Raw genomic sequence first — 111,458 nt, forward strand, 5'->3', positions numbered from 1 at the left:
TCCTTCGAAAGATCGATGACGAGCATCCGGCGCGCAACACCGACCTGGATTGCGGCAAGGCCGATGCCCGGTGCGTCATACATAGTGTCCAGCATGTCGTCGACAACGCGCTGGAGATCAGCATCAACCCGCTCGATCGGCTTGGAAACCTGACGGAGAACGGGATCGGGAAGAATGATGAGTGGCTTGATGGTCATGGCGTTCCCATAACCCATCTTTTCACAGTAGGGAATTATCCGCTGGGCAGGGATTGCGGTTTTTTGCAGCGCCTGCCCGGTTTTCGCCCGGATTGTCAGGCTGCGCGGCGAGCGGCACGAGCAACCTGACGGCCTTCGGCGCTTGCACGGAAACGCTGCAGCAGTTCAATGAGGTTTTCGACCCCATCCTTCAGCTTGCGGGTTTCGGCCGACGTACGCTCGACCATGCCGGAATTCTGCTGGGTGATGGTGTCCATATTACGGATCGCTACGCTCACCTCGTTGACGCCCGTTGCCTGATCGCGCGCGGCAGCCGCAATATCGGCAACGAAGCTGTTGATGATGTCGATTCGGCTGATCATGTCGCTCAGCGCCTCACCGGTGCTGCTGACGATGTTCACCCCCTCGTTCACCTGTGTCGAGCTTTCGGAGATCAGGTTCTTGATCTCCTTGGCGGCATCGGCCGTGCGCTGCGCAAGCTGACGGACTTCCTGTGCGACGACGGCGAAGCCCTTGCCGGCATCACCGGCGCGGGCGGCCTCGACGCCAGCGTTCAGCGCCAGCAGGTTGGTCTGGAAAGCGATCTCATCGATGACGCCAATGATCTTGGCGATTTCGGTGGAAGATTTCTCGATACCAGCCATGGCCGAAACGGCGCTGTTGACGAGTTCGCCGGAATTCTTGGCTTTTTCCTGTGTTTCGCGCACGGCGCCGGACGCCTTCTCGGCATTGGCGGCGGTCTGGCTGACGCTGACGGAGAGCTGCTGTAGCGCAGCCGAGCTTTCTTCGACGCCCGCAGCCTGCTGCGCGGTGCGCAAGGCAAGATCGTCCGTCGCTTTGGACATTACATCGGCGCCTTCAAGAATGTGGCCGGACGTCGTGCGGACGGAGGTGAAGGAATTGCGAAGAGCGTTGACGGCCCTGTTATAGTCCTCGGCCATCTCCCGGAAATTTCCGGGCAGATCGGCAGGAAGGGTCGCTTCGAGATCGCCGCGCGACAGCGCTTCGAGGCCGCGGCGCAGATGTTCCAGTGCCAGCGCCTGATCGGCTTCGGAGCGAGCGCGTTCTTCTTCCAGCGCCTGGCGCTTTTCCTCAAGCGCCTGGAGATAGACGGAGATGGAATAATCCATGTCGAGCATCGCCGCCTTGATGACGGCGGTCAGCTTTTCGGCAAGCGCCTTTCCTTGCTGGCGGGCAAAGAGCGATGGCCACTGCTTTTCCATCAGGCCCCGGACGAGCTCCGACATGACAAGCGCATAGCCGCCAATATACCAGCGCGGCTCCAGGCCGATGCGAGCATGGGTGCGGCCGACGGCCGTGACGCCATTCACATAGCTCTGGTCGAAATTGCCACCGGAAAGATTGCCCCAATGTTCCTGCTGACGCTTCTTGGCGTGACCCATATGGGCCTTGTCGGAAAAGAAGCCTGCAACAGCCGGAGTCTTGGCAAGCTTATTGTAGAATTTGTCCAGGGCGCCGCCGAGCAGCTCGGAGATCGCCGGCCGCAGCTCCCGCAGATTCTTGCGTGCCTCATCGTCGAGCTCAATGAAGTCAAGGCGCTGCTTGAGGGCATTATCGGTCTGCTGGGGAGTCATGGAGGATCTCTATCTGGCGCGGATGCGGAGGGGAATTTCCGCGCCAGATTTGGCGAATATGGTTTAGCAATCGTTAAGTATGCCCGCTAATTTTTCTCAGATTACAGCGAAGTAGCGCTGACGGCGCCTGACAGGCCGGCGCGGATTGTTCACGTTTTGATCTGGATATCGCTGTCCATTTTGTTATGGTGCAATATGACCATGACACCCGACTCACTCACCTTCTCCCTGCCCGTGCCGAACCCGGCCATACTTGCAGTCGCGGGCGCCGCGCTCGCCGTTCTCATTCTCGTGGCGATCGTGTTTGCCTTTCGCAATGCCGGCATCCGCCGCGAGGAGGCGGAGGAGGCCAATCTTCGCGCCACAGAAAGCGAAGCGCGCATGGGCGAGCTTCTGAAAATCCAGGCGGAGATGCAGGGACGCATCTCGACCATGACGGAGGTCTTCGGTGCACGGCAGGCCGAGCTCAATCATGCGATCAACCAGCGGATCGACGGCATGTCACAGCGCATGAGTTCGACGCTGACCGAGCAGACGAAATCGACGCATGACAACCTGCAGAAACTGCAGGAGCGCCTGGCGGTGATCGATGTGGCCCAGAATAATATCCAGACACTCGCCAAGGATGTCGTCGGGCTGCAGGCCATTCTTTCCAACAAGCAAACGCGTGGGGCTTTCGGCCAGTCGCGTATGGAAACGATCGTCGCCGATGGCCTGCCAATGGGCGCCTATACCTTCCAGCAGACGCTTTCCAATGGCTCGCGACCGGACTGCACGATCCGAATGCCGAATGGGGCACCACCGCTCGTCATCGATGCCAAATTTCCGCTCGAAGCGTGGAACGCGATCCGTGATGCAGGCGGGGCAGACGCCGGCAAGCTTGCCGGCCAGCAGTTTCGTCGCGACATGGAAGTCCATATCAAGGATATTTCCGAGAAATATCTGATCCAGGGCGAGACGCAGGAGACGGCTTTCCTCTTCGTTCCCTCGGAATCGATCTTCGCTGAAATTCACGAGAATTTCGAAGCGATCGTGCAGAAGGCTCACCGTGCACGCGTCGTCATCGTTTCGCCTTCGCTCCTGATGCTGTCGATCCAGGTCATCCAGGCTGTGCTGAAAGACCAGCGTATGCGGGCGCAGGCGCATGTCATCCAGGGTGAAGTCGCCCTGCTCATGGACGATCTCGGCCGGCTCGACGAGCGCGTGCGCAAGCTGCAGGGACATTTTTCTCAGACGCAGCGTGACGTGGACCAGATCATCACCTCGGCGGACAAGCTTACCAAGCGCGGCGCGAAGATCGAGGCGCTGGAATTCGAGGCAGGCGGCGACGGCAAGCCGGCGCAAGTGAGCGAGCCGCCGGCGAAATCAGTCGAAAGCAGGACCGGACTGCTCAAGCTCAGGGTGGTTGACGAGGAGTGATCGCTTCGGCAGTGTCGCGACCCGAAGCAAGGGACAGACATTCCATGATCACAGTTTTCGGCTCCATCAACATGGACCTTATCGCCACCACCGAGCGCCTGCCGAAGCCCGGAGAAACGGTTGCCGGCAATAGCTTTGCAACGGCTGCCGGCGGCAAGGGTGCCAATCAGGCGCTCGCCGCCCGCCGCGCGGGCCGCTATGTCCATATGGCGGGCGCTGTCGGCAAGGATGCCTTTGCCGAAGGCGCCCTTGAACTGCTCGACGGCGCCGGCACCGATCTTTCGCGCGTCAGCCATGTCGAGGGGCCGACGGGCACGGCCCTCATTCTCGTCGGCGGCGACGGCGAAAACATGATCGCGGTCATTCCCGGCGCGAACGGCAAGGTCAGCGGTGGCAATGCCGAGGCCGCCGTCAACGCCATGAATGAAGGCGATATTCTGATGCTGCAGCTTGAAGTTCCGGTCGAGGCGGTCGAGCGTTCGCTTACTGCCTCCCGTGCCAAGGGCATCACCAGCATTCTCAATCTTGCGCCGCTCATTCCGGATGCGCCGCGCCTCGGCCGGCTGGCCGACATCGTCATTGCCAACGAGACCGAATTCGAGCGGCTGGCAGGACAGGAGAGCATGAGTGCCGGCGACCGTGAGGCGGCGTTGGAGCGGCTGCATGCCGAGACCGGCCAGACGCTGATCGTTACGCTCGGCGGCGATGGTGTCATCGCGATCCGGGATGGCCAGATTTCCCGCGCGCAGGGCCTTGTCATCGAACCCGTCGATACTGTCGGCGCCGGCGATACGTTCTGCGGCTACTTCGCAGCAAGCCTCGATGAGGGGCTGGATTTCGACTCGGCGCTGCGCCGTGCAGCGGTTGCCGGCTCGCTCGCCTGCCTGAAGCCGGGGGCTCAGCCCTCCATTCCGCTCGCAGCCGAAGTCGCAGACAGAATATAGTCCAGTCCAGCCGCGAACAATCCATCAGACGCTGCCCCCAGTTTCGGGGTGGCGCTCCGGTTTTGCTGCCGAAACATATCGAATTTCATTCAAATTTAAGAGGTTTCTGGCGATCCTTCGGGCGATCGCGACTTCGTTCATCTTCGAGGCGGTCACCCCCATGGCTGCTCCATGATAGAGCGTGCCTTACCCGCTGCGCCGGAGAATGGCCCTTCGGTGCGTCCTTGCCCCGAGGAACTTATGTTCATTTTCAGAATGAAATCGCTTGCGGCGAAGCTCATAGTCATTACCGGTGCCGCCATTGCACTGGTGCTTGTCGTTTCGAACCTCTTCCTCATCGACCAGACCCGTAACCGCGTCCAGACCCTGACGCTGGATCAGGCCAATTCGGAAGCCAAGTCGATCGCCAACGAGATTGCAGCCAATGTCGGCGAGCTCGCGAGTGCTGCCCGCACCATGTCGGGCGTCGTAGGACGCGGACACGAAGGCAAGATTCTCGATCGCAAAGGCATTATCAGCATTCTGAAGGCCAATCTCGAACAGAACGCCTTCGCCTTCGGCAGCTGGTTCTGCGAGCAGCTTGGCGCCTTCGACGGCAAAACCACGGAAATTGCCAACAACAATGACGAGGGCACCAACAAGGTCGGCGCCTTCACGCCTTACTGGTCGAAAACCAGGACCGGTGACATCCAATTCTCGACTTTCGAGAACGACTATACCGCCGAGTGGTGGAAGCTCGCCGCCGACAGTGGCAAGGGCGCGATCACGGCGCCCTACCTCGCCGAAGGCACCGACGTCCCGACCCTGCTGACGTCGATTGCCTATCCGGTCATGTCCGGCGGCAAGATGATCGGTGTGGAGGGCGTCGATATCTCGCTGAAGTCGCTTACCGACAAGGTGCAGGCGCTGCGGCCCTTCGGCTCCGGCCGTGTGACGCTCATCGCCCAGAACGGCAACTGGATCGTCGCTCCGGCCTCCGACCTGATGTCCAAGCCCTATGGCGACAATCCCGGCTCTGCTGACGTGAAGGCCGCGCTTTCGTCCATGAAAGTCGGTCTCGTCAAGAACCTCAGCTTCGATGGCCTCGATCCCTTCGACCGTGTTGTCTATCCCTTCGCAGTTCCCGGCCTGAACGCCAACTGGGTCGTGCTGGTCGACGTTCCGCATGCGGCGATGAATGCGCCGGTTCAGGATCAGACCTTCATGATGGTCATTAACGGCATTATCGTGCTCGGCGCCGTACTGCTCGCCCTCTACTTCGCCGTCCGCTCGCTCGTTCAGCGTCCGCTCGCTGGCCTCGTTTCCAGCGTCAAGGCGCTGAGCGACGGCAAATATGACGAAACGGTCGCCGGCCAGAACCGCGCCGACGAAATCGGCTCGGTCGCCAAGGCTCTCGAAGGCTTCCGCTTCGCGCTTGCCGATACGCGGCGTCTCGAAGCCGAGGCCGACAGCCAGCGCCTTGCAGCCGAAACCGAACGCGGTCGCTCGGAATCGGAACGCCAGCAATCGGTCAGCCTGCAGCGTCACATCGTCTCGATCGTCGGTGCCGGCCTTTCCGAACTGTCCCAGGGCAATCTCGGCCACCGCATTACCGAGGAATTCCCCGGCGAATACGGCAAGCTGAAGCAGGACTTCAACGCAGCGCTCGCAAGCATTGAGGAAACCATCAACACGATGAGCCTCAGCGTCGTCAATATCGGCTCCGGCACGGGCGAGATCAGCAACAGCGCCTCCGACCTTGCCAAGCGCACCGAACAGCAGGCGGCAAGTCTGGAAGAGACGGCAGCGGCGCTCAATGAGCTCACTGCCCAGGTCAATTCCAGCGCCGAGAACGCCCGTACGGCAGCCGACAACGTCAATCTCGCTTGCGAAGACGCCGAGAAATCAGGTGAAGTGGTGCAGAAGGCGATTGCCTCCATGCACGGCATCGAGCAGTCCTCCACTGAGGTTTCGCGCATCATCGGCGTCATCGACGAGATCGCCTTCCAGACGAATCTTCTGGCTCTGAACGCCGGTGTCGAAGCGGCCCGCGCCGGCGAAGCAGGAAAGGGATTTGCAGTCGTCGCACAGGAAGTCCGGGAACTCGCCCAGCGTTCGGCGAATGCCGCCAAGGAGATCAAGACGCTCATCAACACCTCGGCCGTCCAGGTCAAGGACGGCGTCGATCTCGTCGGCCGCGCCGGCGACACGCTGCACAAGATTGCCGAGCAGGTGATGGGCATCAACGGCCTTATCCGTCAGATCTCCGCCTCGGCCAGTGAACAGGCCGTCGGCCTGAAGGAAATCAACCAGGCCGTGAACCAGATGGACCAGGTCACACAGCAGAACGCCGCGATGGTGGAAGAAACCACCGCAGCCAGCGTGACGCTGAACGACGAAGCTCAGACGCTGAAGGCACTGGTCACCCGCTTCCGTGTCTCCGGCCAGGGCAATGCCGGGGTATTGCGCTCGACCGCACAGCAGATGCGCGCACCGGGTGCGCCGACGCCACGTGCGGCTGCTCCGGCCCCGCGCCGGGCCGTTGCCCAGTCTCGCAGTTCTGCCGCCGTTGCCCAGGACAGTTGGGAAGAGTTCTGATTGCCGATCGCATGACAAGAAAAAGGCGCCTGATCATTCGGGCGCCTTTTTGCATTCCGGGTGGATCGCCAGCCGTCAGGCTGCGTTCGACGTCTGCTCTTCATTGAGGAAGGCATAAATTGCCGAAGCGGAATCGGTCGCGCGCAACTTGGCGACCAGATCATGGTCGCGCAGCACCCGGGCGATGCGCGAAAGCGCCTTCAGGTGATCGGCGCCGGCGCCTTCCGGCGCCAGGAGCAGGAACACCAGATCGACCGGCTGGTCGTCCAGCGCTTCGAAATCAACCGGCTGGTCCAGCCGGGCGAAAATACCGACGATGGAATGGATATTGACGAGCTTGCCGTGAGGAATGGCGATGCCGTTGCCGACGCCGGTCGAGCCCAGACGTTCGCGCTGCAGGATCACATCGAAGATTTCCCGCTCGGAAAGCCCCGTAGTCCTGGAGGCTTTTGCTGCCAATTCCTGAAGCAACTGTTTCTTGGAATTTACCCTGAGGGCGGGAATGATCGCATCCTGGTGCAGCAAATCTGCCAATGCCATTTCTTTTTCCTTTTGTCGCCGGAATCAGTTGGTTGAGGGAGCAGCGCCTGCGCCGCTCCCTCGCCCTGATCTCAGCCTTTGATATTGGCCGAATCGATCCAGCCAATATTTCCGTCGTGACGACGGTAAACGATGTTGAGCTGCTCCTTGCCGGGGCTGCGGAACAGGAGAAGCGGCTCGTCGGTCATGTCGAGCGCCATGACGGCGGTTGCGACGGACATCGTCTTGAGCTGCTTCGTGCTTTCGGCGACGATGGCCGGAGCGAAATCGTCCGGGACCTCGTCTTCGTGATCGGGAACCGCGTCCATGACGGTATAGGCGACTTCTGCAAAGCCGTTACCGTTCAGATGATTTCCGGCGTGGTGATCTTTGAGCTTCCGCTTGTAGCGGCGCAGGCGCTTCTCGATGCGCTCGGATGCCGCATCAAAGGCAATCTGCGGATCCATGGCCTCGCCTGCTGCATGCAGCACGACGCCACTGTCGAGATGAAGCTTACAATCGGCAGAAAAACGAGAGTTCTGTTTTTCCACGATTACCTGACCGGAATATCCCCCGTCGAAGTATTTCGTGACGGCCAAACCGATTTGGTCCTCGATCTTTTGACGGAAGGAGTCACCAATTTCCATATGTTTACCGGATACACGCACACTCATGGAGTTTCCCTTCTTATGGTAGTTTGCGAGTACCAGTTTACGCCAAGCCTCAGGCTCATCCAAGCACTTCGCGCAATCTCAAGCAAGATGAGCTCAAGTCCGCGTGTCCCTGCTGTCCTGAGGATGATGGGGATAATGCCCGGACGCCCTTCGCTGCTCCGATTGCGGCGGGCTTCTAGCGACAGCCTCCCGGAAAGTCAATAGCCCGGCACAGCGAGACCTATCATACGCGGAAAACGTGCAATGAAAATCCCATGAAATGGGGAGGTCTTCGCCATCAGCGGTTCCTGGCGGCGATCATTGGCTCGCCCTAGCATTGCAAGTCAGAAACCGGCGACCTTGGCCAGCGCGCGCTTTTCCCTGCGGCGCTGGACAGAAGAGGCGATGTTCATTGCCTCGCGGTATTTGGCGACCGTACGGCGCGCGAGATCGATCCCACCCTTCTTGAGCATATCGACGATGTCGTCGTCGGAAAGCACCGCATCGGGGCTTTCCTGTAGGATCAGGGCGCGGATCTTGTGGCGAACTGCTTCCGCCGAATGGCTGTCGCCCCCCGCGACGGCGCTGATCGAAACCGTGAAGAAATATTTCAGCTCGAAAAGCCCGCGCGGCGTCAGCATATATTTATTCGAGGTGACCCGGCTGACCGTCGATTCATGCATCTTGATCGCCTCGGCCACCGTTTTCAGGTTCAGCGGCCGCAGATGATCAACGCCATGCAACAGGAAGGCATCCTGCTGGCGCACGATCTCGCTCGCCACCTTCATGATGGTCTTGGCGCGCTGGTCGAGGCTGCGCGTCAACCAATTGGCGGTCTGCAGGCATTCGGAGAGGAAGGCGTGATCCTCGCCGTTCTTCGCTACGTGCGAAAAATAGGACTGATTGACGAGGACCCGTGGCAGCGTATCCGGATTGAGCTCGACCAGCCAGGCGCCGTCCGAGGAGGGGCGGACGACGACGTCAGGCATGATCGCCTCTGAAACGCCGGCCTCGAAACCGCTGCCAGGCTTCGGATTGAGCTGGCGGATTTCGCCGAGCATATCGAGCAGGTCTTCCTCATCGACGCCACAGAGGCGTTTCAGGGTGACGAAGTCGCGCCGTGCCAGAAGTTCGAGATTTTCGACGAGAGCCTGCATGGCAGGATCGAAACGATCCTTCTGGCGAAGCTGGATCGCCAGGCATTCGGCAAGGCTACGGGCAAAGACGCCAGGCGGATCAAGCGTCTGCAGCGCTGAGAGCACGCGCTCGATATCTTCTGCATCAGCGCCGAGACGCTCGCCGGCTTCGCCAACATCGGCTTGCAGATAGCCAGCCTCATCAAGCTGATCGACCAAATTCTGGGCGACGAGGCGATCGGTGATATCGGGCAATACAAAGGGTATCTGCTGGGCAAGATGATCGCGCAAGGACACCTGACCGGCGACAAAATCATCAAGATCGTAATTGTCAGCACCTTCGGCGCTGCCGGGCATCGACTTCCACTGGCTGACGAGTTCCGGCGCATCGAGCCGCTGCGGCGCTCCGTCATCCGGAAAGACATTGGCGTAGTTGGCGTCCAGCTCATCGCTCAGCCGGCTCGGGCTGCCATTGTCGTACCAGTCGGCGGAAAGCGTTTCGTCGCGGCCTTCGTAATCGCCGTCGCCCGCGTCCTCCGATTGCTGGGGGTGGGGTTCGTCGACAGCCTCGCCGCGTTCACCGGCATCGCCTTCGCCCGACGGGAATTCGAGGAGTGGATTCTTCTCCACTTCCTGGGCGATGAACTGAGTGAGTTCGACATGCGTCATCTGCAGCAACTGGATGGACTGCATCAGTTGCGGTGTCATCACCAGGGACTGGTTCTGTCGCAGAAAAAGATTGGCAGACAGGGCCATGGCGGACGCGAAACTCCCTCGACTCCTCCAAGAATCCGACGTCCGATCAAGGCGTCGGGCCACGGAAATCCGAGTTGGCCCAAAAATTGCTTTTTTATCCTATTTGGTCAAGCGGAACCTAAACGACAGCGTAATTTTCTGTCGTCCAGGTTTGGCTCAAAGACTGAAATTGTCGCCCAGATAAAGCCGGCGCACTTCCGGGTTGTTGACGATATCGTTGGCGCGTCCATGGGTCAGCACTTCGCCGGCATGGATGATATAGGCCCGGTCGATCAGTCCCAGCGTCTCACGCACATTGTGATCGGTGATGAGAACGCCGATGCCGCGTGCCGTCAAATGATGCACGAGGTTCTGAATATCGGCAACCGAGATCGGGTCGACACCGGCAAAGGGCTCGTCGAGCAGCATGAAGGTCGGGTCGGTCGCAAGGGCGCKGGCAATTTCCAGGCGTCGGCGCTCACCGCCCGACAGAGCCACGGCGGCACTCTTGCGGAGCTTCGCGATGTGAAACTCCTCGAGCAGTTCGTCGAGCTTGCGCTCACGCGCCGCCTTGTCCTTTTCATGGACCTCGAGGACGGCGCGGATATTCTCCTCCACCGTCAAGCCGCGAAAGATCGAGGCCTCCTGCGGCAGGTAGCCGACGCCGAGGCGGGAGCGACGATACATCGGCATCGTCGTCACGTCGTTGCCGTCGATTTCGATGGTTCCCTCATCGACCGGCACGAGGCCGGTGATCATGTAGAAACAGGTCGTCTTGCCGGCGCCGTTTGGCCCCAGCAGGCCGACGGCCTCACCACGCCGCACCACCAGCGAAACGCCGTTGACGACACGCCGTGTCGCATAGGTCTTGGTGAGACCGCGTGCAATCAGCGTTCCCTGGTAGCGGGCCTTATCGACGGAGGCGGCCGCGGCTTCCGTCGCGGCTCTGCCGGACTTGGTGGATAAGGAGAATAGCTTCACGTGTAAGGCCGACTTCTCAATTCTGCTTTGGCTGCTGACTCGGCTGCGATTTTGGATCGAGCTGAATCTGGACACGACCACCGCAGCTTTCAAGCTCCGCCTGACCAGTCGCCATATGAACGGTAAGCTGGCAGCCGGTAAAGACGTTCGGGCCATCGGTCAAAACGACCTTCTTGCCCGTGAGGATAAAGACCTGGGAAGTCATATCGAAATTGCCGTCATCGGCGGTCGCCGTCTGCGTTCCCGACGTCAGGTAAACCTTGTCGGTCACCAGGATCTTGTCGATATCGGCACTGCCGGAGGCAAGCGAGTTCGACTGTTCCGCCGCGGCCGGAGCCGTCTGGGCAGCAGGCGCCGGCTTGGTGGCAGTATCGCCTGCTGCGGGCTGCTTCGACTTGTCCTTGTAATAGACCGTCATCTTGCCGGCCTGCAGGGTCGTCGTTCCTTGAACGACCTTGACGTCGCCGGTGAAGAGCGCCGTGTGTTCCTGATCATGGATTTCCAGCTTGTTGCTTTCAATCTGGATCGGCTGATCGCTGGAAAGTTTCATCCCAGGCATGGTCGTCGACTGGGCGGCCGCCCCCGCGACCGACAGGACGAAGGCAAGTGCGCCGGTGATGAAAGCTACGCCAGTCTTACGCGTTGAAATGCGACAATCTTTTGTCATTTGACCCGGCTCTTTAGGTGCCCTGTTTGTGGATGGCGGATGATTCAACATTCATGCGAACGTTCCCCTCGAATGTGATCACACGCCCCTTATCGGTTATATTCATCGACCGCGCAACAATCGAAGCATTGTCCTTGGTGATTCTGACGGGATCGTCCGTCGACATATTGCCACCCTTGATATCAAGATGTGCGGTCTGGAAATTCGCGACGAGACCGTTGCTCAGAACGAGGGTGAACGGCGCCGTCATGTGCAGGTTGTCGGTGGCGCGGTTGAAATCTGCAGTCGCGGCCGTGACACGGGCCATCAGGCCGTCATTCATCGGCACCGCAGCCTTGATCGTCTCCAGCGTGATGAGATCCGGATTGCGGATATCCTGCAGCGCGCGCTCGGCGAGCATCGAATAGTTGATACCGTCGGAGTTACGGCCGGCAATGGCCGGCTTCTCCATCACAACCTTGCCGTTCTCGATCTTGGCGCCCTCGATTTTGATGGTATCCGGCAGATAAGTGCGGATTACCGAGACGGCGATGAAGATCAAGGAAATGATGAGGGCTGCGACCGGCAACAATATCTTCAGGCGGCGCACACGCGTCGAATGGAACCGGGCAACGCCGTAGGCGCTATCCTTGGACCCGGCGTATGCGGGTTTCCCGTTGTTCCTGAGGGTATCGAGCATATGCCTGGTCCGTGTGTGATGATCGTGCCGCTTATATAGCAATGCCGGGCTCCAATCACAGTTCGTTTCGCATTATTACATTGGCTTGCCAATATGGATTTTTTTCTGCAACAAGCAACAAAACCGAAAAACACAGGTTTCCGGGCATTTTCTCGCGGCAGCTTGCGCCTTATCTCCCGGCGGTGACAAACCGCCCGCTGGGTTTCGTCTCTGGAGGTTGGAATGGATAGCTCGATCATCGCAGACCGCCGGCTGCTGCGCCGCAGGCTTGGCTTCTGGCGCCTTGCCGCGATCGCGCTGCTCGTCGCGCTCGGCTTTGCGCTTTATAATTTTGCCTTCAGCGAAGGCAGCACCGCCCGGCCCCATATCGCCCATGTGACGATTTCCGGCCTCATCACCGATGACGATGAACTGCTCGAACGGCTGGCAAAGATCAGGGACAATGATCAGGTGAAGGCGGTCGTGATCTCGATCTCCTCACCCGGCGGGACGACTTATGGCGGCGAGAAGATCTTCAAGGCGGTCCGGGCGATCGCGGAAAAGAAGCCCGTCGTCTCCGACGTCAGGACGCTTGCAGCCTCCGCCGGCTACATGATCGCCACGGCCGGCGACACGATCATTGCCGGCGAAAGCTCGATCACCGGTTCGATCGGCGTCATCTTCCAGTATCCGCAGATCCAGCCGTTGCTCGACAAGCTCGGCGTTTCGTTGCAGGAAATCAAATCCTCCCCGCTCAAGGCTGAGCCCTCGCCCTTTCACGATACGAGTGAAGAGGCCAAAGCCATGATCCGCAATATGGTTCTCGACAGTTACGACTGGTTCGTCAATCTCGTTGTGGACAGGCGCAAATTGCCGCGCGACGAGGTGCTGAAGCTTGCCGACGGCACGATCTTTACGGGCCGGCAGGCGCTCAAGGTGAAACTCATCGATGCCGTCGGTGGAGAAGACGAAATCCGCGCTTATCTGACCTCGCGAAATGTCAGCGACAAGCTGCCGGTCGTCGACTGGGACAAGAAGAGCAACACGCCCTTCCTGCTCGCTGGAGCTGTTTCCCGGTTGATTACCATCCTTGGTTATGGCGATCTTGTGAAAGGCCAGGATATTAACGGCATCCTGCCCCCAAAGTTGCTCCTTGACGGGCTGCTTTCAGTTTGGCAGGTTGGCCAGGATTGAATAAGAAATCAATAATTTAAGGGGGCGAACGTGATCAAGTCCGAATTGGTGCAGATTGTTGCAGCACGCAATCCGCATCTCTATCATCGGGATGTCGAAAATATCGTCAATGCGGTCCTCGACGAGATCACTGATGCGCTTGCGGCTGGCAATCGCGTCGAACTGCGCGGCTTCGGCGCATTTTCCGTGAAGAACCGCCCTTCCCGCTCCGGCCGCAACCCGCGCACCGGCGATACCGTGTTCGTCGAGGAGAAGTGGGTTCCCTTCTTCAAGACTGGCAAGGAACTGCGTGAACGCCTGAACCCCGGACAGGCCGACGAAGAGGATTGATCCTCTGAAACGGGCATCAAGCCGCACTTGAACTTCGCCGCCGCACTTCTATTCTGGCGTCCATGAAGCTTGCCTTCGCCAAACCGGCGTGGAGAACGATATGGCCAAGAAGATTATCAACCTTTTGATTTTGCTGCCGCTCGGCGTCATCCTGATCATCTTCTGCRTCGCCAACCGGCAGAGTGTGACGCTCGCTTTCAATCCGTTCCGGCCAGAGGATCAGGTTCTTTCGCTCGCCGCGCCCCTCTTCGTTTTCCTGCTCATCGCATTCATCGTCGGCATGCTGGTGGGCTCGGCTGCGACCTGGTTCAACCAGGGTAAGCATCGCAAGCGCGCACGTGTCGAAGCCAAAGAGGCGATCCGCTGGCAGGGCGAAGCAGATCGTCACAAGACGCGCGCGGAAGAGATCGTCGGGCAATTGCCCTCGCGGTGATTGCCGCTATTCCACTGACGCCGGCGTGAAACTCAGCTCTTCATAATCGCCTTCGGTTGAGGCGCCTCTGCCGGTGACCTGAAAGTCATGTGCCAGATAGAAGGCCTTGGCGTCGCGGTTGTTGACGAGGCATTTCAGCCGATATTTATGCGCCGGCCAGCCGGGGAGCGATTGCAGCAGGGCGGTTCCTGCACCTTTGCCCTGAAATTCGGGCAGGATATAGAGCATATGGATGAAATCATCCGCCGCCCAGATCGAGATGAAGCCGGCTATCTTCCCGTCAGCAGCCTCGCAGACGGAAACGACTTCGCCGTTGGTATGGGCGGCAAAATCCTCCCGATGAAATTTACCCGGATCGACCCAGGTGAAGGTCTGGCGACGGACGGACAGATAGATGTCGGCAAGCTGCATCACGTCTTCGGGGCAGTTGGGTCGGATTTTCCAAGTCATCGATCTTGCGTAAAAGGGATTGTCTGACATGCCAAGCCCGCGGGACTAGCCTGCAGCCTTTTCGATGACCGCCGCATTGAAATTTCCCCAAAAGCGGCGGGCGAGCTTTTCCAGCGTGGCGCGGATCAGCCGGCCGCCGAGTTCGGCAATCCGGCCACCCGTATCACCGTCGGCTTCATAGCGCAGCAGCGTATGCAGGCCCTCATTGACCAGCGTTACGTCGGCCTCGCCCTTGGCAAAACCGGCAATGCCACCCCGCCCCTCCGCAGAAATCGTATAGCTATGCGGCGCATCGACATTCGAAAGCGTGATATCGCCATTGAATGTCACCGAAAACAGGCCGAAGCCAACCTTGACGGTTGCCACGAATTCCGTTGGCGACCGCTTTTCGACGCTCTGGCAGCCCGGAATGCATTGCCTGATGATATCGGGATCGTTCATGGCCGCCCACACGACATCCCGCGGCGCGGCGATGCGTTCCTCCCCGATCAAGTCCATCAGCAGTTCCCCATTTCCATAGCCGGACCATATCATAACGGGAAAGCGCTTTGCCAAGGTCGGACGGAATGCTATTTGCACTGGCTCAATTGAATTTAAGACGCGGAAGACCACGTTGAAACAGAGAGAACGCCGGCCCGGCGCGAAGATGGCGGCAGGCCCTTCCGGCGGACGCCGCTCCGATGCGCGGCCTGTACAGCCGGAAAAGACGGCCATAAAGGCTGCACCTGCGCGGGAACAGCGCCCACCGGCGGCAGTTCCGGCGGCAATTGAACGCCCGCTCACAGCGCGCCACGGCGAGCGGCCGGACGAGCGCGTGCCTGTCATCCTGGAATCGACGGGTGCGGGTGATTTCCATCTGATCGACAGCGGCAACGGCCAGAAGCTCGAACAATACGGCCCTTACCGGATCGTGCGCCCCGAAGGCCAGGCGCTTTGGCAGCCATCGCTGCCTGCCCATGTCTGGGAAAAGGTCGATGCAGTCTTTACCGGTGACACGGATGAAGAAGGCAGCGGCCGCTGGCGTTTTCCGAAGGAAGCACACGGCGAGACCTGGCCTCTGAACCTGCTCGGCGTTGATTTCTTCGGCCGCTTCACTTCTTTCCGCCATGTGGGCGTCTTCCCGGAACAGATCGTTCACTGGAGCTGGATGAAGCAACAGGTGGAAAGTGCCGGACGGCCACTGAAGGTGCTGAACCTCTTCGGTTATACCGGCGTCGCCTCACTGGTCGCTGCGGCTGCCGGTGCGGAAGTCACCCATGTCGATGCCTCGAAGAAGGCGATCGGCTGGGCGCGCGAAAACCAGGCGCTGGGACGCATGGAAAAGCTGCCGATCCGCTGGATCTGCGAGGATGCGATGAAATTCATCCTGCGCGAAGAACGCCGCGGCAGCCAGTACGACATCATCCTCACCGACCCGCCGAAATTCGGCCGCGGCCCGAATGGCGAGGTCTGGCACCTCTTCGAGCACCTGCCGCTGATGCTGGACATCTGCCGAGAAATCCTGTCGCCGAAGGCGGTCGGCCTGGTGCTGACGGCCTATTCGATCCGGGCAAGCTTCTATTCCATCCACGAGTTGATGCGCGAGACGATGCGCGGGGCGGGCGGCGTGGTCGAATCCGGCGAACTGGTCATCCGCGAGGCTGGCCTCGATGGCAAGACGCCTGGCCGGGCGCTCTCCACCTCCCTCTTTTCCCGCTGGGTGCCGAAATGAACGAATTCCACGATCGCGGCCCCCGCAAGGTCGGGCAGGTGAAGGAAGTGACCTCGCTCGCCAATCCTATCATCAAGGATATCAAGACGCTGACGAACAAGAAGTCGCGCGAGGAGAGCGGCACCTTCATGGCCGAAGGTCTGAAGCTCGTCATCGATGCGATCGAACTCGGCTGGACGATCCGCACACTGGTCTATGCCAAGGCAGCCAAGGGTAAGCCGCTGGTCGAGCAGATGGCGGCAAAGACCGTCGCCTCCGGCGGGCTCGTGCTCGAAGTCAACGAGAAGGTGATCTCCTCGATCACCCGGCGCGACAATCCGCAGATGGTGGTCGGCATTTTCGAAACGCGCTGGACGAAGCTCAGGGATGTCAGGCCGAAGGAGGGCGAGACCTGGGTAGCGCTCGACCGCGTGCGCGATCCCGGTAATCTCGGAACGATCATCCGCACCGCCGATGCAGCAGGCGCCTCCGGCGTCATCCTCGTCGGCGAGACGACCGATCCCTTCTCGCTGGAAACGGTGCGCGCCACCATGGGCTCGGTTTTCGCCGTTCCGGTTGCCCATGCGACGGCGGAGGAGTTCATTGCCTGGAAGAAGCAGGCCGGCGTTTCCGTCGTTGCGACCCACCTTGCCGGTTCGGTCGACTACCGCACGATCGACTACAAGAAAAAGCCGGTCGTGCTGCTGATGGGCAACGAACAATCCGGCTTGCCGGACCAGCTTGCCGGGCAGGCAGACGCGCTTGCCCGCATTCCGCAGCAGGGCCGCGCCGATTCCCTCAATCTCGCCGTTGCCACCGCCGTCATGCTTTTTGAGGCACGCCGCCATCTCCTCTCACTGTCCGAGGGCAAATGACCGATCCGACGACCGCACGCCCAGCGCTCTTCTCTCGACCGCTGCCGATCCTGATCTTCATCGTGATCGCGGTCATCCTCGACCAGATCGTCAAGATCGCCGTCGACCACTACCTGCCGCTGCAGGAAGCCGTCCCCGTTATTCCGATGCTGGCCCTCTACCGCACCTACAATCTCGGCGTCGCCTTCTCGATGCTGTCAGGTATGGATGGCTGGTTCATCGTCGGCATGCGCCTGGTCATCGTCGCCTTCGTGCTTTACCTCTGGCATCGCACCTCGAAGGACCGCTGGCTGGCGCATCTTGGATATGCGTTCATCATTGCGGGGGCGATTGGCAATCTCATCGACCGTTTCGCCTATGGGCATGTGATCGACTACATCCTCTTCCATACGGAAACCTGGTCCTTCGCCGTGTTCAACCTCGCCGACAGCTTCATCACCGTCGGCGCCGGCTGCGTCATCCTCGACGAGATGGTGCAGAAGCCGAAAAAGGCGGATCACTAAATTTTTAGCGGATTCCTGAAAACATTCGGAACGGGCAATATGTTAGCTGTATTGCATGCAGAGGTTGGCGCAGCTCCAGGAACGATTGTCCGCCGCATTCGGCGGAACTGCCGTTAAGGCCTATCGCGGCCGCGCGGCTGCGGAACTGTCGTCGGCTGCCTTTCGCTCCCGGCATCCATTGCTCTTCCAGTGGCTCGGCGGCTCGGGTCTTCTTTCGGCCATCCTGCTGCTGCTTCTTTCTCACTGGGGCGGCCCGTTCATGGCAGGCTTCGGCATTATTCTGATCGCCGCCATTTCAGGTTATCTTGCTCTTTTTTTCAGGAACGGAAACAGACTCGGCGGCCGCAGCCCGGAGACACCGGAACGCGTCGATGCGACCGGCCTGCTCGGCACTGTCCACGACGTGCTCGGCGATATCGTCGTCACCCGCATGATGGACCGGCGCATCATCGGCGCCAATGAGACGTTCCGCCGCCTGACCGGACGTGCCAAACCCGAAGGCCAGACCTGCGAAGAGATCGGCCTTGCCTTCCGTCCCGGCCCACAGCCGCATCGCTATGATGTGGAGATCTCGACACCGTCCGGGCAGCGTATCTTTCTCTGGCATGATGTCGTCACTCGCGACCCGGCAAACGGGCGCCTGCTTCTGCAGAGCATCGCGCGCGACGTGACCGAAGAGCGGCTTGCCGCGGAGAGCCGCGAGGAGGCGCGGCAGAAGGCCGAATATAACAGCGCCGCCAAATCGCGGCTCCTTGCGACCGTCAGCCACGAAATCCGCACGCCTCTGTCAGGTATTCTCGGCATGGCGCATCTGATTTCAGAGACGAAGCTGACGCAGGAACAGCAGAATTATCTGACCAGCATCCGCCAGTCAGGCCACGCGCTGACCCAGCTCGTCGAGGACCTGCTCGACTTCTCCACCATCGAGGTTGGCCGGTTCCAGCTCCGCCCGCGCTCGGAATCGCTGCGCAAGCTTGTCGAAAGCGTCGTGGAGATGCTGGCCCACCGCGCCCATGAGAAGGGTATCGAGATCGGCGCGACGGTTTCCTCCGATGTACCGGAGCTGATGAGCTTCGATCCGGCGCGGCTGCGGCAGGTGCTCTTCAACGTCATCGGCAATGCCGTGAAATTCACCCAGGCGGGCGGCGTCTTCATCCGCATCTCCAGGGCCGCCGGCGAGTTGTTGATATCAGTGACCGATACCGGCCCCGGCATGACGGCGGAGGAGCAGGCGCGTATATTCGGGGAATTCGAACAGGGCGGCTCGCTTGCCCAGAAGAGCAACGGCACGGGGCTTGGCCTTGCGATCTCCGCCCGCATCATGCGCGAATTCGGCGGCTCGCTGACAGTTGCAAGCGAGAGGGGTAAGGGCAGTCAATTCACCATTCGCTTCCCCATCGAACTTTCGGAAGAGGATACCGCCAGCCGGAAAACATTGCTGGCGAGCAACAGTATCGTGCTGCTCGCCCCGGCCGGTGCGGCGCGCACGGCGATCGCCGAGACGATTACGACGCTTGGAGGGCGCTGCCACCTGGTCGCCAGCGGCGAGGCGGCGCGCGAAAGCCTGCTGTCGCTAGCCCGCAGCGGCGACAGGCCGACCGATATCATCATCGATCACCGCATGTCCGAGGAATTCTCGCTGCATATTGCCGATCGCACGGAGATCGCAGCGCTTGGCCTGCGCAAGGTACTGCTCGTCAATCCGGAAGAGCGCAATTCGCATTCGCTCGACCTGTTCGATGCATGGCTGATCCGGCCGCTGCGTGAGCAGTCGCTGATCGACGTGCTGCGTGGGCGCATGCGCGGCATGGAGAAGCGCGATGCGCTGAACGACAACCAGCCTGGCCTTGGTCCCTCTATTGCAGAGCGGACGGCGATGGGCGTCGGCTTTTCCGTCCTTCTCGGCGAGGACGATCCGATCAATGCCATGCTGGTGCGTGTCATGCTGGAAAAGGGCGGCCACTCCGTCAGGCATGTGGATGATTTCGAGACCCTGCTCGACTATGCTCTTGGTGACGAAAGGCCTGATATCATCATCAGCGATCTTTCCATGCCCGGCGGCAACGGCATCGACATGCTGGGACGCCTTCGGGGACATGAACGTCGGCTCGATCTTCTGCCCGTACCGGTCATCGTTCTGACTGCGGACAAGAGCGACGAATCGCGGCGACAGGTCTTGCTCAACGGCGCCAATCGCGTCATGGTGAAACCGGTAGATCCGGTCAGGTTGCTCACCGAAGTGCAGGCGGTTGTTGCTCTTTCAGCTCGTCGGGCTGAGGCGCGCTGAAGCTGGGAAAATCGGCACGTTTCTTGCGTGCACAAATTCGGTATGTCACTTTCCTGTCGTACATAAGTGTTTTATGGCGTGTGATAAGCCGGAGACGGGAGAATCGCCATGTCTGTTGACATCCTTAATTGTGACGCTACCGCCGAGGTCTCCCGGCCGTCAACGGCTGCTGCCCCGAAGGAAGGCGACGTTTTTGGCCGCATCGGCAATCTCGAAACCCGCCTCGCCCGTACAGCGAGCGAGATCGATGCCGCTCAGTCCGTGCGCTACCGTGTCTTCGTCGAGGAAATGAAGGCTCAGCTGCCGGCGGACGCCATGCGTCGCGAGCGCGATGTCGATGCTTACGACGCCTTCTGCGACCATCTTCTGGTTCTCGACCGCTCGATCGAGGGCGATACCGAAGACCAGATCGTCGGCACTTACCGCCTGCTCAGGCAGGACGTCGCCATGGCCAATGGCGGTTTTTACTCGGCTTCGGAATTTGCGATCGATGAGCTCATCGCCCGCCATCCCGACAAGCGCTTCATGGAACTCGGCCGCTCCTGCGTGCTGCCGGAATACCGCACCAAGCGCATCGTCGAACTGCTCTGGCAGGGCAATTGGGCCTATGCGTTGAAGCACGGCATGAGCGCCATGTTCGGCTGCGCCTCCTTCCCGGGCGTTCACCCGGAAAGTCATGCTCTGGCTCTCTCCTTCCTCTACCACAGCGTGCTCGCCAAGGATGAATGGGCCGTCGGCGCGCTGCCGCATCTGGCGCGCGACATGGACCTGATGCCGGCCGAAGGCGTCAATCCGAAAAGGGCGCTGATGGCCTTGCCGCCGCTTATCAAGGGGTACCTGCGCCTTGGCGCCATGGTCGGCTCCCACGCAGTTGTCGACCAGGCTTTCAATACGACCGACGTGCTGATCGTGCTGCCGATATCAAGCATTTCCGATCGTTATCTGAACTATTACGGTGCGAATGCAGGCCGTTTCGCAAGCTGAGGCGGCCGCTTGACGGCTGCGTCTCGTCAATTCGTTCTTATCAGGCGTTTTCAGTAGGGCGCATCGGCAATGGTGCCGGCTGGGCTATGCCCGCCTACAACATCAAAACCTTGCGCCATGCCGAATTTCGAAAACCTCAGAAAGAAAGCCAAGCAGTTTAAACGCTGGCATCAGGATCGCTATTATCCTGTCGCTGCGGAGATCCGCTGGTGGCTTGCCCGTTACCGCCATCTCAACGACCAGCAAATCCTGGAGCTTGAATTCAAGCTTGCCGATGCGCAGGAACTCGTGGCGGCACAGGAGGGCTTTGAAAGCTGGTCGGCGCTCAAAAAGGGGCTCACCGACATGAATGCAACAACTGGACAGAAATCTGCCTCCCAACCGACACTGCTCGATGCCCAACCGCAGCTTTTCGTGAGCGATATTCACGCTGCCTGTGATTTCTACTCACAGAAACTCGGCTTCGCTCCTGGCTTAATTTATGGCGAGCCGCCCTTCTACGCACAGGTCGTTCGCGGTGCGGCGAGGCTCAACCTTCGACACGTCGAAATGCCGGCTTTCCATCCGGAGATTCGCCAACGTGAGAAGGATATCCTGTCCGCGACGATTACGCTTGATGACGTGAAGGCGCTTTTTCTCGAATACACCGCAAACGGCGTTCCGTTTCATCAGCCGCTGCGGCTGGAACCCTGGGGTGCCAGAACATTCATCGTCTGCGATCCAGATGGAAATCTGATCGCTTTTGCGGGATAAGCCGTTCGGGCGGACCACATCAGCGGTCCGCCCTCTCTTATTTATCAGGAGCCGGCAGCATAGGCCGCAATCGCAGCCATGTTGACGATATCGCTATCCTTGGCGCCCATCGACGTGATCTGCACCGCCTTGTCGAGGCCGACGAGGATGGGTCCGATGACCGTCGAGCCGCCGAGTTCCTGCAGCATCTTGGTCGAGATCGATGCCGAGTGGAATGCCGGCATGACGAGGACGTTGGCCGGACCGGAGAGGCGGCAGAAGGGATATTGCTCCATCACCTTACGGTTCAGGGCAACGTCGGCGGCCATTTCGCCGTCATACTCGAAATCGACGCGACGCTTGTCGAGGATCTTCACAGCTTCGCGCACACGCTCGGAACGCTCACCCGAGGGATGGCCGAAGGTGGAATAGGCGAGCAACGCGACGCGCGGCTGGTAGCCCATGCGGCGCGCGAGACCTGCGGCCTCCTCTGCAATATCGGCAAGCTCCTCGGCCGTCGGCATATCGTGAACCGCAGTGTCGGCAACGAAGACCGTGCGGCCGCGGCAAAGCGCGATCGACACGCCGATCACGCGATGGCCCGGCTTATGGTCAATGCAGCGGCGCACATCTTCGAGTGCCGTCGAATAGTTGCGGGTGATGCCCGTCACCATGCCATCGGCATCGCCTAGCGCCACCATAGTGGCAGCGAAATGGTTGCGGTCATTGTGGATCAGGCGCTGTGCGTCGCGGTGCAAGTAGCCCTTCCGCTGCAGGCGGGCATAGAGATAATCGATATAGGCCTCGACGCGGGTCGAGATGCGCGCGTTGACGATCTCGAGGCCTGGACGATTGAGGTCTATGCCGGCGCGCTCGGCCGTTGCGCGGATCAGATCCTCGCGGCCGAGCAGGATGGCGGTGCCGAGCTGCTGGTTGGCATAGACCATGGCGGCGCGTAGCACCTGTTCCTCTTCGGCCTCGGCGAAAACAACACGCTTCGGATGCCGGCGCACGCGTTCGTAAAGGCTCGCCAATGTCGAGGCGATCGGGTCGCGACGAGCGGAAAGCTCGCGCTTGTAGCCGGCCATGTCAGTGATGATCTTGCGGGCGACGCCGCTTTCGATCGCCGCTTCGGCAACGGCCGCCGGAATGGCTGATATCAGGCGCGGATCGAAAGGAACCGGGATGATGTACTGCGCGCCGAAGCGCGGGCGGTTGCCCTGATAGGCGGCCGCGACATCATCAGGCACGTCCTCACGGGCGAGGCTCGCGAGCGCCTTCACGGCGGCGATCTTCATCGCATCGTTGATGGTCGAGGCACGGACGTCGAGGGCGCCGCGGAAGATATAGGGGAAACCCAGAACGTTGTTGACCTGGTTCGGGTAGTCCGAACGGCCGGTCGCCATGATGGCGTCGTCGCGGACACGGGCGACTTCCTCCGGCGTGATTTCCGGATCGGGATTGGCCATGGCGAAGATGATCGGCCGGTCGGCCATGGAGCGGATCATCTCCTCGGAGAAGGCGCCCTTTTGCGACAGGCCGAAAACGACATCCGCGCCCTTCATCGCCTCTTCCAGCGTACGCGTGTCGGTCTTGGCCGCATGCGCCGACTTCCACTGGTTCATGCCCTCGGTGCGGCCCTGATAGATGACGCCCTTGGTATCGCACAGGACGATATTTTCGGGCGCAAAGCCCATCGACTTGATGAGCTCGACGCAGGCGATGGCGGCGGCACCGGCACCGTTGCAGACGAGCTTCGTCGTCTTCAGGTCGCGGCCCGTCAGTTCCAGCGCGTTGATCAGGCCGGCGGCGGCAATGATCGCAGTACCGTGCTGGTCGTCATGGAAAACAGGAATATCCATCAGCTCGCGCAGGCGGCTTTCGATGACGAAACAATCCGGCGCCTTGATGTCTTCCAGATTGATGCCGCCGAAGGAGGGGCCGAGGAAACGTACGCAATTGATGAACTCGTCGACATTTTCCGTGTCGACTTCGAGGTCGATGGAATCGACGTCGGCGAAACGCTTGAAGAGAACCGACTTGCCTTCCATGACCGGCTTGGAAGCCAGAGCGCCGAGATTGCCAAGGCCGAGGATGGCCGTGCCGTTGGAGATGACGGCAACCATGTTGCCGCGGGTCGTGTAATCGTAAGCCGTCGCCGGATCTTCAGCGATGGCTTTGACCGGCACCGCGACACCGGGAGAGTAAGCAAGCGAGAGATCGCGCTGCGTCGCCATCGGCTTGGTCGGGTTGATCTCCAGCTTGCCGGGCCGCCCCATCGCGTGAAATTCAAGCGCTTCCTTGTCGGTGACAGACGTTACCGACCGTTCTTTCTTCTCCATCTGGGACATGCCTCCTCCAAACGTCTTGTGGGTGACGTTTTCCTCTTCCCCAATTGCTGTTGTCATCTATAGCGGCGGCCGGATAGGGTTGGCACCTGTTTTTTGGGAAAAACTGCACCTCCGTGAACGCACGAATAGACACCAGAAACGAAGCCTTCTCTGCAGCCGAGCTCGCGACTGAAGAAAGTCGCGCCTCGGCGACGCCGATGATGGAGCAATATATCGAGATCAAGGCGAACAATCCGGATTCGCTGCTCTTCTATCGCATGGGCGATTTTTACGAGCTGTTCTTCGAGGATGCGCTCGAGGCTTCGCGTGCGCTCGGCATCACGCTGACCAAACGCGGCCAGCACATGGGGCAGGATATTGCGATGTGCGGCGTGCCGGTGCATGCGGCCGACGATTACCTGCAGAAGCTGATCGCGTTCGGCTATCGCGTCGCGGTTTGCGAGCAGGTGGAAGATCCGGCGGAAGCCAAGAAGCGCGGATCGAAATCCGTCGTCAAGCGCGATGTCGTCCGCCTCGTTACACCGGGCACCATTACCGAGGAGAAGCTGCTTTCTCCTTCGGAATCGAACTATCTGATGACGCTGTCGCGCATCCGCGGCACTTCGGAGCCGGTACTGGCGCTTGCCTGGATCGATATTTCCACCGGCGTCTTCCGGCTGGCCGAGACCGAGGCTTCGCGGCTGCTTGCCGATATCCTGCGTATCGACCCACGCGAACTCATCGTTCCGGACACGATCTTCCACGATCCGGAATTGAAGCCCGTTTTCGATGTGCTCGGCCGCACCGCCGTTCCACAGCCGGCTGTGCTTTTCGACAGCGCGACGGCGGAAGGCCGCATAGCGCGCTATTTCGGCGTTTCGACGCTTGACGGCTTTGGCAGTTTTTCACGCGCTGAGCTTGCGGCAGCATCAGCAGCCGTTGCCTATGTGGAAAAGACCCAGATTGCCGAACGGCCGCCACTCGGCAGGCCGGAACGGGAGAGCGGCGCCTCGACGCTGTTCATCGATCCGGCCACACGCGCCAATCTGGAGCTTGTGCGCACGCTGTCCGGCGATCGTAACGGCGCGCTGCTCAAGGCGATCGACCGGACAACTACCGGCGGCGGAGCGCGGCTGCTGGCCGAACGGCTGATGTCGCCGCTCACCGATCCCGCCCGTGTCAACGAGCGGCTGGATTCAATCGGCTTCCTGATGCAGGAGCCGTCGCTCTGCGGCGAATTGCTCGATGCCCTGAAACATGTGCCCGACATGCCGCGGGCGCTCTCCCGCCTGGCACTCGACCGTGGCGGCCCCCGCGATCTCTGGGCAATCCGGCAGGGTCTGGGCACTGCCGCGCATCTTGCCGGCCTGCTGGGAAACGTCATGCTGCCGGAAGAGCTGGAACAGGCCCGCATGGGGCTGGAAGCCCTGCCGTCCGGCCTCGAAATATTGCTCGCGGAGAACCTTGCAGAGGAACTGCCGCTCCTGAAACGCGATGGCGGCTTCCTGCGCGATGGTGCCAATGCCGACCTCGACGACGTCAGGGCGCTACGCGACCAGTCGCGTCGCGTCATTGCCGGCCTGCAGCTGCAATATGCCGAAGAGACCGGCATCAAGTCGCTGAAGATCAAGCACAACAACATTCTCGGTTACTTCATCGAGGTTACCGCCGGCAATGCCGGACCGATGACCGATACATCGGAGGCGAAAGCCCGCTTCATCCACCGCCAGACGATGGCGAATGCCATGCGGTTCACCACGACCGAGCTTGCCGATCTCGAAAGCCGCATCGCCAACGCCGCCGACCGCGCACTGCAGATCGAATTCCTCGCCTTCGACCGGATGACGGAAGCGACCGTCGCCGAGGCCGAAGCAATCAAGGCCGGCGCGCGGGCGCTCGCCGTCATCGATGTTGCCGCAGGCCTGGCGCTGCTTGCCGAAGAACAGGCTTATTGCCGGCCGCTGGTCGATGGCTCGAAGATGTTTGCCATCGAAGGCGGCCGCCACCCTGTCGTCGAACAGGCGCTGCGTCGGCATTCCACCGGTCCCTTCGTCGCCAACAATTGCGATCTGTCGCCCGTCTCCGACGGCAAGGATGGCGCGATCTGGCTGCTGACCGGCCCGAACATGGGCGGTAAGTCGACATTCCTGCGCCAGAACGCGCTGATCGCCATTCTTGCGCAGATGGGCTCCTTCGTGCCGGCAACGTCTGCGCATATCGGCATCGTCGACCGGCTTTTCTCACGCGTCGGCGCATCCGACGATCTGGCGCGCGGGCGTTCCACCTTCATGGTGGAGATGGTCGAGACTGCGGCGATCCTTAATCAGGCCAGCGATCGTTCGCTGGTCATTCTAGACGAAATCGGCCGGGGTACTGCGACATTCGATGGTCTTTCCATCGCCTGGGCGGCTGTCGAGCATCTGCATGAGGCCAACCGCTGCCGTGGGCTCTTTGCCACGCATTTCCATGAACTGACGGTCCTCTCCGAAAAGCTTGCCCGGCTATCGAACGCAACAATGCGCGTGAAGGAATGGGACGGCGACGTCATCTTCCTCCACGAAGTCGGTCCGGGTGCAGCCGACCGGTCCTACGGCATTCAGGTCGCGCGGCTTGCCGGACTGCCGGCATCCGTCGTGGCCCGCGCACGCGACGTGCTGACCCGCCTCGAAGACGCCGACCGCAAGAACCCGGCGAGCCAGCTGATCGACGACCTGCCGCTCTTCCAGGTGGCGGTGCGCCGTGAAGAGGCGGCACGCGGGCCTTCCAAGGTCGAAGAAACCCTGAAGGCGATGAGCCTCGACGATATGACACCGCGCGAGGCGCTCGACGCGCTTTACGACCTTAAAAAGAAAATGAAGTAGGAGCCGCGCCCGTGTTCATGGAAAAACTGCTTCAGGAAACGCAGCGCCTCTCCGTCATCGTCTCGATGCTGGAGATCATGAAACAATCTGATGGCAATCTGGAGGCGCGCGGCTGGAACACGCCGATCGGCATGGCGAAGATCACTGGTTCCTGCCTGAAGATCGGCGCGTTCAGCGGTGCAATCATTGACGCTGGATACCGCGAATGCGACAAGGCGACGCTCGACGGCATCATGAGCGAGACGCGGCAGGTTCTCAATACGCTGCTGACACAGCCGTCTGCCTGAGAACTTGCGGCAAAGCGTCCGTGGCCGACGGCTTGCCAACACCATTTCGCCAAATTTAAAGGTTCATGCAATATGGACGGCTGTGTCACCAGGCGGGCAAAGAGGCTATAGCGCATGCAGACGAAACCAGAGGCGCGCCACGAGCAAGCGGCCAGGACCGGACAGGAAATCGCCCAGCCGATGGCAACGCGCACCAGCGATTTCTCAGAAATCCTCGACGTGGAACTGCTGCAGGGGCAATGCGACGCCATTGCCGAGGCTAACCGCAACCGTCCGGATGTTCTGCGCAACGATCTTCTCTCCGTTCTGAAGAAGGCGAGTGTTGAAGGACGCCGGAAGGCGCGCGAACTGCTCGACGCCCAGGGGGGCGGGCTCGACTGCGCGCACCGGATTTCCTGGCTGCAGGACCAGATCATCGCCGTTCTCTACAATTTCGCGACTGCGCATGTCTTTCCGAAACAGAAGGACAAGTTCGCGGTCACGGCGGTCGGCGGCTATGGGCGCGACACGCTGGCGCCCGGCTCCGATATCGATCTGCTCTTCCTGTTCCTGCCGAAGCCGGCGGAAGAGACGCACAAAGCCGTCGAGTTCATGCTTTACATGTTGTGGGACATGGGTTTCAAGGTCGGCCACGCGACCCGCACCGTCGAGGAATGCATCGCGCTTTCCAAGTCGGATATGACGATCCGCACCGCCATTCTGGAGATGCGGTACATCTGCGGGCTGAAGCCGCTCGAAACGGAGCTGGAAGCCCGCTTCGACAAGGAAATCGTCACCGGCACGGGACCGGAATTCATCGCCGCCAAGCTAGCCGAACGCGACGAGCGCCACCGCAAGGCCGGCGACACGCGCTACCTCGTCGAGCCGAATGTCAAGGAAGGCAAGGGCGGCCTTCGCGACCTGCACACGCTGTTCTGGATTTCGAAATATTATTACCATGTGCGCGACCCCGCCGATCTGGTGCCGCTCGGCGTGCTGTCGAAGCAGGAATACCGGCTGCTGGAAAAGGCCGACGACTTTCTCTGGGCCGTGCGCTGCCACATGCATTTCCTGACCGGGAAGGCCGAGGAGCGTCTTTCCTTCGATATCCAGCGCGAGATCGCCGAGGCGCTCGGTTATCATTCCCGCCCCGGCCTTTCGGCCGTCGAGCGCTTCATGAAGCACTATTTCCTTGTCGCCAAGGATGTCGGCGACCTGACGCGCATCCTCTGCGCCGCACTCGAAGACCAGCAGGCGAAGTCGATCCCCGGCCTGACGGGCGTCATCAGCCGCTTTACGCACCGCAATCGCAAGATCCCCGGCAGCGTCGAGTTCGTGGAAGATCGCGGCCGCATCACGCTCGCCAATCCTGATGTGCTCAAGCGCGATCCGGTCAGCATTATCAGACTATTTCACGTCGCCGATATCAACGGGCTCGAATTCCATCCCGATGCGCTGAAGCGCGTGACGCGCTCGCTCAACCTCATCAACAACGATCTGCGCGAGAATGACGAGGCCAACCGGCTCTTCCTGTCGATCCTCACTTCCAAGCGCGATCCGGCGCTGATCCTGCGGCGCATGAACGAGGCCGGCGTGCTTGGCCGCTTCATTCCCGAATTCGGCAAGATCGTCGCGATGATGCAGTTCAACATGTATCATCACTATACTGTCGACGAGCACCTGATCCGCGCCATCGATGTTCTGTCGGAAATCGACAAGGGCAAGGCCGAGGAACTGCACCCGCTCTCCAACAAGCTGATGCCGCATATCGAGGATCGCGAGGCTCTTTATGTCGCGGTTCTGCTGCACGATGTGGCCAAGGGCCGGCAGGAAGATCATTCGATTGCCGGTGCACGCGTCGCCCGCAAGCTCTGCGCCCGCTTCGGCCTGTCGCAGAAGCAGACCGAAATCGTCGTCTGGCTGATCGAGGAACATCTGACCATGTCGATGGTCGCGCAGACGCGCGACCTGACGGACCGCAAGACGATCACCGACTTCGCCGATCGCGTTCAGTCTCTGGACCGCCTGAAGATGCTGCTGATCCTGACGATCTGCGACATCCGCGCCGTCGGACCGGGCGTCTGGAACGGCTGGAAGGGACAATTGCTGCGCACACTCTATTATGAGACGGAGCTGCTGCTGGCCGGCGGCTTCTCCGAAGTGTCGCGCAAAGAGCGCGCCCAGGCTGCTGCCGAGGCGCTTTATGCGGCGCTTTCCGACTGGAGCCAGAAGGACCGCCGCACTTACGCCAAGCTGCATTACCAGCCCTACCTGCTCTCCGTGCCGCTGGAAGATCAGATACGCCATGCACATTTCATCCGCCAGGCCGACAAGGCCGGCCAGGCGCTGGCAACCTCGGTACGCACCGACAGCTTCCACGCGATCACCGAAATCACCGTTCTCTCACCCGACCATCCCCGCCTGCTCGCCGTCATTGCCGGCGCCTGTGCGGCTGCCGGTGCCAATATCGTCGATGCGCAGATCTTCACGACTTCGGACGGCCGGGCGCTCGATACGATCCATGTCAGCCGCGAGTTTCCGAATGACGAGGACGAGCTTCGCCGTGCAGCCACGATCGGCCGGATGATCGAGGACGTGCTTTCCGGCCGCAAGCGCCTGCCCGAGGTGATCGCGACCCGCACCAAACACCGCAAGAAGAGCAAGGCCTTCATCATTCCGCCGTCGGTGACGATCACCAACAGCCTGTCGAACAAGTTCACCGTTATCGAGGTGGAATGCCTCGACCGGCCGGGCCTGCTGTCGGAAATGACGGCAGTGCTGTCGGATCTCTCGCTCGACATCCAGTCCGCGCGGATCACCACCTTTGGTGAAAAAGTCATCGACAGCTTCTACGTCACCGATCTCGTCGGCCAGAAGATCTCCGGCGACAGCAAGCGCGCCAATATCACCGCCCGCATGAAAGCAGTCATGGCCGAAGAGCAGGACGAACTGCGCGAACGCATGCCATCAGGCATCATCGCGCCTCTCGCTACTGCGGCCGAAAAGAAAGCCGGTTCCCCCACATGAGCCTCGTCAAGAAATTTGCCACGGTCGGCGGCGCCACGCTCGGCAGCCGCATCTTTGGTTTTGCCCGCGAAACGCTGATGGCGGCGGCGCTGGGGACAGGGCCGATGGCCGACGTTTTCTATGCAGCCTTCCGCTTCCCGAACCTGTTCCGTCGGCTCTTTGCCGAAGGCGCCTTCAACGCCGCCTTCGTGCCGCTCTTTGCCAAGGAGATCGAGGCGAACGGCACGGACGGCGCCAAGCGCTTTTCGGAAGAGGTGTTCGGCGTTCTTTTTTCCGTGCTGCTGCTCATCACCATCGTGATGGAGTTTTCCATGCCGCTTCTCGTGCGCTTCGTCATCGCGCCGGGCTTTGCGGATGATCCCGAGAAGTTCGACATCACCATCCGAATGGCGGCGGTGATGTTCCCCTATCTCATGTGCATGTCGCTGACGGCGATGATGAGCGGCATGCTGAATTCGCTGCACCACTTCTTCGCCGCGGCCGTGGCACCGGTCTTCCTCAACGTCGTGATGATCGGGGCGCTGTTCTACGCGCTCTATACCGGCGCCGACCCATTGACGACGGCCTGGTATCTCTCCTGGGGCGTGCTCGCGGCCGGCGTCCTGCAGCTCGCCGTCGTCTATCTCGGTGTACTGCATGCCGGCATGAGCATCGGCATCCGCTTCCCGAAGATGACGCCGAACGTCAAGCGGCTGCTGATCCTTGCCGTTCCGGCCGCCGTCACCGGCGGCATCACGCAGATCAACCAGCTCATCGGCCAGGCGATCGCCTCCTCCCGCGAAGGCGCCATCGCCGCCCTGCAATATGCCGACCGTATCTACCAGCTCCCTCTCGGCGTCGTCGGCGTCGCCGTCGGTGTGGTGCTGCTGCCCGAGCTTGCCCGTTCGCTCAAGGGCGGAGCGTTACGCGAGGCCGCCTTTCTGCAGAACCGCTCGATCGAGTTCGTCCTGTTCCTGACGATCCCAGCCGCCTTCGCGCTGTGGATCCTCTCGGACGAGATCATCCGCGTGCTCTATGAGCGCGGCGCCTTCCACCAGGAAAACACTGTTATCGTCGGCTCGATCCTTGCGATTTACGGCATCGGCTTGCCGGCTTTCGTGCTGATCAAAGCACTGCAGCCGGGCTTTTATGCCCGCGAGGACACCAAGACGCCGATGCGTTTTTCGGCGGTCGCCGTCGCTGTCAACTGCGCCACGGCGCTGACCCTCTTTCCCTACATAGGTGCACCCGGAATCGCTGTGGCCGAGGCCACCGCCGGCTGGATCAGCACCGTGCTGCTCTTCACGACACTTCTGCGACGCGGTCATCTGACATGGGAATGGGCGCTTGCCAAACGCGCCGTCCTTCTGATCGTCGCCTCTGCCGTCATGGGCGCCGTCATCATCTACCTCAAGCAGCACTGGGAGCCCTGGCTCGCCTCGGGCGCGCCGCTTCTGACCAAGGTCGGCACCCTTGGCCTGCTGATTGCGATTTCGATGGTCGTCTATTTCGCGACCGCCTTCCTGATCGGCGGCGCGGACCTCGGCATGATCCGCCGCAATCTCAACCGCAAGCCGGCACCCGCGAAAGACGCCTGAGATCAGAGTATCTCCGGTTTTCCTTCGAAGCATGGGATACTCTATCCCTTTGTTTTTGCGCAATTCCGCGCGCAAAATCGCTGGAATTGCTTTAGCAATCGACCCATCGTCGCTGCGGCCCGACATCGACGTGGATGATGCCGTTGCAATAGCTGCCGATCCCACCTATCCCGGGTGCGGTTTTCGCGGCCGCGATGATCGTCCGCTCCGACAGTCCGGGAATCCTGATATCGGCTGCCATGCACGTTCCGTGCAGGGAGCCGTGGCGGCGGGGATGCGGCCGGAAGCCCGACGTTATCATCGGGCGGCGGCCGGTCTTTGCCGCGATATGCGACAAAATCGCCCGCAATCGCACCGGAAAACAGCCGGCGCGAACACTGACGGTCTGCATCGTGTAGGCTATACGCGTCTCGTGTTTGGGAAGCTGGGTAGTCTGCCGTCGATTATCTTGACCGACGGCAGTCGTTGCTGATTGTAGGGCGAAAAGGCCTGCCATGGCGAGCAAACTAGCGTTCTGCATGGTCCCTCCGATCGGTTATCCCGACGGCCCCTTGGGCCGCCAGCCCGGCGAGAGGATTTTCAGTTCAAAGAAAGCTTTTCTGTGAAATTTTATACTCCATTTTAGCTAAGCGCGCTGATCAATTTGGCGTAAAATCCGGCATTTTCCCCCATATAAATGGAATAACCTTCCTAATCTGGAGATCCCCGTGACCCAATCCCTCTTCCTCGTCACCCTCGTCGTCGATGATTATGATCGCGCCAAAGCCTTCTATTGTGAGGCTCTCGGCTTCGAATGCCTTCAAGATGAAGTGCAGCCGGAAGGCAAGCGCTGGGTCGTCGTCAAGCCGAAGGGCGGGGATGGGGCAGCCTTTTTGCTGGCACAGGCGACAAATGAAGCGCAGCGAGCAGCCATCGGTAACCAAGCCGGCGGACGTGTGGGTTTCTTCCTGAAAACCGATGATTTTGCGCGTGACCATGCTGCGATGCTAACAGCCGGGGTGCGCTTTCTGGAGGAGCCACGGCACGAGGTTTACGGCACCGTCGCAGTCTTTGCGGATCCTTACGGCAACACGTTCGATCTGATCCAGCATGCCGCGGGCTGAACCCCTTGATTGCGAGCGGCCACGCGTGCATAAGCCGCGGCGTTAATGGCACAGTCAGGCCCTCCACCAGCCTAATCGAGGACAACATCATGGGCGAATTCAAGAAGCTCGTATTCTCCGGCGTTCAGCCGACGGGCAATCTGCATCTCGGCAATTATCTCGGGGCGATCCGTCGCTTCGTGCAGCTCCAGGACGGCAACGACTGCATCTACTGCGTCGTCGATCTGCATGCGCTGACCGCGCAACTCGTCCACGAGGACATGCTGTCGCAGACGCGCTCGATCGCGGCCGCCTTCATCGCTTCCGGCATCGACGCCGAAAAGCATATCGTCTTCAATCAGTCCGCCGTACCGCAGCACGCCGAACTCGCCTGGATCTTCAACTGTGTCGCCCGCCTCGGCTGGATGAATCGCATGACGCAGTTCAAGGACAAGGCCGGCAAGGACCGCGAGCAGGCCTCGCTCGGTCTTTACGCCTATCCGAGCCTGATGGCTGCCGACATTCTCGTCTACCGCGCGACGCATGTGCCCGTCGGCGAGGACCAGAAGCAGCATCTGGAGCTCACCCGCGACATCGCGATGAAGTTCAACCTCGACTACGGCTCGCATATCCGCAAGACGAACTACGGGATCGACATCACTGTCGGCAACGAGCCGGTGCATGCCTATTTCCCGATGGTCGAACCGCTGATCGGCGGGCCGGCACCGCGCGTCATGTCGCTGCGCGACGGCACGAAGAAGATGTCGAAGTCCGACCCGTCGGACCTTTCGCGCATCAACCTGATGGACGACGAGGATGCGATCTCCAAGAAGATCCGCAAGGCCAAGACCGATCCTGATGGATTGCCGAGCGAAGTCGCCGGTTTGGAAAGCCGGCCGGAAGCCGAGAACCTCGTTTCGATCTATGCGGCACTCGCCGACCAGTCGAAGGAGCAGGTGCTCGCAGAATTCGGCGGCCAGCAGTTCTCCGTCTTCAAGCCGGCGCTGATCGATCTCGCTGTTCAGGTGCTTTCGCCGATCACTGGCGAAATGCGCCGCCTGATGAGCGATACGAGCCATATCGACGCGATCCTGCGCAACGGCAATGAACGCGCAAGGGCACGCGCCGACGTGACGATGCGCGAACTTCGAGAGATCATCGGCTTCCTCTACTAGTCCGATCGACATGCAGAGCTCCCGTGCAAAACGGGGGCTTGCAAATTTTTGGTCTCAGGTGTCAGAGTTCGCACCATGGTATCAAAGCGACTCTCACGGCTCGAAGGTCATCGCCGCAAATTCATAGCGGTGATTGACGGGACTCCTGAATGCCAACGCGCCGTCCATTATGCCGGACGGCGCGCCAAGAATTCCAATGGCGGCCTCATCCTTCTCTATGTGATCCCGGAAGGCGATTTCCAGCAATGGCTTGGCGTCGAGGAGATCATGCGGGCGGAAGCCCGGGAGGAGGCGGAAGCCACCGTCGCCAAGATCGCGCAGATCGTACGCGAGACGATCGGCATCGAGCCTGAAATTGTCATCCGCGAAGGCAACTCGGCAGAGCAAATCAATGCGGTGATCGAAGAAGATCGGGACGTCGCCATCCTCGTGCTTGCCGCAAGCTCCGCCAAGGAAGGACCGGGACCGCTGGTTTCGTCTATCGCCGGACGGGGAGCGGCCTTTCCCATTCCCGTCACCGTGCTTCCCGACACGCTGACCAACGAAGAAATCGACGCCCTGTGTTAAGTCATTTCTTGAGTATCAGTCTCTTGAATTGGCCGGACAATAGGCTTATTTTCTTTTGAAGAATTCTAAAGACGGCAGAGGTCACGGCCCGCCGCACGGAGAGCGAGATGTTCATTCAGACCGAAGCCACGCCGAACCCGGCAACACAGAAGTTCCTTCCCGGCAAGGTCGTGATGGAAAACGGCACGGCCGAATTCCGCAACGCCGATGAAGCCCAGGCTTCGCCGCTCGCCGCCCGCCTCTTCGATATCCCGGGCGTGACCGGCGTCTATTTCGGCTATGATTTCATCTCCGTCTCCAAGGACGATGCTGAGTGGCAGCATCTGAAGCCGGCCATCCTCGGCTCGATCATGGAGCATTTCATGTCCGGCAAGCCGGTCATGGGCGATGCCTCGATCCTGTCGGAAGATGCCGATGCGGGTGACGAATTCTTCGACGAGGGTGACGAATCGATCGTGCTGACCATCAAGGAACTGCTGGAGACGCGCGTGCGTCCGGCCGTTGCCCAGGATGGCGGCGACATCACCTTCCGTGGCTTCAAGGACGGCAAGGTCTATCTGAACATGAAGGGCTCCTGCGCCGGCTGCCCGTCTTCGACGGCTACGCTGAAGCACGGTGTCCAGAACCTGTTGCGCCATTTCGTTCCGGAAGTGCAGGAAGTGATTGCCGCTTAAAATCTCGGATACGTCCGGCCGTTCATCTGGGGTTGGGTCGGACGGATTTATGGATGGGCGACAATAGTTTATTCGGAAATTGATGGCATGATCGTTCTGGCGCTCGACACGGCAGGTGTAGATTGCGCTGCCGCCGTTTATGACAGCGGCAGGAATACGATGCTGGGGGAGGCATCGGATATGATCGGCAAGGGGCATGCTGAACATCTGATGGGTATCGTCGATCGTGCGCTGGATCAGGCGGGCGTCGCGCTTTCGGATATCGACCGCATTGCCGTCACCATCGGACCTGGCTCCTTTACCGGTATCCGCGTCGGCGTCGCCGCAGCCCGCGGCTTTGCGCTTTCCCTCAATATCCCCGCCGTCGGCATCACCACACTCGAGGTCATGGCAGCCGCTCAGCGCGAGAACACACCGGGCTGCGCAGTGCTCGCAGCGATGGATGCCAAGCGGGACGAAATCTATCTCCAGTCCTTCGCCGCCGACGGTTCGCCGCTCGACGAAGCGCGTGCGGCGAGTGTAGTGGAGGCCCAGGCTTTCGCCGCCGGTTTCGACGGCGAGATAACCGGTTCTGCGACTCCGCTCCTGAAGCCCGATGCAACGGGCGAGCACGTCAACACATTCCCGATCTCCATCGTGGCCCGCCTCGGTGCGGCCGCGAACCCGAATGCCGGAAAGCCGAAGCCCGTTTATCTGCGTGGACCCGATGCCAAACCGCAGGCCGGGTACGCGGTTGCAAGAGTATGACAATGCTGGAAGCCTATCTGACGCTGAAACCGGAATTCGAAATTGTCGTCATGGAGCCCGAGGATTGCCTCGACGTTTCCGTCCTCCACGGCGAACGCTTCGCGCGCCCCTGGGGTGACGGCGAATTCCACAGCCTGCTTTCCCAGAACACCGTCTTCGGCTTTGTTGCGCGCCAGACCAACGCCATCCTGAAGAAGACCTTGCCGGGCTTCATCCTTGCGCGCCAGGTTGCCGGCGAGGCGGAAATCCTGACAGTCGCAGTGCAGGCGAAGGTCGCGCATTCCGGCCTCGGCTGGCGTCTGATGCAGGCCGCTATACGCGAAGCACGCCTTCGCGGCGGCGAGAGCATGTTCCTGGAAGTCGACAACGGCAATATCGCTGCCCTTGGCCTTTACCGTAAGCTTGGCTTCGAGCAGGCCGGCGAGCGCAAGGGCTATTACAAGGACGCCAATGGGGCTACCTCCACAGCGCTTGTCATGAAGCGCGTTCTTCGGTAGTTCCCTTCTCGACAGGAATAGCGAGAAGGCAGCCATGACTGAGGAAGCCAAGACCCTTGAGGAGCTTTGCGCTGAACGCGGCATGCGCATGACCGAGCAGCGCCGGGTGATCGCGCGTATTCTCGAGGATTCCGAAGATCATCCCGATGTCGAGGAGCTTTATCGGCGTTCCGTCAAGGTCGATGCCAAGATTTCTATCTCGACGGTCTATCGCACCGTGAAGCTGTTCGAGGACGCCGGCATCATCGCCCGGCACGATTTCCGTGATGGCCGCTCCCGCTACGAGACGGTTCCCGAAGAACATCACGATCATCTGATCGACCTGAAGACCGGCGCCGTGATCGAATTTCGCTCACCGGAAATCGAGGCGCTGCAGGAGCGGATCGCACGCGAACACGGCTTCAAGCTCGTGGACCACCGCCTCGAACTCTACGGCATCCCGCTGAAGAAAGACGAAATCTGATACCATGGCAGTCCGGGAGCGCCGCATTTGATCGTCAGGCTGCGCATTGCCTTCGCCATTACCGTCATCATTGTCGTCAGCATCCTGCTCATGCCGCTGCAGGTGCTGGCGCTTTATTTTAACTGGAAGCTGCGTCGCACCCTGCCCCGACACTGGCATCGCATCGTCTGCTATTGTCTCGGCATCCGCATTCGCGTGCGCGGCACACTTGAGAGACGCCGGCCGCTGATGCTCTGCTCCAATCACTCCTCGTGGATGGACATCATGGTCATGTCGGCCGTTGCAGACGTTGCCTTCATCGCCAAGATCGAGGTGCGCGACTGGCCGATTTTCGGCACTCTCGCCAAGCTGCAGAAGAGCGTCTTCGTGGTGCGGGAGGAAAAACGCCGCACCGGCGATCAGGCGAACGAAATCGCCGGCCGTATGGCAGACGGCGAAATCGTCGTGCTTTTTCCCGAGGGAACGACCTCTGACGGCAATCGCCTGCTGGAGGTCAAATCGTCGCTCTTCGGTGCAGCCGCCATGGCCGTGCCGCATTCCCCGACCGGTTCTGTCATGGTCCAGCCGGTTTCCATTGTCTATACGCAGGTGCACGGTATCGCCATGGGCCGCTATCACCGCCCGCTCGCCGCATGGCCGGGCGATATCGAGCTTTTGCCGCATCTCAAAGACATCTTCAAATGTGGTGCCATCGATGCCGAAGTCTCCTTCGGCGAGGCGATCGAATATGGCGAGAAGACCAATCGCAAGGACGTCAGCGCGACGATCGCCGCCCGCATCCGCAACCTGCTGAACAGCAGCCTTCGCGGCCGCAACGTCGGCTGAGGCAAGAGTCCCTTTTCTCGCGCGCCAAAAACCACTAGATAACGCGCCATGACCCAGGACAGCGCCCTTCTTCAGGCCCCGGAGGTTTCTCTCCGCGATGGCTCCAACAGCCGCAAGGTTTTCATCAAGACCTATGGCTGCCAGATGAACGTCTATGACTCGACGCGCATGAGCGATGCTCTTGCCCGCGACGGCTATGAGCCAACCGAGGACATGGAAGAGGCCGACCTCGTCCTGCTCAATACCTGCCATATCCGCGAGAAGGCTGCCGAGAAGGTCTATTCCGCGCTCGGGCGACTGCGCGAGATGAAGAAGCGCAAGGCTGCCGACGGCCGCGAGATGATGATCGGTGTTGCCGGCTGTGTGGCACAGGCCGAGGGCGAGGAAATCCTGCGCCGTGCGCCGGCTGTCGATGTCGTCATCGGCCCGCAGACCTATCACCGCCTGCCGGAGGCGCTGCGCCGCGCCAAGGAAGGCCACCGCGTCGTCGATACGGAATATGCGATCGAGGACAAGTTCGAGCATCTGCCGATTGCCGAGGCGCCGAAGATCCGTGCCCGCGGCGTGACCTCCTTCCTGACGGTGCAGGAAGGCTGCGACAAATTCTGCACCTTCTGCGTCGTGCCCTATACGCGCGGCTCGGAGGTTTCGCGACCGGTCTCGCAGATCGTCGAGGAGGCGATGAGGCTGGTCGATGGCGGCGTGCGCGAAATCACCCTGCTCGGCCAGAACGTCAATGCCTGGCACGGCCTCGGCCCGAAGGGCGAAGAGTGGAGCCTTGGCGACCTGCTCTACCGGCTTGCCGATATCCGCGGCCTTGCACGGCTTCGATACACGACTAGCCATCCGCGCGACATGGACGACCGGCTGATCGAGGCTCATCGTGACCTTAGCACGCTGATGCCTTACCTGCACCTGCCGGTCCAGGCCGGTTCGGACCGCATTCTCAAGGCGATGAACCGCCGCCACACGGCAGCTGAATATCTTTCCCTCATCGAGCGCATCCGCAAGGTCCGCCCCGATATCGCGCTCTCGGGCGACTTCATTACCGGCTTTCCGGGGGAGACAGACGGCGAATTTGAGGATACACTAAAACTCGTTGAGGAGGTTCGTTATGCACAGGCCTTCTCGTTCAAATATTCGACGCGGCCGGGTACGCCCGGTGCGGAATTGAAGGACCAGGTGCCGGAAGAAATCAAAGCAGAACGGCTGGAACGCCTGCAAGCGCTGCTTCTCAAGCAGACGCAGGAATTCAACGAGTCCTGCGTCGGCAAGGAAATCGATCTTCTCCTGGAAAAGCCCGGCCGCATGCCGGGCCAGCTCATCGGACGTTCTCCCTGGCTTCAGTCTGTGAATGTTGATGCAAAAGCATCGCAAATCGGTGACATTATTAAAGTGCGAATCACAGGAACCGGAACCAACAGCCTGTTTGCCGAACGCGCAGAGGCTGAGGTCTAACCCAAGGAGCTCGACCGCTTGAACGGACAGGAATTGGTTTCATCTTCACCGCGCCACCCACGCATTGCGAGCGACGCCAATCACTTCGTCCTGACGTTCGAGAACAACCGGTTCGCCAGCGAACTTTTCGGACAGTTCGATCAGAACCTGAAGCTCTTGGAACAGCGGCTCCATATCGATGCGCGGGCGCGTGGCAACTCCGTCGTCATTACGGGCGATGTGCTGGCGACCAATCAGGCGCGACGCACACTCGATTACCTCTATGAAAAACTCCAGAAAGGCGGCAGTGTGGAGCGTTCAGACGTGGAAGGCGCAATCCGCATGGCGGTTGCAGCCGACGACCAGCTCACGCTGCCGACGATGGAGAAAAAAGCCAAGTTGACGATGGCGCAGATTTCTACGCGCAAGAAGACGATCATCGCGCGCACGCCGACACAGGATGCCTATATGCGGGCGCTTGAGCGCTCGGAGATGGTGTTCGGCGTCGGCCCGGCCGGTACCGGCAAGACTTATCTCGCCGTCGCCCACGCAGCCCAGCTTCTGGAACGCGGCGCCGTCGAGAAGATCATCCTTTCGCGGCCGGCCGTGGAAGCCGGCGAACGCCTCGGCTTCCTGCCGGGTGATATGAAGGAGAAGGTCGATCCTTACCTGCGCCCGCTCTACGACGCGCTTTATGACATGATCCCCGGCGACAAGGTCGAACGGGCGATCACCGCCGGCGTCATCGAAATCGCGCCGCTCGCCTTCATGCGCGGACGCACGCTCGCCAACGCCGCCGTTATCCTCGACGAGGCCCAAAACACCACGGCGATGCAGATGAAGATGTTCCTGACGCGTCTCGGCGAGAATTCGCGTATGATCATCACCGGCGACCCGAGCCAGATCGACCTGCCCCGCGGCGTCAAATCCGGCCTCGTGGAAGCGCTGCACCTGCTGAACGATGTCGAGGGCATCTCGATTGTGCGCTTCAGGGATGTCGACGTTGTGCGCCATCCGTTGGTCGGCCGCATCGTCAAGGCCTATGACGCGACCTATGTAGCGGCAAACGAAGAGGCCAGTCGGCAGGACTGATGGCCGAGCTCGACATACAGATCAGCATCGAGGACACGGGCTGGCCCGCTGAAGATGTGTTGCATGCCCTTGGCGAACGCGTGCTGGGTGCGGCGGTCACCTACTTGCGGGAAGAAGAACAGCAGCCCTTCCCGACGATGCCGCCGGAAGTTTCGCTCGTCTTTACCGACGATGCCTCCATCCAGGACATCAATGCGGAATGGCGCGGCAAGGACAAGCCGACCAATGTGCTGTCGTTTCCAGCCTTCCCGGTCAAACCCGGCAAAATGCCCGGCCCGATGCTCGGCGATATCATCATCGCCCGGGAAACGGTAGAGCGCGAGGCGCATGAGCTCGAAAAGAGCTTTGACGATCATCTCACTCATCTTATGGTGCATGGTTTCTTGCATCTGCTCGGCTACGACCATATGAATAATAACGAAGCCGAAATTATGGAGGGGCTGGAGACTCGCATTTTAGCAGTACTCGGCCTATCTGACCCCTACGAGGGTCAAGACCTTAAAATGGAACCATGAGCGACTTTTCAACGAAGCCGGCGTCAGACGCCAAGGACTCCGACCAATCCTCCTCTTCCGACGAGGGTGGCAGTAGTCGACACCGACCGCCATCCTTCTGGTCACGCGCCGCGCGCATCTTAAGACCGCAACAGGGCTCGCGCCTACGCGAAGACATCGCCGATGCGCTGATGACAGACCCGGCAGCGGCCGATGCCTTTGCGCCCGACGAACGCGCGATGCTTCACAATATCCTGCGCTTCCGCGAGGTACGCGTCGCCGACGTCATGGTGCCGCGCGCCGATATCGAGGCGGTCGACCAGAACATCACGATCGGCGAGTTGATGATCCTCTTCGAGGAAAGCGGCCGCTCGCGCATGCCGGTCTATGCCGAAACGCTCGATGACCCGCGCGGCATGGTGCATATCCGCGACCTTCTTTCCTATGTTGCCAAGCAGGCGCGCAACAAGCGCCGCAGCGGCACGAAGCCTGTAGCAGGCACGCCGGCCATCGAGGTCTCTCCGGAAAATATCCAGAAGGCGCCACGCTCGGCCAAACCTAATTTCGATCTTGGACGCGTCGACCTGCAGAAGACGCTCGCCGAAACCGGTATCATCAGACAGATCCTCTTCGTGCCGCCCTCAATGCTCGCCTCCGATCTGCTGCGTCGCATGCAGGTAAACCGTACGCAGATGGCACTGGTCATCGACGAATATGGCGGCACCGACGGTCTTGCCTCGCATGAGGACATCGTCGAAATGGTGATCGGCGATATCGACGACGAACATGACGATGAAGAAGTGATGTTCAAGCGCGTTTCGGAGGACATGTTCGTCGCTGATGCCCGCGTCGAACTCGAGGAAATTGCCGAAGCCATCGGCCCTGATTTCGACATCAGCGAGCAGATCGACGAGGTCGACACATTGGGCGGCCTGATCTTCTCGGCGCTCGGGCGTATCCCGGTGCGCGGCGAAGTCGTGCAGGCTTTGCCCGATTTTGAATTCCACATTCTCGACGCCGATCCACGCCGCATCAAGCGGGTACGCATTACCCGTAAGCGCCAGGCGATCCGCCGCCGCGCCAAGGCGGATGGTGACGGGCCGCTCATCGGCGACGGAAACGACGATCGGCCGGCTGAATCGACCGCAAACTGACCTTTCCGTAAGACGACAAGCGCGCACTTTTTTGAAAGACTGCGATTGGATTGATTCGCGGCTTTGATGGGAGTGCGCATGGAGCGGCTTGCGGACAGGGTTATCCTCGTCTGGGGTTTCAAACGGTCATTGCTTGCGATCGCAGCAGGTGCCTTTGGCGTGCTGGCGCTACCTCCCGTCGGCTTCTTCGCCGCGATGTTCGTTTCCTTCACGCTGCTCGTCTGGCTGATCGACGGGGCGGCCGCCTCGCCGGAGAGTGGTCTGCCAGGTCGGCTCTGGCCGGCATTTGCGACCGGCTGGCTGTTCGGCTTCGGCTATTTCGTTGCCGGGCTCTGGTGGCTTGGGCATGCGCTGCTGATCGATTCAGAGGAATTTGCCTGGGCTTTGCCGCTCGCCATCCTCGGGCTCCCGGCCTGTCTTGCCATCTTTTACGGGTTGGCTGCAGGACTTGCCCGTATCTTCTGGTCCGACGGCATGGGGCGGATTGCAGCACTTGCTGCCAGCTTCGGCCTGCTTGAGTGGGTGCGTAGCTTCATCTTCACCGGCTTTCCGTGGAACGCCATCGGCTATGCCATGATGCCCGTGCCTGTCATGATGCAGTCCGCGCATGTGATCGGCACCATGGGGGTAACGGCTCTCTCGGTCTTCGTCTTTGCCGCCCCCGCTCTGCTCGGAACCCGGCAGGGAGCGAAGCTCGGTATCAGCCTCGCGGCAATCCTCTTTGCAGCGCATCTCGGTTACGGCGCCTATATCCTCTATCTCACGCCGAAACCCGAGCCCTTGCCCGAGGACAAGCGGCCTGTGGTTCGCCTGGTGCAGCCTGCAATCGACCAGGCCATCAAGATGGACAATGATGCAGATCGCGAGGCGATCTTCGAGACACATCTCAAGCTTTCGACGGAGGCTCCCAAAGACGGTGGCAAGAAGCCTGACATCATCGTCTGGCCGGAAACCTCGATCCCATTCATCCTCACCGATAACAAGGATGCGCTGACGCGGATCGCCGATACGCTCGACGACGACCAGATCCTGATCGCGGGCGCCGTGCGCGCCGAAGAACTCGGTCCCGGCTACCCCACACGCTATTATAACTCGATCTATGTCATCGACGGACGCGGGCAGATCGTCGCCGCCTCCGACAAGGTGCACCTCGTTCCCTTCGGTGAATATCTTCCCTTCGAAGACATGTTCAACGAACTCGGTATCCAGAATGTGGTGGAGATGCCGGGTGGTTTTTCGGCCGCCGCCAGCCGTCATTTGCTCGAGCTTCCTAGCGGGCTGAAATTCTATCCGCTCGTCTGCTACGAGATCATCTTCCCAGATGAAATGACAGGCGACATCGGCCAAGCGAATGCCATTCTCAACATCACGAATGACAGCTGGTTCGGGTCAACACCCGGTCCCTACCAGCATTTTCAGCAGGCGCGCGTACGAGCGGTCGAAACCGGTTTGCCGCTGATTCGCGATGCGAATAGTGGAATTTCGGCGGTTGTAGACCCGCGCGGCAAAATCGTGTCAGGCCTAAAATTGGACGAAATTGGCTTTATTGATGCAACTCTCGATGGATTTGAAAAAAGCAACTGGAGATCATACCCCCGCCAAACTTACTTCTGGTTGACTGAAACGTTACTGATACTGATTGCGCTAATTTCACGCAGGGGTTTTATTTTCAGGTTGAATTGACCAAAAACCCCTAAAATTGCATAGTGGCAGCAATCGGCGTTAGTAACGTATGCTTCAAGGTGGGTTATCGCGACTTGCAACGTGGCGTTACGGAATGAGGTCAGGGCATGCCGGTTAGAACAAGGTTGAATTTTTCTTTGCTAGGGCACGACCATGATTGAAAATAAGAAGAAGCCGAATCCTATCGACATTCATGTCGGCAGCCGCATTCGACTTCGCCGTACTATGTTGGGAATGAGTCAGGAGAAGCTCGGCGAAAGCCTCGGCATCACCTTTCAGCAAATCCAGAAATACGAGAAGGGCACCAACCGCGTTGGCGCCAGTCGACTCCAGAATATTTCAAGCATCCTCAACGTCCCCGTTTCCTTCTTCTTCGAAGACGCTCCCGGCGAACATTCCGGTGCTCTGAGTGGCATGTCGGAAGCCTCGAGTTCGAACTATGTCGTCGATTTCCTCTCCTCTTCGGAGGGACTTCAGCTCAACCGCGCATTTGTAAAGATCACCGATCCCAAGGTTCGTCGCAAGGTCGTCGAACTGGTGAAGGCACTGGCGGCGGAGGCCGACTCCGACTGAGCGTCCCCACGCTCAGGAAAACTCAAGGGCGGCTCAAAAGGCCGTCTTTTTGCGTTTTTGGGGCAAAATTTGTCATTTCGCCGTAGATATAAAGATATATTTATGTCCTTCTGTGCTTGTCATTGTGGCACGAAATGAGTACCTACTAGACCGCTTTTGTTCTTTGAGGGGAATCCCGAAATGCGCGCGAATTATTTCTTTACCAGCGAATCTGTTGCCGAAGGTCATCCGGACAAGGTGTGTGACCGCATCTCCGACGAGATCGTCGATCTGGTTTACCGCGAAGCGGCAAAGACAGGCGTCAATCCGTGGGGCGTGCGCATTGCCTGCGAAACCCTTGCAACGACCAACCGCGTCGTCATCGCCGGCGAAGTTCGCCTGCCGCCGAGCCTGATGAAGAAGGATAAGGACGGCAACGACGTCATCAATCCGTCGAAGTTCAAGGCTGCGGCCCGCCGCGCCATCAAGGACATCGGTTACGAGCAGGACGGCTTCCACTGGAAGAAGGCCAAGATCGACGTGCTGCTCCACTCGCAGTCTGCCGACATCGCGCAGGGCGTGGACAGCGCCGCCGACCAGCAGGGCGACGAAGGTGCCGGCGACCAGGGCATCATGTTCGGCTACGCCTGCAAGGAAACCCCAGACCTCATGCCGGCGCCGATCTACTATTCCCACAAGATCCTTCAGCTGCTCGCTACCGCCCGCAAGAAGGGCGAAGGCGAAGTCGCAAAGCTCGGCCCCGACGCCAAGAGCCAGGTCACCGTACGCTACGTCGACGGCAAGCCTGCGGAAGCCACCTCGATCGTTCTTTCCACCCAGCATCTCGACGACAGCTGGGATTCGAAGAAGGTTCGCAGCGTCGTCGAACCCTATATCCGCGAAGCCCTTGGCGACCTGAAGATCGCTGACGATTGCAAGTGGTACATCAACCCCACCGGCAAATTCGTCATCGGCGGCCCGGATGGTGACGCCGGCCTGACCGGCCGCAAGATCATCGTCGACACCTATGGCGGCGCTGCTCCGCATGGCGGCGGCGCATTCTCCGGCAAGGACACGACCAAGGTCGACCGTTCGGCTGCCTATGCTGCCCGCTACCTCGCCAAGAACGTCGTAGCCGCCGGCCTTGCCGACCGCTGCACGATCCAGCTCTCCTACGCTATCGGCGTTGCCCAGCCTCTGTCGATCTATGTCGACCTACACGGCACCGGCAAGGGTGTTTCCGAGGACCAGGTCGAAGCTGCGATCCGCGAGAACATGGACCTGTCGCCGTCGGGCATTCGCCGTCACCTCGACCTGAACAAGCCGATCTATGCCAAGACCTCGGCCTACGGCCATTTCGGGCGCAAGGCCGGCCGGGACGGCTCGTTCTCCTGGGAGCGCACGGATCTCGTGAAGGGCCTCAAGGACGCCGTCAAGACCAAGGCTGCTGCATGACGGACATGGAACGCCGGGGCCGCGCGACCGAAGCCTTCTTCGGTCGCCGCAAGGGGAAGGCGCTGCGCGAACAGCAGGCCGAAAGGCTCACCACCCTGCTCCCGGCATTCCTCATCGACCTTTCGGCGGCTCCCCCGGAGCCGCCGAAGAATCTCTTCCCTGATCCGGTCGAAAGAATGCGGCTGGAGATCGGCTTCGGTGGCGGAGAACATCTCATTCATCGCGCGCTGGAAACACCGCCAACGGGCTTTATCGGCGTCGAGCCTTTTGTGAACTCCATGCAGAAGCTGCTGGCGCGCGTCGACGAAACGGGTGCGCGCAACGTGCGCGTCTACAATGACGACGCTACGCAGCTCCTCGACTGGCTTCCCGATCATTGCCTCGATCAGATCGACCTGCTCTATCCGGATCCCTGGCCGAAGCGGAAGCACTGGAAGCGGCGCTTCGTCTCGAAAACCAATCTCGACCGTTTCCACCGCGTGCTGAAGCCAGGCGGGCTCTTCTGCTTCGCCTCGGATATCGACACCTATGTGAACTGGACTCTGTTGAAATGCCGCGACCATGGCGGCTTTGAATGGATGGCGGAAAATGCCGCCGACTGGCTGACGCCCTATGAAGGCTGGCCGAGCACCCGCTATGAAGCCAAGGCGCGCCGCGAAGGCCGCTCCTCGGCCTATCTCACGTTCAAGCGCGTCTGACCGATCGCCACAGCGTTCGGAACAGCCGATGACGGCGGTTGCCCTTGTCGCCGGAAGGTTTTCGAGGATCGAAAGAATGCCGGACTGCCGAGCGATACCGCACGGCTCTCAACCAAGCGCTGCTGGTCGTATGTCCCTGGAGGATTCGGAAAGAGAGCAAGATCGACGCCACGCGCATCGGCTCAGAGCAAATCGCTCGATATCGCATCGGCCGCAGTCTCAGCGTTGTCGAAAACGGGAAAACGCTGGAAGGCGGCTATACGCATGGGCAAGGGACCCACATGTGGCCCTTGCATCGCCCATTGCCCTTATTCACACATGCATTCTGACGGCCAGCCCTGCGGCAGGCCGGTCGTGATCAATGCAGGCTGACCGTCTTCAGCTCGTCTTCGGCAGCCTTGAAGAAGGTGCTGGAGCGGTTATCCGTCAGCAGGATCGGCGTACCATCGGCGCCGAACAATGCCCAGAGATCAACGCTTGGATCGATATCCGGCGCCTCAGGGAAGCACCTTGCAACCTCTTCGTTGCGTATTTTGCGGATATAGGCGACCTCGCCATTGCCGATGCCGGCAAGTTCGGACTTGGTCAAACGCGACGTGGCTTCTTTCATCAACATTCCTGTTCCTCCGGGAGAAGGGACCAACGGTTCAGCAAACCGTTGTGCTACTGTGAAACCGAAATGTTAATTTTCTTGACCATGCGGGCCGGTTCCGGGCGAATTAGATCAACCGACAGCAGACCGTTCTTGAGGCTTGCGCTTAGAACCTGCATGCCATCGGCGAGAACGAAGGTGCGCTGGAACTGCCTGGCCGCAATGCCGCGATAGAGATAATCGCGCTCGCCCTGATCGACCTGGCGGCCACGGATCAGAAGCTGGTTTTCCTCAGTGGAAACATCGAGGTCTTCTTCGCTGAAACCGGCAACGGCAAGCGTGATGCGGAGCCGTTCAGGCGCGTCGTAACCTGCGGCGATGCGTTCTATGTTATAGGGTGGATATCCGTCGCTTGCCTTGGAAATCCGCTCAAGCGTCTTTTCCATGGCATCGAAGCCCAGAAGCAGCGGGCTGGCGAAAGGGGTAATGCGACTCATGTTCCAAAGTCCTTGATGCAAGCGACCTCTCCGGACCTCACAAGCAGCATCCGGGTACCGCTAATATGGGAACGACGGTTGCCCGCTGCAAGGCGCGATGGCCACCCAACCAGGCCTCCCCCATTTTAAGGCGAAGCCTCACAAGACCGCTTCCTTGACAAAGGACGCAACGCCCCGCATCAAAACATGCCCCGGCGCGATGTGCTGATTTGTTACGGGAGCATGAAGACAATGAGAAGGTGCATGCCAGAGCGACGCGCACCAGAGGATGGAACGATTCGGATGGCAGAACCGAGAAAGATCATTATCGACACCGACCCCGGCCAGGACGATGCCGCCGCGATCATGCTGGCGTTCGGCAGCAGGCAAGAGCTTGACGTGCTGGGCATCACCACCGTCGCCGGCAATGTGCCGCTGTCTTTGACGAGCCGCAACGCACGCATCATCTGCGAGCTTTGCGAGCGGACTGACATCAAGGTCTTTGCCGGCGCCGACCGGCCGATCGCCCGCAAGCTGGTCACCGCCGAGCATGTGCATGGCAAGACCGGCCTCGATGGCCCGACCCTTCCCGAGCCTACGATGCCGCTGCAGGCACAGCATTCCGTCGACTTCATTATCGAAACGCTGCGACGCGAGCCGGAAGGCACCGTCACGCTCTGTACGCTCGGACCGCTGACCAATATCGGCATGGCTTTCCGGAAGGCGCCCGACATCATTCCGCGTATCCGCGAGCTTGTGATGATGGGTGGCGGTTTCTTTGAAGGCGGCAATATCACGCCGGCTGCGGAATTCAACATCTACGTCGATCCGGAAGCGGCCGACATTGTGTTTCGCTCGGGCGTGCCTGTCGTCATGATGCCGCTCGACGTCACGCACCAGCTTCTGACCCGCAAGGACCGGGTGAAGCGGATGGCCGAGATCGGCACCGCGCCGGCCAAGGCGATGGTGGAGATGCTGGAATTCTTCGAGCGCTTCGACATCGAAAAATACGGCTCGGACGGCGGCCCGCTGCACGACCCGACGACGGTGGCCTACCTGCTGAAACCCGAACTCTTCAAGGGCCGGGACTGCAATGTCGAGATCGAGGTGACGTCGGAGCTGACAGTCGGCATGACGGTCGTCGACTGGTGGCATGTGACCGACCGCAAGCGCAATGCGAAGGTCATGCGCCACGTGGATGCCGACGGATTCTTCGATCTGCTGATCGAGCGCTTCGCGCGGATATGATCCACCAAGGTTAGACAGGAACAGAAAAGGCCGCCAGCGCGGCCTTTTCTTAATTGTCAGGGGTCCTTATTGTCTTAGGCGTCCTTCTCGTCCAGCACCGAGTTGGCCTCGGCTTCGACGAGTTTCGGACCACCCTTGGCAACGCCGACCATGGCCGGGCGCAGCACGCGTTCGCCGATGGAGAAACCGGCCTGCACCACCTGCACGACCGTATTGTTCGGCACTTCGGTATTCGGCACTTCGAACATCGCCTGATGGAAGTTCGGGTCGAACTTCTGGCCAACCGGCTCCAGCTTGCGAACGCCGTGGCGCTCGAGAGCCGAGAGCATTGAACGCTCGGTCATATCCACACCTTCAATCAGCGTGGTCAGGCCGGCATCAGCCGTTTCCTTCACTTCGGCAGGAATGGCGTCGAGCGCGCGGCGCAGGTTGTCCGATACGGCCAGCATGTCGCGAGCGAAGCCTGCGACAGAATAGGACTTGGCATCCTTGACCTCGCGCTCCGTGCGGCGGCGCAGATTGTCCATTTCAGCAGCGAGCCGCAAATAGCGGTCGCGCAGTTCGGCATTCTCGGCCTTCAGAAGCTCAAGCGGATCTGGTTCGCTTGCAGCTGCTTCCTTCACGGCTTCATTCTCGACGTTTGCGGCAGCGTCGGCTGCGGCTTCTGCCGCAGCTGCGTCAGGTCCGTTTTGCGTCGTTTCATCAGTCATGACGGTCTCCGGTTCATATATTCTCAGATGCGCCCGATATCGATGTTTGGCCGGAAAAAATCAAGTCTGCGTGACGAAGAAGCTGAAATTCAGCCGGTTTCGCGTGAGGGATCAGAGAGATCCGCGCGAAAGGCGCGACACGAGCTGGGCCGTATAGTCCACCATCGGCACGATGCGGGAATAATTAAGCCGCGTCGGGCCAATCACGCCCACCGCTCCGACAATGCGGTCGTCGTCATCGCGATAGGGGGCAACGATCAGGGAGGAGCCGGAAAGCGAGAAGAGCTTGTTCTCCGAACCGATGAAGATGCGCACGCCGGGTCCGCTTTCAGCAAGGTTCAGGAGCTCGATCAAGCTGTCCTTCTTCTCCAGGTCGTCAAAGAGCAGGCGCAGACGGTCGAGGTCTTCCGCCCCGCCCACGCCTTCCAGCAGGTTTGCGCGGCCGCGGATGATGAGTTGCGCTGGCTTTGTCTCGTCCGAGTTGCCGGCCCATACGGCAATGCCACGCTCCACGAGATCCCGCGACAGCGCATCGAGCTCGTGGCGAACTTCATCTTTCAGTCGGCTCAATTGCAGGCGCAATTCCGGCAGCGTTTGCCCGGTCATGTGCGCGTTGAGGAAATTTGCGGCTTCGGTGAGCTGCGAAGAGGTAACGCCGGCGGGCAGCTCGATGATTCGGTTTTCCACCTGATCGTGATCACCGACAAGCACGGCCAGAGCCTTGGTAGGCTCCAGGCGGATGAACTCGACATGCTTCAGCACCGAATCGCTCTTGGACGTGATGACGAGGCCGGCGCCGCGCGAAATGCCCGAGAGCATGCGACTTGCCTCGTTCATCATCGATTCCACGGGATTGTCGCGGTTTCCGGCCCGCACCTGGCGGTCGATACTGGCGCGCTCCTCCACAGAGAGATCGCCGACCTGCATGAAGGCATCGACAAAGAAGCGCAGCCCCACCTGCGTGGGCAGGCGGCCGGCACTCACATGCGGCGAATAGATGAGCCCCAGTTCTTCCAGGTCGCTCATGACATTGCGCACAGAGGCTGGCGACAGTGACATGGGCAGAAGACGTGACAGATTGCGGGAACCCAACGGTTCGCCGTGCTCCAGATAACCTTCGACGATACGTCGGAAGATTTCCTTGGATCGTTCATCCAGCGCGGCCACGGCATCCGAAACCGATGTCGACCTGTAGCTCATGAACTTTCGCACCCGTACTGAATGATATCCGGGAAATATAGCCAAACTTACCCCCGTGGCAAAAGGGAATTTGCAAATGCACGCAGCCAATCGTAGAAGCGGGCGACAATACAGATGCAGGCATGGCATTGCCGGGAACCGCTCACGCTTTTCGGCATCATGTTTCAGGAGAAGAGAATGCGGCCTTCAGGCAGAAAAACAGACCAGATGCGCAAGGTCTCCTTCGAGCGCAATTTTTCCAAGCATGCCGAAGGCTCCTGCCTGGTGAAATTCGGCGATACGCATGTGCTCTGCACGGCAAGCCTTGAAGACAAGACACCGCCATGGCTGCGCAATAGCGGCAAGGGCTGGGTTACCGCCGAATACGGCATGTTGCCGCGCGCGACAGGCGAGCGTATGAAGCGCGAAGCCGCTACCGGCAAGCAGGGTGGCCGCACGCAGGAGATCCAACGCCTCATCGGCCGTTCGCTGCGCGCTGTGGTCGATCTGACCGCGCTCGGCGAGCGCCAGATTACGCTCGACTGCGACGTTATCCAGGCGGATGGCGGCACGCGTACGGCCTCCATCACCGGGGCCTGGATTGCGCTTTACGACTGCCTGCGCTGGATGGAAACCCGCAACATGATCAAGGCCGACCGCGTCCTGAAGGATCATGTCGCGGCGATCTCCTGCGGCATCTTCGCCAGCCAGCCGGTCATCGACCTCGACTATCTCGAAGATTCTTCCGCCGAAACCGATGCCAATTTCGTCATGACGGGCGCCGGCGGCATCGTCGAGATCCAGGGCACGGCGGAAGGCACGCCTTTCACCGAGGAAGAATTTTCTTCGCTGATGGGCCTTGCCAAGGCCGGTATCGCCGAACTGGTGGACCTGCAGAAGCAGGCAATCGCCTGAGAGCATCCGTTCGGGCCTATCAATGAATTTTCCTTGTCCCCGTTTCGGGGACAAGGCGGACCAAGAGGCGGTAATGGCCCACCCGATCGAAGGCATTCTTGAAACCGCGCTTTATGCCGCAGATCTCGATGCGGCTGAAGCCTTCTACGGGAATGTGCTGGGTCTCGAGAAGATCGCACGGTCGGGCAACCGCCATGTGTTCTTCCGGTGTGGACCGGGCGTGCTGCTGATCTTTAACCCGAAGGAAACGATGAAGCCGCCGGCACCTGACAGTCTGCAGGTTCCGCCGCATGGCACGACCGGAAAGGGCCATGCCTGCTTCAGGGTTTCGGGAGATTATCTCGATCAGATGGCCAGGAAGCTGCAGGCAGCCGGTATCGGTATTGAATCAGAGGTTCACTGGCCGCAGGGTGGCCGATCCATTTATTTTCGCGATCCTGATGGCAATAGCCTGGAATGCGCGGAAGCGAAAATCTGGGGCATGGAATAAGGATATTTTATGCGTAAGCTCGAAACCAAGACCATTGTCGTCGCCAGCCATAACCAGGGCAAGATCCGAGAGATTCAAGATCTGATCGGGCCGCTCGGCTTTACTGCCAAATCGGCTGCCGAGCTCAATTTCATCGAACCCAAGGAAACCGGGACGACCTTCGAGGAAAATGCCACGATCAAGGCACTCGCCTCGGCTGAAGCGTCCGGCCTGCCGGCACTTTCAGATGATTCCGGCCTCGTCGTCGATGCCCTCGGCGGTGATCCCGGCGTCTACACGGCCGACTGGGCGGAGACCGGTAACGGCACCCGCGATTTTGGCATGGCGATGGAAAAGGTCGAGAAGGCACTGGAAAAGGCAGGCGCCAAGAAGCCCGAACAGCGCACCGCGCGTTTCGTCAGCGTGCTCTGCCTTGCCTGGCCGGATGGCCATACCGAGCTTTTCCGCGGCGAAGTGGAAGGCACCGTCGCCTGGCCGCCGCGCGGAATGCAGGGTTTCGGCTATGATCCGGTTTTCCAGCCGGAAGGTTATGATGTGACGTTCGGCGAGATGAGCGCGGAAGAAAAGCATGGCTGGAGTATCGGCAAACCGCAGGCTCTGTCGCATCGCGCCCGCGCCTTCAAGCTCTTTGTCGAAACCTGCCTGGAAGCATAGGGCCAAGCTTTGAACATGATCGAGTCGCCTGCGCTGATGCCCGACGCAAAGCTTCTGCCCGATACCGGCGAGCCCGGTTTCGGGGTCTATGTGCATTGGCCTTTCTGCGCGGCGAAGTGTCCCTATTGCGATTTCAACAGCCATGTCCGGCATCAGCCGGTCGATCAGGAGCGCTATGTCGCCGCTTTCCTGAAGGAGATCGCCACTGCCCGCCAGATGAGCGGGCCGAAGACGGTGACCAGCATCTTCCTCGGCGGCGGCACGCCCTCGCTGATGAAGCCGGAAACGGTCGATGCGATCCTTAACGGCATTTCGCGATACTGGCATGTGCCTGATGGCATCGAGATCACGATGGAGGCCAATCCTTCAAGCGTCGAGGCCGAACGCTTCCGCGGCTATCGCGCTGCCGGCGTCAACCGTGTGTCGCTCGGCGTGCAGGCGCTCAACGACCGTGACCTGAAATTCCTCGGGCGGCTGCACGACGTCGCCGATGCGCTGAAGGCGATCAAGCTGGCGCGCGATATCTTCCCGCGCATGTCCTTCGACCTGATCTATGCCAGGCCGAACCAGACGGTGGAAGAATGGGAGCGCGAACTGAAGGAAGCGATCTCCTATGCGGTCGATCATCTCTCGCTCTATCAGCTGACCATCGAGGAAGGCACGCCCTTCTATAGCCTGCACAAGGCCGGAAAGCTGATCGTGCCTGATGGGGACCAGTCCGCTGAACTCTATGAGGCCACGCAGGAAATCACCGAGCGTGAAGGACTGCCTGCCTATGAGGTGTCCAACCACGCCCGGCCCGGCGCGGAGAGCCGACATAACCTCACCTATTGGCGCTACGGTGATTATGCCGGCATCGGCCCTGGCGCGCATGGGCGCCTGACGCGCGGCGCAGAAAAGATCGCAACCGCTACGGAACGCAAACCTGAGGCTTGGCTGGACCTCGTCGAGCGCGACGGGCACGGCATCGTCGACGAGGAGCGCCTCGGCTTCGAGGAACAGTCCGACGAACTGCTATTGATGGGCCTGCGCCTGAAAGAAGGCGTCGATCTCGCTCGCTGGCAGCAGCTTTCCGGCCGCGATCTCGATCCGAAACGCGAAGAGTTTTTACTGGAACACCGCTTCATCGAACGGATCGGCAATTCGCGGCTGCGCTGCACTCCGTCAGGCATGCTGATCCTCGATTCCGTCGTCGCGGACCTCGCCTGCTGAATCACATCAGGCAGTGCGCCTCTTCCCCAAGTTGACGAGCCTTCCATCGATCGCCGCAAGGCCGACGGCGATCAGCGCCATGCCGATCAGATGCTTGAGCTGCAACTGCTCGCCGAGCGCTAGCGCCCCTAGCAGGATCGCACTGACGGGGATCAAGAAGGTTACCAGCATCAGGTTGGTGGCTCCAGCCGTGGCCAGGATTCGGAAGAACAGAACATAGGCCACAGCCGTGGAGAGTATCGCGAGGCCGAGCAGCGCCAGCCAGGTCTCGGCAGAGGGGATGGCGAGCGTCCAGGGTTGGTCGGCAATCAGGGCGATCGGCAGCATGAGCACAGTCGAAGCCGTCACCTGTCCGGCGGCTGGGATCAAAGGCGCCAGGCCCATCCGGCGGAATCGCCGGCCCCAGATGCCTGCCAGGGAGTAGGAGAAGGCCGCACCGAGGACCGCGAGCTGGGCGAGCACGTTCGAACCGAGATCCCTCAAGACATCGAAGCCGATCATATAGGCTACGCCGGCAAAACCAACAATCACGCCGAAGAGACGGTTTGCCGTCAGCTTCTCGTCTGCCGTCAGCACGTGGGCGACGACCACGGCGAAAAGCGGCGTCGTGGCGTTGAGGATCGAGGCAAGGCCGCTCGCAATATGCGTCTGGCCCCAGACGATCAGGCAGAAGGGGATCATATTATTCAAGAGTCCCATGCCGAAGAAAGCGATCCAGCTCTGCCTGTCGCGCGGCATGGTATGTCCCATCGCCCGCACGATCAGATTGAGCGCGATGGCGGCAAGTAGCACGCGCGCGGTCACGATCGTGAAAGGCGGCAGCGCCTTCACCAGAATGCCGTTGAAGAAGAAGGAGCCGCCCCAGAGAAGCGACAAGACGATCAGCATGGCCCATTCACCGGTTCCCATGGTTCTCTGTACAGCCATGATAATCTCCTTCATCGAGCTTTGCTAAATCGTTCTCTCGAGCAAACCGACGCAGATTTGCCAGAGACATTTGTTTTTATTAGTATCTCTACGTGTCCGGCAAACGAGCATTTCTCCTCGTATAATTGAGCTGAGCTAAATCATGGTTGATCCCTTGCCTTCGCTCTCGGCCTTGCGCGCCTTCGAGGCAGCGGCGCGCCATCTCAGCATGACGCAGGCAGCGCACGAGCTGCATGTCACGCCGGGCGCTGTCAGCTTGCAGATTCGCGATCTCGAGGCCTCGCTTGGCGTGTCGCTTTTCGAGCGGCGTACGCGGCAGATTCTGCTGACGACCGAGGGCCGCGATTACTTCGCGACGCTGCGCACAGCCTTCCAACTCGTGCGCGAGGCAACGGCATCGCTGACGGCGCGGCGGCGCGGCAATTCACTGGCGCTTACCTGTACGGCCGGTTTTGCGACGCACTGGCTGTTGCCACGGCTTCAGCGGTTCGAGGACATGCATCCTGATATCGATGTGCGCATCAGTGCCTCCCATCGCATGTTCGATTTCGAACGTGACGGGATCGATCTCGCCATCCGCCACGGACTTGGCGGCTACGAGGGGCTGATCAGCGAGCGTCTGGTGGATGATGAACTGGTGCCGGTCTGCACGCCGGCGATTGCGGCGGCCCTCGGCGCTCACCCTTCCCCGGATCAGCTTGCTGGTTATCAGCTCATCCACGACGTCTACCGCCGCGACTGGCAGCTCTGGCTGGCGGCAGCGGGCGCCACCAGGGTGGATGCCTCCCGCGGCCCGATCTTCAGTGACGGCAACGGCGCCTTCGAGGCGATGAAATCGGGTTTCGGCGTGGCGCTGATGCGACGCTCCTTCATTGGGAGGGAACTTGCCGAAGGCCTGCTCGTGGCGCCGTTTCCGCTGGGGCTCGCAAGCAGGCTTGCCTACCATCTGGTCTATCCAGGCACAGCGCTGGAACGACCGGCGGTCGCTGCCTTCCGGCGCTGGCTGCTTTCAGAAGCTCACAGCTAGTTCCGATGAGTCGCGCCTGTCTTGAACAGGCTGCCCGTCGGCGTCTTCAGGAACATGTCCAGCGGAATATGCTCCTGATGCAGGAAGCCGCTGGCCGGCAGCAGGCCGTCGCGGACCATCTCGATGACGGCAACCACAGAAGCCGACGTCGTCCAGGCGATCGCCGTGCGCCGTGCGCCGGCAATCTCGATCGGATAATAGGCGCGCACGAACTCCTTGCGGCGCAGGCCGCCATTGACTGTGCCTTCGGCCGCGACATGCACGTAGACGACGTCGTCATCGACCGGCGGCTTTGCATTGGTCAGGATCTCGCCGGCAAGCTGGCGCCTGTCGCGCATCAGAAGCTCGTGGAAGAAGAAATTCATCAGCTCCATGTGGCCAGGATAACGCATCGTCTTGTAGTCGAGATTGTCGACCTTGCCGAGCATGGTGTCACACATGGTGCCTAGCCCGCCCGAGGTCGTGAAGGCTTCCAGCTTGACGCCGCCGACATAGATCGTCTCGTGCCACTCCATGGGCGAGACGAGCTTGCGTACGCCGCCCTCAATGACCTCGCAATCGTTCAGATATTCATTGACCACACCTTCCGGCGACCAATTGAAAGCATAACCCAGAAGCCCGGTCGGGTTCTGCGGCAGGGCGCCGACACGCATGCGGATCGAGCGGCAGCGGTCGAAGCCATCGGCAAGGCTTGCGCCGACGATACCGACGAAACCGGGCGCCAGGCCGCATTGCGGCGCCATCAGGCCGCGAGCGGTCTTGGAAAGCTCGATGATGAAATTGGTGGTCGGCACATCCTCGGTCAGATCAAAATAGTGGATGCCGGCGAGATGAGCCGCCCGAGCCAGCTCTATATTCAGATGATAGGGCAGGCAGGACAGGACCGCTTCGACGCTCGACAGCAACTCGCCGATGACGGAGGGACTGGTGATATCGCCGGATCGGCATTTAAACGGGAGATCGCCCTGAGGCAGTTGCGCATCGACGCCGATCACCTCGAAGCCGCCCTCATGCAACAGCGTCGCTGCCAGCCGTCCGACCTTGCCGAGGCCGACCACGGCAATTTTCTGAAAACTCATTGAGATCCTCCCGAGCGCCGGCGTTTTCACTGGCGCGTTTTTCTCACGTGGAGGCTGTATAGAATAAAATACTTATAAAAGAAAACAGCCGGGATCGCTCCCGGCTGTCGGATGGCGATGGCAATCCACCGCCTATTCGTTGATGAGGCGCTTCAGAAGCTCGATCTCATGCGAAAGCTTCGTGTCTCCCGAGATCAGTTCCTCGATCTTGCGAACGGCGTGCAAAACCGTCGTGTGATCGCGTCCGCCGAATCGGCGGCCGATTTCCGGGAAGGAGCGCGGCGTCAGTGTCTTCGCCAGATACATGGCGATCTGGCGCGGCTTGACGATGACACGCGTGCGGCGGTTCGAGACCAATTCCTGTCGCGAGACGTTGTAGTGACGCGCGACGATACGCTGGATATCCTCGATACGCACACGGCGCGGCTCACCGGAACCGACGAGATGGGCCAGAAGCTCATCCACGCGCTCGATCGACAGGTTCGGCTCGAAGGAGCGGCGGAAGATCAACTGGTTGAAGGCGCCTTCCAGCTCACGGCCGCTTGCCGTGACGTTGCGGGCGACGTGCTGCAGCAGATCGGTCGGGATTTCCAAGGACGGATCTTCCAGACGGGCGACCGCAAGACGACGATTCAGGATTTCGAGACGCATCTCGTAGTCGGGACCATCGAGTTCGATGGCAACACCACCCTGCAGACGCGAGCGGACGCGTGGATCGAGCGATTCCAGCTCCCACGGCGCCCGGTCGCCGGCGACGACAACCTGCTTGGCGCTGTCGAGCAGCATGTTCAGCAGGTGGCAGAACTCGTGCTGGATCATCTTGCCCTGCAGGAACTGCATGTCGTCGATGATGAGAAGATCGATGGCACGCAGCGAATCCTTCAGCGTCAGTGCATCATTGTCGCGGATTGCGGTCGCAAAACGCCACATGAAGTATTCGGCCGTCAGATAGACAACGCGCAGGCCACGCGGGTTCTGCACGGCGGCATTGGCGATCGCCTGCAGCAGATGCGTCTTGCCGAGACCGACGGTCGCGTGGACAAAGAGCGGGTTGAAGCGCACAGCGCCCTGACCTGCTTCCGCGATGGTCTTTGCGGCGGCGAGCGCCACACGGTTGGAGCTCCCCTCGACGAAAGTGTCGAAGGTGAAGCGGGAATCCAGCGGCGAGCCAAAGAGCGGCGAACCGACATTTGCCGGGCGCGCCGCAGCGGCGGCCGAAACAGCCTGCTGAACGATCTGCCCCGCCGGCTGGGCAGATGCCGGGCGGCGAAGCTGGGTGGGCTGGGTGACCGTCTCGACGGAGACTGCATCGTCCAGCGCCTTCGTACCGATGCGCGTTGCCGTGCGCACAAGGATTTCGACCTTCAGGATTTCGGAATCTTCGGCCTGGAAAAGACCGGTGATGAGATCGAGATACCTGTTGTTGATCCACGACTTCAGAAAGGTCGTGGGAACGGAAAGACGAACGACGCTCTTGGAAACCGAATGAAGCTTGAGCCGTGCAAACCAGCTTGCATAGACGTCAGGACCGACTTGTGCCTTCAGACGCGCGCTAACGCGGTCGAAGAGAACGCCATGCTTCATATCCGTCTTTTCTTCCTTCGCGCCCAGGTGAATGGAACCGAAAGACTGCTGTGCAGCTTCCCCGTTATCCAGTGCACCCGTCGTAATCGAATTCATCTGCATAATGCCGCCTTTCATTTCCTCGGGCGGTCATTTGCTAACAGCCGCCCGATCATTCCCCGCTTTGACAAAGCCGACGGCACCCTCATGAGCCATCCGCCTGCCGGTTCACACAAACACTGTCCTGTTTCCAGGACCGACACGGAGCCCCTGCGGTGGTCGCGTTCATGCGACAACCGTCACGAATTCTCCATGTCAGGATGGCAGCCGATCCTCGTTTTTCGCCTGCCAGCCCGAACGCAATGTTACTCTATCCCCTGCCCTTCTCCTGGCCTCGCGCAAAACGTGTGGCCACGAAGCGCACAAAACGTCCCCGTCCCGTGACAGCCACGTCACGGCACAATGTCGTCGAGTGCGTTGAGAAAACGGAAGCTGTGCGCTCCGTTGCAAGTGACACAGTGTCATCATCCCGCCGACTTGGCAGTTTGGACTGACTTCTGCAGGTGATGTCCGCGCCCTTTGCTGGACGCCATTTAGGCAGGATCAAAAGGCAAGATCAACGATGAATTTTACGCAAAATTAACAAGCGGCCATTGACTCCGGCGGGGCCTTTAGGGCGTCACACCAACGTCAAAAAAGAATCGCTTTTGAATCAAGGAGATTCCCCTGCTGGGCTATTTTGGACACGTATAAAAAGAAAAAAGAAAAAATCTTCTTGACTCATTTGGGGCCACGGGCTGCGTGACCAGAGTCGCAAGCCTTGAAAGGATCCTTGCGTAAGCCATTGTTTTAAAACAATTTTTCCTGTCATGCCTCTGACACGAAATCGTCGCCGGATTAACTATATCCGCGGCGGCCAGCTGAATCGAAAAAGCCCGGTAAAATTACCGGGCTAATCATAACGAGCAATTCGTTAATGAAATATTTAGGCGCTTGCAGAGGCCGAAAGAGCCTTCACACGAGCAGCAAGGCGCGAGACCTTGCGGGATGCCGTGTTGGCGTGAAGGACGCCCTTGCTTGCGGCGCGTGCCAGCTCTGGTTCAGCGACAATGAAGGCTTCCTTTGCCTTGGCAGCATCACCAGCCGCGAGCGCCTCTTCGACCTGGCGAACGTAGGTGCGAACGCGCGAACGGCGAGCCTTGTTGGTTGCGGTACGGCGAGCGATCTTGCGAGTCGCCTTTTTCGCCGAGGTTGTATTGGCCATGGATGCCTCTCTCAAGAATTCGAACAAAACTCCGCCATTACCGCGCTGGCCCTGCGGCCACTCAATTCAGCAATACGGGAGCATTAGCGGAAAACCAGAGCGGCTTTCCGAACCGTGGGCGGGCATATAACTCTAAAGCTGCGCGACGTCAACGCGCATTTTCAAGGAAAAGCCCCTTTCCCAGCGCCGCCCGCTCACCTGTTCCTGAAGGCCGGTTTGCGCTTCTCGACGAAGGCAGCCATGCCCTCTTTCTGGTCCTCGGTCGCAAAGAGGCTCTGGAAGAGACGGCGCTCGAAACGCAGGCCTTCCTCCAGCGTGGTCTCGAAGGCGCGGCTGACTGCCTCCTTTGCCATCAATACCGAGGGACGCGACAGCGATGCGATCTTGGCGGCCGCCTCCAGTGTCTCGTCCAGAAGCCGCTCAGGCGCCACCACACGCGAAACGAGTCCCGAGCGCTCGGCTTCGGCCGCATCCATCATGCGACCGGTCAGGATAAGGTCCATTGCCTTGGCCTTGCCGACCGCTCGCGTCAGGCGCTGCGAGCCACCAATGCCCGGAATGACCCCCAGCGTGATCTCCGGCTGGCCGAACTTCGCCGTCTCCGAGGCGATGATGAAGTCGCAAAGCATGGCAAGCTCGCATCCGCCGCCGAGTGCAAAACCACTGACGGCAGCGATGATCGGCTTGCGGGCCTTGGCGATCTCATCCCAGCCGCTGATGAAATCGCTCTTATAGACCTCGGCGAAATCGAGCGGCTGCATTTCCTTGATATCGGCGCCGGCGGCAAAGGCGCGCTCGGAACCGGTCAGCACGATCGCGCCGATGGCATCATCCGCGTGAAAGGCCGCATAAGCGCGCTTCAATTCCTTGAGCACTATCGAATTCAGGGCGTTCAGCGCCTGCGGCCGGTTCAGCGTGATCAGACCAACATTGCCGCGGGTTTCGACTACAAGGGTTTCATAGGCCATCGCGCGCTCCTATTTTTGGCAGGTGGCACAATAGAAGGTGGAACGGCCAGCCTGCACGATGCGCGAGACCGTACCGCCACAGCCCGGCGTGCGGCAAGCAAGACCTTCGCGATCATAGACGGAAAAGGAATGCTGGAAGTAACCGAGCGAGCCATCCGTCTGAATGTGGTCGCGCAGTGACGATCCGCCGGCAGCGATCGCATCGGCAATCACATCGCGGATCGAACTGACAAGCAGGTTCAGCGGCTCCTTCGGCTTGCCCGTCTTCGTCACCAGCGTGCCGGCTGCACGCGCGGGCGAGAGATGTGCACGCCACAGGGCCTCGCAAACATAGATATTACCGAGCCCGGCGATGGTCTTCTGATCCAGCAGTGCGCCCTTCAGCGGCTGGGCCTTGCCGGCGAAACGTTCGGCCAGATAGGCGGCCGACAGTTCATTGCCGGTCGGCTCCGGCCCCAGGCCAAACAGGAAGGGGTTCGCGTCGAGCTCGGAGCGATCGGCAATATCCATAAAGCCGAAGCGGCGCGGGTCGTTGTAGATGACGCGACGCGGACCACCCTCGCCTTCCAGATGGAAGACGGCGTGATCGTGCTTCTCGTCCTTGGAGCGCTCATGATGAAATTCGCCGGGCGTGCCGGTGACCGGACCCTGCTCGATCCGAAAGGAGCCGGACATGCCGAGATGGGAAATGATCGTCTTGCCGCTGTCGAGATCGATCAGCAGGTACTTGGCCCGCCGCCCAAGGCCGATGATCGTGCGGCCTGAGACCTGATTTTCGAAATCCTTCGGGAAAGGGAAACGCAGGTCACCGCGACGCAATTCCAGCCTTTCGATGCGTGCGCCTTCCATCGCCGGCGTCAGGCCGCGCTTCACCGTCTCGACTTCTGGCAATTCCGGCATCTTAACCCATCTATATCTAACGTGTTTCAACCGCCTGCGATGTGCGCTATAGCGCCAACGTGCCGCGGGCGGACCGTGGCCCACAAATAGCGCCGCAGCCACGTTTTCGCTATGGTCGCCGCGCCGAATTCTTGATGTGAACGGAGTAGCTTGATGTCAGACAGCCGTATCTCCGCCGATGGCGGCATGGAAACATCCTACGGCTTCCGCGAGGTGCCGACCGGCGAGAAGCAGGGTCTCGTCAACGAGGTCTTCCACAAGGTCGCCAAGCGCTACGACATCATGAACGACGTCATGTCGATGGGCATGCACCGCGTCTGGAAGGATGCGATGATCGCGGCGCTGAACCCGCGCAAAGAGCCGGGCTACAAAGTGCTCGACGTTGCCGGCGGTACGGGCGACATCGCCTTCCGCATCGTCGAAGCCTCCAACCGCCAGGCACATGCGACCGTGCTGGACATCAATGGCTCCATGCTCGGCGTCGGCGCCGAGAGGGCGGAAAAGAAGGGGCTTTCGGAGAACCTCACCTTCGTGGAGGCCAATGCCGAGGACCTTCCCTTCGAAGCAAACAGCTTCGATGCCTATACGATCGCCTTCGGTATCCGCAATGTACCGCGGATCGAGGTGGCGCTGTCGGAAGCCTATCGGGTGCTGAAGCGCGGCGGCCGCCTGCTCGTGCTCGAATTTTCGGAAGTGGAACTGCCGGTTCTCGACAAGATCTATGACGCATGGTCGTTCAATGCCATTCCCAAGTTCGGCAAGGCAATCACCGGCGATGCCGAGCCTTACCAGTATCTCGTGGAGTCGATCCGCAAGTTTCCGAACCAGGAGAACTTCGCGGCGATGATCCGCACGGCCGGCTTCTCCCGGGTGAGCTACACCAATTATACCGCCGGCATCGCAGCGCTGCACTCCGGCTGGAAGCTCTGATCCGCATGAGTGCTTTCGGTGCATATTTCAGGCTCGTCAGGGTCGGTTGGATTCTTGTGCGCGAGGGCGTCATTTCGGCGCTGCCTTCGGAGGGGCTGCCGCCGTCCGTCAGCCTGGCGAAGTCCTTTGTCGGTATTTTCGCCCGCAATCGAAGCAAATCCCAAAAGCGCAGCGACCGGCTGGCGAAAGCCGTCGAACGGCTCGGGCCATCCTATGTGAAGATCGGCCAATTCCTCGCGACGCGTCCCGATGTCGTCGGCGTCGATTTTGCCGACGACTTGTCGCAGCTTCAGGACCGCATGGCCTTTTTCCCGGCGGCTGCCGCCAAGGCCAATATCGAGGGTTCGCTCGGGCGACCGATCGCAGACCTCTATGCAAGTTTCGGCGATCCGATTGCTGCGGCCTCCATCGCGCAGGTGCATCCGGCCGAGGTCGATACGCCGCAGGGAGGCAAGAAGGTCGCCGTGAAGGTTGTGCGGCCAGGTGTCCGGGCGCGGTTTGCCCATGATATCGAGGCGATGTACCTCGTCGCCCATATGCAGGAACGCTTCATGCCGGGCAGCCGGCGCCTGCGACCGGTGGAAGTCACAAAGACGCTGGAACAAACCACCAAGGTGGAGATGGACCTGCGTCTCGAGGCAGCCGCTCTTTCGGAGATTGCCGAGAATACCGAGAAGGATCCAGGCTTCCGTGTGCCGAAGGTGGACTGGGAGCGAACGGGCCGCGACGTCATCACCATGGAATGGATCGACGGTGTCAAGATGTCTGACGTCGAGGGATTGCGGGCTGCCGGCCACGACCTCAACCAGCTTGCCGACACGCTGATCCAGTCTTTCCTGCGCCATACGCTGCGCGACGGTTTCTTCCATGCCGACATGCATCCGGGCAATCTCTTTGTCGATCCCGACGGCATGATCGTCGCTGTCGACATGGGCATTGTCGGGCGTCTTGGGAAGAAGGAGCGCCGCTTCCTTGCCGAGATCCTCTACGGCTTCATCACCCGCGACTATATTCGGGTGGCGGAAGTGCACTTCGAGGCTGGTTACGTGCCCGGCCATCACAATGTCGAGAGCTTTGCCCAGGCGATCCGGGCGATCGGTGAGCCGATCCATGGACAGCCGGCCGAGACGATCTCCATGGGCAAGCTGCTGACGCTGCTTTTCGAAGTGACCGAACTCTTCGACATGCAGACGCGGCCCGAGCTCGTCATGCTGCAGAAGACGATGGTCGTCGTCGAAGGCGTCTCGCGCATGCTCAATCCGCGCTTCAACATGTGGAAGGCCTCCGAGCCTGTGGTCGGCGACTGGATCAAGAACAATCTCGGCCCGAAGCGTATCGTCACCGATCTCAAGGACGGGCTGAAGGCGGCCGTGAAGCTTGCCGAAGCTGCGCCCGAAATCGCTGCCCAGACGGAGAAATTCCATCACCAGCTTGTGCATATGAGCGAGCACGGCCTGCGCTTCGACGAGCAGACGGCCGAAGCCATCGGCAAGGCGGAAGCACGCCACAATCGCTCCGCCAAAGTGGCCCTCTGGATCATTGCGCTCACACTTCTCTATATTGCCTGGATACTGAGCTGACCGGGACCAACAAATGCATGATGTGTTCGGCATTTGGGATATCCCGCCAGACGTGAGGCTCGCTTAGTCTCGCCTCCATGGAGATGAGCATATGAAGCACGAGCGTCCCGGAATCGAACTGAGCGGCCAGCCCCTGAGCTTTGCCGAGATGGTGAGGATCGGCTCCGGCAAGGCAGCACTTTCGGCTTCGGCGATCGGCATGCAGCGTGTGAAGATTGCGCGCACGATCGTGGAGGATGCCATTGCAACCGGGATGCCGGTCTACGGCGCGACCACGGGTGTGGGCGCCATGAAGGATGTCGAATGGTCGCCCGAGGATCTCGACGCCTTTAATCTAGGCCTCGTACGCGCCCATCACTTCGGCACCGGCACGCCCTTCTCCTGCAATGTCGTGCGCAATGCCATGGCGATGCGCGTCAATACGGCGCTGACCGGCCAGGTCGGCTGCACTCCTGACCTCATCGACGCCTATATGCGGATGCTGAAGGCGGACGTCATTCCAGTCGTGCGTCGCACCGGCTCGATCGGTTGCGCCGATATCGGCCTGATGGGCCAGATCGGCGCTGTGCTGACCGGGGTCGGCGAAGCGATCTATCGCGGTAATCGCATGCAGGCCGCCGAAGCCTTCCAGGCAGCCGGCATGGAACCGGTGAAGATGGCGCCGCGCGACAGCCTCGCCTCACTCAGCGTCAATGCCGTCAGTTTTGCTGCAGCCGCCGAGACGACGCGCAATGCCGCCGCCTCGATCCGCGTCCTGCTTGCGACCGGCATGATGGCGTCAGGCGCGCTCGGCGCATCGCGTGATCCCTGGCGGGCCGTGCGCCATGTCGGGACGGCACGGGAAGCGCTGATCGGCGCCTGGCTTTGCAATGCCTCGGACGAATGGGAATGGCCGGTCGCCACCCACGTGCAGGACGCGCTCAGTCTCCGCATGATCGCCCAGGTCTTCGGTGCGGTTATCGAGAACCTGCTTTCGACCGGCCATAAGATCCTTGCCGCCACCGGGCGCTCCGACGACAATCCCGTCGTCGTGGAAGGACGGGTGATGACATCGGGCGGTTCCCTGCCGCTCGACGTGACGATCCTCCTGGAATCGGCCGCACTCTGCATGGCACATGCGGCGCGCAATGCCTTCAACCGTTGCGTTCTGCTCGGCAACGGCCAGCGGCGCGGCCTGCCGGTCAATCTCGTACCTCCCGGCCGCATTGCCACCGGTTTTGGACCGATCATCAAGCTTGCGGGGGAAATCTTCTCGCGCGTACTCTCCATGTCGAATCCGGTTTCGGCGCAGTCGCTCGTCGTTGCAGCCGGCCTTGAAGACGAGGCAGCTTTCCTGCCGCTCGTCATCGAGCGTTTCGACCGGCAGATGCGGGCGCTGAAACGTCTCGCCGCTCTGGAAGCCCTGCTTTCGGCACAGGCGATCGATATTATCGGCGATACGCCGAAGGGTGTTGCGGGCATGCTCTATGGGGTCGTGCGCAAACACGCAGCCTTCTATACGGTCGATCGGCCGCTCTCGGCCGAGGTCGAGGCGATCGAGGAAGAACTCGGCTCGGATGAATTCATTTCGAAGCTGATCGAGCAAGTGCCGATCGCTTCCTTCGACGATTTCTTTGCGCTTGGTTCGCTTGAGCGCATCGAGGAGCGGCTGACGCAGGAACCGGCCATCATCTGAATTGCGACCTATCGAGGGAGACGCGGCATGGATTTCGATCTCGTTCTGCAGGGCACGGTGGTGCTACCGGAGCGCATTCTCGAAAGCGGTTATGTCGCCGTTCGTGACGGGAAGATCGCAGAAGTCGGCCTCGGCGTGCCGCCGGCGGCCAGGGAACGGCATCTTCTCGGCAAGGCGCTGATCTTGCCGGGCGCTATCGACGCCCAGGTTCATTCGTTGTCGCAGAAGGATCAGGAGGAGTTCATCTGGTCGACGCGCTCGGCGGCGGCCGGCGGTGTGACCACTATCGTCGATATGCCTTATGACGAAGGCAATCTCGTCTGCTCGGCCGAAGCGGTAAAGAAGAAGCTTGATCACGCCGGCCCGCAGGCACGTGTGGACTTTGCGCTCTACGGCACAATCGATCCTGAGGAAGGTCCTGCGCGCATCGCCGAAATGGTGCAGGCGGGCGTCGCCGCCTTCAAATTCTCCACTTTCGGCACGGATCCCAAACGTTTCCCACGCATCCCGCCTGCGCTGCTCGACGCCTGCTTTGCGGCGATTGCCCCGACCGGGCTGACGGCCGGCGTGCATAACGAGGATGACGAAGCGGTTCGCACCTACATGGAGCAGGTGAAGGCAAGCGGCATTACCGACTGGCGCGCTCATGGCCTGTCGCGCCCGCCGATCACTGAACTGCTTGCCATGCATACGATCTTCGAGACCGGCGCCAATACCGGCTGTCCCTCCCATGTCGTGCATTGCTCGCTCGGACGCGGCTATGATATCGCCCGCGCCTACCGCCGCGACGGCTTCGAGGCGACTGTGGAATGCTGCATCCACTACCTCACGCTCGATGAGGAAAATGATGTGAAGCGGCTCGGCGGCAAGGCGAAGATCAATCCGCCGGTACGTCCGCGCGCCGAAGTCGAAACGCTGTGGCGCAAAGTCGCCGAAGGCAATGTCTGGTTGGTGTCGACCGATCACGTGAGCTGGTCGGAGAACCGCAAGACCAATCCCGACATGCTGGCGAATGCATCCGGCGTTCCAGGCCTGGAGGTGATGGTGCCGCTCTTCGTCAAGGGCGCGCTGGAGCGTGGCATTCCCCTGACCTGGGCGGCAAAGCTGATGGCCGAAAATCCGGCAAAACATTTCCGTTTGGACCACATCAAGGGCGCGCTGATGCCAGGCAAGGATGCCGACATCGTCGTGCTCGAACCCAACGAGAGGGTTTATGACGCTTCTGCGAGCGGCAACAATGTCGTCGGCTGGAGCCCCTATAATGGTATCCGCCTGCCATGGACGGTTTCAGCCGCCTGGCTGCGCGGACAGAAAATCACCGAAGGAGTGAAGGTTATGGCCGAACCCGGTTCCGGCCGCTTCGTGCGCCCGCTGCCACGCCAGGTGCTCGCATGAGCCGCAACCTGCCCGTCAATCCTGGCCGGATCTCTGCCGATATTGAGGCTCTTTCCGCCATCACCGAACCCGATCATCCCTGGACGCGGCGGGCTTTTTCGCCGCTCTTTCTCGAAGGTCGCGCCTATCTTGAGGCGCGTATGCGTGCGATCGGCCTGGAAACCCGTATCGATGCGTCGGGCAATCTGATTGGTCGGCGGGAAGGCTTAAAACCGGGATCCGGCATCATCATGCTCGGTTCGCATTCCGATACGGTGCCTGACGGCGGTCGCTTCGACGGCATTGCCGGTGTTGCCGCAGCACTTGAAGTTGCGCGGTCGCTGCGGGAACGGGAAATCCACCTCGACCATGATCTGGAAATCGTCGACTTCCTGGCTGAGGAAGTGAGCATCTTCGGCGTTTCCTGCGTTGGCAGCCGCGGCATGACCGGGCAATTGCCGCAGGCGTGGCTGTCTCGCAGCGTCGATGGTCGGGACCTTGCCGAAGCCATTGCCGAGGTCGGGGGATCGCCCGGCGTCCTGACCCATGAGAACAGACCCGATATCGCCGGCTTTCTGGAACTGCATATCGAGCAGGGCCCGGTGCTTGAAAACGAGCGCAAGGATATCGGTATCGTCACAGCAATTTCGGGCATCACCCGCATCGAAATCACCGTGGAAGGCCGGGCCGACCATGCCGGCACGACCCCGATGGATTCGCGTGCCGATGCGCTGGTCGCTGCTGCGCAGCTCGTGATCGATATCCGCAATGCGGCAAGCGAGCTTGCCAAGACGCCAGGCCATTTTGCGGCCACCGTCGGCGAGTTCCGGATCGAGCCGAATGCCGCCAATGTCGTGCCGTCGCGTGTCGTTCTGCTGGTCGACGGGCGTGCCGAAATCCGCGACGACATGGAGGCCTTCTGCCATTGGCTCACCGGCCACGCCGAAAGGCTCGCCTTCGCCTTTGGCGTGACAATCGCGCCGCCAAACCGCATCTCCGACAATCTTCCGACACCGAGCGACAAGGGCCTGCTCTCCAAGCTGGAGCGGGCCTGCGAGACGGTTGGCGCCAAACACCGGCGCATGGCTTCCGGGGCCGGCCACGACACAGCCTGGATCGCGCGTGTCGCACCGGCTGCGATGATCTTCGTGCCCTGCAAGGAAGGCCGCAGCCACTCGCCGGATGAATGGGCTGAAAATGACGACATAGCGCTCGGCGCCGCCGTACTTTTTGAAGCGGTGCTTGAGATGGACCAGAACGTGATCAAGGAGATGGGCGATGGGACGGATACTGGTTGAGAAGGATGTGGAAGCCGCCGTCAAAGGCGGTTCCGTCTACGCTGCCGGTGGTGGCGGCTGGGCCGATCACGGCCGCATGCTCGGTTATGCAGCCGTCAATGTCGGCAAGCCTGAGCTCGTCTCCGTCGAAGAACTCGGCGACAGTGACTGGATCGCCACGGCTGCCGCTATCGGTGCGCCGGCCTCCACCACGCCCTGGGAGATGCAGGGCATCGATTACGTGAAATCAGTTCAGCTTCTGCAGGAGGCCCTCGGCGAGAAACTGTCCGGCCTGATCATCGGCCAGAACGGCAAATCCTCGACGCTGAACGGCTGGCTGCCTTCCGCCATTCTCGGAACCAAGGTCGTCGACGCGGTCGGCGATATCCGCGCCCATCCGACCGGCGATATGGGCTCGATCGGCATGGCGGGTTCGCCGGAGCAGATGATCCAGACCGCCGTTGGCGGCAATCGCGCTGAAAACCGATACATCGAATTGGTGGTAAAAGGCGCAACGGCGAAGATCTCGCCGGTGCTGCGTGCAGCGGCTGACCAGTCCGGCGGCTTCATCGCCAGCTGCCGCAATCCGTTGCGTGCTTCCTATGTGCGCAAGAATGCCGCACTCGGCGGCATCTCGATGGCACTGAAGCTCGGCGAGGCGATCATCGAAGCGGAAAAGAGAGGCGGCTCCGCCATCATCGACGCGATCTGCAAGACAACGGGTGGTCATATCCTCGCCGAGGGTACGATCACCAAGAAGGATGTCGTCTACACGAAGGAAGCCTTCGACATCGGCACGATCACGGTCGGCGCCGGCGAGAAAGCCGTGACCCTGCATGTGATGAACGAATATATGGCTGTCGATGACGCCAGCGGCACGCGTATCGCAACCTTCCCGGCCGTCATTACCACGCTCTCCGAGGAGGGCGAGCCGCTCTCTGTCGGCCAGCTCAAGGGTGGCATGCGTGTCTTCATTCTGCATGTGCCGAAGGACATCATCCCGCTCTCGGCCAGCGTGCTCGATCCGACCGTCTATCCGCCCGTTGAAAAGGCGATGGGCATCGAGATAGCCCGTTATGCGTTGGAGACGAGGGCTTGAGCCATGGCGCGCGACCCTGGTCTCGAAGAACTGATGCGCGATGAGCTCGGCGACCGGCCGGGCCTGAGCGAGAAATCTATGTTCGGCGGCTGGGCGTTTATGCTCAATGGCAACCTGCTCTGCTGCGCGCGCCATGACGGCATGCTTCTCCGTCTCGGCAAGGGCAAAGATGGCTGGGCGCTGGCCCTGCCCGGCATAATCCAGATGCTGTCGGGCGAGCGGATCATGCATGGCTGGGTGCGAGCCAATGCCGATGTCTATGGCGACGATGCCATGCGGCGGCGCCTTATCGATGCGGCGCTTGCCTTTGTGGAACCGATGCCAGCGAAGTGAATGAACAGGTGCTTCAGGCGCCGGCGACAAAAGACGAGGAACCCAAGATGCCCAAGGCCAATCCACGCCATCCGAAATTTCCGATCCCCGGCGGGCCGGAGCTGCGCGCCAAGGGCTGGCGGCAGGAAGCGCTCCTGCGGCTCTTGGAAAACGTGCTCTCGGTCGGCGAAGATCCGGATAATCTCGTTGTTTATGCTGCGCTCGGCAAGGCGGCCCGCAACTGGCCGGCACATCGGGGCATCGTCAAGGCGCTGACCGAAATGGACGAGGACCAGACATTGCTGATCCAGTCCGGCAAGCCGATCGGCCTCGTGAAGACCCACGCAAAGGCGCCGCTCGTCATCATGGCGAACTGCAATATCGTCGGCCAGTGGGCGAAAGCCGAAGTCTTCTACGAACTGCAGCGCAAGGGCCTGATCTGCTGGGGCGGGCTAACGGCCGGCGCCTGGCAATATATCGGCAGCCAGGGCGTCATTCAGGGCACCTATGAGATTTTCATGCGCATTGCCGAGCGCCGCTTCGGTGGCGATCTGCATGGGCGTTTCGTGCTGACGGCCGGGCTCGGCGGCATGGGTGGGGCGCAGCCGCTTGCCGGTCGCATGGCGGGGGCTGCCATCCTCTGCGTCGATATCGATGCGGAACGCGCCCGTAAGCGCCAGCAGATCGGCTACCTGCAGGAAATCGCACCCGATCTCGATAGCGCGCTTTCGATGATCGATGCGGCGGTCAAGGAAAAGCGTGCGCTTTCCGTCGGTCTCGTCGGCAATGCGGCAGAAGTTTATCCCGAGATTGTCCGGCGCGGCATTGTGCCCGATATCGTCACCGACCAGACCTCGGCGCATGACCTCGTCTATGGCTATGTGCCGAAGGGCATGAGCCTCGATCAGGTGAAGGGACTGCGCGACGACGGCCAGGGCCAGCTCATGGCCGCCAGCCGCGCCTCGATCGTCGAGCATGTCACCGCGATGCTGGAATTCCAGAAGCGCGGATCGGAAGTCTTCGACAACGGTAACCTTATCCGCACGCAGGCCCGCGAGGGCGGCGTTGCCAATGCCTTCGACATTCCGATCTTCACCGAAGCCTATTTGCGGCCGCTCTTTGCCCGCGCGATCGGCCCGTTCCGGTGGATGGCGCTGTCGGGCGAGGAGAGCGATATCGCCAGAATCGACGACCTGCTGCTGGAGATGTTCCCCGACAACAAGATCATTACCAACTGGATCCGGCTGGCGCGTGAGCACATTCCGTTCGAGGGGCTGCCGGCGCGCATCGCGTGGCTGGGTCATGGCGAGCGCACGGCGCTGGCGCAGCGCGTCAACGAACTGGTCGCGAATGGCGAGCTCAAGGGGCCTGTCGCCTTCTCGCGAGACCATCTCGATGCCGGCGCCATGGCGCATCCGAACATCATGACTGAACGCATGAAGGATGGTTCTGACGCCATTGCGGACTGGCCGCTCATCGATGCGATGATGCTTTGCTCCTCGATGGCCGACCTCGTCGTCGTCCATTCGGGCGGCGGCGGCTATGCCGGTTACATGACGAGCTGCGGCGTCACCGTCGTTGCCGACGGCTCGCAAGCCGCCGACGAACGCCTCGACCATGCGCTTACCAACGATACGGCGCTCGGCGTCATGCGCTACGCCGACGCCGGTTATGACGAGGCGCTGGACGAGGTGGCGAAGAAGGATGTGCCCTATATCCGGCTCGGCTGAAAGCCGTTGTCAGAGAAGCCGCTTTTCCGCGGGCTCGGCGTCGTAGCGGTCATGCAGGCCATCAAAATAGGCAATGGGTGCCGCGGCAAGCTCTTCAGCACCCGCATCATCGAGGCAGTTGACTGCAACGGCGATGAAGGGGCCGATCGTTTCGTTGTCGTTGCGGGCGAAGGAAGCCACGCCACAGGTCTCACAGAAGAGATGATGGATCGACCCGGAGCCAAAGAGGTATTCACGCAAATGATCGCGGCCTGACACCAGACGGAAATCGGCCGGCTGCACGATCGCCAGCCAGCTGCGCTTCTTGCGGCAGATCGAGCAATTGCATTTGAAGGTAACGGCCGAAAGGTCAAGCCCGGCCTCATAGGCAATGGCGCCGCAATGGCAGCTTCCATGGTAGGTTTTCTTCACGATGATCCTCCGACTCGTATTTAACCTATAAGTTAAATTAGTCACTACGGATCGGAAGTCAAGACGGGCGCCGGGCGAGCTGGCGTGCCGCGAGTGCCGACAGAAACGCGAATGCCATCATGACCAGCGTGAAGACCACGATCGCCGCCCATCCCTCCATCGACCAGAACCAGCCTCCGGCCGAGCCCATGATGCTGGAGCCGATGTAATAGGCGAGCATATAAAGCGAGGAGGCGTGGCCTTTCGTACCGACCGCAAGTTTGCCGACCAGACCACTCGCCACCGAATGCGTCATGAAGAAGCCGCTCGTCAGGATGATGATGCCGAGGACAATGAGCGGCAGAGAGGCTGAAAGCGTCAGCGCGCAGCCGGCTGCGGTGATGCCGATGCCTGTCAGAAGAACGTTGAAATGACCGAGCCGGTCGCCAAGGATGCCGCCGACCGACGATGCGCCGATCCCAAAAAGATAAACGGTAAAGATCAGGCCGAGCTCGGTCTGGTTCAAGTCGTAGGGAGGCGCTACGAGACGGAAGCCGGCATAGTTGTAGATCGTCACGAAGGAACCCATCGCGAAGAAGGCGATGGCGAAGATGAAGGGCAGAGCCGGATTGCCGAGATGTCCGAGCCAGGACTTCAGATGGAACTGCGGATCGAAGCCTGCACGACGCACGAAATTGCGTGACGGCGGCAGTAGAGCGATGAAGCCGATCGCCGCGGCAAGGCCGATGGCGCCGATCAGGAACAGAGCCGGTCGCCAGGAAAGATATTCGGCGAAGATGCCCGTCAGCACGCGCCCCGACATGCCGCCGAAGGCCGTACCGCCGACATAAAGGCCCATGGTGGCGCCAAGGCCGCGCGGATCTATTTCCTCCGCGAGATAGGCCATGGCCACGGCCGGAACACCGCCGAGCACGAAGCCCTGCAGGGCGCGGATGACCAGCATGAGATGCCAGTCGGGCGCAAAGGCGGTGGCGATCGTCAGCACGGCTGCGCCAACCAGCGAGATCGACATGAGGCTGCGACGACCAAGCCCTTCCGAGACGGCAGCGGCACAGACGATCGCGATTGCCAGGAATCCGGTCGAGAGCGACAAAGCCAGCGAACTCTCGGCCGGGCTGACGGAAAATTCCTGAGCGAAGATCGGCAGCAGCGGCTGCACGCAATAGAGCAGCGAGAAGGTGGCGAAGCCTGAGAGGAAGAGAGCCAGGCTGGCGCGGCGATAGGCGCCGGTACCGCGTGTCAGATAGAGTTTCTGACGGTCTTCATCGGCCGTTTGCAGGCCGGCAACGTCTTGGATTGCAGAGTCGGACATATCAATTCCTTCCTGCCTCCGATCTAGTCAGACCGCCTCCATTTGTCCAATATATGAAATAGACGATCTTGATATGTTTTGGAGATAGCGATGGAACTGCGGCATCTGAGGTATTTTCTGGCAGTGGCCGAGGAGGGTAATTTCACGCGGGCAGCCGCACGCCTCGGCATCGGCCAGCCTCCGCTCAGTCAGCAAATCCGCGATCTCGAAACGGAAATCGGCGCGATGCTCTTCCACCGCGTCCCGCATGGGGCGGAGTTGACGGCGGCTGGCGCCGCCTTCCTGCCGGAAGCAAAGGCCTCGCTGGCAGCGGCTGAAAAGGCGCGGTTGGCGGCACAGAGCGCCAATCGCGGCGAGACCGGCCGGCTGTCGCTCGGCTTCACCGCCTCTTCCGCCTTCAACCCCATCGTCAGCACGACGATCCGCCGTTTTCAGGCCCGCTGGCCGGACGTGCAGCTTTCACTGACGGAGATGAACACGCTCGGCCTGATGCAGAAGCTCGAACGCGGCGAACTGGATGCGACCTTCATGCGGCCGGGCCACGACGATCCCGATGGCGTCAAGCTGAAGCGCTTGCCGGACGAACCGATGGTCGTCGCCCTACCGGCAAACCATCCCTTGGCAAAGCAGAAGACGTTGCCGCTTGCCTTGCTGGCGAAAGAGTCTTTCATCCTCTTCCCGCGGCTGGTCGGTCTCAGCCTTTATGACGATGTGGTGCGCGCCTGCCGCGAGGCGGGCTTCGAACTGATGGTGGCGCAGGAGGCACCGCAAATCTCCTCGGTCGTCAATCTCGTCGCGGCCGATCTCGGCGTCTCTATCGTGCCGGCCTCGATTTCGCAGATCAAACTTGCCGGCGTTGCCTACCGGCCGATCGACGGACCGCCCGCTGTGGCACGGCTGGCACTTGCCGTGCTGCGCAGCCAGCGATCTCCCGTAACCGAAAACCTGATGAGCCTTCTGAATTAGAAATCCGGATCCCAATAGGGCGGATCACCGAAGGTCTTCTTCAAATGATCTGCGATGGCGCGCAGTTTGGCCGAGGGGTTTCGGCCTTCGGGATGGGCCATGTAGATGAATTCCGGTTCGGGCTTGGCAGCGACATCGATCTCTATCAGCCGACCGTCCCGAATTGTCGGACCGGCGATAAAGGTTGGCAACAGCGCGATGCCGAGGCCCTCAATCGCGGCATCATGCAGCATGTCGCCATTGTTGATGCCGAGACCCAGCATCGCTCGGATAACGACGGTGCCATCCTCGGTCTGGAAGCGCCAGTCCGCGGCACCACGGTTGGTATAGAAGACACCGCGATGATCGTTGAGATCGGACAGCGAGCCGGGTTTGCCGTGACGCTCGATATAATCGGGCGAGGCGACGAGCAGCCGGCGGCTACGGGCGAGCTTCCAGGCGACCAGCCTCGTATCGGCGATAGCGCCGTGGCGGATGATGGCATCATAGCCATCCGAGGCCGGATCCACGCGTCTGTCATCCATATCGAGCGTCAGCGCGATCTGCGGATGCGCCTTCAAAAACGGATAGAGGGCCGGACCGAGATGCAGGCGGCCGAAGCTGACGGGGGCCGCGATGCGCAGTGGCCCAGAAAGCGTGCCTCGGCGCTCCGCCATATCGGCCGCAGCGTCTTCCATCTCGCGGACAATGCGCCCGGCGCGCTCCAAAAAGGCTGCTCCATCTTCCGTCAGTGTCAGCTTGCGCGTGGTGCGGTGGACGAGCATGGCGCCCAGTGTCTTCTCCAGTTCCGCCAGCCTTTCGCTGACAACCGACTTGGACAGGCGTAGCCGCCGGGCGGCCTCGCTCACCGATCCGGCCTCCACCACGGCGACAAAAGCCGCAATCCCTTCAATCTTCATCATCGTTCGGCTTTTCCGAATTCGAGCTCCGCATTTAGGAGACTAATCCGAACGAAGGAAGAGTGCCATCTTCCAGTCATCGAAACCGGCAGCCACGCCGATCCAACCCAAAGATAGGAGATGGAACAATGAATCGTCTGATCGACAAAGTCGCAATCGTCACCGGCGCAAGCTCGGGTATCGGTCGCGTCACCGCAAAACTTTTTGCCGCCGAAGGCGCCAAGGTCGTCGTCGGTGCCCGCCGCCAGGCTGAGCTCGACAGCCTCGTCAATGAAATCAAGGCCGCGGGAGGTGACGCCGTTGCCGTTGCCGGCGATGTCAGGTCGGAAGACTATCACAAGGCACTGGTCGCAGCCGCCGTCGAGAATTACGGCAAGCTCGACATCGCCTTCAACAATGCCGGCACGCTTGGAGAAGCCGGCCCGAGCACCGAAGTCTCGGAAGCAGGCTTCAGCGACGCGCTGGCGATCAACCTGACGGCATCCTTCCTCGCCGCCAAGCATCAGGTCGCCGAAATGGTCAGGCACGGCGGCGGCTCGGTGATTTTCACTTCGACCTTCGTCGGCTACAGCTTCGCCTTCCCCGGTGTTGCCGCCTATGCCGCGAGCAAGTCCGGCCTCATCGGGCTGACGCAGGCGCTCGCCGCCGAATACGGCCCGCAGAACATCCGCGTCAATGCGATCCTGCCAGGCGCCGTCAATACGGACATGTATCGCGAAATGAACGACACCTCGGACAAGCAGGCCTTCATCACCAACCTGCACGCGCTCAAACGCGTCGCAGCACCGGAAGAGCTCGCCCGCTCCGTGCTTTACCTTGCATCCGACGACGCAAGCTTCGTCACCGGCACGGCCACGCTGGTCGATGGGGGCGCTTCGATCACCCGCACCTGACGGCAACGGTGCAAGTATCTGCTGCAGCTTGATGAACCCTCCTGAAATCAGCAGGTTATCGTGCCGGCATTCTACAGCGCAGTCCGATCATCAAAGGGCAAACGCCCGTCCCATATCCAAGGAACAACACAATGACCCGTCTTGCAAACAAAACAGCCCTGATTACCGGCGGCACCAGCGGCATCGGACTTGAGACCGCCCGCCAATTCATCGCCGAGGGCGCACGCGTCGCCATTACCGGCAGCAGCGCAAAAAGCGTGGAAGCCGCCCGTGCCGAACTCGGCGACAAGGTTCTCGTCATCCAGGCCGATGCCGGCAATGTTGCCGGTCAGGCGGCTGTTGGCGAAGCTGTAAGGAACGCCTTTGGCACGCTCGACATTCTCTTCGTCAATGCCGGTATTGCCGAATTCGGCCCGCTCGAAGGCTGGAGCGAAGCCGCATTCGACAAGTCGTTCGCGGTCAACGTCAAAGGTCCTTACTTCCTGATCCAGGCATTGCTGCCGATCTTTTCGAAGAAGGCCTCGATCGTGCTCAACACCTCGATCAACGCTCATATCGGCATGCCGAATTCCAGCGTCTATGCGCTGACGAAGGGCGCATTGTTGACACTCGCCAAGACGCTATCGGGAGAATTGATCGGCCGCGGCATCCGGGTCAACGCCATCAGCCCCGGCCCGATCGCCACGCCGCTCTACGGCAAGCTCGGCATGTCGGAGGCCGACTCCAAGGCGATGGCGGCCCAGATCCAGTCGCAAATTCCGGCCGGTCGGTTCGGCGACGTCAGTGAAGTCGCCAAGACCATCGTCTTCTTCGCCTCGGATGAGGCTGCCTACATCGTGGGCAGCGAACTGATCATCGACGGGGGCATGAGCAATCTCTGAGCCCCCTAGACTTCAGAGATATCAGCTAAAGGCCGCGGCTCCTCTCCGCCGCGGCCTTTATATTCATGCGCCGGCGACAAGCCGGCGAATGGCCGTCTCGATCGTCGTCGTGCCCTTCAGCGATTTCCCGCGGCCAGCCTCAAAGCCGATCCAGCCTTCGTTGAAGCCATCCAGCATGCGCATGCGGGGCTCCGGGTTCTTCATGCCCTGGGCACGGAACAGCTCTTCCCAGCTCTCCTGCGGGACAATTTCTGCGGTCACAGGCTTGACAAGCGCCTTGGCGAAGGCAGCAGCAATCATGGCCGGGCTGACACGCTCGGGACCTTCCAGCTCTGCCACGCGTACACCCAGCCATTCCTCGCGCAGCATCTTTGCTCCGAGCGCGCCGATATCATCCACGGCAACCATCGATACGGCACGGTCGAGCGGCTGAAGGAAGCTCGGAATGACCCCGGTTTCGCGTGCAGGCGCTACATCCCAGGCGGCGTTTTCCATGAACCAGGCGGCGCGCAGGAAAGCGACCGGTATTGATAGTGTCGAAAGCTCCTTCTCGACGATGCCGAGCTGGCTCAACAGGTTCGGCTGCGTGGCCTGTGCGCCGACCGTCGACAGGCAGACGAGCTTTCCGGGCCTTGCCGCCTCAAGCGCGGTCTTCAGCGTTGCCAGCATGCCTTTCACCTCCGGGAAGCCCGGTGTGGGATCGAAAAGCGGAGGGATAACGAGAAAGACACCTTCCGCACCTCTGAACGCTGATGTCAGCGATACCGCGTCGTTCATGTCGGCGACAGCGATCTTGCAGCCCCGCTCTTTCCAGCCGGCGGCCTTTTCGAGATTTCTCACGACGGCACGAACCTCGGCGCCATCCTTCAGCAAGTGATCGGCAACGGCGGCACCGACCTGGCCTGTCATTCCGGTTACAGCAAACATGGGACAACTCCTTTATTTGGGTTGGCCCACTATGCTGCCGCACTATTTTTGACTGAAGTGCGCTTACGTCACATGATTGATGACAGAAAGGCAGCAATTTCGACTCGTTCTGCGAAACCCGTCTCCGCTATGTCGCGGGCCGACTCTTGTTTCCGCACGTGATAGGGCATATCGGCTAGGCGATAGCTCTTCGCGACCGCTCCACATCCCCTTTCCCACCGGAGCCCAGTCCCATCTCTTCGGAGTTTCACATGCTGATCGGCATCCTCTGCGGTCTGGCCACCTGTGCGCTGTGGGGGCTGAGCTTCGTCGCCCCGCGCGTCGTCGCGCCCTATACGGCGATCGACCTGACCGTGGCGCGCTACGGGCTTTTTGCCGTTGTCAGCCTGATCATGATGATCAATCCGCGCTTTCGACCGGTGGGTCTGCGCCGGTCGCTTGTTCTGACCGGCATTGGGCTCGGCAGCATCGGATATGTCGGTTATTTCATGAGTATTTCCTATGCCGTGCGTTACGCAGGCACTGCCATTCCACCGCTCGTCATCGGCACGATGCCTGTGCTGCTCGCCATCATCGCCAATCTCAAGGACCGGTCCATCGACTGGAAAACACTGGCAATACCGCTGATCCTGATAGCCGCCGGCATCGGCTGGGTGAATGTCTCGATCTTCGCCACGACATCCGCCAGCGATCAGCCGGAAATCCTGCTCGGCATCGTCGCCGCGCTGATCGGACTGGCGCTCTGGGTCGCCTATGGCATGATGAGTGCTGCGGTCATGCAGTCGCAGGATGCGCCAAGTGCCATGCACTGGACCGCCTTGCAGGGGATCGGCGCCGGCATCGGTGCACTCGTCCTTCTGCCCTTCACCTCGCTCGGGGAGACTGTCAGTTTCACCGGCACGCAGACCTTTCACTTCGTACTCTGGGCGACAATCATGGGCACTGCCGGCTCGTGGCTTGCCACGCTGTGCTGGATGATTGCCTCGCGCCTTCTGCCGCTTGCGCTTGCCGCCCAGCTGATCGTCGCAGAAACCGTCTTCGGCCTTTTTTACGGCTTTCTGTTCGAACAGCGCATGCCGACGGTGCCCGAAGCCGGTGGTGCGGTCCTGCAACTGATCGGCGTCGGCATGGCAATTGCGCTCTTTACGCCCAAGCGGGTCAAACAAGCCTGACTGTCGCGATTGCATGTTTTCCACCAAAGGCTTAGGGTTTTGCCCAGTCAAAGAAGCGGCGGGAAAAAACCATGGCTCTCAGCGGCAAACGCATCCTCCTCATCATCTCAGGCGGCATCGCGGCGTATAAGAGCCTCGATCTGATCCGCCGCCTGCGCGAACGCGGCGCATCGGTGCGTCCGCTCATGACCAAGGGGGCGCAGGAATTCGTGACACCGCTGGCGGTCGGCGCATTGGCCGCCGATCATGTCTTCACCGACATCTTTTCGCGACAGGACGAGCAGGATGTCGGCCACATCCGGCTGGCGCGCGATTGCGATCTGGTGCTGATCGCGCCCGCCACCGCCGACCTGATGGCGAAGATGGCCAATGGACTTGCCGACGACCTCGCCTCCACCGTGCTGCTTGCCACCGACAGGCCAGTGCTTGCCGCGCCTGCAATGAACCCGAAAATGTGGGCGCACCCTGCGACGAAACGTAATGTCGAGACGCTGCGGCGCGATGGCCTCCGCTTCATCGGCCCTGTCGCAGGCGAGATGGCGGAAAGCCGCGAGACCGGCACCGGCCGCATGGCCGAGCCGCTGGAAATCGTCGCTGCAGCCGAAGCCCTGCTGGACGACGGGCCGAAACCGCTTGCCGGCAAGAGGGCCATCGTCACCTCCGGCCCGACGCATGAACCGATCGATCCGGTGCGCTATATCGCCAACCGTTCCTCCGRCCGGCAGGGACATGCCATTGCCGCAGCGCTTGCGCGGCTCGGCGCCGATGTGACGCTGGTGTCCGGTCCGGTTACCATTCCCGATCCGGCCGGCGTCAAGATGATCCATGTCGAGCGGGCCGAGGAGATGCGCGACGCCGTGCTCGCCGCCCTTCCGGCCGATGTCGCCGTGATGGTGGCGGCAGTGGCCGACTGGCGCGTCGCCTCGGCCGCCGACCAGAAGATCAAGAAGCACCCGGGCGAATCCATCCCGACGCTGGCGCTGACCGAAAACCCCGATATTCTCAAGACTGTCGGGCATCATACGACGCGGCCGAAGCTGGTGATCGGCTTTGCGGCAGAAACGCAGGATGTCGAGACCAATGCCAAGGCGAAGCTGGAGCGCAAGGGCGCAGACCTCATCGTCGCCAACGACGTCTCGCCGGCAACCGGAATCATGGGTGGCACGCATAACAGCGTGAAGCTCATCCGCCATGACGGTGTCGAACAGTGGCCCGATCTTTCCAAGGCGGAGGTTGCGGAGCGACTGGCCGCCGTGATCGCCGAGCGGCTTACGCAGGGATAGAGACGGGCTTCGGCCTTTCAAGCATGGGCTTTTCCGGCTGGAACGCCGTGATATCAAGGCCATCGGCACTGACGATCACGGCGCTGCCGTCAGGAATCTCCCGCCAGGCATCGCCATCATCGTTCAATGGTTCGGAGACAAGGCAGTAGCCGCCGGCAAGCGGCGAGGCGTAGAGCGTCGGCGCCTTGCGGTCGGTAGCATAACGAACCGCATAGAGCGATTTGCCGTCCGAGAAGGCTGCCGTAAAGCGCAGCAGCACGGAACCCAGAATATTCTCCGCCAAGCCTTCGACGAAGGCGATGGTCCGCGCCATCGCAGCGATCGGCGCATCACGCAAGCCGAACTGCAGGGCGATCAGGAACAGAAGCTCGGAATCCGTCGTGCCGCTGCGGGCGTTGAACAGATCATCATCGAGCATGGTTTCCATTGGCCGGCGCAGGCGCTCGAAGCCGGAAATCTGGCCATTATGCATGAAGGACCAGGTTTCATGCGTGAAGGGATGGCAGTTGTCGCGCCGCGTGCCGCCGCCGGTCGCAGCCCGCACGTGGGCAAGGAACAGCGGCGAGCGAATCTGCCGCGCCAGGCTCTTCAGATTACAGTCGGACCATGCCGGCAGGATATCGCGGTAGCGGCCCGGCTCAGGCCGGTCGCCATACCAGGCGATGCCGAAACCATCGCCATTCGTCGCCGTCTTGGCGCGGGTGGCGCAATGGGATTGCTCGATCAGCGAATGGGCGGGTGAAGATACCAGCTCCTCCAGATAGAGGGGATCTCCGCGATAGGCTGCCCAACGACACATGCTCTTGCTCCGGCCCACCGCCTGCTGCGGCAGGAATGCTGAAAACGTCCTGGATTGTCTGACGCTACGGCTAATAAGGGCTTAACCGCCACCCGATTTGCAAGGCGCAGGTGACGAATTCTTGACAATGGTCAAGATCACTTTCCGCAAATGCGATATGGATTTGCGTGATCGGAACGGCCGAAAATAAGGCATTAGAACGACATAGCCCCGACGCCGGCTAAAAAACAGCCATGCGTTTTCCTCTTGCATCTCGAAGGAATCGAGCTACCTTTAATTCATCGACAACGTAACGAAAGGAAGGTGATCCAATGTCTAATGAGTTTTCGGACTTCGTAACGGGCATGGAAGTGGTGATGAAGGCGAGGCAGCCCTCGTTCTAAACCCGCCTTCCTGGGGCCGCATAAGACGGTCCGGGCCAGTTACAGGCCAAACCTCATGGAAAGGGTCGCGAAAGCGGCCCTTTTTTATTGCCTTCATTCAGCCGTTGACGCTCGAAAGGAACAACACTATTCGTAAAGTCATCAGATGACTTTACGAATAGTGTTGATGCAACCTCTCAACAAGACCAATCTTGCCGACACGGCCACTGAAGCGATCCGCAGCGAGATCCTCGCCAAGCGCTGGGCTGTCGGCGAGAAACTGCCGAACGAAGCCTCGCTTTCGACCATGCTGTCGGTCAGCCGCGGCACTGTGCGCGAAGCCGTGCGCGTTCTTGTTTCGCAGGGCCTCCTGGAAACGCGGCAGGGCTCCGGCACCTATGTGCTTTCGACCACCGACAGCAGCCGGCCGCTCACCATGGCGCGGCGCGCCAGCCTGCGCGACCAGTTCGCGGCGCGCTGCGCGCTCGATGTAGAAGGCGCGCGGCTTGCCGCCATCCGCAAGACGCCAGATATCATCACCGGGCTTCGCGCACTGCTTGTCGCGCGCGGCAATTATCAAGGCGGCGATCCGGCAAGGTTTATCGAATGCGACCTTGCCTTCCACAAGGCGGTCATTGCCGCCTCCGGTAACCGGGCGATGATCGAGATCTACGATTTCTTCTCCACCTCGATTGCGGAGACCATTGCCGCCACGCTCGACAAGGCGATTCCCGAACCCGATATGCAGGCACACGAGGCAATCGTCGACGCGATCGAGTCCGGCAGCCCTGACAAGGCCGATACCGCCGTGCGCGATTTCATGGCGCCCATCCTTTCCGCCCTCGACCGGATGCTTCTTTCATGACCATACAGAATGCCACACCCTCGTTCGACGCCGTTGACGAGACGATGATCGATGCCGAAATAGACAGTGTGCCGGCACCGCTGCCACCGCAGAAGCTGAGCACGACCGCCCGCTTCCTGCTCGGTGCCAGCCTCGTGCTGATCGCGTTTAATCTGCGGCCGGTGTTTTCCAGCGCCTCCGCGCTGCTGCCGGAAATCCGCACGGAACTCGGCTTGTCGCCACTCGGCGCCAGTCTTCTGACGACACTGCCCGTCGTCTGTCTCGGCGCGTTCTCACCGCTCGCTCCGCGGCTTGCCCAGCGCATCGGCTCGGAGCGGACGCTGCTCGGCGTGCTCCTGCTGCTGACATTCGGCACGGCGCTGCGCGGCCTTTCCTCCATTCCGCTGCTGTTTTTCGGCACCGCGCTTGCGGGTGCTGCGATCGCCGTCGGCAACGTGCTGCTACCCGGACTGATAAAGCGCGACTTCGCCGCGAACACAGCTCTGATGACCGGCCTCTATACGATGGCGCTCTGTGCGGGTGCCGCCAGTGCGGCGGGCCTGACGCTGCCGATCGAACAGGCGCTCGGCGGCTCGCTGGAAGGCGCGCTCGCCGTCTGGGCCTTGCCCGCCCTCATCGTTGGGTTGATCTGGCTGCCGCAGGTCATTGCGAGCGGTCGACAGGCGCGACGCAGCGGCTTTCGCGTCGAAGGACTATGGCGGGACAAGCTTGCCTGGCAGGTCACGCTTTTCATGGGCCTGCAGTCGGCACTCGCCTATTGCGTCTTCGGCTGGCTGGTGCCGATCTTGCGTGAGCGCGGGCTTGACGGCGTTACGGCTGGCGGCATCGTCTCTGCCTCCGTCATGGTGCAGGCCGCCGCCTGCCTCGTCGTGCCGCACATCGCCGTGCGGGGCAAAGATCAGCGCCTTATCAATGTTACGCTCTGCGCCCTCGCCGTCGTGGCACTTCTCGGTCTGCTCTTCGCGCCACTTTCCACCGTCTGGTTCTGGGCCGTCCTCCAGGGGATCGGCCAGGGCGGGCTCATTGCCGCGGCCATGACAGCCATCGTGCTGCGTTCGCGCGATCCGCATGTCGCAGCCCATCTTTCGGGCATGGCGCAATGTATCGGGTATCTGCTTGCCGCAATCGGCCCGTTCATTGTCGGCCTGATCCGCGGCTGGACCGGCAGTTTCGCCTGGTGCGCCGTACTATTCGTCGCGCTCGGCCTCGGTGCAGCCTTCAATGGATGGCGGGCCGGCCGGGCACGGCATGTGAACGCACGGACCGTCGAGAGCGGCCAGTGAGCAAAGCTCACTTGCGCATCACCATCTCTTGATCTCCATCGAAGGGGTGCGGCTGCTACCCTATCTCAGCCGCATCCCGCACCCGCCGGAGGAGATATACTTGCGCTTCCGATCCCTACTTCTGTTCGCCGCACTGACCGCCACGCTCGCGCCTGCCCTCGCCTTCGCGCAAGAGGCCGGCGAACGTCGTTCTCCCGCCCAACAGGGCTCAGCCCGAGAGGGCGTGCTCAGGCTGCTGCCCGCAGATTCCGTCACCGAACACGAGCTGACGACAGCCGATGGGCGCAAGATCGCCTATACCGCGACCGCAGGCACACTCGATCTCTTCGGCCAGGATGGTGGGCAGAACGCCGCGATCTTCTATACCGCCTATGTCGCCAAGGATGCGGGGCAAGACCGGCCGATCACCTTCGCCTTCAATGGCGGACCAGGTGCGGCTTCCGCATTCCTGCATCTCGGCCTCGTCGGCCCGAAGGTGCTGGATTTCGGACCAGATGGCCGTGACGGCGCAAATGCAAAGCTCGTCGATAACACGCATAGCTGGCTCGATTTCACCGATCTCGTGTTGATCGATCCGATCGGTACTGGTTGGAGCCGCACGGTGAAGGCCGACGACGCCTCGAATTATTACAATGTCAGCGCCGATGCGCAGACCATGGCGAAAACGATCGCGCTCTACGTCGCTCATAACAACTGCGCCAATTCGCCGAAATACCTGCTCGGCGAAAGCTATGGCGGTTTCCGCGCTGCCAAGGTGGCGTCCACGTTGCAAGAGAGCCAGGGAATCATCATCGCAGGCACTGTCATGCTATCGCCGCTGCTTGAAGGGCAATTGATGTTCAATGCCGACCAGTTCGCGCTCGGTGCGGCGCTGGAATTTCCCTCGCTGGCAGCCGCCGAGGCCGACCGCCGCAGGAGCTTCAGCGAGTCCAGCCAGCGCGATATTGAGACCTTCGCGCTTGGCGAATATCTCACCACGCTTGCCGGCGCCGCGCCCACAGGCGATGCGGCAACAGCCTTCTATGGCAAGATTTCCAGTCTCACCGGCATTCCGCAGGATGTCGTTATCCGCAATCGCGGCTTCCTCGGCGATGCTTTCGCCAAGCATTCCGACCGGCAGGGCGGCGAAGTGATGAGCCCCTACGACGCCTCCTTCGCAACACCCGATCCCTATCCGGAATCCGATTACGACCGCGGCAACGACCCAATCCTCGACGGGTTCGCCCGCGCCTATGGCGGCGCCTTTGCCGATTATGCCCGCAACGAACTCGGCTTCAAGACGGAGATGACCTACACCCTGCTCGAGAACGATATCAGCCGGCGCTGGGATTGGGGCGGTGGACGTAGCGGCGGCTCGCGCTTCCAGGCAAGCGCCACCGACGATATCAGGCAGATGCTCGCCTCCAACCCGTCCTTTCACCTGCTAGTCGCGCACGGCTACAGTGATCTGGTGACCCCCTATGGCGTCAGCCGCTACGTAGTTGACCATCTTCCGCCGTCGCTTGCGGGCAATCGCGTGTCACTGAAGCTCTATCGCGGCGGCCACATGTTCTACACGACGGCCGGCCAGCGCGCCGCCTTCACGGCGGATGCGAAGGCCTTTTATGCCGAGCATCCCGCCGGTCCGCCGGCAGATTGAGGACGGTCGAGGGTTGCCGCAGAGCCGTGCTGACCTAGTTTCCCGGGCATGGCAAACAGCAATCAGCTATCAGAAGCGCCGCCATCCGGCAGCGTTTCCCAGCAGGACGAAACCCTTACCACGCTCTCTTCCTATCTCCAGCACGGCGCACTCTTTCTCGATATTGACGGCACGCTTCTCGATCTCGCACCGACGCCGGATGAAATATTCGTACCACCGTCGCTTCCCGCGCAGCTCGACGCGCTATCGAAAAGGCTCGGCGGCGCGTTGGCGCTGGTGACAGGGCGCGGACTATCCTATGCCGACCGCCTCTTCGCTCCCTTCCAGTTTCCTATCGCCGGCCTGCATGGAGCCGAACGCCGCAGCCCCGACGGCAGCATCTTCAAGGTGGAGTCTACGGCCGAATTCGAGAGGCTGAAGATCGAACTGCGGGCAGAGACGGCAGGCTGGACCGGCATCCTCATCGAGGACAAGGGCGCGGCCGTCGCCGCCCATTTCCGACTTGCGCCGGCGCGGCAGGCGGAACTTACAGAACTGATGCAGCGTTTCGCGAACCGCGCAAGACCGGACTGGACCCTCCAGCATGGCAAGATGGTTCTCGAAATCCGCCCCGCCAGAGCCAACAAGGGCGACGCATTGGAGAGCTTTCTCGCAACTTCAACCTTTCTCGGCCGCCATCCGATCGCCATTGGTGACGATGTCACCGACGAGGCGATGTTCGCCATGGCGAACCGGCTCGGTGGATATTCCGTCCGCGTCGGCCCGCCGTCAGCCGAGACCGCCGCTCGCGGCACCCTGCCTTCTGCGCAAGTGGTCCGCGAAATCATCTCGCATTTCACCAACTGATTGCATTTGCAGTTATTTCTAATGAAAGGAATTTTTCATGAGCCGACTTGTCGTCGTTTCCAACCGTGTCCCCGTCCAGGAAAAGAAAGGGGCCGCGTCCGCCGGCGGGCTTGCCGTGGCGCTGGAGGCCGCACTTGAGAAACGTGGCGGCATCTGGATGGGCTGGTCGGGAAAGATCAACGAAGAAGGCGAACCCGGCCCGCTTGCGATCGAGGAGCGGGGCAACATCACTTATGCACTGACCGATCTCACATCCAAGGATGTCGACGAATATTACTTCGGCTTCGCAAACCGCATGCTCTGGCCGATCTGTCATTACCGAATGGACCTTGCGGAATACGGCCGTACGGAAATGGCCGGCTATTTTCGTGTCAACCGCTTCTTCGCCCATCGACTGGCGCCGTTGATCAAGCCGGACGACGTCATCTGGGTCCATGATTACCACCTCATTCCGCTTGCCGCCGAGCTTCGGCAGATGGGTATCAAGAACAGGATCGGTTTCTTCCTGCACATTCCCTGGCCACCGGCAGACGTGCTCTTCGCCATGCCCGTCCACGAGGAAATCATGCGAGGGCTCGCTGCCTATGATCTCGTCGGCTTCCAGACCGATCACGATCTGGAAAATTTCGCAGGCTGCCTGCGTCGCGAGGAGATGGGAGACATGATCGGCGAAGGGCGTTTTACCGCCGGTGAGCGCACGTTCCGCGGCGGAGCCTATCCAATCGCCATCGAAACGGCCGCCTTCGCTGAATTCGCAAAGAGAGCCGACAGCCACAGCATGGTACTGAAGGCGCGCCACAGCATCGAGGACCGCAGCCTCATCATCGGCGTCGACCGGCTGGATTATTCCAAGGGCATCACGCAGCGCATCGATGCCTTCGAGCACTTCGTCACCAACAATCCGGCGCATCAGCGCCAGGTCACCTATCTGCAGATCACCCCGAAATCCCGCTCCGAAGTACCGGAATACGAGGCAATGCAGCGCATGGTCGCCGAACAGGCCGGCCGTGTGAACGGCGCGCTCGGCACTGTCGACTGGGTGCCGATCCGCTATATCAACCGCTCCGTCAGCCGGCCGGTGCTCGCCGGCCTCTATCGGCTTGCCAAGGTCGGCCTCGTCACGCCACTGCGTGACGGCATGAACCTCGTCGCCAAGGAATATGTTGCCGCACAGAACCCTGATGATCCGGGCGTGCTGGTTCTTTCCCGCTTTGCCGGCGCGGCGCGGGAGCTGAACGGCGCCCTGCTCGTCAATCCCTACGATATCGTCGGCACATCCAATGCGCTGGCACGCGGGCTTAACATGCCGCTCGACGAACGCCGTGACCGCTGGCGACGGATGATGGATCACCTCTTGGAACATGACGTCTCGCGCTGGTGCGACGACTTCCTAGGTGATCTCGCTGCCTGAACGGTTTGACGCGGAAGCCTGCCGGCAGATAATTTCGCGAGCATAACAAGGGAGGATTTTCATGAAGATCAGTGCGCGCAACCGCCTGAAGGGCAAGGTCGTGGATGTGGTGAAGGGTGCGACGACCGCCCATATCCGCATCGATATCGGCAATGGCGTTATCGTCACCGCCTCCATCACCAACGAGGCGGTTGACGAACTCGGCCTCAAGGTCGGTTCCGAGGCCTATGCCGTCATCAAGGCTTCCGATGTGATGGTGGGTGTCGACTGATTTTTTCGGTTTCGCTACGATGCGTGGCCGGTCTGGAAATCGCCCGGCTGCGGCGGGGCTATGGGCTTGAAAAAGGTGCGGTCCGGCTTCAAGTCGAGAAGCGGCGTTCCATCGAGGCAATCCAAGCCGCGGACCAGCACCGCATTGCCTTCGATCGCTTCCAGCTTGACGATGGAGGTGCCGATCGGATTGGGCCTTACGGGTGAGCGCAGCGAAAAGGTCCCGTGCGTCTTGCCGTTGCTGGCCGGGCTCTGCAGCAGCAGATCGCGCCGCGACTGATGCAGCCAGTAAAGCACTTCCAGCCGCTCGTAGGCCGCGACACCTTGCAGTGCAGGCGTCCAGGGATCGAAGATTTCGATGCGGCAGAGCGGTCCGTCATGCCGCCCCTGGCGCGGGGTTTCCATTCGCGAGGTCCAGGGCGTGAAAATGCGACCGATGAAGACGAGGCCGGCATCCGTCGCTTCAGGCGGATTGTCGAGCGCCAGTTCATTTTCACGGATCTCGTTTTCTCGCACCATAATTCCTTCTCCCAGCCGCAACGAACACAGGCGCGCGGTATGTCGCGTTGACTATAGCGACCCAGATATCAGGCAGGCAACGGATTATCCGGCCATTCCTCCGTCAGGTCAGCCTGAACCGGCCGCTCCAGATAGGTGGACAGCACCACATAGCTCTTGGTCCCTGTGACGCCTGGAACGGCATGGATCTGTGACAGAAAGGCCTCCAGCGCGACCGGACTTTCCGTACGCACCTTGAAGATGACACTCGCGTCGCCTGCCACGGAATGCATCTCTTCCACTTCAGGAAAACGGCAGATCCGCATCAGTCGCTCGCTCTTGCCCCAACCGGCCGCCTCCACATGGACGAAGGCGAGCAGCGGCTTGCCGAGTGATGCCCCGTCGAGCGCGGCGTGCGCACCCTTCATCACTCCGGATCGGCGCAGCCGCTTGACACGCTCGTGCACGGCTGGCGGCGACAGGCTGACCTTCTCGCCGAGGCTGGCATAGCTCTGCATGGCATCGACTGCCAGCGCGCCTAATATCCTTCGGTCGAATGGATCCAACTGCACGGCATCCCGCTTGCTGCGCCGAACGTCCTTCGTTTCTTTTGCCATTCGGAAAATCTGCCCTCTTGCCGAATTTTATTCGGCGATAATAACAGAAAGCTTCACTGCGTTCGATATGGAGAAACCTTGGATGGAACTGGTACGACACAATCCACGGGACGGCGTCTATGCTGCAACGCCGGATTATATTCACGCGATGGAAGTCCGGAATCCCAGCCGCCTGCTCTTCGTCAGCGGCACGATGGGGCTCGATGGCACAGGTGCGGCCGCAGATGATCTTCCTGGCCAGTTGGATCTCATCTGGTCGAACCTGCGGGCAATCCTTGCCGATGCCGGTTTGAGCGTGGGCAATATCGTACGGCTCACGAGCTATCTGCGCGACGCGGAATATGCCGAAGCCAATCAGAATGCGCGGCTGGCAGCGCTTGGCGATCACATTATCCCGACGACGGCGATTGTGGTGCAAACACTTCGGGATGACTGGCTGGTCGAAATCGAGATCATCGCAGCAGGTTGAGACTGCCGCCCCGTCCAGACGGGGCGGCAGATGGCGTCACGCAGCCTGACGCAGCAGGCCGAGTGCCTCTTCGAGGCCGACTTCGCCCAGGAAGTTGCCGGCGCTTCCGGCCTTCTCCCGATGCTCGATCGCGTGGGCGAAGCGCACGGCAGGCAGCTGAATCATGCGCTGATAGAGATCGTTCACCGCCGGAAACTGCCGGCGGTCGACCACCATGTGAAAGTCGTTCCAGCGGGCGATACCGGTGAAATAGGCATCCGCAATGCCGGGCTTGTCGCCAAGCAGCCATTTCCGGCCGGCGAGCAGACGCTCCAGCGTGCCGTGGGCCTTTTCGACCTTGGCTGTACCGTAAGCGACGAGTACCTCCTTCTCGGCAGGCCCAAGCTCATGTTCGACCGCGTGCCAGAGCGGGCCGAAGGCGCCAAAAAAACTGGTATTCAAATAGGCGAGCATCTGGTTCAGGCGGTCGAACTCGGCTGTACCCTGTGCAAAACCCAGCCCGTTGGCGAGCGACTGCGCAGCGATATGGTTCAGGATTGCCATGCTTTCGTTTATCAGCCGCCCGTCCGGCAGCAGCAGCGAAGGCGTCTCTCCGACAGTGTTGATGCGCCGGTATTCGTCGCCAGAGACAGTCTCGGGCATTTCGATCCGGCAGAGGCGGTAAGGCAGGCCGGACCATTCCAGAGAGACGATCGAACCGAAGGAGCAGCCTTCCGGTACGCCGTAGAACAATATGAGTGACATTATCGGGTCCTTTCCAGGTGGAATTTGTTGACCCGGCCAATATGATTTCGTGGACGATCAAACGGCAGTCGGCAATAATGCGCCTTAAAGTCCACAGATATGGAGGCTGAAAAATGCCGGCCGCCTTTAACCTCAACGACCTCCATCTCTTCGTGCGAGCGGTGGAAAGCGGTAGCTTCACGGCTGCGGGACGCCATCTGGGCATCCCGAAATCGACGATCAGCAAGCGCGTGGCGGAACTGGAGGAGAGGCTCGGCGTACGGCTGATCCAGCGCACCTCACGCAGCTTTGCCCTGACGGATATCGGCAGGGATGTCTTCGAACATGCGCAAGCCTCGATCATCGAAGCGGAAATGGCCGAAAGCATCGTGCGCAACCGCCTTGGAGAGCCGAGCGGCACGGTCAGACTGACCGCAGCAGTGCCTACGGCGCAATTTTCGCTCGCCGATCATCTGGCCGAACTGACAGCACGCTATCCGAAGCTGAAAGTGTCATTGCATGTGACCGACCGCTTCGTCGATATCGTTCAGGAGGGCTTCGACATCGCGCTGCGCAGTCACCGCTTTCCGCTGGCAGACTCGGCGCTCGTACAGCGGCGGCTTGCGGTTCACCCGTTCCTGATTGTCGCTTCGCCGGACTATATAGCGCAATATGGGAAGCCCGAGCGGCCCGAAGATATCGCCGGTCACAAGGCAATCATGCCCAGTCTTACGGAGGAACACTGGTCCCTTATCTCGGACGGCGGCACCAAGGCGTTGATAATGCCCCAGCCTGTGATGGCGGCGGACGAGCCAATGGTACTGCTGAAAGCAGCTGCGGCCGGCATGGGCATTACTGTTCTGCCCACCTCCGTCTGCAACGATGCGCTGCATGACGGCCGGCTGGTGCGTCTTTTGCCTGGTTGGACGGCCGGCAGCATCAGCACGACGATGCTCATGCCGCACAGACGGGGACAATTACCCTCAGTGCGCGCCGTCGTCGAGTTCCTTGCCGAGCGGCTGGCGCGGTAATCAGGCGGCCTTGGCCGCATGATATTCCTTGATTGCCACCATCTTGATCGCCGGATAGCGCTCCGCCTCGTAGCGCAACGAGAAACCGTCCTGCGCCAGGAAGACCGGGTCGCCGTCCAGATCGCGGGCGATGTCGCCACGCTTGACGGTGAGGAACTTGTCGAGGTCAGCAGCCTGATCGGACGAAATCCAGCGGCAGATGGAGAAGCGCGACATTTCGAAGGAGACCGGCAGGCCGTATTCGGCCATCAGGCGTTCCTTCAGCACATCGAGCTGCAGCGCGCCGACGACGCCGACGATGGCGGGCGAACCGTCTTCCGGAGAGAAGAGCTGGACCACGCCTTCTTCGGCCATCTGCTGCAAGGCTTCCTTGAGCTTCTTGGCCTTCATGGCGTCTTCCAGGCGCACGCGGCGCAGGATCTCCGGCGAGAAGTTCGGCACACCCTGGAAGACGAGGCTTTCGCCTTCCGTCAGCGTGTCGCCGATGCGCAGCGTGCCGTGGTTCGGGATGCCGACCACGTCGCCGGCATAGGCCGTATCGGCAAGCTGGCGCTGCGAGGCAAAGAAGAATTGCGGCGCGGTGAGGCCGAGTTGCTTGCCCGTGCGCGAAAGGCGCGCCTTCATGCCGCGCTCCAGCTTGCCGGAGCAGATGCGGGCGAAGGCGATGCGGTCGCGATGGTTCGGATCCATGTTCGCCTGAATCTTGAAGACGAAGGCCGTCATCTTGTCTTCGGCGGCATGCACGGTGCGAATATCGGCCGTCTGGTCACGCGGCGGCGGGGCGACTTCACCCAGTGCGTTGATGAGGTCTCGGACACCGAAATTGCGCAGCGCCGATCCGAAGAAGACCGGCGTCATATGGCCTTCGAGGAAAGCTTGCCGATCGAACGGACGGCAGGCCTCGATCGCCAGCTCGACTTCCTCGATGAAGGAATCGCGCTCGTTTTCCGGCAGCCGGTCGGCCACACTCTGCGGGCCGTTGACGGCAGTGACCTCGACTTCCGTATCGGAGCCGCGCACGGTGTTTTCCTTCAGGTGGTAGGAACCGCAGAAGGTCTTGGCGCGACCGATCGGCCAGGTGACCGGGGCCGTGTCCAGCGCCAGCTTTTCCTCGACCTCGTCCAGGATCTCGAAGGGATCGCGGCTTTCGCGGTCCATCTTGTTGATGAAGGTGATGATCGGAATGTCGCGCATGCGGCAGACTTCGAAGAGCTTCAGCGTGCGCGGCTCGATACCCTTTGCGGCATCGATGACCATGACCGCGGCATCCACCGCCGTCAGCGTGCGATAGGTATCGTCGGCAAAGTCTTCGTGACCGGGAGTATCGAGAATGTTGAAGACATTGCCTTCATATTCGAAGGTCATGACCGAGGTGACGACGGAGATACCGCGCTCACGCTCGATCTTCATCCAGTCCGAGCGGGTCTGTATGCGGTCCTTCTTCGCCTTCACTTCACCGGCGAGCTGGATGGCGCCGCCGAAAAGCAGCAGCTTTTCCGTGAGCGTCGTCTTACCCGCGTCCGGGTGGGCAATAATAGCGAATGTGCGGCGGCGGGAGACCGCCTCGGCGAGACTTTCGGCCATAGTGTGAATCCTGTGGAATTGCGGCGTATCTAGCGATTAAAGCGCGCCATTGCAATTGACCTTGCGGCGTGAGGCACGAAGTAATGCCGCATGACCATTCACACAGACACCCGCCCGACCCTCAATCTCGTCCGCCTGCCGAACGGCCAAGGCCTCGATCTACCCGCCTATGAAACGCGGGGGGCTGCCGGCATGGACCTTCGCGCGGCCATCGACGAGGACAAGCCGCTGGTGCTTGCGCCTGGCAAACGCGCGCTTGTTCCTATAGGCTTCGTCTTTGAAATCCCTGACGGTTTCGAGGGACAAATTCGCCCGCGTTCCGGTCTTGCGGCCAAGAACGGTGTCACCTGCCTCAATGCGCCCGGCACCGTCGACTGCGATTATCGCGGCGAAGTGAAAGTCATCCTCATCAATCTCGGCGAGGAGGATTTCACCATCACACGTGGCATGCGCATCGCGCAGATGGTGATCGCGTCTTTCATCCAGACCCGCATCACCGAAGTCTCGGAGACGACCGAAACCGCGCGCGGCGCCGGTGGCTTTGGTTCCACAGGCGTATGAGCGCCGCGGATGCGACCGGCCTTACCTTCCGACAGAACTATTTCAGCGATCCGGCAGCCTGGGCCGCGCTCGTTTCTCTCCTCGACAATACATTCGGCATCGATATCGACCCACTGCGTGCACTCGGCGGTGCGGACCCGACCAGCATGCCCTTCGGCTGGTTTACCGATGAGGGCGTGCTTGCCGCCAATCTTTCCGCCTTCGCCATGCCTTTCGTCTTCAACGGCAGGCTCGTCAATGCGGCCGGACTTCAATCCGGAGCGGTCCGTCCACCATGGCGTGGCCGCGGCCTCTACCGCGATGTGACGCAGAAAGCACTTGTCTGGTGCGAGACGCAAGGTTTCGAGGTTGTCATCCTCTCTACGGACAAGCCTGATCTCTACGAGCCCTATGGTTTCCGTTCGCTCCCGCTTCACAAGTACGTTGGCCCTGCACCAGCGGTCAGCGGCGCCACCGGGGCGCGGACGCTTCAGCCGCGCGATGTCGACGATCTTGCTTTGCTCCAGAGCCTGCTGAAAAACCGCAAACCGGTTTCTGAAACTCTCGCCGTTGCCGGCAGCTCGGCGATGTTTCTGATCAACACGCGACTCGATGCCGATGTCCGCTTGAGCTATCTTGAAGAGAGTGCGGCGGCCATCGCATGGAAAATGCCGGTCGCCGGCCACTTCGTTCTTCTCGATGTGGTCGCGACAGACATCCCTCCGCTTGCCGCAATCCTTGCCGGTCTCGGCATTCAGGCGACATCCGTCGAAACGCTCTTCCGCCCGGACAGGCTCGGCTGGTCCGGCGAGGCCGCTCCCTACGAAGGCGGGACACGGCTGATGCTGCGCGGGCTGGAAGAGATGAGCCTCGATCGTCCCGCGATGCTGTCGCCGATGGCAGATTTCTGAGGTTATTGTTTCGGACTATTTCTTTCGGATCAGCGGCGGCAGGCGACGCTTGACCGGCGAGGACTTGATCATCGAGGTATTGGTCTCCGCCCGCTCGGCCACCTTGTCGAGAATGTTGTCGAGCTCACCCATGGAGCGGACGACGAGACGGGCAATGAAACAATCATCTCCCGTCACCTTGTCGCATTCGATGAACTCCGGCGTGTCCTGGATGATGCGCTCGACGATATGGAGCTGGCCGGGCAGCGGGCGCACCCGCACGATCGCCTGAAGCGGGTAGCCGATCGTCGCCGGATCGAGATCGATGGTGAAGAGGGTAACGACCCCGCGATCCTCAAGCCGCCGCAAGCGCTCTGCCGCGCTCGGCGAAGAAAGACCTACGGCCTGGGCGAGTTCCTTTAGGGAAATACGTGAATTTCCTGCCAGCGCCTCTATCATTGCGCGGTCAATATCGTCGACAGCCGGGATCTCGTTAGCCAACATGGCAAAAACTCCTAACAAGATTAGGTTTATCCAGCCTTTCCCTTTTTTATCTTATAGAAATTGCTGCTTTGCCGCAATACAATTTCCCGATAACTGATGGAGATGGCGATGCAGGGTGAGATCAGAAGAGGCACAGCGGAGATGACGGCGGCGATGCTGATCTCCGGAACGATAGGCTGGTTCGTCGTCATGTCCGGCCAGCCGATCAGCGGCGTCGTCTTCTGGCGCTGCTTTTTCGGCGCGCTGACCCTGCTTGTCATCTGCACCGCCCTTGGCCTGCTCAGGCCCGGTATCATCAGTCTGCGCTCGCTCGGTATTGCTGTCTTCGGCGGCATCGCGATCGTTTCCAACTGGCTGCTGCTGTTTGCCTCCTATTCGCATGCCTCGATCTCCATCGCGACGACGGTCTACAATACTCAACCCTTCATGCTGCTTGGGCTCGGCGCACTCTTTCTCGGTGAGAAGATCACGAGCACGAAGCTCTTCTGGCTCGGGCTTTCCTTCGCCGGCATGGCTGTTATCGTCGAGGCGAAGCCAAGCACCGATGCCGTCTCCGGCAGCTACGGTCTCGGCATCCTAATGGCGCTGGGTGCCGCCTTCTTCTATGCGCTGGCAGCACTTGCCGCCAAGTGGCTGAAAGGCACGCCGCCGCACCTGATCGCGCTGATCCAGGTTTCGACCGGCATCGTCATGCTGGCTCCGATGACCGATTTTTCGAACCTTCCGGCCGATACCGGTTCCTGGACGATCCTGATCACCGTCGGCGTCATCCACACCGGCCTGATGTATGTGCTGCTGTATGGCGCGATCCAGAAGCTGCCGACACATCTGACCGGCGCCTTGTCTTTCATCTATCCGGTCGCCGCCATCCTGGTCGACCGTTTCGCCTTCGGCCACGCGTTGCAGCCGATGCAGATTGCCGGGGCGGCGGTCATTCTGCTCGCCGCCGCCGGCATGAATCTCGGCTGGTCGCCGGGCAGGCTCATTCGCCAGCCCGAGGCCAGAAGCTGAGCTATTACTTAGCCTGACGGGTCGTTTCGAACAGGAACCAGGTACGGCGCTCACTCTGGTCGATCCAATTCTCGATCAAGCTGGCGGTCGCGACGTCGTTATGCTCGTCGCAGACTTCGTGCACTGCGCGCAGGATTGAAACGAGGTGAAGATTGTCTTCACGCAGTTCGGAGAGCATGTCCTCAGGCGTTACATAATCTGCATCATTGTCCGGGATACGCTGCTGGCGGGCGATTTGGCCGATCGAGCGCAGCGTCGTGCCGCCGATCTTGCGGGCGCGTTCGGCAACCTCATCCGTCATGTCGAAAATCTGTTCTGCCTGCTCGTCAAGCAGCAGATGATAATCGCGGAAATGCGGACCGGACATGTGCCAGTGGAAGTTCTTGGTCTTCACATAAAGCGTGAAGACATCGGCAAGCAAAGCCGTCAACGCGGCCGAAATATCGGTAATCGCGTTGGTCGGCAGGTCGGACGGTGTCTTGAGCGGCGAACGTCTGCGGGCTTCAGCTGAGGTAGGCGACATACATTCTCTCCTTGGTGATGAAAACCTTCTGCGCCGCTGGCCGGGGGATAACCGCGGCTGGCCTGCTTGCGGCCGGTTGCAAGGGGAAAATAGCAAGGCCGGATCGCTTTCCAAGTAGATCATGGTTCAGCCGACCTATTCTTTATGGTTATGGACAGATCAGCGTGAGGCGATTGATGGAGCCGGCGATACGCGCCTATAGAGAGACTACGCAAGTCAGTGGATACGAAGATGAGCCTCACCGTCCTGATCGCCTATGCCGGAGCCCTGTTCATTGCTGCCGCCATTCCCGGCCCGGGGATCACGGCGATCGTGGCGCGCGCGCTCGGCTCGAACTTCCGCGAGACCTTCTTCATGGGGCTCGGCCTCGTGCTCGGCGACATGACCTATCTCACAGCCGTCATCCTCGGCCTTGCCTTCGTGGCGCAGACCTTCACCGAAATCTTCCTCGTCATCAAAATCGCCGGCGCGCTCTATCTCGGTTACATCGCCTGGAAGCTCTGGACTGCCGGCCTGCTGCCGCAGGATATCGCTGCGAAGAGGTCCAGCAATGCGGGCATGTCGTTCCTGTCCGGCCTGCTGGTAACGCTCGGAAATCCAAAGACCATGCTGTTCTATGTGGCACTGGTACCGACGCTGATTGATCTCGGCAGCATCGGCATGCGTGAATACCTCACCCTGCTTTTCGTCACTTTCGTGGTGCTGATGATCGTGCTCATTCCATACATGATGCTGGCGTCCCGAGCCCGCATCATGCTGAAGCAGCCGCGCGCACTGCAGGCGCTGAACCGCGTCGCAGCAAGCATCCTAGCAGGCACGGCGGCCTTCATCGCCACGCGTGCTGCGTGAAATAAACATTCGGCAACGAACGGTTTTCAAAGGATTTTTTCTCTGGCTAGAACAGTCGGCGGATGAAGCCACTCTGGTCTCATCGCCAGTTTGACCCTATTCTCTCTGCAGATTTCAAAGGGAGAGCACCCATGTCGCACAAACCGGGCCGCGGCCGCATCTATTCCTCGATAACGGACACAGTCGGCGACACGCCGCTCGTTCGCCTCGACAAACTCGCCAAGGAAAAGGGCGTGGTTGCCAACATTCTCGCCAAGCTGGAGTTCTTCAATCCGATCGCTTCGGTGAAGGACCGTATCGGCGTTGCCATGATCGAGAGCCTGGAAACGCAGGGCAAGATTTCACCCGGCAAGACCGTGCTGATTGAGCCGACCTCAGGCAACACTGGTATCGCGCTTGCCTTCGCCGCTGCCGCCAAGGGATACCGACTGATCCTCACCATGCCCGAGACCATGTCCGTCGAGCGCCGCAAGATGCTGGCGCTGCTCGGCGCCGAACTGGTTCTGACCGAAGGGCCGAAGGGCATGAAGGGCGCCATCGGCAAAGCTGAAGAACTCGCCGCCTCACTGCCCGACGCCGTCATCCCGCAGCAGTTCGAAAACCCGGCCAACCCGGAAATCCACCGCAAGACAACGGCCGAAGAAATCTGGAACGACACCGACGGCACGGTCGATATCTTCGTTGCCGGCATCGGCACCGGCGGCACGATCACCGGCGTCGGCCAAGTGTTGAAGAGCCGCAAGCCTGACATCCGGGTGGTCGCCGTCGAGCCGACCGATTCTCCGGTGCTATCCGGCGGCACGCCTGGCCCGCACAAAATCCAGGGCATCGGCGCCGGCTTCGCCCCGAAGATCCTCGATACCAGCATCTATGACGAGGTCGTCACCGTCAGCAACGACGAGGCCTTCCAGCACGCGCGGCTCGTCGCCAGGCTCGAAGGGGTGCCGGTCGGCATCTCCTCAGGTGCAGCGCTTGCGGCCGCGATCGAGGTCGGCCGCCGTCCGGAAAATGCCGGCAAGAATATCGTCGTCATCATCCCGTCCTTTGCCGAACGTTATCTTTCGACGGCGTTGTTTGAAGGGCTGGGAAGCTGAGAGAGGAATTCGTGAGTAGTGAGTAGTGAGTAGTGAATGGGGCTGCTTTCGGTGCCTGCCGCAAATCGCTTTGGCTGGCCAATCACCGATTATGAACCGCTACTCATCACTGCTCACTAATCACCCAACCTCATGCCGCTGCCGTCAGCCGCGCGCCGGCAACACGGTAGGAGATTGCCTCCGCGAGATGTATCCGGCCCACGGTTTCCTTGCCATCGAGATCGGCAAGCGTGCGGGCGACCTTGAGGACGCGGTGGTAGCCGCGGGCCGAAAACTTCATCTTGTCGGCGGCATCCCGCAACAGCTGCAATCCTGCCGCATCCGGCTCGGCGAATTTCTCGATCATTGCCGTCGAGCATCCGGCATTGGTGGAAATACCAGCAGCGCCGGCAACGGCATAGCGTTCACGCTGGATGTTGCGGGCGCGGGCGACGCGCCGGGCAACATCGGCGCTCGCTTCGGCGACCGTCGGCCGGATCAGATCGGCAGCGGAAACGGCCGGCACGTCGATGCGAATATCGATGCGGTCCATCAGCGGGCCTGAAATACGAGCCTGATAATCGCTCATGCAGCGCGGGCCGCGGGCGCAGGTGTGGCCTGGCTCTCCCGCCATGCCGCAGCGGCAAGGGTTCATGGCCGCAATGAGCTGAATCCGCGCCGGATAAGAGACGCGATGATTGGCGCGTGCGATGACACATTCGCCGCTTTCCAGCGGCTGGCGCAGGGCATCGAGTACCTGCGGTGCAAATTCAGGGAATTCATCAAGGAAAAGCACGCCGTGATGGGCAAGCGAGGCCTCTCCCGGCCGGGCGCGCAGGCCGCCGCCAACGAGCGCCGCCATGGTCGCAGAATGATGTGGCGTGCGGAAAGGCCGGCGGTCCGATAGCTTGCCGCCGGACAGCTGTCCGGCGATGGAATGGATCATCGAGACTTCGAGCAGTTCGGCAGCCAAGAGTGGTGGAAGGATGGATGGCAGCCTCGAGGCCAGCATCGATTTGCCGGAGCCGGGCGGCCCGACCATCAAGAGATTGTGGCCGCCGGCAGCCGCCACTTCCAGCGCCCGCTTGGCGCTTTCTTGTCCCTTGATCTCGGAGAGATCGGGTAGATTGGCAGCGTTCGGACGGATGGACGGCTCCGGTCGCGAGAGTATCTGTGTGCCGCGGAAATGATTGGCGAGCGCAATCAGGCTGCGAGGCGCCAGAATGTCGACGCCGGAACCTGCCCATGCGGCTTCCGGGCCGCTTTCGGCCGGGCAGATCAGCCCCTTCCCACTCGCATTTGCACCTATCGCCGCCGGCAGCGCACCGGCGATGGCGGCAATCGTGCCGTCGAGGTTGAGTTCGCCTACGACGACATAATCGGACAAGGCGTCCGCCGGAATGGCGCCGAGCGCTGCCATCAGGCCGAGCGCGATAGGCAAATCGAAATGGCTACCCTCTTTAGGCAGATCGGCAGGCGCAAGGTTGACCGTCACGCGCTTGGACGGCAGCGCCAGGCCAGACGCATGTAAGGCCGCCTGCACCCGCTCGCGGCTTTCCGCGACCGCCTTGTCGGGCAGCCCGACGATCTGGATTCCCATCTTGCCGGGAGCGACCATGACCTGGACTTCGACCGGCACACCTTCAATGCCCTGAAACGCAACCGTGCTGACGCGCGCGACCATGCCTTGCCCCGTAACCTCTAAACCCAACCTATGAAGGCGGTCACAATCTGGCATGGAACCTAGAAGAAAACAAGAACGATAAGTGAACAGATTCAGCTATTCGCTGCAATCAAATTGCAGCGGGTTGTAAAGCCGGAACGAAGGCGATCAAAGGCGGAACACTGAGAGCGTTTCCGTTTTCTTCGAATCAGGGGGATGCCCTATCTCTCTGTTTTCACCCACTTCCGGACGCAAACCGTTGCGCACTTTTGACGGGACCGCTCTAACCGCGCTTTCGTTCGATGGCATCCCATAACAGGCTTGCGATGTCGACGCCGCCGAATTTTTTCACTTCGCGGATGCCGGTCGGCGAGGTCACGTTGATCTCGGTCATGTAGTCACCGATCACATCGATGCCGACGAGCAGGAAGCCGCGTTCGCGCAGGGCGGGGCCGATGCGGCCGCAGATTTCCTTCTCGCGGGCCGTCAGCTCGGTCGGCTCGGCGCGGCCGCCCACATGCATGTTCGAGCGGCTGTCATGCTCAGCTGGGACGCGATTGATCGCGCCGGCAAACTCACCGTCGACGAGGATGATGCGCTTGTCGCCCTTGCGCACGTCAGGCAGGTACTGTTGAGCGATGAAGGGCTCGCGGAAGAGCTGGCCGAACATTTCCAGCAGCGAGGACAGATTGCGATCGTCCTTGGTGGAATGGAAGACACCGGCGCCACCATTGCCGTAGAGCGGCTTCAGGATGATGTCGCCCATCTCGTCGCGGAAGCGGCGGATCTCGCCGGGGTCCTTGGTGATCAGCGTCTTCGGCATCAGGTCGGAAAATTCGGTGACGAAGATCTTTTCCGGTGAGTTGCGCACCCAGGCCGGATCGTTGACGACAAGCGTCTTCGGATGGATGCGTTCCAGAAGATGCGTCGAGGTGATGTAGGACATGTCGAAAGGTGGATCCTGGCGCAGCAGGACGACATCCATGGTCGACAGGTCAATGCGCTCAGGCGCGCCGAGTTCATAATGATCGCCCTTGACGTCGCGCAGCACCATCGGCTCGACGGCGGCATAGAGCTTGTCGTCGCGGAAGCTCAGGCGATCGGGCGTGTAATGGAAGAGCTTGTAGCCGCGCGCCTGAGCCTCGAGGCTCATGGCAAAGGTGGAATCGCCCGCGATATTGATGCCGGAGACATGGTCCATCTGGACCGCTACGTTCTTGATCTTGGCCATTTCCGTCCCTTGAGCTGATGCCGTCCAGATGTAGGTCGGTCAGCCATCAAACGCAACGGCAATCAATGGCTTCGGACGTTTCCGCGAGCGCAATTTTCAGGCGGCAATGCCGGTGCCGCCGCCGTTACGCAAGAGGTTGCGCAGGCGGTAGGCGATGGCGAGTGGCTTCGGGAAAGGCTTGCGCAGGAAGGCCACCTTGCGGACGTAATTGTCGACCCGCCAGTTCGCCCAGGTGCCGCCGGCGAAGAAGGCGACATCGCCCGCCTGCAGCGTGCGTTCCAGGCCGTCCTCGGTGGTGACATGCACCTCGCCTTCGAGGATCATCACCGTCTCGTCCCAGCCGAAACGCCAGCGGAATTCGCCTGAGGTACAATCCCAGATCGCCGTCAGCGACGCCTCGTCATGGCCGCGGGAATGTTCTGCCGTGCGCGCCTGCGGATTGCCGCTGATGATCCAGTCCGGATTGATCGGCGTCGATTTCAGCACCATGCCCCCGCTTGCCTGTGCGATGAAGGATTTGTTGGCCGACTTCAGCGCGGCATAAGGCACGGACCGCGCAGCCATGGCGACCGCGGTTGCAAGCATCATCTTCCAGGCCATGAATTACCCCCAATTTGCTACCCCTAGCTGCGCCGTGAATAGCAAAAAAGTCGTAAAAGCCCGTTCAAGCAGATGCTAAAATTTTAATGGAAGGTTGTTCGTCGCCGACGGCTTCTTGGACACTCACCATCACAAGAACAAACTCAGTAAGATTTAGAAAGCATCCGGGAAATGACGAGGCAGCTTCCGTGGCACTATCGCAACGATATCGTAGCGTTGCGATAGCCGAGCATAGTCCCGCTGACGAGCGAGCCAGAGGTCGCTTGCGGCCCGGATCCGTTTTTGTGAAGCGTAGGATACGGCATCCACCGCGCCCGCCTCGTCGGCGCGCGCCTTGACCTCGACAAAGACGGCCAGATCGCCCTTCCGGGCGATGATGTCGATCTCGCCGAGCTTCGTCCGATGCCGCAGGGCGAGGATGCGATAACCCTTCAGCATCAGGAAAATGGCAGCGATATATTCCGCGGCCGAGCCGCGACGCAGCGCCCTTCTCCTGCGGAGCGTGGCTTCGCCGTCAGCCATTCGCCGCCTTCATGTCGAGGAGCTTCTGGTAGAGCACCTTGCGCGGCAGGCCGGTCAGGCGAGCAGCCTCGGTCGCCGCCTTGGCGGTCGGCAGTGATTTCACGAGATCCGTCAAAATCGCATCGACGTCGGCTTCGGCAACCGGCTGCTCCTGCGGTGGACCGATGACGAGCACGATCTCCCCCTTCACGTTGTCATGCTCTTCATAGTGGGCGGCGAGTTCGGAGAGCGTGCCGCGACGGAATTCCTCATAGGTCTTCGTCAGTTCGCGACAGACCGACGCTTCACGCGAACCGCCCAGCACATCGGCTGCCGCAGCAAGTGTTGCGCCGATGCGATGCGGCGATTCAAAGAAGATCAGTGTCGCCGGCGCACTCATAAATTCCGCGAGCCGGTCGCGGCGTGCCTTGTCCTTGGTCGGCAGGAACCCGGCAAAGAGAAAGGCGTCATTCGGCAGACCCGAGCCGACAAGGGCCGCGAGCGGCGCGGAGGCGCCCGGAATAGGAATAACGCGGTAGCCTGCCTCGATTGCCTGTTGCGCCAGCCGGTAGCCGGGGTCGGAAACGAGCGGCGTGCCGGCATCGGAGACGAGCGCTACCGACTTGCCGGCTTCGAGCGCCTGCAATAGCCGCGGCCCGGCCTCGTTGGCATTGTGCTCGTGATATGCGAAGGGGCGGTTCTGAATGCCGTAGCGGTCGAGCAGGACACGGGTGACGCGCGTGTCCTCGCAGGCCAGGACATCGGCGCCAGCCAACGTTTCCAGCGCCCGCAGCGTGATGTCGCCGAGATTGCCGATCGGCGTTGCAACGAGATAGAGAGCCGGTTCGAGCGGGCGCGCCGGCACCGCGATATTGTGCAGGCGAAAACCGCGCCGGGCGCCGGTTTCCACTGTCGTCTCTTCCGTCATGTCATTCGCTTTCGTCCCGCCGGGCTTTTCTCTTTATGGGCGAGCGGTGCGGCTTCGACAAGAGCCCGCAATTTCTGTGAGCATTGCATTGCAAAACGGCATTTGCTGGCCTGTGGATGGCCATGCCTCTTGCAATCGCCGGCAAAGTTCTGCCATTTTGCCCGTCCACTCCCCTCTCCCGAAGGGGAAAGCAGTGACGTGGCGTTTCCGGGCGCCCGGACAATAAAGGTCGAAAGCGGTAGCATCCCATGCGTATTACTATTGAGCGGTCAAACCTTTTGAAGTCGCTGAACCACGTGCACCGCGTGGTCGAACGCCGCAACACGATCCCGATCCTGTCCAACGTGCTGCTGAAGGCCGATGGCCAGAGCCTCGACATGAAGGCGACCGACCTCGATCTCGAAATTACCGAAGCGACGCCTGCCAATGTCGAGCAGCCGGGTGCCACGACCGTTCCCGCTCACCTTCTTTACGACATCGTGCGCAAGCTTCCCGATGGCGCGGAAGTACTGCTTGCCACCTCCCAGGATGGCGGCTCGATGACCGTTCAGTCCGGACGTTCGAAGTTCTCGCTGCAGTGCCTGCCGGAATCTGACTTCCCGGACCTGACCGCCGGCACCTTCACGCATTCCTTCAAGCTAAAGGCAAGCGATCTGAAGATGCTGATCGACCGCACGCAGTTTGCGATTTCGACCGAGGAAACCCGCTACTATCTGAACGGCATCTTCTTCCACACGATCGAAAGCAGCGGCGACCTGAAGCTGCGCGCCGTGGCAACCGACGGCCACCGTCTGGCCCGCGCCGATGTCGACGCCCCCTCCGGCTCGGAAGGCATGCCTGGCATCATCATTCCGCGCAAGACGGTTGGCGAGTTGCAGAAGCTGGTCGATACGCCTGACGCGATCGTCACCGTCGAAGTTTCCGATGCCAAGATCCGGGTGACCCTCAATTCCATCGTCATGACCTCGAAGCTGATCGACGGCACCTTCCCGGACTACCAGCGCGTCATCCCAACCAATAACGACAAGGAAATGCGCGTCGACTGCACGAGCTTCGCCCAGGCCGTCGACCGCGTTTCAACCATTTCCTCCGAGCGCGGTCGCGCCGTGAAGCTTGCTCTCTCCGACGGCCAGCTTCTGCTCACGGTCAACAATCCGGATTCCGGCAGCGCGACAGAAGAAGTTGCGGTCGGCTACGATACCGATCCAATGGAAATCGGCTTCAACGCCAAGTATCTGCTCGATATTACCGCGCAGCTTTCTGGCGACCAAGCGATCTTCCTGCTGGCCGATGCCGGTTCGCCGACACTCGTGCGCGACACCGCAGGCGATGACGCCCTCTATGTGCTGATGCCGATGCGCGTCTAGGCGCGCGTCGCATTTATTGTCGAAAGCTTTCTGATCGCGACATCTGCACTTGTTTTTGCTCCCCCCTCCTGCAATTAAGGGAAAGTTGAACGGCAGGCATGGGAGGACGGCATGGCATTGCGGCTCAAGGAACGACTCGGCAGAAAATTTGACGAGGAGATCCGTTTCTTCAAGGGCATGATGCAGGGGCCGAAGACCGTCGGCTCCATCGTTCCGACCTCCTCGATCACCGCCCGCAAGATGGCAAGCGTTGCAAATCCGCATTCGGACCTGCCCGTGCTCGAACTCGGTCCCGGCACTGGAGCCATCACCAAGGCGATCCTTGCCCATGGCGTGAAACCGGAAAAACTCGTCGCCATCGAATATTCGACGGACTTCTACGAACATCTTATGCGCCTCTATCCGGGCGTGAACTTCATCAACGGCGATGCCTTCGATCTCGATAAAACGCTCGGCTCGCTCAAGGATCAGAAATTCGATTCCGTAATCTCAGGCATACCGCTCCTGAATTTCCCCATGCAGGCGCGCATCACTCTGCTGGAGAGCCTGCTCGACCGCATGCCGGCCGGCCGGCCGATCGTGCAGATCTCTTATGGCGCGGTTTCGCCGATCGTCGCCAATGCCGATCGTTACAGCATTCATCATTTTGATTTCATCGTGCGCAATATTCCTCCAGCTCAACTCTGGATCTACAGGCGCGGATAAATGTTTGGACTTTATATCACCCATCCTCAGGTCAGGATCGACCCGCAGGTTCCCGTTCCTAAATGGGGTCTTTCCGATATCGGCGCCGAACGCGCCCGCAAGGCTGCTACGAGCGACTGGGCGAAGCGGCTGACCCGTATCGTCTCGAGCGATGAGACGAAGGCGATCGAGACGGCTGAAATTCTTGCCGCGGCTTCGGGCGTGAAAATCGAAATCGTGCATGGCATGCATGAGAACGACCGCTCCGCCACCGGTTTCCTGCCGCCTGATAAATTCGAGGAGGCCGCCAACTGGTTCTTCGCCCACCCGCAGGAAAGCTTCAGGGGCTGGGAGCGGGCCGCCGATGCGCAGGCGCGCATCGTCTCTGCAGTCGAGGCGGTCCTTTCCTCGCATGATGCGAATGCACCGATCGCCTTTGTCGGCCATGGCGGCGTCGGGACGCTGCTCAAGTGCCATCTGATGGGCGCGCCGATTGCGCGTGATCAAGACCAGCCAGCCGGTGGCGGCAATCTCTATGCTTTCAGCCTTGCGGATCGGCGCTTATCATGCGACTGGACACCCATCGAAGACTGGCGGGGATGAATTGAGATGGACGCACGCGAGCGGTTGATCGTCGGACTGGATGTTCCAACGATTGGCGAAGCGGAAAGACTGGTTTCCACGCTCGGCGACGACATTCTCTTCTACAAGATCGGCTATCAGCTCGTCTTTGCCGGCGGGCTGGAATTTGCCCGCGACCTTGCCGCAAGCGGCAAGAAAATCTTCCTCGACGTGAAGCTGCTCGATATCGACAACACGGTCGCGTCCGGCGTCGAGAACATCGCCAGGATGGGCATGTCGATGCTGACGCTGCATGCCTATCCGAAAGCGATGAAGGCAGCCGTCGAAGCTGCCAGGGGTTCCGGCCTCTGTCTGCTCGGCGTCACCGTGCTGACCTCAATGGATGCCGACGACCTTATCGATGCGGGTTATCAGTATGATCCGAAAACATTGGTCGCGCGCCGCGCCGAACAGGCGCGCGCCGCCGGCATGGGCGGCATCGTCTGCTCCGCCGAGGAATCGGCTGCTGTCCGCGAGATCGTTGGACCTGACATGGCGATCGTCACCCCCGGCATCCGCCCGGACGGCGCCGAGAAGGGCGATCAGAAGCGGGTGATGACGCCTGCAGATGCCCTGAGGGCGGGGTCCACCCATCTCGTTGTCGCCCGTCCGATCGTCAAGGCGCCGGAGCCGCGTGAAGCCGCTCGGGCAATCCTCAATGAAATGGTCGCCGCGCTCTGGCCGGCGAACCGCTGATAAAGGAGGCAATGATGGCCAAGGGATATTGGATCGCCCGCGTCGATGTGCGCGACCTCGAGCGCTACAAGGATTACGTCGCTGCCGCAAAGCCCGCCTTCGAAAAATATGGCGCAAATTTCCTCGCCCGTGGTGGCGCGATCACCGAGCTTGAAGGCAAGGCGCGCGCCCGTAACGTCGTCATCGAATTTCCCTCGATGCAACATGCCGTCGACTGCTACAATTCCCCGGAATACCAGATCGCCGCAAAAATCCGCCATGAAGTGGCCGATGCCGAAATGGTCGTCGTCGAAGGCATCTGAACCAGTTTCGAACGGGTAAGAACTGCGGCGCAATGGCCCTTTTCGTCGAGCCGGGATTGGGCTAAGACGAAACAATCACAGCATTCCAAAGCCTTTCGAGGAGCCTGCCATGACCCTTGCCAACCTGCCGCCGCTCGTCACCGTGTTCGGAGGGTCCGGCTTTGTCGGCAGGCACGTCGTGCGCGCGCTGGCCAAGCGCGGCTATCGCATCCGCGTTGCCGTGCGCCGCCCCGATCTCGCCGGCTTCCTGCAGCCGCTCGGCAATGTCGGCCAGATCTCTTTCGTGCAGGCCAACCTGCGCTACCGCAACTCGATCGACCGCGCCGTCGAAGGCGCCGACCACGTCATCAACTGTGTCGGCATTCTCTTCGAGAGCGGCCGCAACACTTTCGACGCGGTGCAGGAATTTGGCGGCCGCGCAGTAGCCGAGGCCGCCCGCAACGTCGGTGCGACACTCACGCACATTTCCGCTATCGGCGCCAACGCCGGTTCCAACTCCGACTACGGCCGCACCAAGGGCCGCGCAGAAGCCGCCATCCTGTCGCTCAAGCCGGATGCGATCATTTTCCGTCCGTCGGTCGTCTTCGGCCCGGAAGACAGCTTCTTCAACAAGTTCGCCGATATGGCGCGTACCTTCCCGGTCCTGCCGCTCGTCGGCGGCGGCAAGACGAAGTTTCAGCCCGTTTATGTCGAGGATATTGCCGAGGCCGTCGCCCGTGCCATCGACGGCAAGGTCGAAGGCGGCAAGATCTATGAGCTCGGCGGCCCTGAGGTCCTGACCTTCCGCGAATGTCTCGAGACCATACTCAAGGTTACGGTACGCAAGAATCCATTCATTTCCCTGCCTTTCGGCATCGCATCGCTGATCGGCAGCATTGCCTCGCTGGTACCTTTCATTGCGCCACCGATCACGCCGGACCAGGTGAAGCTGCTCAAGCACGACAATATCGTTTCCAAGGAAGCAGAAGCCGAAGGCCGCACGCTGAAGGGCCTCGGCATCACGCCGACGATGGCCACCTCGGTGCTCGACTCCTATCTGGTGCAATATCGTCCGCATGGCCAGTATACGGGGTCCGGCAAGGCTGCCTGATAGATCGATAGCCGACAATTTAAACGCCGTTCGCGAACTTCCGCGGACGGCGTTTTTCTTTTTCGCGAAGCGTAAATCCGGCGCAAGTCTGGCGTGTTTTGATGCGTTTCATAATGTGTAACGTTGCATAAAAGACGCATAGGAAAATTAGTGGAATTAACACCAAATTCAGCAGGAACGTTTATTGCTATTTGCCATTCCACTGACTAAACACCCCCGCGCGTCTCCAGAAGACTCAAGGCGCCTCGCAGGCGTGCGGCAATCACTGTGAAAGGCTATTTCTGATGGGCAAGTCAATCGCGCTTCTTTTTGCGTGTGCGGCACTGGTAATCCTCGCAGGCTCCTTCATTGCGCCGGGTTCCGTCGCAGCGGTGAAGGGCGGTTGCGCGCCGGCTTACGGCGTCGATCCCTGCTCTACGGCCTCCATCAGCCACTAAAAAGCCGGTCCTTTCGAACCGGCTTTATTTTATCCCGGCGCGAGCGACGCATATTCGATCGCTCGCGGGTTAACCGACTCAGCTAATAATGCCGGCCATCGCCATGCCGAGCAGTACGACACCCAAAATGATGCGATAGATCGCAAACACCGTGAAGCGGTTGCTCCTGATATAAGCCAGCAGCCATTTTACGGCGACAAAGGCGACGACGGTGGAAACGACGAAGGCAATGCCGAGCGCAGTCCAATCCTCGTTTGCCGCGCTGCCATCCTTGAAGGTTTTCAGCAGCGAAAATGCGCTTGCCGCATACATGGTCGGAATGCCGACGAGGAAAGCAAATTCGGTTGCGGCAGCTCGGTTAGCCGTGCCGGCGAGCATGGCGACGAAGATCGTGGCACCCGAGCGGGACGTTCCGGGGAAGACGCCTGCAACAACCTGCGCAATGCCCACAAGAATGGCAACGAGCCAGGTGATGTGAGTGCTCGGCGGGCGGCGGGCGGCGGCCCATTCGGCAACGATCATCCAGATGCCGCCGATGATCAGCGCCCAGGCAACCGGCGTTGCGTTCTCAGGCAGTTCGAAACCGAACCTCTTGACGATAAGCCCGAGGACCGCAGTGATCAGAAATGCGACGATCAGCTTGAGGGCATAATCGCGGTTCTGCGGATCGCGCCAACCGAGCAGCAGATCGAGCAAACGACGCCAGTAGATGATCGTAACGGCGAGGATCGCGCCTGCCTGGATGACGATGTTGAATGTATCCGAGCGGGCGCCAAGCCACTGTTCGGCAATGATCAGGTGGCCGGTACTCGAAATCGGCAGGAACTCGGTGATCCCTTCTATAATGCCCAGAATTATAGAGTTTATGTAGTCCATAAAGTGTCTCCGGTTTGGGGTTCGGTCGGACTGGAATGGCGGTCAGGTTTATATTGCACTGCACAATCATCATTCGCCAGAGCGGGAGGAAAGAAAAGGCGAGCGGGGAGTTGCGATGATTCAGGCAGCCATGTTTTGTCCCTTGTCAGCTGGGCGCGGCCCGATTCGCTTGTATTGGAGGGGCCAAACTCCTATAGCTTCAACTAATGAGTCATGACTAGGGCGGTATAAGTGGCGCGCCCTTGAGCCCATGCACCACAATCAAACGTTCGAGTATCGATGCCCACGCTTTACCATCATCCCATGTCGTCCGCATCTCGCTTCGTCAGGCTCATTCTGGCGGAATACGGCTATCAGGCGGAGTTGATCGAGGAACAGACCTGGGAAAAACGCCGCGACTTCCTGGCGCTCAACCCGGCTGGTACGCTGCCCGTCTATGTCGATGACAGCATGCGGGCGCTCTGCGGCGCGACTGTCATTTCGGAATATCTCGACGAAACGCATGGCGTGCTGAAACGCGACCGCCGGCTGCTTGCCGAAGATCCGTTCCAGCGTGCGGAGATCCGCCGCCTGACGGAATGGTTCATGCAGAAGATGGAAAACGATGTCACCAAGCCGCTGGCGCGCGAACGCGTTTATAAGCTGCAGATGACGGCGGATCAGGGCGGCGGAGCCCCAGATTCCAAAATGCTGCGCACGGCGCGTGCGAATATCCGCCAGCACATGCGCTATCTCACCTGGCTTGCGGGTTCGCGCCAATGGCTTGCCGGCGACCGAATGAGCTATGCCGATCTTGCTGCCGCGGCCTCCATTTCGATTCTCGATTATCTTGGCGAGATCGACTGGTCGGAATCGCCGCTCGCCAAGGATTGGTACCAGCGGCTGAAATCGCGCCCCTCCTTCCGCCCACTGCTCACCGAGCGCGTGCGCGGGCTGACGCCGGTTTCCCATTACGCCGACCTGGATTTCTGACGAGGGCTTTTGATGCCCGAGCCGAAAACCGAGGACACAAAAGAACGCAAGCGCCGCGACAATTTGACCGCCTTCCTGAAGGCGGAGGCGGTCGCTCTCGGCTTCGACCTCTGTCGCGTGACCCGTCCGGATTCGATCCTGGAGGCAAAGGAACGCCTTGGCCAATTCATCGATGCCGGCCGGCATGGGACGATGGAATGGATGGCAGAGACGCGCGAGCGCCGTGGCGATCCGCGCACGCTCTGGAGCGATGTACGCTCCGTCGCCGTCTTCGGCCTCAATTATGGGCCGGATGAAGATCCACGCAGTATTCTTGGCAAGAAGGATAGGGCCGCGATTTCCGTCTATGCCCGCAATCGCGATTATCATGATGTCATCAAGGGGCGGCTGAAGGAGATTGCGACGCGTTTTGCCGCCAAGGCGGGCGCAGACGTGAAAGTCTTCGTCGATACCGCACCCGTGATGGAAAAGCCGCTCGCGGCAGCAGCTGGTCTCGGCTGGCAGGGCAAACACACCAATCTTCTCAGCCGCGAGCATGGCTCCTGGCTTTTCCTCGGCTCGATGTTCACGACCGCCGATCTCAACATAGATGCCTCGGAGACCGATCATTGCGGTTCCTGCCGTGCCTGCCTCGATGCCTGCCCGACGGACGCCTTTCCGGCACCGTACCAGATCGATGCGCGCCGCTGCATCTCGTATCTGACGATTGAGCACAAGGGGCCGATCGATCCCGAGTTCAGGCCGCTAATCGGCAACCGCATTTACGGTTGCGACGATTGCCTCGCTGCATGCCCCTGGAACAAGTTCGCAAACGAAGCGTCAGAAATGAAGCTGAAGGCGCGTGAGGATCTAAAGGAACCTTCGATCGCCTTCCTCTTGACGCTCGACGATCCGACCTTCCGCACGTTCTTCAGCGGTTCGCCGGTCAAGCGTATCGGGCGCGACCGCTTCATTCGTAATGTGCTGATCGCTGCTGGCAATTCCGGCGAGCGCAGGCTGATCGAACGATGTCGTACGCTCGCCGTCGATGCCTCACCTGTCGTGCGCGGCATGGCAGTTTGGGCGCTAGCGCGACTCATGGAGGCTGGCGAATTCGAAGCCTTTGCCGCACAAAGGGAAAACGAGTCGGACGAAGAGGTCCTCAACGAATGGCGATTGGCGGGGGTGAACTGATGCACGTGATGATCTTTGGCTGCGGTTATTCCGGTACGGCGATCGCCAGAGCTTTTGGTGACAGCGGCATGCGCATCTCGGGAACGACCCGTTCGGAGGAGAAAGCGGAAGAGCTGAGGAAATCCGGGATCGAAGCCTTCATATTCGACGGGGAGACCTTGAGCGGCGACCTGCGGGCGGCCATGCCCGGCGTCACTCATCTCGTGCAATCGATCGCACCTCGCGATGCCGATCCACTGCTTGCATTGCTCGGTCAGGACAGCACGGCGCTTTTGCCGAAGCTGGAATGGATCGGCTATCTCTCCACAGTCGGCGTCTATGGCGACCACAGGGGCGCTTTGGTGACAGAGGAAACCCCTTGCGTGCCAGTCTCTGGCCGCTCGAAAGAAC

At 60.7% G+C, this 111,458-nt stretch carries 113 protein-coding genes (2 of these 113 only partly in view); 74 read left to right on the forward strand and 39 right to left on the reverse strand.

Features of this window, described 5'->3' with window-relative positions; genetic code table 11:
- A protein-coding gene (gene def / locus AC1DUP_RS08085) for a peptide deformylase (protein ID WP_113298605.1) crosses the window boundary here: on the reverse strand, positions 1–197 show its 5' end (the start). It extends 319 nt beyond the left edge of the window; 197 of the gene's 516 nt are visible here — the first part of the coding sequence; its start codon is at positions 195–197; the stop codon falls past the left edge of the window.
- A gap of 95 nt (positions 198–292) precedes the next feature.
- Complete coding sequence (locus AC1DUP_RS08090; protein WP_113307071.1) at positions 293–1,792, reverse strand: globin-coupled sensor protein; 1,500 nt, start codon at positions 1,790–1,792, stop codon at positions 293–295.
- A gap of 195 nt (positions 1,793–1,987) precedes the next feature.
- On the opposite strand from AC1DUP_RS08090, the gene AC1DUP_RS08095 reads away from it, so the two are divergent.
- The 3 genes from AC1DUP_RS08095 (at position 1,988) to AC1DUP_RS08105 (ending at position 6,732) form a co-directional block, all read left to right on the forward strand.
- The gene (locus tag AC1DUP_RS08095) at positions 1,988–3,211 is read left to right on the forward strand and encodes a DNA recombination protein RmuC (protein ID WP_477832380.1); all 1,224 of its coding nucleotides are present in this window, start codon (positions 1,988–1,990) and stop codon (positions 3,209–3,211) included.
- A gap of 44 nt (positions 3,212–3,255) precedes the next feature.
- Complete coding sequence (locus AC1DUP_RS08100) at positions 3,256–4,155, forward strand: ribokinase (protein ID WP_477832381.1); 900 nt, start codon at positions 3,256–3,258, stop codon at positions 4,153–4,155.
- A 240-nt stretch (positions 4,156–4,395) separates the two neighbouring features.
- A complete protein-coding gene (locus AC1DUP_RS08105) occupies positions 4,396–6,732 on the forward strand; it encodes a methyl-accepting chemotaxis protein (protein ID WP_477832382.1) in 2,337 nt (778 codons plus the stop codon).
- 75 nt (positions 6,733–6,807) lie between these two features.
- Here the strand turns inward: AC1DUP_RS08105 and ptsN are convergent, their stop codons facing one another.
- From ptsN to lptC, 6 genes are all read right to left on the reverse strand, one after another.
- A complete protein-coding gene (gene ptsN / locus AC1DUP_RS08110; protein ID WP_113298367.1) occupies positions 6,808–7,272 on the reverse strand; it encodes a PTS IIA-like nitrogen regulatory protein PtsN in 465 nt (154 codons plus the stop codon).
- A gap of 71 nt (positions 7,273–7,343) precedes the next feature.
- Positions 7,344–7,925: a ribosome hibernation-promoting factor, HPF/YfiA family gene (gene hpf / locus AC1DUP_RS08115; protein ID WP_113298366.1), complete on the reverse strand. Its 582-nt coding sequence runs from the start codon at positions 7,923–7,925 to the stop codon at positions 7,344–7,346.
- A gap of 323 nt (positions 7,926–8,248) precedes the next feature.
- Positions 8,249–9,796, reverse strand: coding sequence for an RNA polymerase factor sigma-54 (gene rpoN / locus AC1DUP_RS08120; RefSeq protein ID WP_113298365.1), 1,548 nt, complete (start codon positions 9,794–9,796; stop codon positions 8,249–8,251).
- Positions 9,797–9,952: 156 nt separating this feature from the next.
- Entirely contained in the window at positions 9,953–10,666 is a 714-nt protein-coding gene (gene lptB / locus AC1DUP_RS08125) for an LPS export ABC transporter ATP-binding protein (protein WP_477832567.1), read from the reverse strand.
- A gap of 106 nt (positions 10,667–10,772) precedes the next feature.
- The gene (locus tag AC1DUP_RS08130; protein WP_113298363.1) at positions 10,773–11,423 is read right to left on the reverse strand and encodes an LptA/OstA family protein; all 651 of its coding nucleotides are present in this window, start codon (positions 11,421–11,423) and stop codon (positions 10,773–10,775) included.
- A 13-nt stretch (positions 11,424–11,436) separates the two neighbouring features.
- A complete protein-coding gene (gene lptC / locus AC1DUP_RS08135) occupies positions 11,437–12,102 on the reverse strand; it encodes an LPS export ABC transporter periplasmic protein LptC (protein WP_113298362.1) in 666 nt (221 codons plus the stop codon).
- Between the two features lie 222 nt (positions 12,103–12,324).
- On the opposite strand from lptC, the gene sppA reads away from it, so the two are divergent.
- From sppA to AC1DUP_RS08150, 3 genes are all read left to right on the forward strand, one after another.
- Entirely contained in the window at positions 12,325–13,275 is a 951-nt protein-coding gene (gene sppA / locus AC1DUP_RS08140) for a signal peptide peptidase SppA (RefSeq protein WP_113298361.1), read from the forward strand.
- A 30-nt stretch (positions 13,276–13,305) separates the two neighbouring features.
- Positions 13,306–13,605, forward strand: coding sequence for an integration host factor subunit beta (locus tag AC1DUP_RS08145; protein ID WP_003544934.1), 300 nt, complete (start codon positions 13,306–13,308; stop codon positions 13,603–13,605).
- A 100-nt stretch (positions 13,606–13,705) separates the two neighbouring features.
- The gene (locus tag AC1DUP_RS08150) at positions 13,706–14,038 is read left to right on the forward strand and encodes a lipopolysaccharide assembly protein LapA domain-containing protein (RefSeq protein ID WP_477832383.1); all 333 of its coding nucleotides are present in this window, start codon (positions 13,706–13,708) and stop codon (positions 14,036–14,038) included.
- Between the two features lie 6 nt (positions 14,039–14,044).
- Here the strand turns inward: AC1DUP_RS08150 and AC1DUP_RS08155 are convergent, their stop codons facing one another.
- Positions 14,045–14,488, reverse strand: coding sequence for an N-acetyltransferase family protein (locus AC1DUP_RS08155; RefSeq protein WP_477832384.1), 444 nt, complete (start codon positions 14,486–14,488; stop codon positions 14,045–14,047).
- A gap of 45 nt (positions 14,489–14,533) precedes the next feature.
- The gene (locus AC1DUP_RS08160) at positions 14,534–14,986 is read right to left on the reverse strand and encodes an SRPBCC family protein (RefSeq protein ID WP_113307782.1); all 453 of its coding nucleotides are present in this window, start codon (positions 14,984–14,986) and stop codon (positions 14,534–14,536) included.
- A gap of 115 nt (positions 14,987–15,101) precedes the next feature.
- Between AC1DUP_RS08160 and AC1DUP_RS08165 the strand changes: the two genes are divergently transcribed.
- From AC1DUP_RS08165 to AC1DUP_RS08190, 6 genes are all read left to right on the forward strand, one after another.
- Positions 15,102–16,199: a class I SAM-dependent rRNA methyltransferase gene (locus AC1DUP_RS08165; RefSeq protein WP_113298358.1), complete on the forward strand. Its 1,098-nt coding sequence runs from the start codon at positions 15,102–15,104 to the stop codon at positions 16,197–16,199.
- On the forward strand, positions 16,196–17,053 hold the full coding sequence (locus AC1DUP_RS08170; protein WP_113307771.1) for a TrmH family RNA methyltransferase: 858 nt from the start codon (positions 16,196–16,198) through the stop codon (positions 17,051–17,053). Before AC1DUP_RS08165 ends, AC1DUP_RS08170 begins: the two co-directional genes overlap by 4 nt.
- Complete coding sequence (gene lspA / locus AC1DUP_RS08175) at positions 17,050–17,556, forward strand: signal peptidase II (protein ID WP_477832385.1); 507 nt, start codon at positions 17,050–17,052, stop codon at positions 17,554–17,556. Before AC1DUP_RS08170 ends, lspA begins: the two co-directional genes overlap by 4 nt.
- A 55-nt stretch (positions 17,557–17,611) precedes the next feature.
- Positions 17,612–19,843, forward strand: a complete 2,232-nt coding sequence (locus AC1DUP_RS08180) for a hybrid sensor histidine kinase/response regulator (RefSeq protein ID WP_477832386.1) — start codon at positions 17,612–17,614, stop codon at positions 19,841–19,843.
- Positions 19,844–19,951: 108 nt separating this feature from the next.
- Positions 19,952–20,827 (forward strand): l-ornithine N(alpha)-acyltransferase, encoded by an 876-nt coding sequence (gene olsB, locus AC1DUP_RS08185; RefSeq protein WP_477832387.1) that lies wholly within the window; start codon positions 19,952–19,954, stop codon positions 20,825–20,827.
- A 117-nt stretch (positions 20,828–20,944) separates the two neighbouring features.
- Entirely contained in the window at positions 20,945–21,580 is a 636-nt protein-coding gene (locus AC1DUP_RS08190; protein ID WP_477832388.1) for a bleomycin resistance protein, read from the forward strand.
- Positions 21,581–21,624: 44 nt separating this feature from the next.
- Here AC1DUP_RS08190 and AC1DUP_RS08195 read toward each other — a convergent pair whose 3' ends face one another.
- Entirely contained in the window at positions 21,625–23,910 is a 2,286-nt protein-coding gene (locus tag AC1DUP_RS08195; protein WP_113298352.1) for an NADP-dependent malic enzyme, read from the reverse strand.
- Between the two features lie 113 nt (positions 23,911–24,023).
- Between AC1DUP_RS08195 and mutS the strand changes: the two genes are divergently transcribed.
- From mutS to murJ, 4 genes are all read left to right on the forward strand, one after another.
- Entirely contained in the window at positions 24,024–26,750 is a 2,727-nt protein-coding gene (gene mutS, locus AC1DUP_RS08200; protein ID WP_477832389.1) for a DNA mismatch repair protein MutS, read from the forward strand.
- An 11-nt stretch (positions 26,751–26,761) separates the two neighbouring features.
- A complete protein-coding gene (locus tag AC1DUP_RS08205; protein WP_113298350.1) occupies positions 26,762–27,037 on the forward strand; it encodes a hypothetical protein in 276 nt (91 codons plus the stop codon).
- 114 nt (positions 27,038–27,151) lie between these two features.
- Positions 27,152–30,043 (forward strand): [protein-PII] uridylyltransferase, encoded by a 2,892-nt coding sequence (locus AC1DUP_RS08210; RefSeq protein WP_477832390.1) that lies wholly within the window; start codon positions 27,152–27,154, stop codon positions 30,041–30,043.
- The gene (gene murJ / locus AC1DUP_RS08215) at positions 30,040–31,620 is read left to right on the forward strand and encodes a murein biosynthesis integral membrane protein MurJ (RefSeq protein ID WP_113307765.1); all 1,581 of its coding nucleotides are present in this window, start codon (positions 30,040–30,042) and stop codon (positions 31,618–31,620) included. The genes AC1DUP_RS08210 and murJ overlap by 4 nt, the downstream gene beginning before the upstream one ends.
- 91 nt (positions 31,621–31,711) lie before the next feature.
- Here the strand turns inward: murJ and AC1DUP_RS08220 are convergent, their stop codons facing one another.
- Positions 31,712–32,140, reverse strand: a complete 429-nt coding sequence (locus AC1DUP_RS08220) for a D-Ala-D-Ala carboxypeptidase family metallohydrolase (RefSeq protein WP_113298347.1) — start codon at positions 32,138–32,140, stop codon at positions 31,712–31,714.
- A gap of 187 nt (positions 32,141–32,327) precedes the next feature.
- On the opposite strand from AC1DUP_RS08220, the gene AC1DUP_RS08225 reads away from it, so the two are divergent.
- From AC1DUP_RS08225 to trmB, 16 genes are all read left to right on the forward strand, one after another.
- On the forward strand, positions 32,328–32,723 hold the full coding sequence (locus AC1DUP_RS08225) for a VOC family protein (RefSeq protein ID WP_113507431.1): 396 nt from the start codon (positions 32,328–32,330) through the stop codon (positions 32,721–32,723).
- A gap of 89 nt (positions 32,724–32,812) precedes the next feature.
- A complete protein-coding gene (gene trpS, locus AC1DUP_RS08230) occupies positions 32,813–33,877 on the forward strand; it encodes a tryptophan--tRNA ligase (RefSeq protein ID WP_113307762.1) in 1,065 nt (354 codons plus the stop codon).
- A 75-nt stretch (positions 33,878–33,952) separates the two neighbouring features.
- Complete coding sequence (locus tag AC1DUP_RS08235) at positions 33,953–34,444, forward strand: universal stress protein (protein WP_113298344.1); 492 nt, start codon at positions 33,953–33,955, stop codon at positions 34,442–34,444.
- 107 nt (positions 34,445–34,551) lie between these two features.
- Positions 34,552–35,118, forward strand: a complete 567-nt coding sequence (locus AC1DUP_RS08240) for a NifU family protein (RefSeq protein WP_113307761.1) — start codon at positions 34,552–34,554, stop codon at positions 35,116–35,118.
- Positions 35,119–35,205: 87 nt separating this feature from the next.
- Positions 35,206–35,865 carry a tRNA (adenosine(37)-N6)-threonylcarbamoyltransferase complex dimerization subunit type 1 TsaB gene (gene tsaB, locus AC1DUP_RS08245; RefSeq protein ID WP_477832391.1) on the forward strand — a complete coding sequence of 220 codons (660 nt, stop codon included), beginning with the start codon at positions 35,206–35,208 and terminating at the stop codon, positions 35,863–35,865.
- The gene (locus AC1DUP_RS08250; protein WP_477832392.1) at positions 35,862–36,362 is read left to right on the forward strand and encodes a GNAT family N-acetyltransferase; all 501 of its coding nucleotides are present in this window, start codon (positions 35,862–35,864) and stop codon (positions 36,360–36,362) included. Before tsaB ends, AC1DUP_RS08250 begins: the two co-directional genes overlap by 4 nt.
- A gap of 34 nt (positions 36,363–36,396) precedes the next feature.
- Positions 36,397–36,825: a ferric uptake regulation protein gene (locus AC1DUP_RS08255; protein WP_113298340.1), complete on the forward strand. Its 429-nt coding sequence runs from the start codon at positions 36,397–36,399 to the stop codon at positions 36,823–36,825.
- Positions 36,826–36,852: 27 nt separating this feature from the next.
- Positions 36,853–37,650 carry a lyso-ornithine lipid O-acyltransferase gene (gene olsA, locus AC1DUP_RS08260; protein ID WP_477832393.1) on the forward strand — a complete coding sequence of 266 codons (798 nt, stop codon included), beginning with the start codon at positions 36,853–36,855 and terminating at the stop codon, positions 37,648–37,650.
- Positions 37,651–37,698: 48 nt separating this feature from the next.
- Positions 37,699–39,108 carry a tRNA (N6-isopentenyl adenosine(37)-C2)-methylthiotransferase MiaB gene (gene miaB, locus AC1DUP_RS08265; protein ID WP_477832394.1) on the forward strand — a complete coding sequence of 470 codons (1,410 nt, stop codon included), beginning with the start codon at positions 37,699–37,701 and terminating at the stop codon, positions 39,106–39,108.
- Positions 39,109–39,126: 18 nt separating this feature from the next.
- Positions 39,127–40,179 carry a PhoH family protein gene (locus tag AC1DUP_RS08270; protein ID WP_477832395.1) on the forward strand — a complete coding sequence of 351 codons (1,053 nt, stop codon included), beginning with the start codon at positions 39,127–39,129 and terminating at the stop codon, positions 40,177–40,179.
- Complete coding sequence (ybeY, locus tag AC1DUP_RS08275) at positions 40,179–40,694, forward strand: rRNA maturation RNase YbeY (protein ID WP_477832396.1); 516 nt, start codon at positions 40,179–40,181, stop codon at positions 40,692–40,694. The genes AC1DUP_RS08270 and ybeY overlap by 1 nt, the downstream gene beginning before the upstream one ends.
- On the forward strand, positions 40,691–41,827 hold the full coding sequence (locus AC1DUP_RS08280) for a hemolysin family protein (RefSeq protein ID WP_113298335.1): 1,137 nt from the start codon (positions 40,691–40,693) through the stop codon (positions 41,825–41,827). The genes ybeY and AC1DUP_RS08280 overlap by 4 nt, the downstream gene beginning before the upstream one ends.
- A 78-nt stretch (positions 41,828–41,905) precedes the next feature.
- Positions 41,906–43,510, forward strand: a complete 1,605-nt coding sequence (gene lnt / locus AC1DUP_RS08285; RefSeq protein ID WP_477832397.1) for an apolipoprotein N-acyltransferase — start codon at positions 41,906–41,908, stop codon at positions 43,508–43,510.
- Between the two features lie 153 nt (positions 43,511–43,663).
- The gene (locus AC1DUP_RS08290; RefSeq protein WP_113298333.1) at positions 43,664–44,083 is read left to right on the forward strand and encodes a helix-turn-helix domain-containing protein; all 420 of its coding nucleotides are present in this window, start codon (positions 43,664–43,666) and stop codon (positions 44,081–44,083) included.
- A gap of 180 nt (positions 44,084–44,263) precedes the next feature.
- A complete protein-coding gene (metK, locus tag AC1DUP_RS08295) occupies positions 44,264–45,517 on the forward strand; it encodes a methionine adenosyltransferase (RefSeq protein WP_113298332.1) in 1,254 nt (417 codons plus the stop codon).
- Positions 45,514–46,215, forward strand: a complete 702-nt coding sequence (gene trmB / locus AC1DUP_RS08300; RefSeq protein ID WP_477832398.1) for a tRNA (guanine(46)-N(7))-methyltransferase TrmB — start codon at positions 45,514–45,516, stop codon at positions 46,213–46,215. Before metK ends, trmB begins: the two co-directional genes overlap by 4 nt.
- Positions 46,216–46,573: 358 nt before the next feature.
- On the opposite strand, the gene AC1DUP_RS08305 is transcribed toward trmB, so the two are convergent.
- The gene (locus tag AC1DUP_RS08305; protein ID WP_113298330.1) at positions 46,574–46,831 is read right to left on the reverse strand and encodes a BQ00720 family protein; all 258 of its coding nucleotides are present in this window, start codon (positions 46,829–46,831) and stop codon (positions 46,574–46,576) included.
- Between the two features lie 47 nt (positions 46,832–46,878).
- A complete protein-coding gene (locus AC1DUP_RS08310; protein WP_113298329.1) occupies positions 46,879–47,304 on the reverse strand; it encodes an Hsp20 family protein in 426 nt (141 codons plus the stop codon).
- Positions 47,305–47,586: 282 nt separating this feature from the next.
- On the opposite strand from AC1DUP_RS08310, the gene AC1DUP_RS08315 reads away from it, so the two are divergent.
- Entirely contained in the window at positions 47,587–48,531 is a 945-nt protein-coding gene (locus tag AC1DUP_RS08315; protein WP_113298328.1) for a nucleoside hydrolase, read from the forward strand.
- A gap of 74 nt (positions 48,532–48,605) precedes the next feature.
- Here the strand turns inward: AC1DUP_RS08315 and grpE are convergent, their stop codons facing one another.
- Both grpE and hrcA read right to left on the reverse strand, forming a co-directional pair.
- Positions 48,606–49,241, reverse strand: coding sequence for a nucleotide exchange factor GrpE (gene grpE / locus AC1DUP_RS08320; RefSeq protein WP_113298327.1), 636 nt, complete (start codon positions 49,239–49,241; stop codon positions 48,606–48,608).
- Positions 49,242–49,352: 111 nt separating this feature from the next.
- Positions 49,353–50,441 (reverse strand): heat-inducible transcriptional repressor HrcA, encoded by a 1,089-nt coding sequence (hrcA, locus tag AC1DUP_RS08325; protein WP_113298326.1) that lies wholly within the window; start codon positions 50,439–50,441, stop codon positions 49,353–49,355.
- A 177-nt stretch (positions 50,442–50,618) separates the two neighbouring features.
- On the opposite strand from hrcA, the gene rph reads away from it, so the two are divergent.
- The 4 genes from rph (at position 50,619) to hemW (ending at position 53,691) form a co-directional block, all read left to right on the forward strand.
- Complete coding sequence (gene rph, locus AC1DUP_RS08330; protein WP_113298602.1) at positions 50,619–51,335, forward strand: ribonuclease PH; 717 nt, start codon at positions 50,619–50,621, stop codon at positions 51,333–51,335.
- Between the two features lie 73 nt (positions 51,336–51,408).
- Positions 51,409–51,825, forward strand: a complete 417-nt coding sequence (locus AC1DUP_RS08335; protein WP_113307754.1) for a VOC family protein — start codon at positions 51,409–51,411, stop codon at positions 51,823–51,825.
- 9 nt (positions 51,826–51,834) lie between these two features.
- Complete coding sequence (gene rdgB, locus AC1DUP_RS08340; RefSeq protein ID WP_113298324.1) at positions 51,835–52,479, forward strand: RdgB/HAM1 family non-canonical purine NTP pyrophosphatase; 645 nt, start codon at positions 51,835–51,837, stop codon at positions 52,477–52,479.
- 15 nt (positions 52,480–52,494) lie between these two features.
- Positions 52,495–53,691 (forward strand): radical SAM family heme chaperone HemW, encoded by a 1,197-nt coding sequence (gene hemW / locus AC1DUP_RS08345; protein ID WP_477832399.1) that lies wholly within the window; start codon positions 52,495–52,497, stop codon positions 53,689–53,691.
- A 6-nt stretch (positions 53,692–53,697) separates the two neighbouring features.
- Here the strand turns inward: hemW and AC1DUP_RS08350 are convergent, their stop codons facing one another.
- Entirely contained in the window at positions 53,698–54,618 is a 921-nt protein-coding gene (locus AC1DUP_RS08350; RefSeq protein ID WP_477832400.1) for a DMT family transporter, read from the reverse strand.
- Positions 54,619–54,760: 142 nt separating this feature from the next.
- On the opposite strand from AC1DUP_RS08350, the gene gcvA reads away from it, so the two are divergent.
- Positions 54,761–55,645, forward strand: coding sequence for a transcriptional regulator GcvA (gene gcvA / locus AC1DUP_RS08355; RefSeq protein WP_477832401.1), 885 nt, complete (start codon positions 54,761–54,763; stop codon positions 55,643–55,645).
- Here gcvA and AC1DUP_RS08360 read toward each other — a convergent pair.
- The 5 genes from AC1DUP_RS08360 to mutM all read right to left on the reverse strand — a co-directional run bounded on the left by AC1DUP_RS08360 (position 55,642) and on the right by mutM (position 61,419).
- Positions 55,642–56,724, reverse strand: a complete 1,083-nt coding sequence (locus AC1DUP_RS08360) for a saccharopine dehydrogenase family protein (RefSeq protein ID WP_477832402.1) — start codon at positions 56,722–56,724, stop codon at positions 55,642–55,644. The genes gcvA and AC1DUP_RS08360 overlap by 4 nt on opposite strands.
- 132 nt (positions 56,725–56,856) lie before the next feature.
- Complete coding sequence (gene dnaA / locus AC1DUP_RS08365) at positions 56,857–58,410, reverse strand: chromosomal replication initiator protein DnaA (protein WP_113298601.1); 1,554 nt, start codon at positions 58,408–58,410, stop codon at positions 56,857–56,859.
- An 862-nt stretch (positions 58,411–59,272) separates the two neighbouring features.
- Entirely contained in the window at positions 59,273–59,551 is a 279-nt protein-coding gene (gene rpsT / locus AC1DUP_RS08370; RefSeq protein ID WP_113298319.1) for a 30S ribosomal protein S20, read from the reverse strand.
- Between the two features lie 194 nt (positions 59,552–59,745).
- The gene (locus AC1DUP_RS08375) at positions 59,746–60,519 is read right to left on the reverse strand and encodes an enoyl-CoA hydratase (RefSeq protein WP_113298318.1); all 774 of its coding nucleotides are present in this window, start codon (positions 60,517–60,519) and stop codon (positions 59,746–59,748) included.
- A 9-nt stretch (positions 60,520–60,528) separates the two neighbouring features.
- Positions 60,529–61,419 (reverse strand): bifunctional DNA-formamidopyrimidine glycosylase/DNA-(apurinic or apyrimidinic site) lyase, encoded by an 891-nt coding sequence (mutM, locus tag AC1DUP_RS08380; protein ID WP_477832403.1) that lies wholly within the window; start codon positions 61,417–61,419, stop codon positions 60,529–60,531.
- Between the two features lie 153 nt (positions 61,420–61,572).
- Between mutM and ubiE the strand changes: the two genes are divergently transcribed.
- From ubiE to AC1DUP_RS08420, 8 genes are all read left to right on the forward strand, one after another.
- Entirely contained in the window at positions 61,573–62,349 is a 777-nt protein-coding gene (gene ubiE, locus AC1DUP_RS08385; RefSeq protein WP_113307749.1) for a bifunctional demethylmenaquinone methyltransferase/2-methoxy-6-polyprenyl-1,4-benzoquinol methylase UbiE, read from the forward strand.
- Between the two features lie 5 nt (positions 62,350–62,354).
- Complete coding sequence (gene ubiB, locus AC1DUP_RS08390; protein WP_113507421.1) at positions 62,355–63,929, forward strand: 2-polyprenylphenol 6-hydroxylase; 1,575 nt, start codon at positions 62,355–62,357, stop codon at positions 63,927–63,929.
- 91 nt (positions 63,930–64,020) lie between these two features.
- Positions 64,021–65,604: an aromatic amino acid lyase gene (locus tag AC1DUP_RS08395; RefSeq protein ID WP_477832404.1), complete on the forward strand. Its 1,584-nt coding sequence runs from the start codon at positions 64,021–64,023 to the stop codon at positions 65,602–65,604.
- Positions 65,605–65,631: 27 nt separating this feature from the next.
- Positions 65,632–66,999 (forward strand): dihydroorotase, encoded by a 1,368-nt coding sequence (locus tag AC1DUP_RS08400; protein ID WP_477832405.1) that lies wholly within the window; start codon positions 65,632–65,634, stop codon positions 66,997–66,999.
- Positions 66,996–68,276, forward strand: a complete 1,281-nt coding sequence (locus AC1DUP_RS08405; RefSeq protein ID WP_477832406.1) for a Zn-dependent hydrolase — start codon at positions 66,996–66,998, stop codon at positions 68,274–68,276. The genes AC1DUP_RS08400 and AC1DUP_RS08405 overlap by 4 nt, the downstream gene beginning before the upstream one ends.
- On the forward strand, positions 68,257–69,354 hold the full coding sequence (locus AC1DUP_RS08410; protein ID WP_477832407.1) for a DUF917 domain-containing protein: 1,098 nt from the start codon (positions 68,257–68,259) through the stop codon (positions 69,352–69,354). The genes AC1DUP_RS08405 and AC1DUP_RS08410 overlap by 20 nt, the downstream gene beginning before the upstream one ends.
- A 3-nt stretch (positions 69,355–69,357) precedes the next feature.
- On the forward strand, positions 69,358–69,687 hold the full coding sequence (locus AC1DUP_RS08415) for a TfoX/Sxy family protein (protein WP_113507418.1): 330 nt from the start codon (positions 69,358–69,360) through the stop codon (positions 69,685–69,687).
- A 47-nt stretch (positions 69,688–69,734) separates the two neighbouring features.
- Positions 69,735–71,396, forward strand: coding sequence for a urocanate hydratase (locus AC1DUP_RS08420; RefSeq protein ID WP_477832408.1), 1,662 nt, complete (start codon positions 69,735–69,737; stop codon positions 71,394–71,396).
- Positions 71,397–71,405: 9 nt separating this feature from the next.
- On the opposite strand, the gene AC1DUP_RS08425 is transcribed toward AC1DUP_RS08420, so the two are convergent.
- Entirely contained in the window at positions 71,406–71,807 is a 402-nt protein-coding gene (locus tag AC1DUP_RS08425; RefSeq protein ID WP_477832409.1) for a GFA family protein, read from the reverse strand.
- Between the two features lie 58 nt (positions 71,808–71,865).
- On the reverse strand, positions 71,866–73,119 hold the full coding sequence (locus tag AC1DUP_RS08430; protein WP_477832410.1) for an MFS transporter: 1,254 nt from the start codon (positions 73,117–73,119) through the stop codon (positions 71,866–71,868).
- Between the two features lie 90 nt (positions 73,120–73,209).
- Here AC1DUP_RS08430 and AC1DUP_RS08435 point away from each other — a divergent pair, with 90 nt between their 5' ends.
- Complete coding sequence (locus AC1DUP_RS08435; RefSeq protein WP_477832411.1) at positions 73,210–74,085, forward strand: LysR family transcriptional regulator; 876 nt, start codon at positions 73,210–73,212, stop codon at positions 74,083–74,085.
- On the opposite strand, the gene AC1DUP_RS08440 is transcribed toward AC1DUP_RS08435, so the two are convergent.
- Positions 74,082–74,987 (reverse strand): LysR family transcriptional regulator, encoded by a 906-nt coding sequence (locus tag AC1DUP_RS08440; protein WP_477832412.1) that lies wholly within the window; start codon positions 74,985–74,987, stop codon positions 74,082–74,084. The genes AC1DUP_RS08435 and AC1DUP_RS08440 overlap by 4 nt on opposite strands.
- Before the next feature lie 125 nt (positions 74,988–75,112).
- Here AC1DUP_RS08440 and AC1DUP_RS08445 point away from each other — a divergent pair, with 125 nt between their 5' ends.
- Complete coding sequence (locus AC1DUP_RS08445; protein WP_477832413.1) at positions 75,113–75,877, forward strand: SDR family oxidoreductase; 765 nt, start codon at positions 75,113–75,115, stop codon at positions 75,875–75,877.
- Between the two features lie 131 nt (positions 75,878–76,008).
- On the forward strand, positions 76,009–76,758 hold the full coding sequence (locus AC1DUP_RS08450) for an SDR family oxidoreductase (protein ID WP_115035835.1): 750 nt from the start codon (positions 76,009–76,011) through the stop codon (positions 76,756–76,758).
- 63 nt (positions 76,759–76,821) lie between these two features.
- On the opposite strand, the gene AC1DUP_RS08455 is transcribed toward AC1DUP_RS08450, so the two are convergent.
- Positions 76,822–77,685, reverse strand: coding sequence for an NmrA family NAD(P)-binding protein (locus AC1DUP_RS08455; protein WP_477832414.1), 864 nt, complete (start codon positions 77,683–77,685; stop codon positions 76,822–76,824).
- A gap of 251 nt (positions 77,686–77,936) precedes the next feature.
- Between AC1DUP_RS08455 and AC1DUP_RS08460 the strand changes: the two genes are divergently transcribed.
- Both AC1DUP_RS08460 and coaBC read left to right on the forward strand, forming a co-directional pair.
- Positions 77,937–78,857, forward strand: a complete 921-nt coding sequence (locus AC1DUP_RS08460; RefSeq protein ID WP_477832415.1) for a DMT family transporter — start codon at positions 77,937–77,939, stop codon at positions 78,855–78,857.
- 71 nt (positions 78,858–78,928) lie between these two features.
- A complete protein-coding gene (gene coaBC, locus AC1DUP_RS08465) occupies positions 78,929–80,140 on the forward strand; it encodes a bifunctional phosphopantothenoylcysteine decarboxylase/phosphopantothenate--cysteine ligase CoaBC (RefSeq protein ID WP_477832416.1) in 1,212 nt (403 codons plus the stop codon).
- Here coaBC and AC1DUP_RS08470 read toward each other — a convergent pair.
- Positions 80,127–80,939, reverse strand: a complete 813-nt coding sequence (locus tag AC1DUP_RS08470; RefSeq protein ID WP_113298300.1) for a class II glutamine amidotransferase — start codon at positions 80,937–80,939, stop codon at positions 80,127–80,129. The two genes, coaBC and AC1DUP_RS08470, sit on opposite strands and share 14 nt — an antisense overlap.
- Before the next feature lie 549 nt (positions 80,940–81,488).
- On the opposite strand from AC1DUP_RS08470, the gene AC1DUP_RS08475 reads away from it, so the two are divergent.
- From AC1DUP_RS08475 to AC1DUP_RS08500, 6 genes are all read left to right on the forward strand, one after another.
- Positions 81,489–82,166, forward strand: a complete 678-nt coding sequence (locus AC1DUP_RS08475) for a FadR/GntR family transcriptional regulator (protein ID WP_477832417.1) — start codon at positions 81,489–81,491, stop codon at positions 82,164–82,166.
- Entirely contained in the window at positions 82,163–83,449 is a 1,287-nt protein-coding gene (locus tag AC1DUP_RS08480) for a CynX/NimT family MFS transporter (protein ID WP_113298298.1), read from the forward strand. The genes AC1DUP_RS08475 and AC1DUP_RS08480 overlap by 4 nt, the downstream gene beginning before the upstream one ends.
- 100 nt (positions 83,450–83,549) lie before the next feature.
- Complete coding sequence (locus tag AC1DUP_RS08485; protein ID WP_477832418.1) at positions 83,550–85,088, forward strand: S10 family peptidase; 1,539 nt, start codon at positions 83,550–83,552, stop codon at positions 85,086–85,088.
- A 48-nt stretch (positions 85,089–85,136) separates the two neighbouring features.
- Positions 85,137–85,934, forward strand: a complete 798-nt coding sequence (gene otsB, locus AC1DUP_RS08490; RefSeq protein WP_113307732.1) for a trehalose-phosphatase — start codon at positions 85,137–85,139, stop codon at positions 85,932–85,934.
- Positions 85,935–85,971: 37 nt separating this feature from the next.
- A complete protein-coding gene (gene otsA / locus AC1DUP_RS08495) occupies positions 85,972–87,345 on the forward strand; it encodes an alpha,alpha-trehalose-phosphate synthase (UDP-forming) (protein ID WP_113307731.1) in 1,374 nt (457 codons plus the stop codon).
- A 61-nt stretch (positions 87,346–87,406) separates the two neighbouring features.
- On the forward strand, positions 87,407–87,616 hold the full coding sequence (locus tag AC1DUP_RS08500) for a TOBE domain-containing protein (RefSeq protein ID WP_025669386.1): 210 nt from the start codon (positions 87,407–87,409) through the stop codon (positions 87,614–87,616).
- Between the two features lie 14 nt (positions 87,617–87,630).
- Here AC1DUP_RS08500 and tsaA read toward each other — a convergent pair whose 3' ends face one another.
- Positions 87,631–88,134, reverse strand: a complete 504-nt coding sequence (gene tsaA, locus AC1DUP_RS08505) for a tRNA (N6-threonylcarbamoyladenosine(37)-N6)-methyltransferase TrmO (RefSeq protein ID WP_113307730.1) — start codon at positions 88,132–88,134, stop codon at positions 87,631–87,633.
- A 68-nt stretch (positions 88,135–88,202) separates the two neighbouring features.
- Positions 88,203–88,730, reverse strand: a complete 528-nt coding sequence (locus tag AC1DUP_RS08510; protein ID WP_113307729.1) for an Lrp/AsnC family transcriptional regulator — start codon at positions 88,728–88,730, stop codon at positions 88,203–88,205.
- 82 nt (positions 88,731–88,812) lie between these two features.
- Here AC1DUP_RS08510 and AC1DUP_RS08515 point away from each other — a divergent pair, with 82 nt between their 5' ends.
- Positions 88,813–89,199: a RidA family protein gene (locus tag AC1DUP_RS08515; protein ID WP_113298292.1), complete on the forward strand. Its 387-nt coding sequence runs from the start codon at positions 88,813–88,815 to the stop codon at positions 89,197–89,199.
- Positions 89,200–89,235: 36 nt separating this feature from the next.
- Here the strand turns inward: AC1DUP_RS08515 and AC1DUP_RS08520 are convergent, their stop codons facing one another.
- The gene (locus AC1DUP_RS08520) at positions 89,236–89,943 is read right to left on the reverse strand and encodes a glutathione S-transferase family protein (RefSeq protein ID WP_113307728.1); all 708 of its coding nucleotides are present in this window, start codon (positions 89,941–89,943) and stop codon (positions 89,236–89,238) included.
- A gap of 113 nt (positions 89,944–90,056) precedes the next feature.
- On the opposite strand from AC1DUP_RS08520, the gene AC1DUP_RS08525 reads away from it, so the two are divergent.
- A complete protein-coding gene (locus AC1DUP_RS08525; RefSeq protein ID WP_113307727.1) occupies positions 90,057–90,953 on the forward strand; it encodes a LysR substrate-binding domain-containing protein in 897 nt (298 codons plus the stop codon).
- Here AC1DUP_RS08525 and AC1DUP_RS08530 read toward each other — a convergent pair whose 3' ends face one another.
- Complete coding sequence (locus AC1DUP_RS08530) at positions 90,954–92,537, reverse strand: peptide chain release factor 3 (protein ID WP_113298289.1); 1,584 nt, start codon at positions 92,535–92,537, stop codon at positions 90,954–90,956.
- A gap of 90 nt (positions 92,538–92,627) precedes the next feature.
- Between AC1DUP_RS08530 and dut the strand changes: the two genes are divergently transcribed.
- Together dut and AC1DUP_RS08540 are read left to right on the forward strand one after the other, a co-directional pair.
- Positions 92,628–93,098: a dUTP diphosphatase gene (gene dut / locus AC1DUP_RS08535; RefSeq protein ID WP_113307725.1), complete on the forward strand. Its 471-nt coding sequence runs from the start codon at positions 92,628–92,630 to the stop codon at positions 93,096–93,098.
- Positions 93,095–93,988, forward strand: coding sequence for a GNAT family N-acetyltransferase (locus AC1DUP_RS08540; RefSeq protein ID WP_477832419.1), 894 nt, complete (start codon positions 93,095–93,097; stop codon positions 93,986–93,988). The genes dut and AC1DUP_RS08540 overlap by 4 nt, the downstream gene beginning before the upstream one ends.
- A 15-nt stretch (positions 93,989–94,003) precedes the next feature.
- On the opposite strand, the gene AC1DUP_RS08545 is transcribed toward AC1DUP_RS08540, so the two are convergent.
- Positions 94,004–94,471: an Lrp/AsnC family transcriptional regulator gene (locus tag AC1DUP_RS08545; protein WP_477832420.1), complete on the reverse strand. Its 468-nt coding sequence runs from the start codon at positions 94,469–94,471 to the stop codon at positions 94,004–94,006.
- Between the two features lie 108 nt (positions 94,472–94,579).
- On the opposite strand from AC1DUP_RS08545, the gene AC1DUP_RS08550 reads away from it, so the two are divergent.
- Positions 94,580–95,482 carry a DMT family transporter gene (locus AC1DUP_RS08550; protein ID WP_477832421.1) on the forward strand — a complete coding sequence of 301 codons (903 nt, stop codon included), beginning with the start codon at positions 94,580–94,582 and terminating at the stop codon, positions 95,480–95,482.
- Positions 95,483–95,486: 4 nt separating this feature from the next.
- Here AC1DUP_RS08550 and AC1DUP_RS08555 read toward each other — a convergent pair whose 3' ends face one another.
- Complete coding sequence (locus AC1DUP_RS08555; RefSeq protein WP_113298286.1) at positions 95,487–96,005, reverse strand: Dps family protein; 519 nt, start codon at positions 96,003–96,005, stop codon at positions 95,487–95,489.
- A gap of 231 nt (positions 96,006–96,236) precedes the next feature.
- Here AC1DUP_RS08555 and AC1DUP_RS08560 point away from each other — a divergent pair, with 231 nt between their 5' ends.
- Together AC1DUP_RS08560 and cysK are read left to right on the forward strand one after the other, a co-directional pair.
- Positions 96,237–96,854, forward strand: coding sequence for a LysE family translocator (locus AC1DUP_RS08560; protein WP_113507397.1), 618 nt, complete (start codon positions 96,237–96,239; stop codon positions 96,852–96,854).
- 131 nt (positions 96,855–96,985) lie between these two features.
- Positions 96,986–97,948 carry a cysteine synthase A gene (cysK, locus tag AC1DUP_RS08565; RefSeq protein WP_113298284.1) on the forward strand — a complete coding sequence of 321 codons (963 nt, stop codon included), beginning with the start codon at positions 96,986–96,988 and terminating at the stop codon, positions 97,946–97,948.
- A gap of 130 nt (positions 97,949–98,078) precedes the next feature.
- Here the strand turns inward: cysK and AC1DUP_RS08570 are convergent, their stop codons facing one another.
- From AC1DUP_RS08570 to rsmI, 5 genes are all read right to left on the reverse strand, one after another.
- The gene (locus AC1DUP_RS08570; protein ID WP_477832422.1) at positions 98,079–99,611 is read right to left on the reverse strand and encodes a YifB family Mg chelatase-like AAA ATPase; all 1,533 of its coding nucleotides are present in this window, start codon (positions 99,609–99,611) and stop codon (positions 98,079–98,081) included.
- Positions 99,612–99,873: 262 nt separating this feature from the next.
- A complete protein-coding gene (gene gshB / locus AC1DUP_RS08575) occupies positions 99,874–100,821 on the reverse strand; it encodes a glutathione synthase (protein WP_113298282.1) in 948 nt (315 codons plus the stop codon).
- Between the two features lie 96 nt (positions 100,822–100,917).
- Positions 100,918–101,421, reverse strand: a complete 504-nt coding sequence (locus AC1DUP_RS08580; protein WP_113298281.1) for a cupin domain-containing protein — start codon at positions 101,419–101,421, stop codon at positions 100,918–100,920.
- Between the two features lie 153 nt (positions 101,422–101,574).
- Positions 101,575–101,943: a YraN family protein gene (locus AC1DUP_RS08585; RefSeq protein ID WP_477832423.1), complete on the reverse strand. Its 369-nt coding sequence runs from the start codon at positions 101,941–101,943 to the stop codon at positions 101,575–101,577.
- The gene (rsmI, locus tag AC1DUP_RS08590) at positions 101,936–102,850 is read right to left on the reverse strand and encodes a 16S rRNA (cytidine(1402)-2'-O)-methyltransferase (protein WP_113298279.1); all 915 of its coding nucleotides are present in this window, start codon (positions 102,848–102,850) and stop codon (positions 101,936–101,938) included. The genes AC1DUP_RS08585 and rsmI overlap by 8 nt, the downstream gene beginning before the upstream one ends.
- Before the next feature lie 248 nt (positions 102,851–103,098).
- Between rsmI and dnaN the strand changes: the two genes are divergently transcribed.
- The 7 genes from dnaN (at position 103,099) to AC1DUP_RS08625 (ending at position 108,047) form a co-directional block, all read left to right on the forward strand.
- Positions 103,099–104,217, forward strand: coding sequence for a DNA polymerase III subunit beta (gene dnaN / locus AC1DUP_RS08595; protein ID WP_113298278.1), 1,119 nt, complete (start codon positions 103,099–103,101; stop codon positions 104,215–104,217).
- A gap of 111 nt (positions 104,218–104,328) precedes the next feature.
- Positions 104,329–104,922 (forward strand): phospholipid N-methyltransferase PmtA, encoded by a 594-nt coding sequence (gene pmtA / locus AC1DUP_RS08600; RefSeq protein ID WP_113298277.1) that lies wholly within the window; start codon positions 104,329–104,331, stop codon positions 104,920–104,922.
- Positions 104,923–105,504, forward strand: a complete 582-nt coding sequence (locus tag AC1DUP_RS08605; protein WP_113507391.1) for a histidine phosphatase family protein — start codon at positions 104,923–104,925, stop codon at positions 105,502–105,504. It begins immediately after the preceding gene.
- Between the two features lie 6 nt (positions 105,505–105,510).
- Positions 105,511–106,218, forward strand: a complete 708-nt coding sequence (gene pyrF, locus AC1DUP_RS08610) for an orotidine-5'-phosphate decarboxylase (RefSeq protein ID WP_477832424.1) — start codon at positions 105,511–105,513, stop codon at positions 106,216–106,218.
- Positions 106,219–106,232: 14 nt separating this feature from the next.
- On the forward strand, positions 106,233–106,520 hold the full coding sequence (locus AC1DUP_RS08615; RefSeq protein ID WP_113307715.1) for a DUF1330 domain-containing protein: 288 nt from the start codon (positions 106,233–106,235) through the stop codon (positions 106,518–106,520).
- A gap of 109 nt (positions 106,521–106,629) precedes the next feature.
- Positions 106,630–107,610 (forward strand): complex I NDUFA9 subunit family protein, encoded by a 981-nt coding sequence (locus AC1DUP_RS08620; protein ID WP_113307714.1) that lies wholly within the window; start codon positions 106,630–106,632, stop codon positions 107,608–107,610.
- Positions 107,611–107,894: 284 nt separating this feature from the next.
- Complete coding sequence (locus AC1DUP_RS08625) at positions 107,895–108,047, forward strand: hypothetical protein (protein WP_477832425.1); 153 nt, start codon at positions 107,895–107,897, stop codon at positions 108,045–108,047.
- A gap of 78 nt (positions 108,048–108,125) precedes the next feature.
- On the opposite strand, the gene AC1DUP_RS08630 is transcribed toward AC1DUP_RS08625, so the two are convergent.
- On the reverse strand, positions 108,126–108,923 hold the full coding sequence (locus tag AC1DUP_RS08630) for an undecaprenyl-diphosphate phosphatase (RefSeq protein ID WP_113307713.1): 798 nt from the start codon (positions 108,921–108,923) through the stop codon (positions 108,126–108,128).
- 279 nt (positions 108,924–109,202) lie between these two features.
- Here AC1DUP_RS08630 and AC1DUP_RS08635 point away from each other — a divergent pair, with 279 nt between their 5' ends.
- The 3 genes in view from AC1DUP_RS08635 to AC1DUP_RS08645 are tightly spaced (at most 12 nt apart) and all read left to right on the forward strand, a layout consistent with a single transcriptional unit that may run on beyond the window.
- Positions 109,203–109,895, forward strand: a complete 693-nt coding sequence (locus AC1DUP_RS08635) for a glutathione S-transferase family protein (RefSeq protein WP_113298271.1) — start codon at positions 109,203–109,205, stop codon at positions 109,893–109,895.
- A gap of 12 nt (positions 109,896–109,907) precedes the next feature.
- On the forward strand, positions 109,908–111,068 hold the full coding sequence (queG, locus tag AC1DUP_RS08640; protein ID WP_477832426.1) for a tRNA epoxyqueuosine(34) reductase QueG: 1,161 nt from the start codon (positions 109,908–109,910) through the stop codon (positions 111,066–111,068).
- A protein-coding gene (locus AC1DUP_RS08645) for an SDR family oxidoreductase (RefSeq protein ID WP_477832427.1) crosses the window boundary here: on the forward strand, positions 111,068–111,458 show its 5' end (the start). Its footprint extends 479 nt past the window's final position; only the first 391 of its 870 coding nucleotides appear in the window; it begins with the start codon at positions 111,068–111,070; the stop codon falls past the right edge of the window. Before queG ends, AC1DUP_RS08645 begins: the two co-directional genes overlap by 1 nt.

It is taken from the genome of Rhizobium sp. 01L419 (assembly GCF_056400025.1).

What these genes read in the sequence shown, in the direction of transcription:
- AC1DUP_RS08090 (WP_113307071.1), bottom strand. Translation starts at nt 1,792, where the DNA reads ATGACTCCCCAGCAGACCGATAATGCCCTCAAGCAGCGCCTTGACTTC.
- AC1DUP_RS08095 (WP_477832380.1), top strand. Translation starts at nt 1,988, where the DNA reads ATGACCATGACACCCGACTCACTCACCTTCTCCCTGCCCGTGCCGAAC.
- AC1DUP_RS08100 (WP_477832381.1), top strand. Translation starts at nt 3,256, where the DNA reads ATGATCACAGTTTTCGGCTCCATCAACATGGACCTTATCGCCACCACC.
- AC1DUP_RS08105 (WP_477832382.1), top strand. Translation starts at nt 4,396, where the DNA reads ATGTTCATTTTCAGAATGAAATCGCTTGCGGCGAAGCTCATAGTCATT.
- ptsN (WP_113298367.1), bottom strand. Translation starts at nt 7,272, where the DNA reads ATGGCATTGGCAGATTTGCTGCACCAGGATGCGATCATTCCCGCCCTC.
- hpf (WP_113298366.1), bottom strand. Translation starts at nt 7,925, where the DNA reads ATGAGTGTGCGTGTATCCGGTAAACATATGGAAATTGGTGACTCCTTC.
- rpoN (WP_113298365.1), bottom strand. Translation starts at nt 9,796, where the DNA reads ATGGCCCTGTCTGCCAATCTTTTTCTGCGACAGAACCAGTCCCTGGTG.
- AC1DUP_RS08130 (WP_113298363.1), bottom strand. Translation starts at nt 11,423, where the DNA reads ATGACAAAAGATTGTCGCATTTCAACGCGTAAGACTGGCGTAGCTTTC.
- lptC (WP_113298362.1), bottom strand. Translation starts at nt 12,102, where the DNA reads ATGCTCGATACCCTCAGGAACAACGGGAAACCCGCATACGCCGGGTCC.
- sppA (WP_113298361.1), top strand. Translation starts at nt 12,325, where the DNA reads ATGGATAGCTCGATCATCGCAGACCGCCGGCTGCTGCGCCGCAGGCTT.
- AC1DUP_RS08155 (WP_477832384.1), bottom strand. Translation starts at nt 14,488, where the DNA reads ATGACTTGGAAAATCCGACCCAACTGCCCCGAAGACGTGATGCAGCTT.
- AC1DUP_RS08160 (WP_113307782.1), bottom strand. Translation starts at nt 14,986, where the DNA reads ATGGACTTGATCGGGGAGGAACGCATCGCCGCGCCGCGGGATGTCGTG.
- AC1DUP_RS08170 (WP_113307771.1), top strand. Translation starts at nt 16,196, where the DNA reads ATGAACGAATTCCACGATCGCGGCCCCCGCAAGGTCGGGCAGGTGAAG.
- lspA (WP_477832385.1), top strand. Translation starts at nt 17,050, where the DNA reads ATGACCGATCCGACGACCGCACGCCCAGCGCTCTTCTCTCGACCGCTG.
- AC1DUP_RS08180 (WP_477832386.1), top strand. Translation starts at nt 17,612, where the DNA reads ATGCAGAGGTTGGCGCAGCTCCAGGAACGATTGTCCGCCGCATTCGGC.
- olsB (WP_477832387.1), top strand. Translation starts at nt 19,952, where the DNA reads ATGTCTGTTGACATCCTTAATTGTGACGCTACCGCCGAGGTCTCCCGG.
- AC1DUP_RS08190 (WP_477832388.1), top strand. Translation starts at nt 20,945, where the DNA reads ATGCCGAATTTCGAAAACCTCAGAAAGAAAGCCAAGCAGTTTAAACGC.
- AC1DUP_RS08195 (WP_113298352.1), bottom strand. Translation starts at nt 23,910, where the DNA reads ATGTCCCAGATGGAGAAGAAAGAACGGTCGGTAACGTCTGTCACCGAC.
- AC1DUP_RS08210 (WP_477832390.1), top strand. Translation starts at nt 27,152, where the DNA reads ATGCAGACGAAACCAGAGGCGCGCCACGAGCAAGCGGCCAGGACCGGA.
- murJ (WP_113307765.1), top strand. Translation starts at nt 30,040, where the DNA reads ATGAGCCTCGTCAAGAAATTTGCCACGGTCGGCGGCGCCACGCTCGGC.
- AC1DUP_RS08220 (WP_113298347.1), bottom strand. Translation starts at nt 32,140, where the DNA reads ATGCAGAACGCTAGTTTGCTCGCCATGGCAGGCCTTTTCGCCCTACAA.
- trpS (WP_113307762.1), top strand. Translation starts at nt 32,813, where the DNA reads ATGGGCGAATTCAAGAAGCTCGTATTCTCCGGCGTTCAGCCGACGGGC.
- AC1DUP_RS08235 (WP_113298344.1), top strand. Translation starts at nt 33,953, where the DNA reads ATGGTATCAAAGCGACTCTCACGGCTCGAAGGTCATCGCCGCAAATTC.
- AC1DUP_RS08240 (WP_113307761.1), top strand. Translation starts at nt 34,552, where the DNA reads ATGTTCATTCAGACCGAAGCCACGCCGAACCCGGCAACACAGAAGTTC.
- tsaB (WP_477832391.1), top strand. Translation starts at nt 35,206, where the DNA reads ATGATCGTTCTGGCGCTCGACACGGCAGGTGTAGATTGCGCTGCCGCC.
- AC1DUP_RS08250 (WP_477832392.1), top strand. Translation starts at nt 35,862, where the DNA reads ATGACAATGCTGGAAGCCTATCTGACGCTGAAACCGGAATTCGAAATT.
- AC1DUP_RS08255 (WP_113298340.1), top strand. Translation starts at nt 36,397, where the DNA reads ATGACTGAGGAAGCCAAGACCCTTGAGGAGCTTTGCGCTGAACGCGGC.
- miaB (WP_477832394.1), top strand. Translation starts at nt 37,699, where the DNA reads ATGACCCAGGACAGCGCCCTTCTTCAGGCCCCGGAGGTTTCTCTCCGC.
- ybeY (WP_477832396.1), top strand. Translation starts at nt 40,179, where the DNA reads ATGGCCGAGCTCGACATACAGATCAGCATCGAGGACACGGGCTGGCCC.
- AC1DUP_RS08280 (WP_113298335.1), top strand. Translation starts at nt 40,691, where the DNA reads ATGAGCGACTTTTCAACGAAGCCGGCGTCAGACGCCAAGGACTCCGAC.
- lnt (WP_477832397.1), top strand. Translation starts at nt 41,906, where the DNA reads ATGGAGCGGCTTGCGGACAGGGTTATCCTCGTCTGGGGTTTCAAACGG.
- AC1DUP_RS08290 (WP_113298333.1), top strand. Translation starts at nt 43,664, where the DNA reads ATGATTGAAAATAAGAAGAAGCCGAATCCTATCGACATTCATGTCGGC.
- metK (WP_113298332.1), top strand. Translation starts at nt 44,264, where the DNA reads ATGCGCGCGAATTATTTCTTTACCAGCGAATCTGTTGCCGAAGGTCAT.
- trmB (WP_477832398.1), top strand. Translation starts at nt 45,514, where the DNA reads ATGACGGACATGGAACGCCGGGGCCGCGCGACCGAAGCCTTCTTCGGT.
- AC1DUP_RS08305 (WP_113298330.1), bottom strand. Translation starts at nt 46,831, where the DNA reads ATGTTGATGAAAGAAGCCACGTCGCGTTTGACCAAGTCCGAACTTGCC.
- AC1DUP_RS08310 (WP_113298329.1), bottom strand. Translation starts at nt 47,304, where the DNA reads ATGAGTCGCATTACCCCTTTCGCCAGCCCGCTGCTTCTGGGCTTCGAT.
- AC1DUP_RS08315 (WP_113298328.1), top strand. Translation starts at nt 47,587, where the DNA reads ATGGCAGAACCGAGAAAGATCATTATCGACACCGACCCCGGCCAGGAC.
- grpE (WP_113298327.1), bottom strand. Translation starts at nt 49,241, where the DNA reads ATGACTGATGAAACGACGCAAAACGGACCTGACGCAGCTGCGGCAGAA.
- hrcA (WP_113298326.1), bottom strand. Translation starts at nt 50,441, where the DNA reads ATGAGCTACAGGTCGACATCGGTTTCGGATGCCGTGGCCGCGCTGGAT.
- rph (WP_113298602.1), top strand. Translation starts at nt 50,619, where the DNA reads ATGCGGCCTTCAGGCAGAAAAACAGACCAGATGCGCAAGGTCTCCTTC.
- AC1DUP_RS08335 (WP_113307754.1), top strand. Translation starts at nt 51,409, where the DNA reads ATGGCCCACCCGATCGAAGGCATTCTTGAAACCGCGCTTTATGCCGCA.
- rdgB (WP_113298324.1), top strand. Translation starts at nt 51,835, where the DNA reads ATGCGTAAGCTCGAAACCAAGACCATTGTCGTCGCCAGCCATAACCAG.
- hemW (WP_477832399.1), top strand. Translation starts at nt 52,495, where the DNA reads ATGATCGAGTCGCCTGCGCTGATGCCCGACGCAAAGCTTCTGCCCGAT.
- AC1DUP_RS08350 (WP_477832400.1), bottom strand. Translation starts at nt 54,618, where the DNA reads ATGGCTGTACAGAGAACCATGGGAACCGGTGAATGGGCCATGCTGATC.
- gcvA (WP_477832401.1), top strand. Translation starts at nt 54,761, where the DNA reads ATGGTTGATCCCTTGCCTTCGCTCTCGGCCTTGCGCGCCTTCGAGGCA.
- AC1DUP_RS08360 (WP_477832402.1), bottom strand. Translation starts at nt 56,724, where the DNA reads ATGAGTTTTCAGAAAATTGCCGTGGTCGGCCTCGGCAAGGTCGGACGG.
- dnaA (WP_113298601.1), bottom strand. Translation starts at nt 58,410, where the DNA reads ATGCAGATGAATTCGATTACGACGGGTGCACTGGATAACGGGGAAGCT.
- rpsT (WP_113298319.1), bottom strand. Translation starts at nt 59,551, where the DNA reads ATGGCCAATACAACCTCGGCGAAAAAGGCGACTCGCAAGATCGCTCGC.
- AC1DUP_RS08375 (WP_113298318.1), bottom strand. Translation starts at nt 60,519, where the DNA reads ATGGCCTATGAAACCCTTGTAGTCGAAACCCGCGGCAATGTTGGTCTG.
- mutM (WP_477832403.1), bottom strand. Translation starts at nt 61,419, where the DNA reads ATGCCGGAATTGCCAGAAGTCGAGACGGTGAAGCGCGGCCTGACGCCG.
- ubiE (WP_113307749.1), top strand. Translation starts at nt 61,573, where the DNA reads ATGTCAGACAGCCGTATCTCCGCCGATGGCGGCATGGAAACATCCTAC.
- ubiB (WP_113507421.1), top strand. Translation starts at nt 62,355, where the DNA reads ATGAGTGCTTTCGGTGCATATTTCAGGCTCGTCAGGGTCGGTTGGATT.
- AC1DUP_RS08395 (WP_477832404.1), top strand. Translation starts at nt 64,021, where the DNA reads ATGAAGCACGAGCGTCCCGGAATCGAACTGAGCGGCCAGCCCCTGAGC.
- AC1DUP_RS08400 (WP_477832405.1), top strand. Translation starts at nt 65,632, where the DNA reads ATGGATTTCGATCTCGTTCTGCAGGGCACGGTGGTGCTACCGGAGCGC.
- AC1DUP_RS08405 (WP_477832406.1), top strand. Translation starts at nt 66,996, where the DNA reads ATGAGCCGCAACCTGCCCGTCAATCCTGGCCGGATCTCTGCCGATATT.
- AC1DUP_RS08410 (WP_477832407.1), top strand. Translation starts at nt 68,257, where the DNA reads ATGGGACGGATACTGGTTGAGAAGGATGTGGAAGCCGCCGTCAAAGGC.
- AC1DUP_RS08415 (WP_113507418.1), top strand. Translation starts at nt 69,358, where the DNA reads ATGGCGCGCGACCCTGGTCTCGAAGAACTGATGCGCGATGAGCTCGGC.
- AC1DUP_RS08420 (WP_477832408.1), top strand. Translation starts at nt 69,735, where the DNA reads ATGCCCAAGGCCAATCCACGCCATCCGAAATTTCCGATCCCCGGCGGG.
- AC1DUP_RS08430 (WP_477832410.1), bottom strand. Translation starts at nt 73,119, where the DNA reads ATGTCCGACTCTGCAATCCAAGACGTTGCCGGCCTGCAAACGGCCGAT.
- AC1DUP_RS08435 (WP_477832411.1), top strand. Translation starts at nt 73,210, where the DNA reads ATGGAACTGCGGCATCTGAGGTATTTTCTGGCAGTGGCCGAGGAGGGT.
- AC1DUP_RS08440 (WP_477832412.1), bottom strand. Translation starts at nt 74,987, where the DNA reads ATGATGAAGATTGAAGGGATTGCGGCTTTTGTCGCCGTGGTGGAGGCC.
- AC1DUP_RS08445 (WP_477832413.1), top strand. Translation starts at nt 75,113, where the DNA reads ATGAATCGTCTGATCGACAAAGTCGCAATCGTCACCGGCGCAAGCTCG.
- AC1DUP_RS08450 (WP_115035835.1), top strand. Translation starts at nt 76,009, where the DNA reads ATGACCCGTCTTGCAAACAAAACAGCCCTGATTACCGGCGGCACCAGC.
- AC1DUP_RS08455 (WP_477832414.1), bottom strand. Translation starts at nt 77,685, where the DNA reads ATGTTTGCTGTAACCGGAATGACAGGCCAGGTCGGTGCCGCCGTTGCC.
- AC1DUP_RS08460 (WP_477832415.1), top strand. Translation starts at nt 77,937, where the DNA reads ATGCTGATCGGCATCCTCTGCGGTCTGGCCACCTGTGCGCTGTGGGGG.
- AC1DUP_RS08470 (WP_113298300.1), bottom strand. Translation starts at nt 80,939, where the DNA reads ATGTGTCGTTGGGCAGCCTATCGCGGAGATCCCCTCTATCTGGAGGAG.
- AC1DUP_RS08475 (WP_477832417.1), top strand. Translation starts at nt 81,489, where the DNA reads ATGCAACCTCTCAACAAGACCAATCTTGCCGACACGGCCACTGAAGCG.
- AC1DUP_RS08480 (WP_113298298.1), top strand. Translation starts at nt 82,163, where the DNA reads ATGACCATACAGAATGCCACACCCTCGTTCGACGCCGTTGACGAGACG.
- otsB (WP_113307732.1), top strand. Translation starts at nt 85,137, where the DNA reads ATGGCAAACAGCAATCAGCTATCAGAAGCGCCGCCATCCGGCAGCGTT.
- otsA (WP_113307731.1), top strand. Translation starts at nt 85,972, where the DNA reads ATGAGCCGACTTGTCGTCGTTTCCAACCGTGTCCCCGTCCAGGAAAAG.
- AC1DUP_RS08500 (WP_025669386.1), top strand. Translation starts at nt 87,407, where the DNA reads ATGAAGATCAGTGCGCGCAACCGCCTGAAGGGCAAGGTCGTGGATGTG.
- tsaA (WP_113307730.1), bottom strand. Translation starts at nt 88,134, where the DNA reads ATGGTGCGAGAAAACGAGATCCGTGAAAATGAACTGGCGCTCGACAAT.
- AC1DUP_RS08510 (WP_113307729.1), bottom strand. Translation starts at nt 88,730, where the DNA reads ATGGCAAAAGAAACGAAGGACGTTCGGCGCAGCAAGCGGGATGCCGTG.
- AC1DUP_RS08515 (WP_113298292.1), top strand. Translation starts at nt 88,813, where the DNA reads ATGGAACTGGTACGACACAATCCACGGGACGGCGTCTATGCTGCAACG.
- AC1DUP_RS08520 (WP_113307728.1), bottom strand. Translation starts at nt 89,943, where the DNA reads ATGTCACTCATATTGTTCTACGGCGTACCGGAAGGCTGCTCCTTCGGT.
- AC1DUP_RS08525 (WP_113307727.1), top strand. Translation starts at nt 90,057, where the DNA reads ATGCCGGCCGCCTTTAACCTCAACGACCTCCATCTCTTCGTGCGAGCG.
- AC1DUP_RS08530 (WP_113298289.1), bottom strand. Translation starts at nt 92,537, where the DNA reads ATGGCCGAAAGTCTCGCCGAGGCGGTCTCCCGCCGCCGCACATTCGCT.
- dut (WP_113307725.1), top strand. Translation starts at nt 92,628, where the DNA reads ATGACCATTCACACAGACACCCGCCCGACCCTCAATCTCGTCCGCCTG.
- AC1DUP_RS08540 (WP_477832419.1), top strand. Translation starts at nt 93,095, where the DNA reads ATGAGCGCCGCGGATGCGACCGGCCTTACCTTCCGACAGAACTATTTC.
- AC1DUP_RS08545 (WP_477832420.1), bottom strand. Translation starts at nt 94,471, where the DNA reads ATGTTGGCTAACGAGATCCCGGCTGTCGACGATATTGACCGCGCAATG.
- AC1DUP_RS08550 (WP_477832421.1), top strand. Translation starts at nt 94,580, where the DNA reads ATGCAGGGTGAGATCAGAAGAGGCACAGCGGAGATGACGGCGGCGATG.
- AC1DUP_RS08555 (WP_113298286.1), bottom strand. Translation starts at nt 96,005, where the DNA reads ATGTCGCCTACCTCAGCTGAAGCCCGCAGACGTTCGCCGCTCAAGACA.
- AC1DUP_RS08560 (WP_113507397.1), top strand. Translation starts at nt 96,237, where the DNA reads ATGAGCCTCACCGTCCTGATCGCCTATGCCGGAGCCCTGTTCATTGCT.
- cysK (WP_113298284.1), top strand. Translation starts at nt 96,986, where the DNA reads ATGTCGCACAAACCGGGCCGCGGCCGCATCTATTCCTCGATAACGGAC.
- AC1DUP_RS08570 (WP_477832422.1), bottom strand. Translation starts at nt 99,611, where the DNA reads ATGGTCGCGCGCGTCAGCACGGTTGCGTTTCAGGGCATTGAAGGTGTG.
- gshB (WP_113298282.1), bottom strand. Translation starts at nt 100,821, where the DNA reads ATGGCCAAGATCAAGAACGTAGCGGTCCAGATGGACCATGTCTCCGGC.
- AC1DUP_RS08580 (WP_113298281.1), bottom strand. Translation starts at nt 101,421, where the DNA reads ATGGCCTGGAAGATGATGCTTGCAACCGCGGTCGCCATGGCTGCGCGG.
- AC1DUP_RS08585 (WP_477832423.1), bottom strand. Translation starts at nt 101,943, where the DNA reads ATGGCTGACGGCGAAGCCACGCTCCGCAGGAGAAGGGCGCTGCGTCGC.
- rsmI (WP_113298279.1), bottom strand. Translation starts at nt 102,850, where the DNA reads ATGACGGAAGAGACGACAGTGGAAACCGGCGCCCGGCGCGGTTTTCGC.
- dnaN (WP_113298278.1), top strand. Translation starts at nt 103,099, where the DNA reads ATGCGTATTACTATTGAGCGGTCAAACCTTTTGAAGTCGCTGAACCAC.
- pmtA (WP_113298277.1), top strand. Translation starts at nt 104,329, where the DNA reads ATGGCATTGCGGCTCAAGGAACGACTCGGCAGAAAATTTGACGAGGAG.
- AC1DUP_RS08605 (WP_113507391.1), top strand. Translation starts at nt 104,923, where the DNA reads ATGTTTGGACTTTATATCACCCATCCTCAGGTCAGGATCGACCCGCAG.
- pyrF (WP_477832424.1), top strand. Translation starts at nt 105,511, where the DNA reads ATGGACGCACGCGAGCGGTTGATCGTCGGACTGGATGTTCCAACGATT.
- AC1DUP_RS08615 (WP_113307715.1), top strand. Translation starts at nt 106,233, where the DNA reads ATGGCCAAGGGATATTGGATCGCCCGCGTCGATGTGCGCGACCTCGAG.
- AC1DUP_RS08620 (WP_113307714.1), top strand. Translation starts at nt 106,630, where the DNA reads ATGACCCTTGCCAACCTGCCGCCGCTCGTCACCGTGTTCGGAGGGTCC.
- AC1DUP_RS08625 (WP_477832425.1), top strand. Translation starts at nt 107,895, where the DNA reads ATGGGCAAGTCAATCGCGCTTCTTTTTGCGTGTGCGGCACTGGTAATC.
- AC1DUP_RS08630 (WP_113307713.1), bottom strand. Translation starts at nt 108,923, where the DNA reads ATGGACTACATAAACTCTATAATTCTGGGCATTATAGAAGGGATCACC.
- AC1DUP_RS08635 (WP_113298271.1), top strand. Translation starts at nt 109,203, where the DNA reads ATGCCCACGCTTTACCATCATCCCATGTCGTCCGCATCTCGCTTCGTC.
- queG (WP_477832426.1), top strand. Translation starts at nt 109,908, where the DNA reads ATGCCCGAGCCGAAAACCGAGGACACAAAAGAACGCAAGCGCCGCGAC.